This is a genomic window from Rhodopirellula bahusiensis (assembly GCF_002727185.1).
GTDB classification, from domain to species: domain Bacteria; phylum Planctomycetota; class Planctomycetia; order Pirellulales; family Pirellulaceae; genus Rhodopirellula; species Rhodopirellula bahusiensis.
This window is the reverse complement of sequence record NZ_NIZW01000004.1, coordinates 1-115343: the sequence shown is the minus strand read 5'-3', so window position 1 is coordinate 115343 and position 115343 is coordinate 1. Positions and strand designations below refer to the sequence as shown.

The following is a 115343-nucleotide window of genomic DNA, read 5'->3' as shown; positions in this document are numbered from 1 at the left end:
GAAGAGGCGTCCGAGTCTGAGGAAGAAATCTCGGGTTCGGATTTTGAGTCGGTCGCTGAATCACGTTCGAATGATCGATCGTCGTCGAGTCGGGATTCATACGATGATTCGCAGCCCGACTACAGCGAGATGAACGAAGAGGACATTGATTGGTCCGGGATGAGCAAAGCGGAACGCCGACGCGTTCGCAAGCAACTCAAACGGGGCGGTCGAGCCGCCTAGGCAGTGCTTGAGCCGTTGGTGTTCAGATGTTTTCTTCCTGGATTCGTGGTGAGCCGCCGCCGGCGGACGGGATGTTTTCGCCCTCCCTTAGAAATTCTGTCGTTGCCGGCAAAGTTTGACTTCGCGGAGCAGTTTGACTGATCCGCAGCATTCGCCCGGTCGATAAAGACGATGTTCGCGCGACCGTTGCGCCAGAATTGTCTGGTGCAACGTACCGACGCGAGGTGTCCCACGTCTTTCAGCCACGGGTTTGTCTTCGCCGCTATGTCGGAGCAAGAGTCCACCGCCGAATCCGTTCTTCGCATTCAAACCGCGAAGCCGGAGAATCCGATCGATACGCCAATGAGGCGATGGATCATGCAGTGGGGAACCGCTGTGGTCGGTGGTGTCACCGCGGTGGGTGACTTGGCCATGTTCACCTGGCAGATGTTCGTTTGGATGTTCACCCGGATGCCTCGCCGTGACACGGTGTTGGTCAACTTCTATCAAGTCGGCGTGCTGAGTCTTCCGGTTGTGGCACTGACCGGTTCGTTCATCGGCATGGTGTTGGCGGTTCAGAGCTACTACCAATTTCACACGATCGGTTTGGAAACGCACCTCGGTGTCGTGATCAACACGTCGCTGGTTCGCGAACTCGGACCGGTCTTGGCCGCGACGATGTTGGCCGGCCGAGTCGGCGGCGCCATGGCCGCTGTCTTGGGCACGATGCGGGTGACGGAACAAATTGATGCGCTGACCACGATGGGTGCCGACCCCATTCACTACTTGGTCGTGCCACGCTTCATGGCGTGTCTATTGCTGATCCCAGCACTGACCATTGTTGCTGACTTCATGGGCATCGTTGGGGGCTATTTCTACAGCGTGATCATTCTCGGAATTGACCGGGCCGCTTACTTGCACCATTCGCGGGAAGGTGTCGTCGCGTTCGATTTGTTCAATGGAATCTTCAAGAGCATTTTCTTCGGCGGGGTGATCGCAATCATCAGTTGTTACCGCGGTTTCAATTGCCAGCCCGGCGCCGAAGGTGTTGGCAAAGCCGCCACGGAAGCGTTTGTGTATTCGTTCGTGATGATCCTCTCGATCGACCTGTTCCTGAACATCGTTTTGGATTGGGTGTACTTCAGTTTCTACCCGGAAGGCACGAGTCTGTTTTAGTGAGCGATTCAAACCCACCCATTGATCCAATCGAGCAAGATGCATCGGAAACGCGAGCTGACGAATCAGCCGTTACGGTGAACGATCGGCCGTTGGTGGAAGTCGAAAACCTGGAAGTGTCCTTTGATGGCCAAACGGTCTTGAAGGACATCGATTGCCAAATCGAACGTGGCCAAACCGTTGCCGTGATTGGTGAGAGTGGCTGCGGCAAAACCGTGTTCATGAAGACGATCGTGGCATTGGTTCAACCCACCGTCGGTCGCGTGTTATTCGACGGACAAGATTTGTCGACGCTCACTCCCGCGGAGTTGGCGATCGTTCGTCGGCGATTTGGGTTTGTGTTTCAGCACGCCGCGTTGTTTGACAGCATGAACATTTTCGACAACGTCGCCTTCCCGATTCGACAGAACGAAGAGGGCACTGACGATGCCGAAATCAACGACCGCGTTCGTCAGCACATCGCCGAAGTCGGGTTGCCAGAAGAAGTGATCTACAAGCGTCCCGCTGAACTTTCGGGAGGGATGCAGAAACGTGTCGGGTTGGCTCGCGCGTTGGTCTTGCGTCCTGAGTTGGTCGTCTACGACGAACCAACGACTGGCCTCGATCCGATCATGAGCGACGTGATCAACGAACTGATCTTGCACACTCGGCGGATGTATCCGGTCACCAGCATCGTGGTCACGCACGACATGCACACCGCACGGAAAGTGGCCGACCGAGTGATGATGTTTTATCCGCGACGTCGGCTCGATCCCGACCAATCGCAAGTACTTTTTGACGCTCCACCGAGCCAACTGGAGCACGCCGAAGATCGGCGAGTTCGACAGTTTGTGCGAGGGGAAGCGGGGGATCGCATCCGCGAAATGACTCAGGGGATGGCTTGACCATGGATGACAGCAGACTTCGTTTTGGTGTGGGCGTTCTGGTGATTGCAGCGATTGGAATCGCGGTGATCCTCACGTTTTTGTTCGGTGCGTTTCCCGCGATTTTGAATCGTGAGTACACGCTGAATGTCTATTTCCCATCCGCCGATGGAATCAACGTCAACGCGCCGGTGTATCGCGATGGGGTCAAGATTGGTCGCGTCGATGACATCCAATTGCAGGAAAAAGGCGGGGTGATTTTGACGTTGTCGATGGACGAGAGCGTTCGCATGACGCACGAGTACATCCCTCAGATCGGAATCGGTTCGTTGATCACGGGGGATTCCAAGTTGGAATTTCGCAAGGCTGATCGTCGCGAGCTGAGCGACTATTTCGAAAACGACAGCGACTTGATTGACCAGCTCTACACCGACGATGAGTTGTTCAACTACGGCCGCAAATTGGAAGATCCCTTCACGTTGATCTTTGGGATGGAGGATGAACTCGTCTCCACTTTCCGAAGCGTGCGTGGTGCTGGCGATGCGATCCAAGACATCGGCAGCGACATCAAGGGATTGGTTCGTGATGTTCGCGGCGTGATTGGACTGAGTCCAAACGCACCGGCTTCGGCACCCTCGGTTCCAATGGGTGGCTTCCCGCAATCGATGGCGCCCGCACCCGCTTGGGCTCGGCCAATCGTTTTGGCGAGTCATTCGAGCCCGCAGGGTGGTGTGTCGAAGGGTGTGATTCAACAAGTTGCGATGCAGCAACCATTGCCAAATCAAGCAGGACCTCCACAAGGGTTCACGCCGCCGCAGGCTTTCGGAACTCAGTTGGGAACACCTCTGCCCGGTCAGCCCGGAGTGCAGACCCCACCGACGATCACGCAGTTGGCCGGAGATGCTTCGCAGGCGGTCAAGGAGTTCAGCTTCTTGGTGCGTGACATTCGGTCGATCATCGGTGACCCTCAGATTCAGCGAAACGTGAGCGACACGGTCGATCGATTGCCAGGTGTGCTGGACGAGGTGAAAGTCACGCTCGAAGACGCTCGCGAAACGTTTGAGACCTTCCGTGAAGTTGGCGGGCAATTCGAACAAGTTGGAATCGTCGCCGAGGATGCTGTTTCGCAAACCGCGAATGAGTTGCAATCCACGCTTCGCAGCGTTCGCTCGACCGCCAAGAGTTTTGAGGGCACGGCGGAGAACATCGAGGCCTTCACTGAACCGCTGGGTGAACGTGGCGGTGAGTTGATCGAAGCGGTGCTGGTCAGCTTGGCCAATGTCGACAACGCATTGGTGCAGTTGGACACATTTGGTCGGACTCTCAACAGCAGCGACGGAACCGTTCGCCGCTTGCTCGAAGACGACGAACTGTTCTATCAAGTCCAGCGAACCGTCCAGAACATCGAAGCCGCGTCGGCACGATTGCGTCCGATCCTCGATGACGTTCGCGTCTTCTCGGACAAGATCGCTCGCGACCCGAGGCAGTTGGGCGTTCGGGGTGCGATCACCAACCGTCCCAATGGAATGGGTTTGAAGTAAACCGATCCCAGAAAGGAACTATCCGATGGTTCAGGCAAACCGTGAGATCGCTTGGTAAGCGATCAGCGCCGCAACGTAGGCCAACACGGTCATGTAACCGAATTGGAAGATTGCCCATCCCCACGAACCGGTTTCTTTCTTGGTGACGGCTTGCGTCGGAAGACACTGCATCGCCAAGACAAAGAACACGAGCAAGCTGACACAGGTGGCGGGCGTGAAAACTCGATTACCTTCCGCGTCAGTGGCCGACATCAGCCGATCGTGTAGCGAGGATTCGTCTTCGGGTTCCGGGCCCAATCCGTACAGGATGCTCAGCGTCGAAACGACCACTTCGCGAGCAGCAAAGCTGGTCATCACACCGACGCTGGTCTTCCAGTCGAAACCGAGCGGGGCAAAAACAGGCTGGACAAATTTGCCCATTCGTCCGATCACGGCGTATTCTTGTTCCGCCAGGGCTCGGCGGTTTTCGAGATCGGATTCCTCGAGCGTTTCTGCGTTCAAACCGGCTGTTTGAATCTGCTCGGCAAAGCGTTCTTCGGGCAACTTTGGATAAGTCGACAACACCCAGATACCAATGCTGATCACGAGGATCACCACTCCGGCATCGCGGAGGAAACCCCAGCCACGTTCGTAGGCATGACGAATCGCGTTGCTGAGTGACGGCGTCCGGTAAGGTGGCAAGTCCAGGATCAGCGGGGCGGCTTCACCGGGAAGGATCGATCGTTTCAAGATCCAAGCGACGAAGAATGCGGCAACCATCCCGAGTGCGTAGGCTGACGCGAAAAGCAGGGCCGCCGACCAAGGGCTCGATGGAAACAGCAGTGCGGCGACCATCGTGTAAACGGGCAATCGAGCCGAGCATGTCATCAGCGGAATGACCATGATGGCGGCCAGGCGGTCGCGTCGATTCTCGATGACTTTGGTGGACATGATGGCCGGGATGGCGCAAGCATGCGCGGCGAGCAACGGCACAAACGCTTGGCCGGGCAATCCAACACGTCGCATCCATCGATCGATCACGACGACAGCGCGAGAGAGATAGCCAGAATCCTCTAGGATGGCCAGCATGAAAAACAGAATGCAAATCTGCGGCAGGAAGATCACAACACCGCCAATGCCCGCCAAGATGCCATCGGTGATCAGGCTGTTGAAATCGCCTTCGGGCAGCCAGCCGCCAACCGTTTCGGTCACAATGCCGAAGCTGGCGTCGAGCCATTCCATTGGGTACTGGGCGACATAAAACACGGACGCAAAAGCGGCGACCATGACGGCGACAAAGATCACCGGGCCGAGGAATCGGTGAGTTGTGAATTGGTCGACTCGGTCCGTCCATTCGTCCGAAGCGACGTACCCGGTTCGAGTGCTTTCGCGGGCGAGAGTGGATGCCCAGCGATGACCATCTGCGAAAGGGCAGGCTCCGCAGGCACCGCAATCCAGTTCGGCAGGTTCGGCGTCGGCGCTCAGCACAATCATCTTGCGCGGTAGCAGTAACTGCCGCAGGTTTGTTTTGAGTTCGTCGAGACCTTCGCCCGAGCGGGCGGACACACCGACGACCGGGCAGCCGAGTTTCTGAGACAGCACTTCCAGGTCAACGTCGACACCGCTCTTGCGAGCCAGTTCGATCATGTTGACCGCGACCAATGTTGGACGTCCGCACTGGATCGCCTCGCGGGCAACGGCAAGGCTGCGTTGAAGGTTGGTCGCGTCGACCACGACCAGCACGCCCTCGGGCGGGCATTCGGATTCACCGGTGATGAATGCTCGAGCAATTTGCTCTTCAGGAGACGACGCAGTCAGCGAATACAGGCCGGGCAAATCGACCAGCGTGCAAGATTGGCCTTCATTCAAATCCGCCGTGCCGGTTCGTCGGTCCACGGTTGTGCCAGCGAAGTTCGATGTCTTCGCGAGCAGGTTGGTCAGGCGGTTGAAGAGAGATGTTTTGCCGACGTTGGGGTTGCCGACCATGGCAACCACGCGAGCTTGGCAAAGCTGTTGGGCGGAGGCATCTTCGGAAGAGTCGCACGGAGCGACCGGTGTTACGCTCATCCGTCGGTGGCTCGAACGAAGATCTGTTGGGCGATCTCTCCAGCGACGGCGATTCGGCTTCCAGCAGCTTTCAAAATCAGTGGGTTGCCTCGACGAGACAACTGCACCAATTGACCTTCAAACAAACCCAACGCTTTCAAACGCGAGGCGCAGTTTTCGGGCAGGTCCAATCGAACGATTTCGGCACTGTTGGATCCACAGCGATCCAGGGCGAGTTCAGCTATCAAGTCATCACCTGTAAATGAGAACGATTCTCGATTGCGTTCACTTTAGATCTTCGGACGTTCTCTGGGTAGTGGGACGTTTCTTCGATTGTGCACAAATTTTGCGGTTGGTCCGCTTTTCGTCTCGTTCTGCAGAGGGGTTGTTGCTGCAAGGACGCAAGTCACGGCGTCGGCGGATCGCGTTGACTCCGCGATTTGCTGTAACTGTGAGGTTTGAGCGTTACGATTGAATAGGACGATTCGATATGCTGCGACGCTGCTCGCAGCTCACTTTCGTCCGCCGTCTTTCGGACTCTTTTATTCATCTCAGTCTTGCGAGCACTTCTCTTTCGTTTGGTCAATCGACATGTCGCACAAAACGGTTTCGAGTTTAGACGAGGTCCACATCTTACTTGTGGAAGACAACGAGATCGATGTGATGGCGTTTCAACGTGGACTCAAAAAGAATGAAGTCCCCAATCCGCTGACGGTGGCAGAGAACGGCCAGGAGGCCCTGGATATCTTGCGTGGCGAGCATGCCGAGAAATCGGTCGGCCCTCACCGAATGATCTTTCTCGACCTCAACATGCCGATCATGACCGGAGTGGAGTTTCTCGAGGAAATCCGCCGCGACCCAGAACTCAGTTCAACGGTCGTGTTTGTTCTGACGACTTCCGACCACGAGGTGGACTTGGTCGCGGCGTACAAAAAGAATGTTGCCGGCTATATTTTGAAGTCACGCGTCGGCGATGCGTGCCGCAACCTTCACGATCTGATGCAATCCTATTTTCGGATCGTTTTGATTCCTTGAGGAGGTTGCTGTGTTGATGGGATTGTTCGCTCAGGCTGAGCGTTCAGTTCAGTCGAGCCAGTTGAGTTTGGCGTCATCGATGACGACGGAGTTGGAAACGTTGTTGCCAAAGTCTTTGAATCGATCCAGTTGCCAGACAACTTTTTTGGTTGAGGGTTCAATTTCGATGAGGATGGGTTGTCCGGGACCGGCGTGGCAGTTCCCGATCACGTAGTTGCCGTTCTCCAAGATTTGCAAGGTCGTGACCCAGGCCAAGCGGATTCCGGGCAAATCGTTTTGGTGGACTTCCCAAACGATTTCCTTTTCAGGCGTGACCTCGAGGATGCTGTGTCCGTTGCCGGATGCAATCAGTGTGTTGCCGCTTTCCATTCGCAATGCGGCGAACAAGCGGTTGCCGAATGCTTCCGGGCCGTGGCCGCCGGCGGTTTGCTTTCCGAACATTGGCACTTCGTATTCCCAGACCACATCGCCGTCGTGGTTGTATTCGCGAGCTTTGCCGTCGGCTTCGTGAGCGACCAAGTAGTTGCCTGAATCGAGCCGTCGTACCAAGCGAGTGTCGGTGTGGGCGTTGGGATGTTCCACCTGCAGGGCGATCTTGTGGACAATCTCACCTTCGCGATTGACTTCGATCAGTCTTTGGGCACCTGATTCGGCGATCATCAAATTGCCACTGGGCAGTGGTTCGAACGCGTGGATCTCGATTCGTTTGCCCTCGTTGCCACCCTGTTTGCCGCAATCGTAGCTCCAAACCACTTCTTTCTTGCTCGGGTCGATCTCGACCACGGTCGCAGGGCCTTGGCGAGTCAGAATGTGGCCATTGGGCAAAAGATGCAGATCGTGGATGCCTCCCCAGTCCATCTGCCATCCGATCGATCCATCCGGTTCGACGACGACCAAGCCTTTTTTGCCGTGCAGAAGCACGCGGTGCTGGTTGTCCGATTCGTCAGCGGCTGAGACCGTGCTGATCTGCAGCATCAATCCGATGAACGCCAAGACGATGCAGGCGATGGTCGCTCGGCGATGGATGGGTTGCGGCGCCGAGACGGTCGCTGAGGCGGATGAGCCATATCGATTGAAGAATGTCAGATTCATGGGGAATGTGCTTCTGTGGGGAGGGGGATTGGGAAGGGATCTTAGCGATCGCGTCCGATGATAGACGAATGAGAGGTCGGCGAGTCGCTGGATCGACAAATTCGTGCGTTCTGAGCGATGTGTGGCCGGAACGGCCGGTCTGGCAAGAAAGCTGAGGGATCGGGCTGTTTGTCTGCTTCGAGGACGCAATCTTCGTCGATACGAGCAGGTAATCCTGCCGCCGCTGAGCGGTTTTGTGCAGCGATTCGGTCCGTCCTGCCGATCTCTGCCCGAACAGCCGCGTTGCGTGCGCTGCTTTGCTCGGTGATTACGGGGCAGAATCCGGACGCTCGCCCTAGCAGGTCGGAGCACTTTTCGATATGCTCCCACGCTTCGTTTTTCGAAACTCACCATCCAACCAGTGTTGATGCCCTCATGGGAACCAAAATCAAAACTCACAAAGGGACCAAGAAACGGTTCCGTCTGTCTGCCAAAGGCAAGGCAATGCACCGTCAAAGCGGTACTAGCCACTTGGCAAAGGGTTTGAGCAAGAAACGTCGCCGTAATCTGCGTGGAACCACCGCAGTTGCTGAGTGCATGGAACCAACCATTCACGCAGCCCTCAACGGCAACAGCTACTGATCCAACCCGACTATTACTTCTTTTCCACCACGGAATCCAACGGCCACCTGGTTGGGCAGAACATCGGAGATCGAGCGGTCGCGTTGACCTTTCTTTCTGCCGGGGCCTGAATCAGGACGACCCGAAAGATCACCACAGCATTTAGGAATTCAATTCGATGCGTACGACCAAAGGTGCCGCTCGCCGGCAATCCAAGAAGCGTCTTTTCAAACGAGCCAAAGGTTTCCGCGGTGGCCGCGGGAATCTGACGCGTACCGTCAAAGAAACCCTGCTCCGTTCGGGCGCATTCGCATTCCGCGACCGTCGCGTCCGCAAACGCGAATTCCGCAAGCTGTGGATCATTCGGATCAACGCCGCCGTCAAGCAACACGGGTTGCGCTACAGTGAGTTCATCCATGGCTTGAACAAAGCCGGGATTCAACTCGATCGCAAATCGTTGTCGGAAATGGCGATTCATGACGCCGCCGGCTTCAAGCAGGTTTGCGACAAGGTCAAAGAGACTCTGGCAGCTTAAGTCGCCATCATGTCACTCGATCAATTCCTCTCCCGACTGGATCAACTCCAGTCGGACGCTGAATCCGCGTTCACTTCTGCTTCCGATGCGGCAGCGCTCGAGGAAGCTCGTGTGACGTTTTTGGGTGCCAAGAAAGGGCAGCTCAAAGACATTCAGAAAATGCTCGGCGGAATCGAAAAGGCTGACAAGCCTGCCGCCGGTGCGAAGCTGAACGCCGTCAAGTCGGCGATCAACTCTGCTTTCGAAGACGCCCAGCAAAACCTGGCTGGTGGCGACGATTCAGGTGCCGATCCGACTTTCGATCCCACTTTGCCCGGGACTCGCCCATCGCTCGGGCACATTCACCCGATCACCCAAACGATCAGTCACCTGACTGAGATCATGGGGCGGATGGGATTTGAGGTCGCCGAAGGTCCCGAGGTCGAAGACCCCTGGCACAACTTCGTTGCGCTGAACATTCCCGAAGATCATCCCGCTCGTGATCCGCTGGATAACTTTTACTTGGCGACAGCGAAGGATCCCTCGGGCAAGAGTTCGGTCAGTGCTGGTGACGAAGGTTCGCAGTTGCTGCGAAGCCAAACCAGCACCGTTCAAATTCGCGTGATGAAGGAAGTTCAGCCGCCGATCCGAACCATTTCGCTCGGACGTGTTTATCGACCCGATGCACCGGATGCGACGCACTTCCCGATGTTCCATCAGATGGAAGGGTTGCTCGTCGACACCAACGTGACGATGGCCAACTTGAAGACCGTCCTGCGTGTTTTCGCGAACAACTACCTCGGCGAAGACGTTGAAATTCGCTTCCGGCCATCGTTCTTCCCGTTCACCGAACCCAGTGTCGAAGTCGACTTCCTGTGGAACGGAACGTGGATTGAATTTGGTGGCGCCGGGATGATCGATCCCAACGTGTTCGCTGCTGTTGGCTACGACCCTGAAAAGGTCAGCGGATTCGCATTTGGTCTCGGCGTCGAACGCCTGTGCATGCGTCGTCATGGCATCACCGACATTCGCGATTTATACAGCGGCGACTTGCGGTTCTTGAAACAGTTTTGAGCAATCAGAACGTCGTTGACGCGAGCTGGATTTAGCTGCTGTCGACTGACTTTGAAGAAGCAACTCGCGGTCCGAATTCTGGCGAATCCGGCTACCAGTTGTCGCACGTGTGAAAACACGATCGACACGATGCTCTGCGGTTTCTATCAAGATTTTCCCTCCCGACTTCATCTTCTGCCCACTTCGCTCTCATGCTTGTTTCTTGGAAATGGTTGTCGCGATACGTTGACCTGACGCTGCCACACGATGAGTTGGTCGATCGACTCAGTCTGTCTGGGCTGAATCACGAAGGCAGTGAAACCGTCGACGGCGACGTCGTGATCGACTTGGAAGTCACCAGCAATCGCGGTGATTGCCTGGGACACATCGGTGTCGCTCGAGAAATCGCGGCGCTGACCGAGCAGAAGCTGAAGATTCCAGCGATCGAGTATCAAGAGTCCGGGGCGGCGATCGACGAATCGCTTGCGGTCGAGAACAAGATGCCCGAAGCCTGCCCCCGCTACACCGCTCGCGTGATTCGCGGCGTGAAGGTTGGCGACAGCCCTGAGTGGTTGCAGGAGTCGCTGAAGTCCGTTGGCATCGGCGTGGTCAACAACGTCGTCGACGTGACCAATTACGTGATGATGGAATGTGGCCAACCGCTGCACGCGTTTGATCTCGCGAAGGTCGGCGATGGCAAGATCGTCGTTCGCTCAGGAAAAGACAAAGAGCAACTCGAAGCGATTGACCACCGCAATTATGACCTCAACGATTCGACATGCGTGATCGCGGATTCGTCCGATGCATTGGCCGTTGGTGGCGTGATGGGCGGAGCGTCCTCGGAAGTCACCGAAGCGACGACCGATATCGTCTTGGAAGCCGCCGAGTTTGTGCCGTTGTCGGTTCGGCGAACGGCTCGTCGATTGAAGCTGCACAGCCCATCGTCGTTCCGGTTTGAACGTCGCGTGGATCCAGTCGGGATTGATTGGGCCAGTCGCCGAGCGTGCCAGTTGATCACCGAGATCGCTGGCGGATCAGTTGCACCGGGTGTCATCGACACTGCTCCTGAAATTCCAGCCCGCGAGACCGTGTTGCTGCGTCCCAAGCGTGTTGCGGCGCTGTTAGGTTTGGAAATCGAAACCGCGGAACTGGACAAGATCCTGCGTTCACTCGGTTGCGAGGTTTCCGCGTTCGCCGATGGGTTGCAGTGTGTCCCGCCAAGCTGGCGTCACGATTTGACTCGCGAAGTCGACTTGATCGAGGAAGTCGCGCGGATTCACGGTTACGACAAGATTCCTGAAGACTCGCCGATCCCCGTCGCTCCCAGTAGCAAGCGTCGTTTCGACACCGCGATGGAACGCATTCGCGGCGTGTTGACCGCAGCCGGAATCAGCGAAGCGATGACACCCAGCGTGGTCACCGAAAAGCTGGATCAAATGATCTCGCCGTGGACGGAGTTGCCCGCTCTGCAGACTCGCACGTCGATGTTGGAAGGTGCCCGGACGCTGCGACGATCGCTGATTCCAAGTCTGCTGCAAAGCCGCGCCGCGAACTGGGCTTCGGCCAGTTTGATTGCGGACCTGTTTGAGATCGCTCACGTTTACTTGCCCGCGCCCGTGGGAAGCGACAGCGCGTTGTTGCCCGACGAGACCTATCACATTGGTTTGATCGCTGGCGAAGACTTCTTCGCTCTCAAGGGCACCATCGAAACGCTTTGTGATCGCTTGGGTGTTCCAGGTGAGTTGACTGTCGCTCCGGTGCAGCGAGATGGTTTTGCCAAGGGCGGTGCGGTGGAGTTGTCGCTTGTCGGTGGCAAGGAGCCATTGCGTTTGGGCTTCTTGGGATTTGTTGATGACAAGTTGGTCAAGCAATGGAAGTTGACCGGTCGCGTCGTTGCAGCCGAGTTGTCCGCGGACGTGTTGGTCAACCAATCGCGATTGGTGCCGCAGCAGCAAGCGGTCAGTCCGTTCCCGTCGATTCAGCGTGACCTCAATTTGGTGTTGCCTGAGTCAGTGCGTTGGAACGAGTTGGCTGGGTTGGTTCGCAAGGCGGCCAAGGAACGTTTGGCGGATCTGACTTATCGCGAAACGTATCGCAACGAAAAGGTCGACGGCCCCGACAAGAAACGCGTGCTGTTTTCGATGGAATTGCAAAGCCAAACGGAGACACTCAGCGGCGGCGATGCCGATTCGATCATCAACGAGTTGGTCGCGTCTTGCGAAAAACAACTCGAAGCCGTCTTGCTTCGCTAGACAGATCTCCAGTCGTAGGCCAAGCCCCGCCTGGCATGGTGAATGGCCGGTGGGTTCGGAGCTTGAAGGCGTGTTGTTGGTCGCCTCGCTTTGTTCCAAAGCATCGGCTGGATGCCAGGTAATGACCTGGCCTACATCGGTGCTGAATCTCCGCTTGCAATTTTACAATTTAAAATTGTCAATTGAACTTTTTCAATTCCCAGGTCTGAGTCGTGTAAACGTAGGCCAGGCCTCGCCTGGCTCGGTGACTGGCCGGCAGGTTTGGAGCTTGATAGCGGTGCTGCTGGCCGCCTCGCTTTGTTCCAAAGCATCGGCTGGGTGCCAGGTAATGACCTGGCCTACATCGGTGCAAACGCATCAACATCAACTAACCTGCGCCCTCTCTCGCTCGCAAACCAGCCTCTTCATCCAGCGTCACCCTCTTTCAGTCGTTACATTCGATTCAATCCATTTTGGAAGCGAATGAATTGTTGGAAAACCGCTCCGTGGCTTTCTTCGCGGGCTAGGGTTTCAAGCAGCGTTTCGCTGTCGAATTCGGGTGACTTTCAGTTCGGATGCAACGGAAACTTTCCAAAGAGGTAGCAGCGTGTTTTTCTTGGTTGGGTTGATGATGGGAGTTGGCTTCTATGCCGCTCTCAAGGTTCTGGTCGGGTGTTTGTACACCGTGCGACCGGATCAGCGAGCGGTGGTCACGACCTTTGGGGCGGTGAAACGTCTCGGGGCGGGATCCGATGGTCAAGTTCTCTCGGATGACGAACGGGAACGCTATGAGTACCCGCAAGTCGAAGTGATCGGTCCCGGTGGACCCTATTTCAAGCTGCCTTGGCAACGAGTTCACAAGGTCAGCGTCGCGACTCAAACGGTCGATCTGACGTGGGACCCATCGAAGGCTCAAAGCACGATCGAAGCGGTCACCAAAGACAATCTGACCACGGGGGTCAACGGGCAAATTCGCTATCGGATCAGCGAGAACAACCTCTACCCGTATCTGTTTGGCGTGGAGAGCCCGCTGGAGCACGTGATGGGGTATTTCGTCTCCGTGCTACGTGAGCGGATCGCGAACTTTGTCGATCCCAAGGGACAAAGCTTGTTGGCCGATGCCGTCGCGGAAACCGAAGCGATCGCTGGCACAGGCGAAGGCGACATCGAATCCAAGTCGAGTGCTGTTGAGCTTTCCGAAGGTGTTTCGATCAACGATTTGCGTAAAAACTTGCCGCTGTTGAATCAGTACATGGAAGAGCAATGTCGTTCGACGACCGGCCGATATGGCATCGAGCTGGATGCCGCGTTGATCACCGAAATTGATCCACCCGCCGAAGTCGACCGAGCCTTGTCGGCGATCAATAGCACACGCAACCAGGTCGCCGCCGACATCAGCACCGCGCGTGCGGATTCGGAGCAACAGATCACGATGAGTGCTCGTGCGGTCGAGATCGCGACGAACAACGCTCAAGCCGAAGTGGCTCCTTTGCATGAACTGGCTGGGACGTTGATCAGCATCAAGTCCGAAGGCGGATCGGATTGCTTGAAGGCTTACTTGCGAAACTTGCGAGTGCCGTTGTTCAAACGCACCGAACGTATTTATCAAACCGAATCAAAGATTGAAGGGAAAGCATAAGATGGATGTTCTTGGTTTTGTTCCCGGCTTCGTTTTCGGGTTGATGTTGGTTCCGATCTTGCTCGGATTCGCTCGTTTCTTCGGTTTGTATTGCTGCGTCGCTGAGTGCGAGTCGCAGGTGTTCACTTTGTTTGGCAAAGTGTTGGGTGAGATCAAAACGCCCGGTTTGCAATTCCCGCTGGTTCACTTTGGTGCCAAGGCGATGTTGATTCCTTTCTTTGGAAAGAAGTACGTCGTCGACACGGCACTGCGTCAGCACTACTTGCGCAGCCAAATGGTTAACTCGGAAGAAGGCACGCCGATGGGGGTCGGCATCTGGTACGAAATGCAGGTGCAGGATCCGATTGCGTTCCTGTTCACCAATGCAAACCCAGACGGCTCGTTGCAAGCCAACGTGACCAGTTCGACGATCTCGACGCTGAGCAATTTGGAAATGGAAAAGATGCTCGAGGATCGGCACAGCCTTTCCCGAACTGTCCGGCAGGCGGTGTCGCCGCTGTCAGAAAAGTGGGGATATCGGTTGGGTTCGGTCTACATTCGAAAGGTCGCCTTTACCGACCGTCATATGGTCGAGAACATCACCGAAAAGGTCGTCAAGCGATTGGTTCAGGTGACCAGCGCGATGAAGCAAGATGGTGAAAACCGTGTGGGTTTGATCAAGAGTGAGACCGCGCTGAAGGTGTCGAGTAAGATGGCCGAAGCCGCGGCGGCGCGTCCGAGCGTCGTGGGTGAAAAACTGAACGAGATCGCCAAGCGAGACCCTGAAATCCTGGAAGCGGTGCTTCAAGTGATGGAGGCTGAAAACTTGCTTGAGTCGGGTGCTTCGGTCAGTGTTTTGCCGAACTCGGCGAATGTTCTGGTTCAAGCGAGCTGAGCTCGTTCCTTGGCACTGCCCAACAAGTGATTTGAGAAGCGATGCCGTTCACTCCGACTCATGTTGCTGCGGCAATTCCGATCGCGTGGATGGCCAAATGGCGTCTGCCCTTTTCCGCTCTCGCGATCGGGTGCATGGTGCCCGACGCGGGCGTGTTCTTCCCGATGCTGTTCGACTACGAATCGTTTCACAGCATCCGTGGGTTGTTCATCGACTGCGTTCCAGTCGGCGTCACTGCGTACTTTGTCTATCACTTGTTGGTCAAGCAACCGGCGGTGGAGTTGCTGCCGGGGCCGTTGCGGACGCGGGTTCGACCGATCGCGGATCGCCCGGTGTCGGTCGAGTGGCAATCCATTCTGTTGGTTGCCATTTGTGTTTTGGTCGGCGCGTCGACGCACGTGTTCTGGGATTCGTTCACGCATCAACATCGCTGGGGATCGATGATCGCGTTGCCGTTTTTGTCATCCGAAGCGTTCTCGTTGTCCCATCGCAGCGTGCGATGGTATGCGGTGGCCCAACACTTGTCGTCGCTGTTCTTGTTGCCGCCGATGGGCGTGTTCGCTCTGAGGTGGTTGTGGAAACAACCCGAAGGCGGTCCGGAACCCAAGCGAACTCGCATCCCGGATTCGGTCACGTTGTCGGTGATGGCGGCGGCGAGCTTAATGATGTTGGTTCACGCGTCGTGGGTGTACGCCGTTCATTCGGACTACGGCGTCACGTTTGCACTTCGCCAGAGCGTGATGATCTTCGGTGCGTTGATGATTGTGACGCTGGTTGTTTACAGCGTCGTCATGCACACGATCTGGTCGCGAGCGGAAACATCGACACCCGACGGTCAGTCGCCATCATGAGAAAGCCGGTCGCACGATGGTTTGCATCATGCGAGTTGCGTTGGTTATATCAGCATGGAATGAGGTTGGCGGCTTTTCAGCACTGATCCAGCAGCGTCTTGAGAACCCCGCCCGTTGGCAACGGGCCAGTCGAGTTTGCTGTAGGTTGGCCACTCTTGGCCGACATCCTCAACTTGGACGGGCAAGAGTGCCTTTTTGTACCCCACATCTCGAAACACCAAAGATTAGTGTCCGATCAGAGTGGATTAGTGTTCCACCAGAGCGGTCAAGGGAACACTAATCGCCGCTAATCAAACACTAATGATTCCTCGGCAAGGGATGTTTAGCCTTAAACCGCTTGTATTCCCAACGCAAGCGGCTCCCAAAAGATGTGGGGTACAAAAAGGCAAGAGTGCCCATCCTACATGCGTTAGAACCTCGTTGCCGACTCAATCGACAAGCCGCAGCAGGAGGGGCGGAAAGCGAGATTTCCGGGGGAGAGTAAAATACGCCGCTTCCCATTCCCGGCCCCCTCCCTCGCGTACGCCGATTGAAGTTTCGATTTTGCAGTCGGTTTTGTTGGCCAACGGCCATCATCATCGAAGCCAGGGGCATCGCCCCTGGGATCGAGAACGAAGGGGAATTGGTTGGCCAACGGCCAACATCAACCCACGCGTTTTGGGTTGAACTTGGCCGTTGGCCATTCAACGAACAAAAGCAACTTCAAAACGTAGGCCTGAACGGCGTCGCGAGACCTCTCCCGATACTGCGTTTCGGGAGAGGTATGCCGTTCGGAAGCCCGCTGAACAGCGGCACTAAAAAACTCAGGACGTCTCTCGGTGGGGGACCACCGAGAGACAGGTTCTGGGCGAGGGATCAGTCGTTGACGATCAATCGTTTCGCCGTTCGCGCCAGTTCCAGGAACTCGGCTCGGAGTCCGTGTTCGTCATCGCCCTTGGCATCCGTTGCGGTGGCGATCACGTCGTCCATCGTCCAGGTTCCAGCGTGGGTGCTGTTACGAAGTTGCATCCCAAAACCGGCGACCGCGGCAGCGAATTGGAAGTCCGCGTCGGCCTTTTCAAAGGGCTCGCTCTCGTTGACCAGCGGGAAAGTGAGCTTCTCGCTGACGTCGCCTTGCGGGGGTTTGTGACGAATCTTCAGCGTCAGAATTTCATTGGTTGGCCCTTTGGAGCTCAAATCAGCATCGTCCCTGGGTTGATACTTGAGCGGATCGACATCGGGTGAGATGGAATCAGGGAGCTTGCCCACCGGAGCGATCTCGTACAGAGCCGTCACGCGGTGGCCGGCTCCGATTTCACCGGCGTCGACCTTGTCGTCGTTGAAGTCTTCCTTGGCCAAGATCCGGTTCTCGTACCCAATCAATCGGTAAGCCGAGACGACCGCGGGATTGAATTCGACTTGGATCTTCACGTCTTTAGCGACCGTGAACAGCGTGCCGGCGACTTGGTCTGCGAGGACTTTGTTGGCTTCCGCCGTCGTGTCAACGAAGGCGTAGTTGCCCGCACCGGAGTTGGAGATGCGTTCCATCATCGCGTCGTTGTGATTGCCCATGCCGAATCCCAGCACGGTCAGTTCGGTGCCCGATTTGGATTGGCGAGTCGCTTCGGCCACCAATTGATCGGTGCCAGTCATGCCGACGTTGAAGTCGCCATCGCTGCACAGGATCACTCGGTTCACGCCATCCTCGATGAAGTTCTCACGGGCGGTTTGGTAAGCGAGTTGCAAACCGGCACCACCGTTGGTGCTGCCACCGGCCGACAGAGCCGACAGGGCTCGGACGATCTTCTTCTTTTGCTTGACCGGGGTCGAGTCGAGGACCAATCCCGATGATCCTGCGTAGACCACAATTGCCACACGATCTTTCTTGTTCAGTTGGTCGAGCAGCACCTTCATGCCTTCGATGACCAACGGCAGTTTGTTGGGACGCTTCATCGATCCGCTGGTGTCGATCAAGAACACCAAGTTGCAGCGCGGGCGTTCTTTTCGGTCGATGTCTTTGGCTTGGATACCAACTCGGACCAAGCGATTGTTTTCGTTCCAAGGGCAGGAGGCGACAGCCATCGCGGAGGAGAACGGAACGGGATCTTCAGCCGATGGAGGCGTGTACTGGTAATCGAAGTAGTTGATCAGTTCTTCGATGCGGACCGAGTCGGGACGTGGCAGTTGGCCTCGTTGCAGGTAGCTGCGGACTTTCGCGTAGCTGGCGGTATCAACATCGATGGAAAACGTGCTGAGCGAATTATTGGCCACGCGTTGGAATTCGTTCTCTTGGATCGGTTCGAACTTGTCACCGGACATGCCGGGGCCCTGGCCTTCGCCATCTGGCGTGGCTGGCAGGATGGGGATGACACGTATTTCGGGAGCCGAAGCAAGGCGATTCGTCTCAAGGAGCTCGCTCTTAGCCATTCTTTCACGCGAAGCGCCGAAATCGAATTGCTGACGTCCAAGCTGTTCCGGAACGGGAGCCACTGCAAAGTTACCCACCACTGGTTTGCCAGCCGAGGGTTCGCTGAGGGTCGTTGGTGCCTCGTCTTTCGGTGTGGCAAGCGAGGCGGGAGTATTGGCAGCCAATGAGCCGTCTTCGCGAACAAAGCGAGGAGCCGTGTTGCTGTCGGCAGACGCACCGCCCATTCCTCCGCCCATCATGCCCATGCCCATGTCCATCCCTTCCATTGCTGGCCCGGCCATGTCCATGTCCATGCCGCCCATTCCCATCATAGAGTCCATGCCCATTCCTCCCCTGGATGAACTGGTGTTCAAGCCATTCATTGAAGGAGGGGCGGTAAGTTCCGGTGCAATTGGCGCCTCTTCCAATTCGCGAGTTCGCTTGTCGTAGAATGCTTCGGTTTGCGAGTAAAGTTGGCCGGTTACTGACGGTGAGTCGGCTTTGGCGGTAGGGGATACTCCTGAGAGTCGTCCGGCTGACTGCAAGCCGAACGACTCGCCGTCGGCTTCCTTTTCAGCGGGTAGTGATTGCATGGGCAATGATTTGGGAGCGGTGCCGTCGAGCGGCTGGTAAACCATTTCGGCACTTTCAAATGGCGACGCTTCTCTCACCATCGACTCGGTGAGTTCGGGACCGGATTGGTCGGCGGCGTCTATCGAAAATGCGGGGTGTTGGTGAGAAGCCGTCTCGCGAGCGGTATGCACCGCTGGAACTGAAAGTCCCAGGATGATTCCGATCACACTGGCTGCAACGGCCCATTGGACCCATCGAGTCTGGAACCAAGCCGCACCCGCGGCCGATCCGGCGGAAGCCACGTCGTCCTCGGAAGGAACCGTTTCGCTTTCGCGAACGATGCTTTCGACGCGGTTGGATTCCAGTGGTGGGACCGCGGCGGAGTGGAAGAACGACTCGACTTGCTCGGTGACCGCTCGAGCTTCCTCGACGGCGGTGGCGAGTTCTGGGTTGGCGTTCATCTCTTCGGTGAACTGAGCGGCTTCGTTTTCAGGCAGTTCGCCCAGGACGAATGCCGTGACGCGAGGGTCGTCCCACGGAGGAGAAGTGGATGAATTGGACATGATCGATGATCCGATGACGGAAGAATGAATTGGAAGAACTGGTCAGGCTTCAGGTGACGGCCAGACCATCGCGAAGCGACTTGACGGCTTGATGAAGATGAAAGCCAACGTTGCTGACCGTCATGCCGGTGACGTCAGCGATTTCTCGGTAACTCAGTCCAGCCTGCATTCGAAGCTGTATGACTTCGCGTTGTCGGGGCGACAGCGTTTCAATCGAAGCCGCGATTTGCTCGTGGGCCTCGTGGTCTTGGGCCACCGCGTCGGGGCGCGGGGCGGGATCGATGACGGCGACAGCGTCAGGATCCAGTCGGTCAGGGGATCGTTTGCGTTGCATGTCAATCACTCGTGAGCGGCAGACGGTGAACAGCCATGGGGCCAAGCGGTCGAACAAATCGTCCGGCCGTTTGCGACACAATTGCAAAAACGTTTCTTGCACGGCGTCTTGGGCGGCGATGCGATCCGCCAGCATCCCGGTGGCGTAGGCCAACAAAGGACGCTGGAACTGGTCGACGACCTCGGCGATCCACTCGGTATTCCGAGTCCCAGGAGAATCCGGTCCGGACGAATCCGGTTCAGACGCACCTGGATCGACGAGGTCCTCGGCCGCGGAAGTGGAGGCCGGTTGACTCATGGCGGTTCATTGCGAGAGGAGAAAAAGGGAGACGAGTCATGTCGCCTCCGACTACTCAACGAGTGGGGGGCGGATTTCTTAGGAAGTTTGCCCAGAAAAGATTGAGGGTGTTCAGGGGATCGCCATCACTTGGTTGTCTGCCGGTGGAGATTGAAAAAGTTCAATTGACAATTTGAAATTGTAAAATCTTGGTTGGGAGGCCAAAGATTCGGCGTTTTGGCGGCCAGTTGTTGCTGCCGTGCTGATCTACCCGATGTTCGCCCAGAGGGAGTTCTCCGAATTTCAGATTTGCAATCGTCAATTTAATTTTTTCAATCTTCGCCACTGTCGTGTTCCCCAGGCCCCTCAACCCTGAAAAACAGCTCCTCTCGACGATTTGGCGGGGCGACTGCTATGGTGTGCGGTCTCTTTTAGCAGTCTGCATCCCCACCCACCGGCCATTTCGCGGATTTAGTCGTGATATTGATTCTGAAAAACGGCGCGACCGACGATCAGATCGACCATGTGATCCAAAAGGTCGAGTCGATGGGGTTCCAGACGCACCTCAGCCGCGGGACGTTTCGCACGATCATCGGCATGATTGGCGACGAGAGTCTGACCACCGAACAACAGCTCCAATCGATCCCCGGCGTGCAACAAGTCGTTCCCGTTTTGCCACCCTACAAATTGGCCTCCCGAGAAGCTCATCCTGAATCCAGCGTCATCGACGTCTCGGGAGTGAAGATCGGTGGAGGCAACCTGGCCATGATCGCGGGGCCCTGCAGCGTCGAAGATCGCGACCGGATGATGCGAATCGGCGAGAGCGTCGTGAAATCAGGAGCCAACCTGTTTCGCGGGGGAGCCTACAAGCCGCGGACCAGCCCGTACGCATTTCAAGGGCTGGGCGAAGCTGGCCTGAAGATTTTGCGTGAAGTCGGCGATGCGTTTGGCGTGCCGGTTGTGACCGAGATCACCGACCCGCGAAATGTGGAGTTGGTGGCGGAGTACTCGGACATGCTGCAGGTCGGTGCTCGCAACATGCAGAATTTCGTGTTGCTAACCGAGGTCGGCAAAACCGAACGCCCTGTCCTTCTCAAACGTGGGATGGCGGCCACGATCCAAGACCTGCTCATGAGCGCCGAGTACGTGCTCTCTCAAGGCAACCCGAACGTGGTGCTTTGCGAACGTGGCATCAAGAGTTTTGATCCGTCGACTCGCAACCTGTACGACGTTGCCGCGGTGCCGGCTGTCCAAGGTCTGACGCACTTGCCGATCATTGTCGATCCGTCGCACGCGACCGGCCGACCTGATTTGATTCCGCCGTGTGCTATGGCGGGATTGGCGGCGGGTGCGGATGGCGTGCACATCGAAGTCCATGATTGTCCCGAAGAAGCCAAGAGCGACGGGGCACAAGCCTTGTTGCCTGAACAATACAACGAGATCGTCGGGAAGATGGCCGCGATGGCTGACCTGCTCGGCAAAACGATCTCACCCCTTCCGAATTCGAAAACTAACAACACCCCACCAACCGAGGCCCTCGCGTGAGTCGTCGCATCCTGATCGCCGGTAACTGGAAAATGAACATGCGTGCCGACTCCGGCGCGTCGCTTGCCAAGGGTATTGTCGACGCGGTCGGCAAATCGCCCGCTGTCGAAGTCGTTTTGTGCCCACCCTCGGTTTACCTGAGCAGCGTGGCGGATGCCGTCGCCGGAACTCCCGTCGAGTTGGGATCGCAAAACCTATACGCCGCCGAAGACGGTGCCTTCACCGGCGAAGTCAACGCGTCGATGTTGACCGATGTCGGATGCCGATTCGTGATCTTGGGCCACAGCGAACGTCGCCAATTGATGGGCGAAACCGACGCTTGCGTTGCGAAAAAGCTGCACGCTGCCTTCGCCGGTAACTTGGTCCCGATCGTCTGCGTTGGCGAAACGCTTGAGCAACGCGAATCGGGCGACACTGAATCGGTCGTCGAAACGCAAATTCGCGGATCGCTGGAAGGTTTGGACGAAGCTCGTGCGGCCAACATCGTCATCGCTTACGAGCCCGTTTGGGCGATCGGAACCGGCAAAACGGCCAGTAAAGAACAAGCCGAGGCGGTTCACGCTTTCATTCGTGAGCTTTTGGGAAAAATGTTCTCGACCGAAGTCGCCGAACAAATCCGAATTCAGTACGGTGGCAGTGTGAAACCGGGCAACGCAGAAGAGTTGTTGTCCCAACCCAATATCGACGGGGCTCTCGTCGGCGGTGCCAGCTTGAAAGTCGATGATTTCGCTGGAATCATCAAAGCGGCTCCTTCTGCCTGATTCGACCCTGTTTTCGTTCCCACAACCTATCCATTTCAACGGACTGTTCGCCGTGAGTGTCGCTTTCGATTCTTTGCTCCAACCCGCGTCGTTGGTCAATCAACTGATTCCCGCCCTGCCCTTGGCCTCGTTCATGAGCGTGGTTCTGGGTTGGTTGATGGCGTTTTTGTCGGTGTTCTTGATCCTGTTGATCTTGATTCAACGCGGCAAAGGCGGCGGATTGACGGGTGCCTTGGGTGGACCCGGCGGTCAGTCGGCGTTCGGCAGCAAGGCGGGTGACACGTTCACCGCCATCACCGTCGGCACAGCCGCCGTATGGGCTCTGGTTTGTGCATTCGCGATGTACCAGTTGGGTGCTCACGCTCCAGCCGTTGCGGATACGAATGACTCGCAGATTCAGTCCGGGCCTGGTGACGACGTCGAAGACATCACCAGCGGATTGGTTGTGCCAACCGGCACCGACGAAGCTGACACGACCGATTTGGAAGATGCCATTGGTTCGATCGGCGGACTGTCGTCAGGCGATTCGGACGTTGCGGAAACTGAAGCGGCTGTTGAAACAGAGGCCGTCGAGGAAGCTGAAGCCGCAGTGGAAGAAGCTGAGTCGACCGAAGCGGAAACCACCTCGGACGAGGAAGCTCCGTGACGCAGGCGTCCATCAGCACGCAAGCAAACCTCTCTTCACCGCACGGCGGGTCGCCCTACCCTTCGCTGCGCAGCATGACCGGCCAGGGCCGAGGCGAAACGTCCGGTTCGGCTGGCTCGGTCGTCACTGAGATTCGCTCGGTCAACAACCGAGGCCTGAAGATCATCCTTCGCACCAGCGATTCGGTGTCAGAGTTTGAACCGAAGATGGAATCGCTGGTTCGTCAGCATTTGCACCGTGGCAGCGTCACGGTGCAAGTTCGATTCACGCCGCCACCCGGAGCCGACCTGCCCCGGATCAACGCCGATGCGGTGCGATCCTACGCGGAACAATTGGCTCAGGTTGCTGATTCCTTGGCGATGGGCGACGCCGTCACGTCCACTAACATCGATTTGGCTCACCTGATGCAGATGCCGGGTGTGCTGGAATCTCCTTCCGCCGGCGGCCAAAATCGATCGTCCAGCGAACAGGAAACGGCCGCGAAATGGTCGTTGATTCAAGACAGTGTTGAATTGGCGCTGGACCGTTTCAAACAGATGCGATCGGACGAGGCCATCGCGATGGCGGAATCGATTGAGCAAGACATGACGCTCATCCAGACTCGTTGCGAGGAAATCGCCAAGCGAACTCCTCAGGTGGTGGCCCGTTATCAAGAACGGCTTCGCGAACGCATTGAAAAAGCGTTGGCGGAGAATGGTTTGTCGGCGGGCGACCCGGTCGATCTGATTCGCGAAGTCCAGCTTTTTGCAGATCGATCCGACATCAGCGAAGAATTGACCCGCCTGGGAAGTCATTTGAGTCTGATGCGAGGCGTGTTGGTTGGTGAATCTGCAGAAACGGCCTCGAGTGAATCGGGCAGCCGCGGGGAAGCCGTCGGCCGCAAGCTCGATTTCATCATCCAGGAGCTCAATCGCGAAACCAACACGATTGGCAGCAAGGCCGGGGACGCTGAAGTTGCCGAGCATGTGGTCGAGATCAAATGCGCGATCGAACGCATGCGTGAACTCGTTCAGAATTTGGAGTGACCATCGAATGAACGATCCATCCAGCTCATCCGCCTGCGAAACCGCTCATCCGGGCCGTTTGGTCATCATTTCGGGGCCCAGTGGCGCGGGAAAGTCGACGGTCGTCAAGCAATTGATGAAACGTTGCGACGTGCCGCTCCAGCTCAGCGTTTCCGCGACCACTCGCGAGCCACGTCCGGGCGAAAAACACGGCCAGGACTACTTTTTTCTCTCGCATGAAGAGTTTGAAAGACGTCGAAAGTCCGACGACTTTGTCGAATGCAAGCAAGTTTTCAGCCTCGGGCAGTGGTATGGCACCCTGAAGGACCAAGTTGCCACTGGCCTGAACGCCGGGAAATGGGTAATTTTAGAGATTGATGTGCAAGGCGCGATGGCGGTGTTGGATGACCCTCACTACCGCCCCCTGACGATCTTTGTGCATCCAGGCAGCATGGAAGAATTGGAACGACGGTTGCGAAACCGTGGCACCGAATCAGAATCTTCCCTGACTGCTCGACTCGAAACCGCCGCGGCCGAGATGCAATGCTTGAGCCGCTATCAATACGAAATCATCAATGAATCGGTCGACAACGCTGTCACCGAAATTTGCCAGATCTTACTGGATCAAAGGAAAACGACGCCGTGCTCGAAGAACTGAAAGAAGAAGAAATCGTCAACAAGATCGGTGGCCGTTTCAAACTCAGCACCTTGATCCAAAAACGCCTCGTCCAGCTCAACCAGGGCAGCCGAGCGTTGGTCAGCGTGGACACGCACGACAAAATGTCGATCGTGTTGCAAGAGATTGTCCAGGACAAGATCTTCCTGAACATGGAAAACGAAATCGAAACCATCGACGATCTCGATGCCATCGTCGCCGCCAGCGAAGCTCCTGAACTGGATCCGTCGGACCTGTAATGGAACCCAAGACGCGGCGGATTCTGTTGGCGATTGGTGGTGGAATCGCCGCGTATAAAGCGGCCGACCTGTGCAGCAAACTGGCACAGGCCGGTCATCAAGTTCAGGTGGTCACCTCACGGGCGGCCACCGAATTCATTGGCGACGCGACTTTGGCGGCGCTCTCGGGGCGTCCGGTTGTTCACGATGTCTTCGATCCACGATTTCCGCTGGGCAGCCACATTGAGCTGATGCGAGAAATTGATGCCATGGTCGTTGCGCCCGCGACAGCGAATTTGATGGCTCAGTTCGCTCACGGGATGGCTTCGGACTTGATCAGCACGCTGTATCTGCAAAACACCCGCCCCGTGCTTCTAGCACCCGCGATGAGTGACCCGATGTGGAATCACGCCGCGGTGAAACGGAACGTTCAATCGCTCCAGGAAGACGGTTGCCACTTCGTCGGACCCGACGACGGCTGGCTGAGTTGCCGAGTCAAAGGCACCGGTCGAATGAGTGAACCAGTGACGATTTTACAAACACTGGAAACGCTGTTCCGCGGCGATTCATCGGACGCCAAGTAGCGACGCCGCGGATCGTGCGACAATCCGTCGCCGATGAAATCGATTTCAGCGATGTTTTGGTTATGACACGGGGAGTCCGATCTTTGGCACAATTCTTGTTGGGGATTCCGACTACGATTGAACGGTCGTTTCCTTTGGAGCCGATCTTATCTCGACAGTCTTCGATCTCACTGAGGCGGTAACCGTTTCGCCCGATCCGTGCCATGGATCAAAAGTTGCCCTGGAGATTAAGAAATGGGGTCGGTTCAATGATTGTGTCTGGCTTGGGATTGTCCGGGCGATTCGCACCGCGTCTCGCGTTTCACCATCGAGTTATTGAATAGCTTTCATGACGGTCCATGTTTTTGGTCACCGCAATCCTGACACGGATGCGATCTGCAGTGCTTTGGCCTACGCTGATTTCCTTCGCCAAACGACCCGTCCCGATGCGGTAGCGGCGTGTTGTGGTCCACCTAACGAACGGACCGAATTTGCCCTTCGGCAAGCCAAGTTGACGGCGCCCAAGATCATCATGGATGTTCGGCCGGAGCTGGAGGACATCTGCAATCGAGATGTTGTCGTCGCTCGGACGTCAGACGTTTTCTACGAAGTCTACGAACGCATGGACGAGCATGAGCTTCGCTCGATCCCGGTGCTCGATGACAACGACCAGTTGATCGGATTGGTCACTCTGCTTGATCTTCTGGAGTTGGTCTTTCAAGGCGGCGTGGATCCCTATCGATCTCGTGAAGTCCGTACGAACCTGGACAAGGTTGTTTCCGTGTTGGGCGGGTCGTACCAGCACGCGGTGGATTCGGGACTGAATGAGGACATGATTCTGACCGTTGGTGCGATGAGCGCCGGCGGGTTCTGCGAACGCATGAAGCAGTTTCCGGCGGATCGATTGTTGGTCGTCAGTGGCGATCGACCGACGATTCAACTGCCCGCACTCGAGATGGGAGTGCGTGGATTGGTCGTGACGGGCGGCTATGAGCTCTCCAGCGGATTGATGGAACTCGCACGCGGACGCGGTGTGACGGTCATCAACAGTCCGTTTGACACCGCAACGACGACGATGCGGATCAAAGCCGCTCAGTTAATCGAAGAAGTCGTCAATCGAGATTTCTTGGCACTGTCCGCCAAGTTGCCTGTCGCGGCGGCCAAGCAACAAATTTATCGCTCGGCTCAAACTGTGTTCCCTGTCGTCGACAATCAAAAACTGATTGGCGTGCTGAGCAAATCCGACATGGTTCACCCACCTCGTCCTCAATTGGTGTTGGTCGATCACAACGAGATTGGACAAGCGGTGGAAGGTGCGGAAGAGTCCGACATCGTCGAAGTTCTCGATCACCACCGGCTTGGTGGTTCGCTGAAGTCCACCGGTCCGATTCGCTTCATTATGGACCCCGTCGGATCCACGTGCACTTTGGTGGCACGCATGTATCGCCAAGAAGGCTTGGAACCTGAGTCTGGCATCGCGCTTTGCATGGCGTCAGGCATCATCAGTGACACGCTGTATTTGCGATCGCCGACGACGACGGATGTGGACCGCGAACTGCTGACTTGGTTGCAAGGATTCTGCTCCGTGGATCTGGCTGAATACGCCAACGAGTTCTTCGAGATCGGCTCGGCACTTCGTTCCTGCACGCCGGATAAAGTCGTTCGTGAAGACTGCAAGCAATTCGAAGAAAACGGGCGACGGTTCTCGATCTCTCAGATTGAAGAGATCGGGTTGGATCTGTTTTGGGAACGCCAAACCGAGCTCAGCCAAGCGTTGGTCCGATTGTCGGAGCAAGAAAACCTTGAGTTTTCAGCGTTGCTGGTGACTGATATCTCGAGCAACGGAAGTTTGTTGCTGATGAGCAGCGAGCCGGAAGGTTGGGAGGAGATCAATTACCCCCAGCTCGAGGATCGGCTGTATAAATTAGAGAACGTCGTTAGTCGCAAGAAGCAGTTGTTGCCTCTGATTAGCAGCCTGCTAGAGCAATCTCCCGCACCCACGTGAGCCCGTCATGCAGTTCCGCATCGTCCATTTGATCTTGGCGTTGACGTGGGCTGCGATAGTTTTCTCTTTGGTGCGATTAAACCCGGTGTTCTGGGTGGCTCTTGGCCCGGCGACCATTGGACCGCTGGCCGGACGAGCCGCTTCGGGAACCTTGGAAGGCATGGTTCTCGGGTTTCTGTCCACCATGTTCTGGTGCTTTCTCGCATCCATTTTCTCGGGCATGGTATTGATGTCCTTCGCGGTGGCGGTTCACTTGCAAGGTTTGGGCTTGGACACCATGGTCGGGCTCGTTGTTGGCTTGACCTTGTTTTATTCTCTAATCGCTTTGTTTGCCGGGTACATTGGCGGCCGCATCGCAATTTCTTAAGGCCGCCAGTTGCGATCGAGCGGATGACTGGTCCGGCTCTCTACCCAACTTCTCTCTTTGGTAACCAACATGACTCGATGGCCCGGTGTGAAGCTCTTTGATTTGACCGGACGAACCGCGCTCATCACGGGAGGTTCCAAGGGCTTGGGCGAAGCGATGGCGGCGGGGCTCGCATCCGCGGGAGCCAACGTTTGTCTGGTCAGTCGCAATGAACAAGAAGCGTCCGAGGCGGCAAAGAAGATTGCTGACGAATACCCGGTTCAAGCAATCGGCATCGGGGCGGACGTGACCGTCGAAAGCGATGTTGCTGAGATGGTGCAGCAATGCGTCGACCAGTTTTCTCGGTTGGACGTATTGATCAACAGCGCAGGAATCAATGTGCGTGGCTCGATCGACGAGTTGACGTTGGAGCAATTCCGGCAAGTTCAAACCACGAATGTGGAAGGCATGTGGTTGTGCTGTAAACACGCCAGCAAAGTGATGAAGTCCAACGGAGCCGGCCGAATCATCAACCTCGCCAGCACGCTTGGATTGGTTGGCTTGGCAAATCGAACGCCTTATGCATCCAGCAAAGGTGCCGTCGTGCAGATGACTCGCGCGTTGGGCTTGGAACTGGCACCGCACAGCGTCACCGTGAACGCGATTTGTCCGGGACCGTTTCTGACTCCCATGAACGTTCCCATCGCGGACACGGAGGAAGCGAAACGGTTCATCGTCGGAGCGACCGCGCTGGAACGTTGGGCGCAGCTGCAAGAGATCCAAGGGGCGGCGATTTTCCTGGCCAGCGATGCGTCGAGCTACATGACCGGCAGTATGCTGACCGTGGATGGCGGTTGGACGGCACGCTGACCTGGAAAACCGCCGCGTGAGTTTTGAGGTTGGGTTTTTCTTCTAATGGCCAACGGCCAAATTCAATTCAAAACGTTTGGGTTGATGTTGGCCGTTGGCCAACAAAACCGAATGTAAAAGCGCAACTTCAAAACTTGCGTGGCGGGAATCTGGGGAATGCCTCGCTGACGTGTCGGGCTATATTTCGACGGCCTTGGAAGGCCATCGTACGGAACCCCTAGACCGATCTTAGCGGCGGTAGGAGTGGACGCCGACGTCGGTCAGCAAGGTGCCCATTGCTCGGCTGATTCGGACCAACGAGAGGCTGTAGTTGGTTTGGTCAACATGCAATTGACGCTCGGATTGCAACAGCTCCTCGGAAGCGTCGATCAAGAATTCCAATTGGATCTTGCCCGCGTCATAAAGGGCTCGCGAGGAAGCCAGGCGATCTTCTCCTGCCGCGACGCGAGCGAGTGAGTTCTGCAAAGCGGCGTAGCTCGACTGACTGTTGGAGATTGCGTCGTGAATCTCGTAGGTCACGGCGCGCTGTTGCTCTTCCAAGATCGATCGTTCTCGGTGCAGTTGCAGTTTGGCATTCCGCACGGCAGCTTTGGCTTGTCGACGCAGTGGGGCGACTCCCATTTCGACACCAAATTCCCATTCGGTGTGATCGAATGAGAACAAGTCGTCGGCGGCGCTGGCGAACCGTGGTCCTTCGCCAGTCAAGTCGTCTCCGAATCCTCGGACGCGGGTTCGGCCGATCATGTCCAATCGCGGGAGCAGAAAGTTCTTCGCCGCGACGAGTCGCAGATTGTGCTGTTGAACTTGCAGACGTTGGCGACGGAGTTCCGTTCGGTGCTGGAACCCGCTAGCAACACTGTCGTCGATTGCAAATTCAAACGGGGCAGCGGTGAATTGGTCAGCCGGCCGAAGCAATTTGCCATCGGAGATGGGGAGGCCGATCATTCGCCGGAGGGTTCTTTCGGCGTTGCGAATTCCGGTGTCACCTGAACTGCCGCCCAGAGCAAGGTCGGCTTCGCGTTGATAGCGATAGTACTGAGCCCGCGTCTGAGCTTCCTTGTAGGCTTCGCCGCCCATCAATCCCGACTCTTTCTTTGAACGCACCGTTTGCCAAATCTCATACGAGACATCACGTGCTTGACGAATGCTTGCGTAGGAGTGATAGAGTCGCTGAAGCTGCCAATAAGCGGTGTACAGTTCGAGGAAGTAGTCGCGAAGCTGGATTTCGAAGTCGGCCTGACTGATTTGCGAGTTGATCCGAGCGATCCAGATTCCGTTTGAAAAATTCAGTCCCGGTCGTGCGTTGGGGCCCGCGATGAGATTGAATGAACGTCCGGCACCTTGCAGCAATGGTTGCCGAACTCCCAGTTCCAATTGGGTTTCCCAGTAGCTCGGGAACGAGTTGCCTGCTCGGTTGTTGCTGTCGTACAAATGAAGCGATTGCAGGTCCCACTGCGTGCCCCATGTGGTTCGTTTCGTCCAACCGGATTGAAATTGGGCGTAGTCCTGGACCAGCTCTTGGACTTGTCCTCCCAGCGTGGCGTTGTTGAAGACGCGGTCGTTGTTTTGAGAGGTCAGCGAAGCGCTGAGCTGACTGTCGAATTCCGCCAAGGCAGCTTGCGGGCCAAACATCGGATCAGACGCTTGGATGGCGGGATCGTAAGCGGTCGTGACCGAACCCGGTGACTCAAGGACTCGCACGCCGAGCGATCGAATGACGTCGCTGTTCTGCAACGCCAACGTGATCATCTCGGCTTCGGTCAGATCCCAAAACTCCGTTGCTGATTCGTTTCCGCGGGATACTGCATCGGGGAACATCGTGACCGACGAAGACGCCGGCGTGGCAGAACCGTTCGCATTGTTGTTTGGTTTGGTTGAGACCAATTCGATCAGTCGTCGCGTGTCCTGTTTCCCACCAAACGGATCACCAAAGTTGGTGGGGTTTTGGACGACGCAGTCATTGAAAGAGTGTTCACCCCAACCCGAGTGCTCGGTGGATGCAGACGGAATTCCAAGTTGGACCGCGGACGCGAGGTTCGTTCTTTGGTCAGAATCAGCGGGCTGTGCAGACTTTGCTAGAACGTGAGCGGGAGACGGATGACGCGATCGGCAACCCACCAAAGTGCATGCGAGTAAGAGTGCCAGTCCCAATCGTGGCAACACGCGACGCCAGCCATCGCTTTTGCGATGGCCGGCGCGGAGCGGCGAACGACAGCTTTGTAATCGCATACGTGGACAGACGGTTGGGAAACCTACAAACTTGGTGGAGGCACTCGGAATCGAACTCCACCGTGTTATCGTCACAAAGCGAATCCGCCTGGCACTTTGGACCGCGACGCGTGTTCATCCGTCACGACCGTTGACACCCCCCGACCCCCGGAAACCAATGGCATCCCCTGCTCGATCCGTCACTTTGGTCTCGTTGATCCTTTCGACGCTTCGCCATCGTCAAGCTGTGACGATCGCGGTGGCGCTCGGGGTGGCGACGGCGACCGCGGTGATCACGGGAGCCTTGTTGGTGGGCGATTCCATGCGTGGCAGCTTGAAAGCGCTGACGGTCGAACGACTCGGGAAGATTGAATCAATCGTTTCGCCTGGAGCCTTTTTCCCGTTGGCGGAGTTGTCCATTGAAGGCGAGTCCATCGGTCAGGAGCAAACGCAGGGCACTGCCGCGAGTGATTCGTTCGCTACGCCGGTCATTCTGTTTCCGGGAGGCAGCATCGAGGCGGATGTGGATGGTTCGGATCGGCAGCGACGCATTGGTGGTGTGCAGGTCTTGGGGATCGACGATCAGTTCTGGGACTTGGACGTGACCGGAATTCGGCCGGAAGCGATGCCAGGCGAAGAAAGCGTGGTCTTGAATCAAGCCGCAGCGGACGAGTTGAAAGTGGCCGTCGGCGACCAAGTCACATTGCGATTGCCGGTTGAAGGTGCGGTGCCGGCCGACAGCCCACTTGGACGTCGAGAAATTCAGAGCGAAGGTTTGCCTCGCATGAAGGTCGCTGCCATTGTGCCCGACTCGGGGTTGGGACGATTTTCGTTGACGCCGAATCAAGCCGCTCCCAAGACCGTGTTCGCATCGCGAGCGGTCATTGCCGACGTGTTGGATCGCGAAGGACAAGCGAATGCGATTTTCTCGACTCGCGAAATTTCTGCGGATGACGTGAGTTGGTCGTTGGAGACATTGGGATGGAACCTGCAACACATTCAGCGAGGTGGCGAAGATGGCGGCGAGCCCATCGTCGATTATGTCTCGCTCACCAGCGAAAACCTGCTGCTCAAAAACGATGCCGTGAAAGCGGTGATGGATGCCTTGCCCGAAGGCACGGTGACGCCCGTGATGACGTACCTCGCCAATGCGATTGAGAAAGTCGATCCGGGAACGGGTGAGGTTGTGGTCAGCGACCAATCGCACTCGGTCCCCTACAGCACTTTGACGGCGTTGGATGACGGTCCCACGTTGTCTTTGGATTACTCGTTACAAGAACCGCCGGCGACCAATTCAGGCGAGACGCCGATCGTTTTGAATGATTGGACCGCGAATCGTTTGGATGCCAAAGTCGGCGACCAAGTCCGGGTGTTTTTCTACGAACCCGAAGTTGAAAACGGGCGCGAAATTGAACGGTCATTCGATGCGGTGGTGACGCAGATTGTGCCGGTGACCGTCCCCAGCAAGCCTTACCGACGGAATCGGGAGGCGGTCTTTGACGAGCCGATCACGCCGTACAACGATCCTGCGTTGACGCCTGATGTTCCCGGCGTGACCGATCAAGACTCCATCGGCGATTGGGACTTGCCGTTCCAATTGGATCGCAAGATCGAGCGAGAGGACGATGCCTATTGGAATGAGCAACGGTTGACTCCGAAGGCGTTCGTTCCGCTGGATGTCGGTCAAACGATTTTTGGAAGTCGATTTGGACAGACGACTGGATTGCGAATCGACCCGAGTTTGGCGAAAGACATGCCTGGCTTGCGAGCGAAGATTTTGGCGGCCACACGGGGTGTGCAAGGCGAGCTCGGATGGACGCCGCGATCGATCCGTGCGGAACAGTTGGCGGCATCCAAAGGAACGACTCCGTTTGATGGTTTGTTCCTGGCGTTGTCGTTCTTTGTGATTCTGGCCGCGATGATGTTGATCGCTTTGTTGTTGCGATTGGGTGTCCTTCAACGACTCAGTGAGTTTGGAACCTTGTTGGCAGTTGGGTTCACGCCGCGACGAGTGATGAAATTGGCATTGGGTGAAACCGCGGTGACCGCTGCGTTTGGAACACTGCTCGGAATCGCGGGCGGAGTGGCTTACGCGTGGGCGGTTCTGTGGGCGCTGAAGTCGTGGTGGGTCGGAGCGGTCACGGTTCCGTTTCTGCAATTTCATGCGACGCCGATGTCGATCGCCTTGGGTGGGATTTTGGGATGGTTGGTGTGCATGTTCACCGCCGCCTGGACGTTGCGTTTCTTGTTGCGGTTGAATCCCGCGGCTTTGGTTGGCGGACGGACGATGGACTCGTCCCATGCGTTGAGCGGCGGCGACAAGACGAAGAAACCAAGCAGCGGCAAGGCGTCCCTGTGGGTTGCAATCGGCTTGTTGCTTTTGGCTGTTATCGCGGCGATTGCGGGAGCTTTGGGCGGAGGTCAGCAAGCCGCCGGCGGCTTTGTCGGAGCAGGCATGTTGTCTCTGGTTGCGATCCTGATTTGGGTGCATCGTTCGCTCCGACGGCGAAGAGATTCAAATGGTTCACGCGGCAAGCAAGCGGCAACCGGGCACGCGATGCGAACTCCGGGGTTGGGTGGTGGCTCGCTGAGTTCGTTGGCGATGGCCAACGCTCGTCGTAGTCCACTTCGCAGCACGCTTGCGATCGGATTGGTAGCGACGGCGGCGTTTTTAATTCTGTCGATCAGCGTGTTTCGTCTGTCGCCGACGGAGGAAGGAACCGGTGGCTTTGACTTGATCGGGCAAACGGCTCAACCGCTGCATCAAGACCTCCGTGCCGAGGATGTGCGAGCAGAGTTGCTTGGCCGAGAGGCGGAAACGTTGTCGAAAGACAAAGTGCGAGTTGTTCCGTTTCGAATGAAGGGTGGCGATGACGCGAGTTGCAACAATCTTTACCAAGCCATGCGACCGACGGTCATCGGATTATCAGTTCAAGATTCGCTCGGCGGATTTGGTTGGGCCAGCATGGAAGGCGAGACATCCGAAGCGACTTGGGAATTGTTGAACGTTCCGGCAGCGGGCACGTTGGAAGATCCGGTGCCCGTTGTGATCGACCAAAACACGGCGATGTGGAGCCTGCAAATGCGTGGCGGTCTCGATGAGGTCAAAGCGTTTGACTACGGCAGCGGCGATGTTCACTTCCGAGTCGTCGGTCTGTTGGCGGGCTCGGTGTTGCAAGGCAAGTTGATTGTGGGTGAACGGGCATTCGAAAATGTGTTCCCAAGTTCAACCGGCTACCAGTACTTCCTCTTCGCGATGGAGAGTGGCGTCACATCGGATGATGCAAAGAACGACGAGACGGCCCGCGACAACGAAGTCGATGAGATAGCGGAGGTGTTGGAATCGCGGCTGGTCGATGCGGGCATGGACGTGCAGCGAGCCGACCGCGTGTTGGCAGGCTTGCTGGCGGTTCAGAACACGTACTTGCGAACGTTCCAAAGTTTGGGAGCGTTGGGCTTGTTGTTGGGGACGATCGGTTTGGCGGTTGCTCAGTTGCGAAGCGTCTTGGAACGTCGCGGAGAACTCGCCGTCATGCGCGCGGTCGGGTTCACTCGCCAGCGTTTGGCAACCTTGGTGTTGGGTGAGAACACGTTCTTATTGGCGATTGGAATTGGCTGCGGAGCGGTAACGGCGATGTTGGCTGTCTTGCCGTACGCATGGTTGTCGGGGACCAGCATGCCGATCGCGGAGCCACTGGGGATCTTGCTTGCGATTTTGTTGTTTGGGACCTTGGCCGGTTTGGTGGCCGTTTGGAAAGTGTTGACGCTGCCGTTGATCGAGTCGTTGCGAGCCGAAAATGCAGTTGTTGAACTTTAAGAATGAGCCGAGCGAAAGTGCGTCGACGCTTGCCCGACGCCAGCTCGCTCGTGACGAAGCGATGTTGCAGTGGGCCGACCAAGTCGTTGGCGAAGACGAGTCCACAGCAATCGACACGGAATCGTTGCGGATGTGGCAGTTCGATCAGCCGACCGTTGTGCTCGGACGCAGCTCGAAGATCAACGACGAAGTGAACCGGCCGTGGTGCCAAGAACGTCGGATCGAAGTGCTGCGCCGTTGCACGGGAGGAGCCTCGGTGGTCGGCGGGCCGGGGTGTTGGATGTATAGCGTGGTCCTGCGTTTGCTTGATGAGACATCGATCCGCAAGATCGACGTCGCTCATGACTATGTGATGCAGCGAGTTCTCGCTGCGGTCCAGACGCAGTTGCCGACCGCGGAACGAAAAGGCATTTGTGATCTAACGTTTGAGAACCGAAAGTTCTCCGGAAACAGCTTGCGTGTGGCTCGCCATCATCTGCTCTATCATGGGACGATCTTGATCGGATCCGATCTGGATTTGATCGAGTCATGTTTGGACTTCGCGCCCAGGCAACCGGAATACCGCCAGCGCCGAAGTCATCGCGAATTTGTTGGTAATATTGACGTCGATGCGAGCCAGCTGGAATCGGATTTGGCGGAGCAATTTGGCGTGTCGTCCGCGCCTGATTCGTTGGTGGTTCGGTCCATCGAAGAAGTCGCGGACGGATTGTTAAGAACGCGTTATGGCACAACGGAATGGCACGTTCGGCGGTGATCCGGGCGACTGCCCACCGTGGAAAGAGTGTCCAAGATTGCCGGACGTTGGCATTGTCAGGGCGTACGAATTGGTTATCTTTACAAGACGATCTGCACAATTTTGTCGCCATTGCACCCTTTCGTGAAAGGATTCTCATGAAGACCCGCATTCCATTGAGTAAGGCTGAGGAAGAAGCCCGACTGCGCCGTGAACGTCTCGATCTGAGCATCGCGGAAATGGGTTTGACCGTTCGGACAACGAACTGCTTGGAAGAGACCGGCATTTTGACCGTCCGTGACCTGCTCAACGCGACGCCTCGACGTTTGCTGAAAATCAGCAACTTCGGCGAAAAGACTCTTGAAGAAGTCTATGACGCTCTCGAGCAACTTGGGTTCTATCGCCCAGGCCGACAGGCCGTTTCGACCGCCAACTGATTGCTACGGTAGTCCTTTGTGAGACGATCCTGGTCGAGAACGCTTCTGCGTCCCTGGAGTAAAAAACGGGGACGCCGTTCACGGACCGGGGCCATGCGTGGCGTTCTCGGTGAACTCGCGTTCTACCTTGGCCTGATCCTGCTCGGCGTGTTCGTACTGGCGTTGGTGATCGTGTCGTCCGTGATGATGCCTCGCATTGGCATCGATCTTCCCGAAGAAGCTCGTCGGGTCCTCGAGTCCAATCTGACACAAGGTGGTGGAAGATGGGGGCGTTGGGTGGTTGCGGTTGTTTCCGTGGCCTCCGTCGCATCAGGAGTCATCGGGCTCGGCTACCGTTTGCTGCATCTTGGGTTTAGCCAGGAACGGATTTCTGCCAACCGGAAACGGGCGATCGATGAGACTCGATCTCTGGCCGGCCGTAACTCGGGAGCGGAAGAGTCTTCGCAATCGTTGGAACCGGAATTCGACCCGCGAGAATTTCCGGAATTGCCGACCGTCCCACGCCGCCAGGTGATGAACGAGAGTCCGGGCGAGCGTCTTCGCTTTCGATTGGCCTCAATATCGACCGGGCGATTGAGCGTTTTTGGTTCGGCGGCGCTGGCTTTGGGGTGGAATTGCCTGTGTTTGGTGCTGTTGGCAGTGGTGATCTCGGGTTGGTGGTATGGCGTGCCGCGTCCAATTTTGGCCATGCTGATGGTGCCCTTCTCGTGCGTCGCCGTGTGGTCGCTGCGAGTGTTTCTGAAGCAGGTTCGCCAGGTCGCCGGGGTCGGTGCGACGGTGGTGGAGATCAGTGATCATCCGCTTCAGCCCGGTGGGCAGTACGAGCTGTTTGTCTCGCAAATGGGCAAGATGCGGCTAAAATGGCTGAAAATTGAGCTGGTTTGCGAAGAAGAGTCGTTTTTTCGCCAGGGCACGGACGTTCGCAGTGATCATCATGTGGCACTGCGGCAAGAATTGCTGAAGGAAAAGACGGTTCGTGTTGACCCCCGCGGGCCCTGGGAGCAACAATTGTCATTCGAGCTACCTGAAAACGTGATGCACTCTTTTGCTGCAACCAACAACGTTGTCAGGTGGCGACTGCTTGTTTCCGGAGAGTCCCGTCCGTGGCCATCGTTCTGCCGAAGTTTCCCACTGCTCGTCCAGCCGCCGCTCATGTCGCCTCCCGACAGCCCGCGGTGAATGTGTCGGTCTGTCGTGATGACGGATCGTACGCAGCCGGCTGTCAGCTGAAGGCGGGCTGGAGAATCAGCCGGGTCAACTTGGAAGAATTGCAGAGCGTCGAGATCTCGGTGCTTTGGCATACCGAGGGCAAAGGCGATGAGGATTTGGGCGTCCACTATTTCCAACGCTACGACCACTCGGATCTGCAAAGCATCCAGCTGAAGGAGCGAAACGGGATCCAGTGCGTCTTGCCCGCTTCGCCGCTGAGCTATCAGGGTCACCTGATGCAAATTCATTGGAAGATTCGCGTGCGAGTCTTCTTGGCCGATGGGCGTGAGGTTGTCGCCGAACAGCCTTTCTATTTGGTCGCTCACCAACCGGAATCCAACCAAGAGCTGGTCGTCGACTCGGAGGTCCTGGAGGAACGCCTGGATGCTCCTCAGCTTCGCTCGATCGCATCCAAGCTGCCTTCGGTTATTTCGCGACTTCGCGGTCGCCGATCGCGGTCGTAGCCGAAGCGTCTCGGTGATGAGCCGACGACCGTTAGGTCCGGTTGCGTCGTGAAAACCGGTGCTAACGCACATCGGCTAATCTGCCTTGGATCAAAGCGGAGTTGCCCCTGGGAGGCATCCCCAGATGACTGAGCCTATGGCGGTCAACAAATTTCCGGACGGACGTTCTCACTGCGTTTTCACCAGGTTTACCGAACCGAGATCGAGCTTTGTCACGCCTTGCGCGGTGAAACCGTAGACTGGGATCCGTGTGATTTGGCGACAATCAGCGACTTTGATTGGTAGCCGAACATTTTCCACCAGTGAGAACAGTCGATGCAAAACCCATTCTTGTTGCTCAGTTCGCTGATAATTGTCGCTTGGCAGATTCAGGTCAGCGAAGCAGATGGTCCTGTACCCGGACCACCAACGTGGATCGTAGATGCTCAAGTCAAGGCGGACGGGCCGGATGGAGCGTCACGACTGATTGGCACCGTATTCGATTGGCATGACTCTCGACAAAACTGGGCAACTCAGGGAACGATTCGACATAGTGGAAGAACCGTGCACGCTTCTCGGTCGCGTTCTCGCTCGGTCCTCATTCTTCAGTCCGAGCGATTTATAGCGTCGATGAGCACGCTTAGGTTTACGCGGCTTGATGGCTCCAAGATTGAATCAAAAGATATCCCGGCAATGCTGAAAAACGGACGTGGCGTCGCATTCTTGCCGAAGGGAACTGGAATACATCCCGCAATCGTTTCCGCACTGCATCCAGAAACGGTCGTAGCCACGCGTGTCAGCTACCCGTCTGATCCCGTCGTGATTCCCATTCTTGAAGAGTGATCATCATCGAATGCACCTGTCCAAGTGAATTCCACGAAAGGACTTGGTAGCTTGCGTTGTTGTCACTTTGCTTCGTTAGTCGTCAGTTCACTCCTTGCAATGGCGAAGAATGTCTCACACGCGAATTGGACTCATCGTTCGAGTAGCAATGATCAGTGTTGCATTGATCTCTGGATGCGTCTCGACGAACACCGTCTCCGAACCCGCGATTGATGCCGTTTCGCAACCGAAGTTTTTGACGCAATTGGATGGCGTCGACGCTATTCAAATCGAAGAACTGATGATTGCGAATCGATCGGACATTGGACGCTTCATTCAACTTTGTCGGAATGCACGCTGGGCTCCGTTCGCCGCAACCATGCCCGGCAACATCGAGACAATACGGTTCATGTCCGATGGGATTGAGATACACCAACTGTTCTACGCGGGTGGTTGGCTAATCGACGCTAGCGGCGATGGCGTTGTGCGATTCGGTACAATCCATTCTGACGACGGGGACTGGATCGACGAGAATGTCGATACTCAACTGATGCTGCTGCGAAACGCACTTTGACGCTGGCGAGCAATAACCATGTAGCCATGAGACGAACCAAATTCGCGGAGTCGTCGTCTCTGACGATGGAAAATCTCTTATCGAAACCGGGTGATTTTTGACGTTCGTAGGGGCTGACGTATGAAAATGCAATTTCGATTCACTAGTCGATTGTTGTTGTTGACCGTGTTGATTGCTGCAATCGCAATCGCAGCGATCCGTGTAGTGCATGATTCGCTCTATAACCAACTTTGGGACGTCGCTTCCATCACCAAGGTTCACCAAGGCGAGTTCTGGTCGGCGGTTAACGAGAAGACTGGTGCTCGCATCGGTGGTCCTTGCGTTACATACTACGCAACGTGCAGGAACCACGATCGAACGATCACAATCGAAATTGGCGATTCGCAAACGCTCTACGGCAAGAGCATGCCACTTTCGACGGGGGATCGATTCTGGTTCGCCGCAAATCGAAACGACCCCAACACTCGCCGAAATCCGAGGTTCGTTGACCTAGATAAGTTTGGTGTTCTGTTGCATAGCCGTGAGAATGGCACTCTGCCGTTTCCAAAAGCGGCCGTTATCCGGGCAACGACTTCCGCCTATCAATAGTCCGCGGCGAAACAAATCGAACGGGCGAAATTAGAAGGTTGGGGTGGCATTGTTGTTTTCATTTGCTCATTGATTACCCCGTCCCGTTGATTGCCCCAAATTGTTTTTGGGTTTTGAATCAAGCTGCAAGACTTCGTGAGTTCATTGTAGCGACCAAATGAATTCGGTCGCGGAACCATTCCAGCCGCAGAGCTCACACGAACTATTCACGAACACGTGTGAGCAATTCGAGTATCCACAGATATGTTGAGCGCATTCTGGGCACAGTCCATCCATGTGTGACGACGGAGCGAAGAACGGCGATTCGCACTTCATTCAGTGTGTCTCAGGTTGATCGCGTCAACAGAAAGCATGGCATATGTGAGTCACGGTAACAGTCACCGAGGCCGGAAGGCTGAGCATCCTCTCGTGAAATCTCGCAAGCCGTCCTTCGGTGCACGGGATGATCATCCACCCTATGGAGGACCATTGCCAATGTTTGGTTCGTTGAGTTGCATTGGCTTTCAGGCGGTGTTCAGGGCAATCACAGGCTGGAAGCATATGCCACTTGTTTCGTCAGTGGGTGGTAGCGGTTGTAGTGGATGCTTGGGTTGCTTCGACTCTGCCGATAGCGGGGTGAGCAATTCGCCTGTGGATTGTGCACGCTCGCGAGGTGTGGCTTGGTAAAATGGTGGGATGCAAAGTGTGTTTATTCATCCTGTTGATCACCGTGTCTCGCGACTTCTTTTTGTTCGGTTGCCTCGAGCCCTGAAGTTCGTGCAGCGTGGTTTGCTCGCCTGCGTTGCTGCGCTGATCGTTTGTTTCGTCGGAGGTAGCGTCCTGGTTGCGGATGAGCTTGCCAGCGAACTCAAGTTCCGTGAGCAGCTAGTGCCGTTGTTGCGAACTTACTGCTACGACTGCCACGGTGCCGAAGACGGTGAAGGTGGGGTGTCTCTGGAGGCTGACGACACGGCGCTGAAAATCGTCAAAGGTCGCGAGCATTGGATGCGGGCTCTCGCGCAAGTTCGCTTAGGAACAATGCCGCCGGCGGATTCAGATGTGATGGATCCGTCCAGTCGGACTCGGATGGTGGAGCTGATCGATGAGCTTGCCAACGCGATCGATTGCGTTCGAAATCCCAACGCCGGCAAGATCACGTTGAGGCGGTTGAATCGGGCTGAGTATCGCAACACGATCCGCGATTTGGTTGGCGTGGATTACTCGCCCGCGGATGATTTTCCGGGGGATGACGTCGGTTATGGATTCGACAACATCGGGGATGTGTTGTCGTTGCCGCCGCTGCTAATGGAGAAGTACTTGGATGCGGCAGAATCGATCATGGGCGAAGCGATTTACACGCCGCCACCGCCGGAATTGTTCGAACTGGAGCGTTCGCCCATCACGCTGATCGGGGCGGACAAGTACAACGGCAAGAATCATCTGGCGATGTCATCCAACGGCACGGTGACGCTGCAGTTCGACGCTCCGTTCAGCGGGACCTACACGGTGGTGTTCAGCCTCAGTGGCGACCAAGGTGGGGACGAACCGGTGCGTGCGGAAGTCACCGCGGGCCGCCGGACGATTCCCGTCGAAGTGAAAGAGAGTGAGCCGACCGAGAAGAAGGTTGCGTTCCGGTTGGGCAAGGGCACCCGCCAGATCGACCTTTCGTTCTTGAATGATTACTACGTCAAGGATCAAATCGATCGAAACTTGCATGTTCACCATGTGAAGGTCAGTGGCGTTGAACAACGAAGCCAGTTTGTTTCGTCGCCGGATTTGCCGACGACGCACCGGGTGCTGCTGTTCGAGACCGCTGGCAACGACGGTGAGTTCGACCGCGCGGCGAAGGCTGTGCTGGGGCGATTTGCGAGCCGAGCGTATCGCCGGCCGATTGGCAAGTCAGAACTGGGCCGGCTGGTTGAGCTTGCGACTCAGGTTCGTGACAACGGCGGATCGTTTGAAGAGAGCATGCAGGTCGCGATGCAAGCTGTGTTGGTCTCGCCGTACTTCTTGTTTCGGGTGGAGCGACCGCGGGAGGCTGGGGATGACGGTGTGATGCCGCAAGTGAACCAGTACGAATTGGCGACGCGAATTTCTTACTTTCTGTGGAGCAGCATGCCGGACGATGAGCTGCTGCGGATGGCGCATCGTGGCCAACTTCGTGATCGCCGGATGTTGCTGGAGAAGGTTGGCCGGATGATCAAGAGTCCGAAGGCCAGTCGTTTCGTGGACAACTTTGCTTCGCAGTGGTTGCAACTTCGCAACCTCGAAATCGTTCAGCCGGACACCCGAATCTATCGTGGTTTTGACGATGAGGTTCGCGACGCGATGCGGGTGGAGACGTTGATGTTTTTCTCGGAAGTGATGCGAAACAATTTGCCGGTGACCGAATTGTTGAATGCGGATTTCACTTATATGAACGAAGCGTTGGCTCGATTCTATGGCGTCAACGACGTTCGCGGGAATGAATTTCGGAAGGTGTCGTTGTCAGGCACTCCGCGTGGCGGATTGCTGACCCACGCCAGTGTTTTGACCGTGACCAGCAACCCGACGCGAACCAGTCCGGTGAAACGCGGCAAATGGATTCTCGACAATCTACTGAACACTCCGCCGCCACCGGCGCCGCCGAATATTCCCGAGCTGGAAAAGGGGAAGTTGGTTGGTTCGCTTCGTGAACGCATGGAACAGCATCGGTCCAACCCGGCGTGTGCGGCGTGTCACAACATGATGGATCCGCTGGGGTTTGCGCTGGAGAACTTTGATGCGGTCGGACGATGGCGAACACGTGATGGACGGGATGTGATCGACGCCAGCGGTTTGATGCCCGATGGCACTTCGTTTGATGGTATCAATGGGTTGCGAGAGTTGTTGACGACGCAGCGGAGCGAACAATTCGTTCGGTGTTTGGCTGAGAAGATGCTGATCTACGCGTTGGGGCGTGGGACGGAATACTACGATAAATGTGCGCTCGACAAGATCACCGCCGATGTTCGCTCGCACGACTACAAATTCGCTTACTTGATCGCGGCGATCATCGAGAGCGATCCATTTCAAAAGCAAGGGTATCGAGAACCATGAGTCATTCACCTCGTACTTTGTCACGACGTTTGGTGCTTCGAGGGATGGGAACCGCGGTGGCATTGCCATTGTTGGATGCGATGAGTCCAACGCGATTGTTGGCCGCGGAATCAGGCGGCCCACCACCGCTGAGAATGGGGTTCTTCTATGTTCCCAATGGCATGCACATGCCCGCGTGGACGCCACAGAAAGAGGGACGCCAGTTTGAGCTGACCCCGACGCTTGAGAAGTTGGCCGATAACAAGGATTCCATCAGTGTTCTGTCGGGGCTGACCCTGGATGGGGCTCGTGCTCATGGTGACGGAGGCGGTGACCACGCACGCAGTGTGGCTGCGTTTTTGACGGGCGCTCACCCTCGCAAGACAAATGGGGCTGACATCCAAAACGGAGTCTCGGTGGATCAGGTCGCGGCGCAGTATGTCGGCGACCGAACCCGGTTCGCTTCATTGGAATTGGGTTTGGAAGCGAGCAGCCAGGCAGGCAATTGCGACAGCGGATACAGCTGTGCCTACGCGTCCAATATGTCGTGGCGTGGTCCGACAAATCCAATGGCGAAGGAGACGGATCCGCGTGCCTTGTTCGATCGTTTGTTCGCGGGGCAAACGGTGAAAGAAACGCGTCGTGCTAAGAGCGAACGAGAGAAGTATCGGAAGAGCATCTTGGACTTTGTTGCCGAGGACGCGAAGCGTTTGCACGCTCACCTTCCGATCGTGGATCGACGCAAATTGGACGAATACTTGTACGCCATTCGGGACGTTGAGAAACGTTTGAACGGCGCCGAGAAGCTGGGACTGTCAGAAGAAGGTGTGCCGGATTACCCACGCCCCAGCGGTGTGCCCCAGGAGCTTTCGCGGCACAGCGATTTGATGATGGACATGGTGACGCTCGCCTATCAAACCGACAGCACGCGAATTTTGTCGTTCATGTTCACCAATGCGGGAAGCAATCGGGCATACAAGGAGATTGGCGTGAACGAAGGGCATCATGAGCTTTCGCATCATGGCAAAAGCGAACACAAACAGGCCGAGATCGCGAAAATTAATTCGTTCCATGCGGAGCGGTTCAACTACCTTCTGTCTCGTTTGAAACTGATTCGCGAGGGCAACGGTTCGCTGCTGGATCATTGCATGATCGTGTATGGCAGTGGGATCAGCGACGGTGATCGGCACAACCACGATGACCTGCCGATTTTGCTAGCGGGCGGCGGTGGCGGACGAATTCGAACCGGTCAACATGTGCGTTATAAAAACGGAACGCCGCTTTGCAATTTGTACCTGTGGATGATGAAGCAGATGGGGGCGAACGCCGACGGGTTTGGCGACAGCAACGGAGTCTTGCAAGGATTGGGTTAGCCGCAGTGTTGATCCACTGGCATGTGAATGCTCAAGGGGTGACGGTTGGTTCGGGAAGCTCCGAGAGCATGACGGCTGTGTCGGGAGCCTCTCCCGAGTAAAAGGAGACGTAGTGAGTGTCCCCGATGAACGTGGCGTTGGCGTTGCCCGAGTCCCATGCAAGTTGACTGCCGGTGGCGACTGCTTCTGAGGCGGGCCAGTGCAGCGGATTGTCGAAGACGATGTTTGGGTCAACCACTCGGCGCCGCAAGATGCCTCGGCCTCGTTCGTAGTAGTAGTTGCTCAACAAGCCGGTTTCAGCGTCAAGGATAAGGCTGGGTGTGGAGGCGTAGATATCACTGATGTTGGTTTGATGGCGTTTCCACGTGGCACCGTTGTCTGTCGAGACCATCTGGAATTGAGCGGGGCCGCTTTCTGTCCGAGCGACAGCGAGGATTCTGCCATCGCCGAGGGAAACAGCAGCGGGTTCGGTGGGCCAGTCCGCTTTCAACAGCCCGGACTCGACGGGAGTCTGTGTCCAGTTGACGCCATCGTCGCGGCTGGTCATCACGCCCCATGAGTGAACCGCTTTGTCGCTGTAATTTCCTGCGAACCACAATGCCATCAGCCCCACATCAGGGACCGCGAAAACATCGGTGATCTGCATGGGTTGGGTGGCGAGTTCCGGAGTGGCTATCAGCGTGAAGGAAACGCCATCGGTGGTGCGATAGAGATCGTGGTGCCGTTGTTTCCCAACTCGGCGTACCCAGAGCAGCATCGCTCCTGTGGAATCCAGGCCTTTCCCGACGGTGACCTCGCCGAAGCCAGGGGTGTTCGCGACGACGGTTTCCGCCATCCACGATTTTCCGCCATCGACCGAAGTGCGTGCATACACCGCGCGAGCGTCTTCGCCGATTGAATGACCTGAGCCCCGGCTATAAGTGCAGACCAGTTTCTCTCCGATGGCTTGAGTCATCGGCCACGAGTTGTAGCCGCTCACGTCCTGGACAACATGAGCCTCGGCAGGGGCGTTCAGCGGCGTCACCTTCACTGCCGCCAGTCCCGTGGGACGAGTGAAGGTGTCGCCGGGCAAGCCAGGTTCGCGTTGGATTCGCACGGTCAGCGGCGCGTCGGGAACCACTTCATAGTAGGATTCCAGAACGATTTTGCGGGAGTGGAACGGGCCGGCGGGAAGCGGTGTTCGCATGGGCTTGCCCAATGAGTATCCCGTCGTGAACGGCCCGTCTTCGACCATTTGCGACAAGTGAACCCGATACAAGTCCTCCAGGCCCGGGCGCGTTCCCGCATCGGTGGACGTCACGACGATTTCGACCTTCACCGCACGGCACTCGCCGGGAAGTCCGTTGACAATGCCGGCGACAGATTGCCCTTCGGTGCCTCCGGACAACGACCACACGGGAATGTGAGTGGATCCCTTCGACATGAGTACGAGCGAAGGATTCCCTGTCGCGATCGACAAATCATTCGCGGTCAGATAGACCGCTGATGAGAGTTGCCGGTTGAGGCCCCGTTCTTTGGTTTCTTCCGCAGTATCCTCTGTCGCGGATGCAATGTTTTGACTGAGCAGCATTGGCAGCGTCAGTGCCAAGAAAACGAGCGGCAAACGAAGGCAAGTGAACGATGATTTCATGACACTCAACACAGGTGGGCTTTGATGGCGGGCCCCCATTGTAGCTGTCGCTGGACAGCATTGTTTGGAAGCCGGGCCTCGGATTGGCTGAGGGATTCCATGAAACGCAGGCGGTTTGTTCGCAGGAATGAGACGAGAGTTATCGTTGCTGGTAACATCAGACATGGTGCACTGTCGGACTTGCTGTCGGGGAGGTGCGAGTCGATTCGTGCTGGCTCGTTCACGCGTGGCAAAATGCTCGCGGTAGATGATGGATGATGAAGCAGATGGGAGCGAACGCGGATCGCTTTGACGATCGCAACTGGGGTTTGCAAGGATTGGGATAGGCAAAGGTTTGAAACGTTCAGCACAGATCGCGAGAAGTCTGCTGCCGATGGTGTTGGTCATCGTCGGCGTGTGCGGGCTGGTCAGTGGTGTCGGGGTTGAGCTGGCCAGTGATTGGTTGGCCATGGGCCGCGACGCGGGGCCGGCGGCGTTTGTGATTTTGGGAACCTTGGCGATGTGTCTGTTCGTCCCCAAAACGTTTGTGTCCATCGCGGCGGGATCGGTGTTTGGTTTGATGGTTGGCGGACCAACGCTCGCTGTCACCGCGGTCGTGTCGGCTTGGGTGAACTATCACTTGGGCCGGTGGTCGCTGGGGCATTCATCGGTTGACATCGAAGCGGAAGCGTCCGACGCGTCCTGGCGAGAAACCCTTCGGATCATCCGGTCGGGGGCTCGCGATGCGAATTTGGGAATGCATCTGTTGGTCCGTTTGTCACCGATTCCAACGACGATCATCAGCTACACGATGGGAGCTTCCGGGGCTCGTCAGGTCCCGTACTTGGCCGCGGCATTGTTAGCGGCCGGGCCGCAGTTGCTGTGGGTTCATTGCGGGGCGGTGGCGACCGAGACGATGGGCTCCGTCGCTGGGGCGGGGATCTCCGGGGCGACCGACTCGAGTCTGACTCGCTGGTTGGGGTTGGTCACGTCGGTGGTTGCAGCCGTGTTGCTGTCGGTTTTGGTGCCCAGGCACATTTGGCGGCATCGAGCGAGAGAATTGGCCGCGGCGGAAATAGCGGCCGGCCAGAACGCTTGAGCTGGGTGGCGGATCTGGTAGCTGGTGTGCGAACGGGAATCAGCGACAGCTCGCCGGATTTTCGCCTCGATTTGTTTGAGGCATTGTTTCGGGCCAGGTTCCGACCGCGCATCGAAAAAGGTCCTGAGGAAATCAGGACCTTTCGGATGTCTTTTAATGGCGTGCTGGGCGGCGACTCAGCGAGTGTCGCGAGGTCGCCCGGCTTGGCTCGAATCAGGCAGTTTGAGCTGCGTTCTTGATCAGCGTGTTCAAACGGCTCTTGGTGCGAGCAGCGGCGTTCTTGTGGATCAAGTTGTTGGCTGCGGCACGGTCCAATTTCTTTTGGACGGCTTGGAATTCGCTCTTTGCGGTGTCCAGATCGTTGTTTTCGACGGCTTCGCGGACACGACGAATGGTGGATCGCATGTTGCTACGGGTAGCACGATTGAGCAAACGACGTTTTTCGTTTTGACGCAGACGTTTCGAGGCGCTTGAAGTGTTTGGCATTTCGCTCGGAGTGTCCGGCGGACACGCAATGGTAAGGAATGGATCAAATTGGTCAAAATTTGGAATCGAGGAGTATGACGTCCGATCAGCCGACTGTCCAGGTCAACGGAGAAGTTCCATAATCTTGTTTTCCAACCCTCTTTATCGCGAAAAAGCCGCATCTCCTTGAATTCTGAACTCGCTCTTTCTGAAACAACACCGGGATTCGTCGCATTGGTGGGGGCAGGACCCGGGCACCCGGGCCTGTTGACCCTCCGCGGTCAGGAATGTCTGCAGGATTGCGAGGTTGTGCTGTATGACGGGCTGAGCAACGTCGAAATGCTGGTCCATGCTCCGCAAGCGGTTCATCAATGCGTCGGTAAACACGGGCAATCGCGAATTTGGAAGCAGGACGAGATCATCGCCGAGATGATCCGGCACGCCAAAGCAGGCAAACGAGTCGTGCGGCTGAAGGGTGGCGACCCGGCCGTGTTCGCTCGGACCAGCGAAGAAGTCAACGCGTTGAAAGCGGAGCGAGTTCCGTTCGAAATTGTGCCGGGAATCACGGCGGCGTTGGCGGCGGGATCCTACGCTGGGATTCCGATAACCCACCGCGGAATTGCGTCGGCCGTGGCTTTGGTGACCGGGCACGAGGAACCGGGCAAGGCAAAGTCGGATTTGGATTGGCCGGCTCTGGCTCGATTCCCCGGCACGCTGGTGATCTACATGGGCGTCACGACGGCCAAGCAATGGACGGACGCATTGATCACCAGCGGCAAAGATCCCGAAACGCCCTGTGCCATTCTGCGGCGATGCAGCTTGCAGGATCAGCAAAAAATTCAGTGCCGGTTGGACGAGGTAGCTGGGCATCTGACTCCCGCCAGCAAGTTCCGACCGCCAGTGATCACGATCGTTGGCGAGGTCACAGGGTTGGCGGAGTCGATGGATTGGTTCAGCCGCCGACCGCTCTCCGGAAAGAGCATTTTGGTCACTCGGCCGAAGGATCAGGCTGACCAATTGGCGCGGCCGCTGGAAGAGTTGGGGGCAAGCGTGGTCGTTCAACCGGCGATCGAGATTGCGGCACCGGATGACTGGTCCGATGTGGACGCCGCGATCGAACAGTTGGAATCGTTTGACTCGTTGGTTTTCACCAGCCGCAACGGCGTGAGGTTCTTCTTCGATCGGTTGCTCGAGGTCGGTCGCGACATGCGTTGTTTGGGCGGGCTGAAGATCGCGGTGGTTGGCGACGCAACGGCGAGTGTTTTGAAGAGCTATCACCTGCGAGCGGATTGGATTCCGGAAACCTTTGACGCCGACGCGTTGTTGGAAATGTTGCAACAGGCTCAGCGGCCACTCAAGTCCACTTTGATTGTGCGAACCCAGCGAGGCCGCGACGTCATAGCCGATGGCTTGCGAGCGACCGGGGCCAGCGTTCGCGAAGTGATCACGTATGAAAATCGTGACGTGGCGGAAATGGATCCAGCGACGCGAGCCCGATTGAACGAGCATCCGTTGGACTGGATCACGTTGACCAGTCCCGCGACGGCGAGGAACGTTCACCGTTGGTTGGGCGATTCGATCGGCGAGACCAAAGTCGCGGTCATCAGCCCGTTGACCGCGGAAACGGTTCGCGAATTGGGATGGCGTGTCGACGCGATCGCTAAGTCCGCGACAATGCATTCTTTGACCCAAGCGATTCTTGACGCGGAGACAACATGATTCCCAAACGTTACCGCCAGATGCACGCCGATCATCCCGAGTACATGCGTGCCTACGAAGATCTGGGCAAGGCGGCTCGCGAATGCGGTCCGTTGACCGACCGCGAGGTGGCGTTGGTCAAACTCGCGATCTCATTGGGCGCTGGTTTGGAAGGCGCGGCGCATTCTCATTGTCGCAAGGCGTTGGAGGCCGGGTGCACACCGGATGATCTGCGACACGTTGCGATGCTGTCCGCACCGACAATCGGTTTTCCCACGATGATGCGAGCCAAGTCGTGGGTGGAAGACGTGATTGAACCCAAGCCGGAGTGATCGCTCGTGGCGGCATGTTTGTCACGCGCGGGACAAATCACGTTGCAAACTGCACCACTTAGCCGATGGCCGTTCGGCCCGGTTGCGTCGTGGGAACCGGTGCCAACGCACGGCGGCTAATGCTTCTGGGGTCCCTAGAGTGTGACCCAGCCCGGGCGATTGGGGCGGCTGCCTCGTTGGCGGTGCGTCGCTTGCAGCGATGGCATCCACAGCAAATGCTGAGCGATCGTGATCAGCGATTTGGGGTCGATCGGGTTGAAGAGGCAGTGCGTGGGAGCGGCCTCGGCTTCGGTTTTCTTTTCCAGCCCCGCCCATTTGGAATCAGCTAGCAATACGACTGGCAAATTCTGGAACGGTGCGATCTGACGGATTTGCTGGATGATTGTCAGCACGCTCATGGGGTCGTCGGCGACATCCCAGATGAGCAGGTCGATCGCGAATTTTGTCGGCGTTTGATTTGACGAGGGTTCCAATTCGGTTGGTTTGGGATGGCCATCGTCAATCCGAGCCTGGAGCTTGGGCAGCACGGAAGTCTCGTCGGCCAGTTCCAGTTCGAACGCTTTCAGGACGGCGTCGGTGCTGCGAGCACAAATGCATCGCATCCCCTCGTGGTGCAAAATGCCAGCGGTTGCCAACAAAGAGAGAGGTTTCGGGTCCGCCACAACAACCGTCGACGTGGTCGTGTTTGGTTTGAGCGTGGACGAAGCAGAATCGTCGGGAGAATTGGATGGCATCGAACGACCAGAAAGCAGCGACGGAATCAGTTGGAAGTGAATTGAGTCACAAAACAATGTGATTCATGGTCCAGCGAGGTCTTTTTTCCCTGAGAATGGGGCTGCATTCGCGGCGGAACACAGGTCGCTGGATGTTTTCCGAATACGCCATCGGAGGCCGGTTCTGCAAGCTCAGAAGCTGTCTTTCGGCGGGCAAGTTTGCTTTGCTAGGGTCAAATCATGATTGGCGAATACAAGATCAACCGAACCACCCGGCGCTGCAGCGTTGGCGACCGTCCGTTGGAACCGGGCGAGGTCTATTATTCCGTGGTCTTGGAAGCCGACGAGGACTTCAAGCGAGTCGACATTGCCGCGGACGCTTGGAAGGGGCCGCCTGAAGAAGCGATCGGATGGTGGAAGAACCGGGTGCCTCGAGCGGAAGAGAAGAAGCGTGAAATCGCGCCTCCCGAGGTTTTGATCGAGCTGTTGCGATCGATGGCGGAGCAGCCCGCCGCGGCGAAGAGTCGGTTTTTGCTGGCGTTGCTGCTGTTGAGAAAACGTCATTTGAAAACCATTGAGCCCACGGCCACAGGTTCACCAATCGGTGCGCCCGAGCGAGACCCAAGCGACGAAGGCGAGACGAACACGCCTGAGCCAAAGCCTCGCGAAACGATGCTGCTGATGTCCAATTTGGACCAGTCGACGATGGAAGTGGAAGTGGTGGCGATCGGGGCTTCCGAAGCCGGCACGCTCCAAGACGAATTGATCGATCTGATTTACCGTGACGTCGACGAACTTCCTGAATGAGAAAAGACGCCGATGCTTTCCACGTTCTCTTTGCCCGCATCGATTCGCATGAGTGATCGACAAATTGCGTTGGTCGGTTTGATCGCGACGATTGGTCTGCTGACGTTGACCACGGGATGCGTTCGAGCGGTTTCGAACACGCCCTTTCCGGCACCGCCGGTGGTTTTGAATGCATCGCCCGACATTTATCAGCTCGCCGCAGCGGTCAATCGGACGGACGCCGTTCAGCAATTGTCGACGAACTCCGCCAAGTTGGATGTGTTGTCGATGCCGGCGGTTCCCAAACTCAACGCGACAGTGAATCTGCAGCGAGAGAAGCAGTTTCGACTGAAGGCCAGCGTCCCAGTCATCATGGGAGCGGGCATTGATCTCGGTAGTAACGAAAACGAGTTCTGGTTCGAAGTCCCAGAAACCATGACCAAGAAAACGTTGTTCCACGCCAATCATAGTGAGTACGCGGCACAATTGAATCGGTCGATCTTGCCCGTCGATCCGAGTTGGTTGATCGAAGCGATCGGTTTGGCTCGTTTGGACCCGAGTTCCGTGCTTGGCGTGCCGGTGCTTCGCAGCGATGGATTGATCGAGGTTAGGACTTCGGTGCCATCTTCGTCCGGGACCTATCAGCGAGTGATCTTCATCGAGCCGTCGGAGGGTTACGTCACCAACTTATTCTTGTATTCGCCGGATGTTCGGCTCGTCGCGAAAAGTGTTTCTTCGGATCACCGGTACAACGAAGCGGCCAATGTCGTTTTGCCACACCGAGTCAAAATGGAATTGTTCCCCGCCGCCGGTCCACCTCTTGCGATGCAGTTGGAGGTTGCCTCTTACACAGTCAATCAGCTGTTGTCAGGTGATCCCGAATTGTTCACGATGCCGACAACCAACCCGAACAAGGTCGACTTGGTCCGGATGGCCGGCATGGGCTCGCCGGGAGGATTTGGAAGCACCGCGACGGGAGCGATGGGATACAGCCCCGCATCGACGGGGCCGATCGTGCCCGCTTCGGAAGCTCCCTGGACGCAGTCGGTGGGGATGCCAGGTTCAGCCGCAGCGTATTCCGCCAACGCACCCACGGGCCCACCGCTACGCGGCATTCGCTACGAGTGATTCTCTGAAAGTGGTCCGGCATTCGCTCTAGCCGTGGTCGTCCGGACGTGATTGTTGCCAAACAGGCAGGCTCGCGGTCCAATGCGAGTGTCTATCCGCAACCATGGTTTTGCCCACAACAGGGACGAATGAGCGACCGCGAAACCGAAAACAACGATGACCCCATCGACCATGAACCCGTCGACGATGGGGCAACTACGGATGTCGAGGCGTCGCCTGATTCCGTGATTCCCGCGAAGGTGTTGCAGGATTTCAGCCAAGGTTTCAAGCAAGCCAACCGGAAAGTCAAAACATTCCCGCAGTCGCCGGGCGTGTATCTAATGAAGGATTCCGCCGGCGTGGTGATCTACGTTGGCAAGGCCAAGAACCTTCGGTCTCGCGCCAGCAGCTATTTCTTGAAGGCGGCCAGCGAGGACGCTCGCACGGCCGATTGGATCGGTGACATCGCCGACATCGACTTTGTGGAAACCGAAAGCGAAGTCGACGCGTTGCTGATGGAGTCCCGGCTGATCAAGGACATTCAGCCGCGAAACAACAAAGAGCTGAAGGACGACAAGTCGTTTCCGTATTTGATGATCACCACTCGGGAAGAATTTCCGCGGGTGGAGGTGACTCGGGAACCACCGTCCAAAGGCGTGAAGCTTTACGGACCGTTCACCAGTGCGGGTGCTCTTCGAGGAGCGATCCAGGTGATGCAGCGGATCTTCAAGTTTCGAACTTGTTCGCTCGACATCAGTGAGTCCGACGAAAAGTGGCAATGGTTCCGACCGTGCTTGTTGGCCAGCATCAATCAATGCACCGCGCCGTGCAACTTCCGGATCAGCAAAGAGGACTACCGCCGCGACATCAAACGTTTGCAAACGTTCTTGGATGGTGGAAAGACAAAGTTGCTGCGCGAGATGCGAGGCGAGATGAAGGACGCCAGCAAAGCGTTGGACTTTGAGCGAGCCGCCATTCTTCGCGATGAGATCAACATGATCGAGCGATTGGAAGAACGGGGTGAGTTGGACACGCACGCCCAGCCCGAAGTTTTCTACATCGATCCTCAAAAGGGATTGGCGGGACTGAAGAAGGTGTTGGGACTCTCCGAGATGCCACGCGTGATCGAAGGCGTCGACATCGCTCACTTGGGAGGGAACGAAACCGTCGCCAGTCTCGTCCAATTCATTGACGGACTGCCGTTCAAGCCCGGTTACCGGCGATTTCGCATTCAGGAAGTCAAAGGCATTGATGACTTCCGCAGCATTTACGAAGTTGTGTCGCGACGTTTCCGTGGGTTATCGGATCGCCAAGAGGCGTTTCCGGACGTGTTGTTGATCGATGGTGGCAAAGGTCAACTCAACGCGGCGATGGCTGCTTTTCGAGATCAAGACATTCAGCCGCCGACGGTGATTAGCCTCGCGAAACGCGACGAAGAAATTTTTCGTCCGGGAATTTCCGAACCGCTCAGGCTGAGCAAAAACGCGTTTGCACTGCGTTTGCTACAGTACGTTCGCGATGAATCTCACCGATTTGCCCAACATTACCACCACATTTTGCGTAGTAAATCCAGTCTCGAGCGGTGAACCTTTCCGAGTGCGAAGGGTCCGTATTAAGACTAAAATGAAGTCACGACTTCACTTCCAACCTTTTCGACCAAGGCGCCCTATCACTCGTGTCAGATAAACACATCACCCTGCACGACGACTCTCCCGAACGTAGCATCTTGGCTCGTTTGATCCTGCCCGACACCGTGGTCGAAGAAGATCCGTTGGAAGAACTGCATGGGCTGGCGACCACCTCGGGGACCGAAGTGGTGGATGAGTTGATTCAGCGTCGCTCCACACCCGACCATTCGACCTACTTGGGCAAAGGCAAAGTTGAAGAACTGCGGCTGATGGTGGAACGCCATGAAGCCGACGTGGTCATCTTCGACAACGATCTGAGCCCCGCTCAAATCCGCAACTTGGAAAAGAAAACCAATGCGAAGGTGATCGACCGAACCGAGTTGATTCTGGATATCTTTGCCGCCGGAGCACGAACGCACGAATCGCGTTTGGCCGTTGAGTTGGCACAGCTGGAATACTCGTTGCCACGACTCAAACGCATGTGGACTCACCTTTCGCGTCAGTCCATGGGCGTCGGGATGCGTGGTCCCGGTGAAAAGCAGTTGGAGGTTGACCGCCGGTTGGCCCAAAAACGCATCCACGATTTGAAGACCGAGTTGAAGAGCGTTGAATTGCGACGCGAACGCCAGGTCGCGGCTCGCTCGGATTCACCGACTGTTTCGCTGGTGGGTTACACCAACGCGGGTAAGAGCACTTTGATGAACGCTCTGACCGACGCCGGCGTGATGGCGCAAGACAAACTTTTCGCAACGCTGGACACTCGAACGCGACGATGGCATCTGCCTGAATGGGGCCACGTGTTGCTGAGTGACACGGTCGGTTTCATTCGTGACCTGCCTCACTCTTTGGTTGCCAGTTTTAAGTCGACGTTGGAAGAGACTCGTCAGGCGGAGTTGTTGTTGCATGTCGCAGATGCGAGCAGCCCGCAAGTCTTTGAGCAGATCAGCGCGGTCTATCAGGTGCTTGAAGAGTTGGGCATCGAAGCCAAGGACACATTGTTGGTGCTCAACAAAATTGATGCGATCACCAGCCCACGTGTGCTGAACCGCGTGTTGGATCGATATCCCAATGCGATTCCTGTCAGTGCACGCTCGCGGTCCGGTTTGAAGCCGTTGGCTCAGGCGGTCGGCGAAGCACTGTCACGTGAATTCTTGGACGTTGAGATCGGCGTGGCTCATCACGATGGCAAACTGCTTTCGTTCCTATCTGCGACCGGCAAGATCGAATCACGCGAGTTTGGAAACGATCATGTTATTGTGCGAGTTCGCATGCCAGCGTCCGCGATGGGAACGGTCAAACGCAGCGCGTTGAGCGTGACACCAACGACGCTTGAAATGTGGAAGCAAACTGCATCGGATGATGAGTCCAAACAATCCGACGAGAATTCGGCGGAAGAATCGGTCGAACGTTCGAGCGACGTGGCTTGAACATGCCGCTGCCGTTTCAGCAGGTTTGGAAATCTCAGGATGCCGTGGCGATTGTCACTGGCGCCAGCAGCGGAATCGGGTTCGAGTTGACTCGAATGTTGGTCAACGAAGGTGCTCACGTCGTTGCGGTTGCGCGACGACGAGAGCGACTGATCGAGCTTGCCAATGCAACGTCACATCCCGAACGTGTTCACTGCATCGCCGGCGATGTGACGGATGCCGCGACCCGAGAGGAAGCGATGCGAGCAGCGGATTCGCTTCGTGATGGCGAATTGGATTTGCTGGTCAACAACGCGGGCGTGGGAGCGATCGGGCCTTTTGCGGACGCGTCGCCAGAACGCATGCGCCGGGTGATGGAGGTGAACTTCTTTGCCCCCGTTGATTGGACTCGCGATGCAATTCCGCGGCTGCGTTTGGCGGCTCAAAAAGACGTGCGTCCGGTGGTCTGCAACATCGGTAGTGTCTTGGGGCACCGAGCGGTTCCGGACAAGAGCGAGTACTGCGCCAGCAAATTTGCACTGCATGGCTGGAACGATTCTTTGCGAGCGGAACTGGTTCGCGAAGGGATCGGCGTGACGATGGTCAGTCCCAGCACGACTCGCAGTGAGTTCTTCGACTCGCTGGTTGAGACGGAACCCGATCAAAAGTCCAACAGCATCGGCAGCTGGCCTCCCGCTCGTGTCGCTCAGGCAACGTTGACTGCAATCAAGCGTGGTCGCAGCGAGGTGATCTTGAGCCTAGGCGGCAAAGCTTTGGTGTACGCCGATCGCGTTTCACCACCCGTGATGAACGGCATCCTGGCCAAACGAGGTCGCTGAGCCAGGCATGCCTTTTGCGAGACCGCTGGAGATCAGTCGCGATAGTTGGGCGAGTAGCCGTCGTAGTACGGAGCGACCGGATAGGGCGTTCCGCGACCAGATGGATAAGGTGCGAACTGGTTGGTGCCGGCGGCGGGGTTTGGATAGCGATCATGGCCGCGGCCACGATGATGTCCATGCCCTGGATTGTTGCCCGGGCCATTTACATCCCCAGGGCCGTTCACATCACCGGGACCATTGATGTTGCCGGGGCCGCCACCGAGATGCTGTCCGCCCGGATACCCAGGTCCAACGGGTCCTTGTGGAGGGCCGTACTGCGTGGGGGCTGCCCATCCATAACCGCCGCCCAATCCGATGTTCAGGCCGCCATAGGGCTGACCCCAATTCGGGTAGGGAGTGCTGTAAGGACGATAGGGAAAACGCCATTCGCCGTAGGGTCGAACTGGATCGCCCCACTCTTCAACTCGGTGATAGTTGTCGGCTGATTGTCCATACGCGATCGTACTGCGGAAGTGTGTGTAGCCGCTGGTTCGGAGCGGTTGGGTGATCGCCGTGGTGGGGGCGTCGATCGGGGCGAACTGGGTGACGCGTTGGCCGGATGCAACGTCGTGGGTGTAGGTGCTCGGCATCGTCAACCAATCTGCGGATGCAGTGGTTGAATCGACGGCGAGGGTGACCGTGGCGAAACACAGAACGGCTGGAACGAGCAATTTCATAAACGCCAACGTAGTTCGCGTTTGCAATTGGAGCGGGCAAATCAAACCAAATTCGATAGCCGATTGTCTTGCCAGGCTCGCCTGATCGTTTCAATCGATACAACCGGAAGTGATCGCTCGTTGTCGACTAGGGTTGGAGATTGAATCGGGGATGCCTGCTTCGGATTAGCTCGCTTTCATAGGCTCGTCGAACGGTCAGCTTCTTCGCCGGTGAGTTAGCCGGAAAAGCATGCAACTCCAATGTCACTGGGTTGGACGCGTCGTCACCTAGGATACTCGCCAGGCCAGCATTGTGACTGCCACGCAGATGGTCGCCGATTCGGTCGCGCAATCGGATTGCTTCCCCGATGTAGAGGTAGCCCGTCGAATCACGAAACAGGTACACGCCCGGCGTGTTGGGGAGCGTGTCCAGGGCCAGGTTTTTCATCGGGTGCGTGGTCACGGTTCGGTCCCAATCCGCGACGCGAAGGACGAGCTCGGGACGGAGTCGCCTGGACTTTCGAAGACGCAGGACGGCTCGCCGAACGGTTTCGGCCGAGACCCCTTTCGACAAACGCTCGGCTTCTTGTTGCAGTTCGGACCTCATGCTGGGATCGCACAAAACGTCGTCGATCATGGCTTCGTGCCGGTCCAGCACCGTGCGAATTGCGATCTCGGCGGTGGGGATGGCTGCGTTGATGGTTTGCGAAGCTTCGCCCGAACGCTTCGTCGTGGGGACGTCCAGATCGCCTCGTTTGCGAAGTTGCAGTAGCGCTCTCAGTGCAGTCCGTTGACGATCGAATTGCGATTCTTCGTTGGGGTCGATGCCCAGTTCACGAAGGAATGTTTCACGCAACTTGTCCTGCAGGATCAATTCATCGCTGCTGTAGCCCTGGTGTGATTTTCGATAGGCGTCGCGAATTTCGTCTGCGGTGAAGCCGGTCGAATTGACGACATGCGAAGATGACGCGGTGCTCTCAACCGACTCTTGGGCGAACGCAAACGGGCTGAGTATCAAGCTCGATATGACCAGGCAAACTGTGATTGCGCACGTATTTGTTGTGCACGGGACGGTCATGCTGTTGACCGAACGGCTGTCGGGTGAGTCTTGAGTGAAGGCCGGCATGTCAAAGGATTCCAGTCGGGCAAAGTGTTCGCGTTGGGATGATTCTACCAATGATTCCTCGTGCAACAGGCTTTGACCGCAACACACCGTGATTCAGGCGGTTTGATTGCCATCATCGGGGCGAGCCGGACGATAGGAACGAAGAAATCAAACACCGGTTTGCGGCATGAGGCCGCTGCCCCACTTTTTGCTTCTGAGTCACGACCGCGGATCTGCGGCCTTTCCTGGCTTGGATAGAAGTCAATCGGAAACGGAGTTCGCCACCCATGACAAGAATCAATACCAACGTTTCGTCGCTCGTTGCACAAAACCGACTGCAGGCTAGCAACGAAGATTTGCAAACGGCATTGACTCGATTGAGCACGGGTTTGCGAATCAACAGCGGGGCGGATGACCCAGCTGGTTTGATCGCAAGTGAAGCGTTGCGAAGCGAAGTGACCAGCCTTGGTCGAGCGATCAGCAACACGCGGCGTGCCAGCCAAATCATCAGCACCGCCGACAGTGCTCTGGGCCAGGTCAGCAACCTGCTCAACGACGTCCGCGGTCTGGTCGTCGAAGCGGCCAATAATGGGGCGTTGTCCACTGAAGAGATCGCTGCAAACCAATTGCAGATCGATTCATCATTGGAAGCCATCAACCGGATTGCACAAACGACGACTTTCCAAGGTCGTAAGTTGCTCGATGGGTCGTTGGACTTTGTTTCAACCGCCGGCGGCGTGGATTCGATTCGCGACGTCAATATCGACCAAGCCAACTTGGGCATCACCGGTCAGATTGATGTGGAGGTCGTGGTTCAGTCCGAGGCGACTCAAGCGACCGTGACCACGGGCGGATTCAGCCCAGCTGCAGCGGCATCCGTCAGCTTTGGTAGCTCGACGACGGCGGACATCAATGGTGAATCAATCGATATCGTTGGGCCGGAAGGGTTCACTAGCGTTACTTTCGTCGACGATATCAACAACTCCAACCTAGGCGACGTGTCTTACGATGACACCACCGGAGTGTTGACCATCACTGGCAACTTCACCGGTGATTCCGCGACCCCTCCCCAAGTGGACGCTGATGCAAGTGCGGTTGAAATCCAAAACCTAATCAACGCGGAAGATGGATTTTCGGCTTCCGGAACAACGGTCGCTGGTACTCAGGCATTGCCCGCCGACGTCACTGCTGATGTCGCGTTCCAAATCGATGCGATCGCAGAAGGCTCGGAATTCAACAACGTTCAGATCGAGTTTGTCGACTTGAACGATGCGGCGGCCGATGATGCCGCGACAGCTTCGTTCGACGACGAGCAGAAAATTCTGACCGTGACTTTCAACTCGCAGGCCGCGACCCCAACCAATCGAGACTACGCCGCCATCGCGACGGCCATCGATGCGGTCCAGGACGATGAGGGCAACAACCTGTTCACCAGCACGAATAACTCAGGAGCGAACGCATTCGTCGCTCCTGAGCCACCGCTCACGACTGGAAACAGCGGCGGCGAGGTGCTCTTGGATGATTTGGTCTTCCAGTTGAATGGTGCCTCGGGTGCTGAGACATTCAACTTCGCTGGAGGCACGGGGCAAGATCAAATTGCCGCTGCGATCAACCTGGTCAGTGACAGCACGGGAATCTCGGCCAGCACGACAACCGGCCAGTTGCAATTCACTTCCACCGCATACGGTTCGGAAGCCTTGATCAACATCGATGTGATCAACGAAGGCACATCCGGGACCTTTGAATCTTCTCTCGCCGAAACCCGCGCAACCGGAGTCGACATCGTCGCGACGGTCAACGGTGTGGAAGCGAACGGACGTGCCAACACGTTGTCGATCAACACATCGTCGCTGGATTTGGAAGTCACCGTTGACGATGGGAGTTCCGCGAACTTCTCGTTCTCGATCACTGGTGGCGGGGCGTTGTTCCAGTTGGGGCCAGACGTCACCAGCAACCAGCAAGCTCGTTTGGGCATCGGTAGCTTGAGCACCGGTCAGCTCGGTGGAGCGAATGGTCGTCTCTATGAATTGGGCAGCGGTCAAGCCAAGAGTTTGACCAACGACGTCAACGGTGCCGCCTCGGTCATCGATGAAGTGATCGACAAAGTCACCAGCCTTCGCGGTCGACTCGGTGCATTCCAAGCCACGAGTTTGGAAAGCAACTTGGTCAGCTTGAACGAAACGCTCGCCAACTTGGAAGAAGCAGAAAGCTCGATTCGTGACGCCGACTTCGCACAGGAATCCGCGAACCTGACCCGGGCTCAGATCTTGGTTCAATCGGGAACGAACGTGTTGTCGTTGGCCAACCAAAACCCACAGAACGTGTTGTCGTTGCTCGGGTAAGCTCCCCTTTCGGCCCAGGCAAACTTTTAAGAACCAACGCCACCGATTCCAAATGATGGGATCGGTGGCGTTGTTCGTTTGAGCGGTCGCATGCCGCTTTTCTTCCACAACGTTGGCCCTTCACCGAACGGTCTCCTCTCTGTCGTGAAGCAGGTCGTGCAGTTCCACGAGGCCGCGTTTCAACGCATGTAGAATGGGCACTCTTGCCCGTCAGAGTGGTCGATGTCGGCCAAGAGTGGCCAACCTACAACAAGATCAACAAGCCGGTTTGCAACGGGCAGGGTTCTGAAGACACTCCGAACACGGCACTTCAAAACTGCACGACCTCGAAGCTCGGGTGAGAGCGGAGACTCGTTGTTTTGCAGGTGCCATCGGGAAAGAAAAACTGCATCCGCTATCAGAACGCCGGTAGCGACGGTCTGGCAGATTAGGCCCAAGCCCGTGCCAATCGGATTTTTGTGTGGGATGCGGGAGAACACTGATCTTCACTGATCGCACACGAATCAAATCGACTACCTCAAGATTAGTGTTTGATAAGCGTCGATCAGTGTTCCCAAAAACAGGAGTCCACAGCTAGCGATCGTGTTTGTGTGAGACAGGGGGAACACTGATCTTCACTGATCGCACACTAATCAGATCAACTACCTCAAGATTCGTGTTTGATAAGCGTCGATGAGTGTTCCCCAGAAAAGGGAATCCACAGGTATCGACCGCGGCATCCCGACCATTCCGGGCAAGAACCGAAAACAAAACTGCGCCCCGGATCCGTTGATATCGAGCCTAGTCGGGAACGGTACCCGTCGCCCTGGTTCAAGACAGAGTCTCTGCACATGACGTTTTCACCCCGCCCATACACGGTGTCATCGGCTCCACTCGTTGTGTTGCTCATCGCGATCCCAATGCTTGGTTGCCATCGAGACACAGGCGATCGTTTGCCCACCGCTTCGCAGATACTTGACCGAATGGCGACCACGTATTCTGAATGCCAAACCTACACCGATTCGGGAACACTCACGACAACCTACCTGTCCGATGAAGGCGAGACCCGAGAGGTAAAACCGTTTGCGACCGCCATGATTCGTCCGCATCAATTCCGCTTCGAATTCAGCGTCGAGGGTGATTCGCAGTCCCGGTACATCGTTTGGCGAGACCAGGGGCAAGTACGTACTTGGTGGGACGTTGGTCGACAATCCAAGCAGCCTGGCTCATTGGGACTTGGGTTGGCTGGCGCGACCGGGGTGTCGGGAGGTTCTGCCCACACGATTCCGGCTTTGCTAATGCCACGAGAAGTCGGAGGGCGAGCGTTGACCGACGTAACCAAAGCGAAACGTGGCGATGATCAACAACATGGCGATCACGCCTGCTTCACAATCGAAGCCCTGTTTTCCGGTGATCCGATCACGATCTGGATTGATCAAAAAAACTACCTTGTCCGTCGTATCGACAGCCGATCAGAATTTGAGGACTTCACGACGCAAGATTCGACAACCTATGATCCCGTGATCAATGAAACCATCGATCCATCCTTGCTGAATTTCCGTGCACCCTGGCAAGACAGTCTGCAAGAGTCTTTTGGCATGAAATGGTTTTGGTAAGCCTTGATGCTCCCACGCACAACCGGCGCCGATGCCCAAGCGGCCAATCCCGATGAACAGAAAGGAGACGATGGTCAGATCACGATGCATGGAATCAATCATGATTCCGCTCACACCGATTTCGCCGCATCCAAGTTCAACCTCCTGGCAGGAGGTTCGAGCGAAGCGAGGGGAGGGTTCAGCATTAGAGTCAGCGCGTAACCCTCCCCGGCCCGAAGCGGGCCGACCCTCCCGAAGGGAGGGTGAAGCGAGACTGCGTGGCCTCTTTCAGCGGGCGGGGACTGAAAGCATCGTTGGATTTGCTTCGCAAAGCATTTCCAAGCCGGGCAGCGTAAGATTGCGCGCTCAACACAGAGCGAGGCTTTTGGGCTGCTCGCTTAGATGTAGAACATCGGGGCGGCGATGTCCTGGCATTCTCGGACGACGTCGCCCAAGCGGACGCGAGCCAGGCGTGCTCGAGATTCTTCCGAAGCTTCGTTCCATCTTTGTTGCAGAGCACGCTGGGCGTCTGACATCGGTTGGTCGCCTCGATCAGTCGATTCGGTGCAGCCGATCGCTTCGGCGATGTCCAGCAACGAAATGGAATCCGGATCGACGGCCAAGACGTATCCGCCTTGAGCACCTCGAACCGCACGAACCCAACCCGTCGATTTCAATGTGCGAAGGATCTGCGTCAGATAGGGACCGGGAATGTCATGGCGTGAAGTGATCTCCGACGTACGGACTGGTTGCCCGTCGTTGCTGTGCATGGCCAAGTCCATCATCGCCAAACAGGCGTAATGGACGGCAGCGTTGATCACCATCGCAAAATTCTCCGAACTGGGTTCAACCGACCAAGGTCAATCCGAGGTGTGCAATCCGCATTCGGTCTTTTGGAATCCGCTCCACCGACCCGCTCGCTCGTCTTCGCCAATTTGGACGGGACGTGTGCAGGCTTGGCATCCGATGCTCGGGTAGCCTTGGTCGTGCAGCGGGTTGTACGGGATACTCTCTTTCGAGATCAGCGACCAAACATCTTTCTTGGTCCAGTTCGCCAGCGGGCTGATCTTCACCAGTTGAAACTTCTTGTCCCAGCCAACGATCGGAGCCTTGGCGCGATCTTCGCTTTGATCGCGACGGATCGCACTGGCCCAAGCGTGCCAACCGCTGGCCGCGCGGTGCAGAACTCGTAGTTTGCGTTCGAAGCAGCAGCGATTGGGATCGGTTTTGTAGAGCGGCCCGCCGTGAAGCGTTTCGAATTCTTCGACCGTTGTGTCAGGGTATTTGTATTGGACTTCCATCCCGTACCGCTCTTTGACCTTCTCGCGAAGATCGAGCGTTTCCTGAAACTGATAGCCGGTTTCCAGATTGAAGATCGGTGTTTCAGGAGCGATGGTGGCGAGCATGTGAATGATCGTCATGCCTTCTGGGCCGAAAGCGGTCGCCATGGTGAACTTGGGGGCGAAGCGATCCACCGCCCACTTCAAGACTTCCTGTGGCGTTGCCGATTCCAAAGAATCGCTGTCTCGCTTCAGTTCCGCCAGGAATTCTTCTGTGGGAGCCAAAGGCGGATCAGCCGCCAGTGCGCCCCGTTTGGTAGGAATCCCCTGGGCGTCGACGTCTGGGCCGGCCGCAGCAGCGTTGTGAGCGATTTCGGCAGGCGTCAGCACGCGCAGCGACGGTTTGGACGCTGACTCGGACGAGACAGGGTTGGATTCGGATTCAGCGGGGACATAGGTGGGGTTCACCACGGCTGTCTCGTTCAGGCGAATGGGCATTGCGACTCATCTCCAGACCGCGAAAACGCTGTCTGAATGACTTTTGGAAGTGTGAAACCTTACATACATGATCAGAATGGTCAAGTATCCAGATCGGCCGCCGAAGCGGTCTGCTTGAGCCGATCAAAGTGGATCCCCACGACTTTGACGTATAATGGGAAAAAGACGCTCAATTTCGCCTGATGAGCCAAGGAACCGGACCATGAACGCTTTTCCTCCTTCGAAGTCGACACATCGGTCGTGGGCTCGTTCCAAGACGAGAATGATCGCGAAAGCGGCCTTTGCGACGGGGCTGATTTGCCTGCCGTTCCAGGCGGCGACGGCGGACACATTGCTGCTCAGCACCGGTGGCCAACTCACCGGCAAAGTTCGCGAAGTGGATTCGAAGAAGACGCCTTATGTCTTGGTCCAGGTCGATCAAGAACTCTCTGTCGCCATCGCGAAAGCGAATTCGCGGATGATCGTCGGCGATGAGAAGCTGAACGAGTACCGACGCCAAGTGGTGGAGGCCGGCCAGGACGGTCAGGCTCACTACGAGCTGGCGACCTGGTGCCGAAAGAACAATCTGCTGCAGCAACGAAAGTATCACCTGATCCGAACGATTGATTTGCTGCCCGATCATCCTAACGCGAGAGCCGCTTTGGGGTACACGAAACGAGATGGCAAGTGGATTCTCACCGAGGTTTGGAGGCGCAACCAAGGTTTGGTGAAAGACCGCAAAGGACAATGGGTCCTGCCGGAGGTCGTTGCTTGGCGCGAGAACGCGGACGTCAACGACAAGATTGCCAAGCGATGGATCAAGACGGTCAAACAGTTGCTATCTAAAATCCTTCGCGGTGATGCGGAAGCGATGGTGGAGTTGAAAGCCATCAATGATCCATTGGCATCACGAGCGATTGCGAAGGAGTTGATCGACTCGCAGAAACGCGGGTCGAGTTGGCGTCCCGTTCGAATGGTGTGGCTTCAGAAATTGATGGAGTTTCGAACCGGGGCTGCTGTGGAGGCAATTGTCAAAACGGGGTTGTTGGAGTCTGACGATGTGATTCGCGAAGAAGCTCTGCGTTGGTTGCAATCCAATGAGACCAGTTCGGCTATCGCGACCTACATGCCGTGGTTGAAGAGCAACAACCCGCAGCAAGTCAAAGCGGCGGCCCGTGCGTTGTCGTTCTTTCCTAACTCTGAATCCGCGTTTGCGTACATCGATGCGTTGATCACGATCGAAGAACGGACGCAACAAGTTGGTGGCGGTTCGCGAGCCGGTTTTGATAACACCGGTGGTGGCGGGTTTTCACAAGGAAGCAAACAAGTGGTCGTGAAGAAGCCGCACCGACACCCCGAGGTGTTGCAGTTGCTCCGGTCGATCGCGCCGGACGTCGATTTTGGATATGACAAATCGGCATGGAAGAATTACTTCGCTCAACTTCGATCGCCACCACGGTCCGATCTGCGGCGTGACAGCTGAAACGCAACGCTTCTTCGCAAATAAAAACGCCTTGGTGAGCGGGCTCACCAAGGCGTTCGTTCTTTGGATTTCGTCGTCGATGACGTTTTATCGCGTGTGGGATGGGAATTTTTGCCCGGTCCGATCAGGCGACGGGTTTGACTTCGTAGCCAGGTCGGTATTCGCGACGCAGGAACGGGTTGGCCATGTCGGCGTTTTCGCCAACGAATTGTTCCGTCTTTGGATCGTGTGTCAGCATCGGACCTGACTTCAATTCCGACATGTCGGCACCGTATCGCTTCAACGAATCTTGCATGTCGTCGAGCACAGCCGACCAAGCAGGCAATTCCGAAGCGGATCGGACTTGTTCGTCGTTGTACGAGCCCGCACAACGCATGGCGACGTTGGCCAAGTTGCACCAACCGGTGCTGTGGTGGCCATTCTCGATCGGTGCGGCCAGCGTATCGGCTTTGCGGCTCTTCACTGCTTCGACGAAGTTGCTGACGTGGGCGGGCACGGTGCTCACGTCGGCTTTGAAGCTGCGAATGGTTTTGCCATCCAAGTCGACTGCTTTTCCGCTGCCGCGTTGGCCGAGGTAGTAGCCGCCTTCGCAAACGATGACATAGCCGCTGCCGGGGCCGGTCATTGGTTTGCCGCCGGGAATTTTCCAGCTGCCTTTCTTGCCCGGTTCGATCGACATGTTGCTCAACGCAATCACGGTCGGGAAGAGTTCGGTTTCGAACAATGCGAAGTGAGCATTGGGAGTTTGCCCCGCATCGTTCCAGCCCATGCGACCACCAGCGGCGATCATCTTGGACGGTGTAGAAACCTGGTCTTGGTAGGCGACGTTGCGAATGTCGTCCAGGATGTGGACACCCCAGTTGCCCATTTCACCACTGCCGGTGTTCCAATCCCAGTGCCAATCGTAATGCAGATTGTTCCGCATGATGGGCTGGTCCTGGGCTGGGCCGAGCCACAAGTCGTAGTTGACTTCTTTGGGGATTTCGAGCGGCGTGTCACGTTTGCCGATTGGACCACGAACGCCGAGCCGGTTGGCTTGCACGTATTTGATTTCGCCGAGACCTTGGTCGTCGTGCAAGAACCCGCGAGCTTCCATTTGAATGGGGTCGCTGCGCTGCTGGGTTCCCAATTGAACGATCGCACCAGACTTCTTGGCCGCTTCGACAACTTGGCGACCTTCCCACTGCGAGTGCGACAATGGTTTCTCAACGTAGACGTCTTTGCCGGCGTCGATTGCCCACAGAGCAGCCAAGCAGTGCCAGTGATTGCAAGTCGTGATGACGACCGCGTCCACATCATCTGAATCGAGAGCTTCTCGAAGATCGGTGTACGGTTTTGCACCGAACTTGCCAGCCAACGACGCGGCTCGTTTTTCATCGGGATCGGCAACAGCGACCAGTTTGGCTCCGGTCACACCGTTGACGGTGCGAGCCAATTCGCCACCACGTCCGCCAGCGCCCAAAACCGCAATGCGGACTTCTTCATTGGCAGCGGCACGAAGCGGGCTGCTCAGGGCGACGGTGCCAACGCCAGCCGCGACACCGGCCAGAAATTGACGCCTTCCGAAATTTGAAGTCGAGACTTCACGCATGTTGTTGATCCTATGAAGTTAAGAGAACGGAGGAACCGTTGAGTTTCTGTCGGTCCAGGATACGGGGGCGGTTTACGAAAAGCAAAGCACCCGTGAGCTTTGTTAGCGGGGATTCGTCCCGCACACGCCAAAGGATCTTATTCGTGACGCAGGGCTTCGATCGGATTCATTCGAGCCGCACGAATCGCGGGATACAAACCGCTGACCAGTCCAACCATGACCGCGATGATCACAGCCAATGGAATGGTTTCGTAGACGATGGCGGGTTGCGAATCACGAATGGCGCTGGGCAGAGCTTCGAATTGGTCCGGGAACCCTCTGGCAACCAATCCTATGAACAATCGATACATCGGAGGTCCGGCGAAGCCCAGCAAAATGCCGAGGAACGCACCGGCGAAGCTGAGCACGATCGTTTCGACCAAGAACTGCCTGACAATGTCGGCTCGTTTTGCACCGAGGGCGCGACGAATGCCGATCTCACGCGTCCGTTCGGTCACGCTGGCCAACATGATGTTCATGATCCCGATGCCGCCCACCAATAGCGAGATGCAAGCGATCAAAATCCCGATGCCCAGGAACATCAATCGCAAGTTGCGAGCTTGTTCCAACAGTTCGAGCGGGACCACGACGGCGATGTCACCGACTTCGGCGTGTTTGGGGGCCAGGATGTTCTCGATCACAGCGGCGGTTGTTCGAACCTGCGAAACCCTCTCCACCTGCAATGTGATTTGATTCAATTCCATCATTTCAATTTGGAATTGCCCACTCCGACGCGTCACGATCGTGTCACCGATTCGTTTTTGCATCGTTTGCATCGGGATGTAAACATCTTTGGAAAAGTCCTGCGAATCCAAAGAACCACCGATGGCGGCCGACGGATTTCGAGCTTCCAAGACGCCCACGATTCGGTAGAAGTCGGTGTGCTCGGGAATGTAGATACGTTTGCCGAGCGGTTCCTCGTAGGGGAACAGTTTTTCGACCACGCCCGTCGCGACCACGCAAACATTTTCGTTGTTCAGTCCGTCCGCGTCCGTCAAAAACCGTCCGCCGCGTTCTCGGATCTTCAACTGATTGACGGTGGCATACCCGGGAGTGCTGCCAACCAAACGTCCATCACACAATTTGTCTCGGTAGGTGAACTGTCGACGAATCTCGCGAATTGGGACTGCCTTTTGAATCGTTGGCAGTGTCGCAAGAATCTGATCGAGTTCGGCACGCAACAACCCGTACTTGGAGGCGGAACGTTCCGCGAGTTTCTCTTCCGGCGGTTTGATCGTTCGGACGATGATGGTCGTTGCACCGAGCGATTCGATTTGTTTTTGAACCTGGTCGCTGGCACCTTGGCTGATCGCGGTCAACACGATCACGGCCCACACACCGATCAGGATCCCCAGCATCGTCAGGCCGGTTCGAAGCGGGTGCAGGGTCAGGCTTTTGACGCCGAGCGAGAAAGTGCGAAGCCACATCATGATTCGAGCCCTTGTTTTGCAAGGATAGCTTTGGCGGCGTCACGCTGAGCGTTGCGAGCACTTTCACGTTGTGAATCGGGCACCAACTCGTCGCTATGCAGCATGCCGTCCTTCAGACGCACAACCCGTTTGGCGCGGTCGGCAACATCGTCTTCGTGCGTCACCAAAATGATTGTTCGGCCTTCGCTGTTGAGCACATCAAACAGAGTCAGAATCTCTTCCGTTGTGACCGAGTCCAGGTTACCCGTCGGTTCATCCGCGAGGATAAAGAACGGGTCGTTGACCAGTGATCGGGCGATTGCAACGCGTTGTTGCTGACCACCGGACAATTGGTTGGGACGGTGATCGAGTCGGTCGCCCAGGCCAACACGATCGGCCAATTCGACAACTCGTTGGTGTTGCTCAGGACCCAGTTTGCCTTGGTAGTAAAGCGGCACCTGAATGTTTTCAACGACGCTGAGTTGTTGAATCAAGTTGTACGACTGGAACACGAACCCGATCCGGCGGCTACGAATATCAGCCAACTCGTCATCGGACATTGTGCCGATGTCGTCGTCACCCAGCATCAAATGACCTGCCGTGGGTTGATCCAAACATCCCAGCAAGTTGAGAAGCGTGCTCTTGCCGCTACCCGATGGTCCCATGATGGCGACAAAGTCACCTTCGGGCACGTCAAAGGAGACGCCACGAAGCGCACGGACAGTTTCGCTTTTGAGAACGTATTCCTTCGTTAAGTTCTTGATGCTCGTCGCGAGACGCCCTCCGCTGGCGTCTGATTTCGATTCTTGATTTGCCAAAGCTGTTCCGCTCGAAGATGCATCCGAATTCTGAGTGTCATAGGCGTTGGGGACGCTCATGACGCGACCGAGGTGGTTTCAGCAACCGCGGTAACGGCCTCGGTCGAATCGCCGTTCGAAGATTCGACGTCCGATTCGGACTGGCCAACCGCATCGCTGGAAGTCTCGGTTCCCGATTGCTGATTCGGGCGTGGGGAGTTGGGTTTTCCACCGCCGCCACCTTGTGGTGGGCGACCGCCTCCTGGTTTGCCCATGCCGGGTTTTCGGCCTCCAGGAGGTCCGGCACCGGGAGGACCCGCACCAGGTTTGCGATCCGATTCGGCGTCGGCTTCATCTTCCCCCCCAGCCGGCGAGGTTTCTCGAAGGTCACGCATTTCACTGTTGTCGACAGCGACGATCTCAGGCAGGTCCAGCAGATTCAAGTGTTCACGCAGGTTGAGAATCACTCGTTCGCCGGGTTCCAAACCGGTGACGATGTTGGCCATCGTGTCATTGATCGCGCCGACTTCGACTTCGCGGGTTTCAAATTCGAGTGGGCCGTTTTGAACGAGCGAATACATCATGCCGCCATGCTCGTACAAACCTTGGATCGGCACTTGAGTCGCGTCGGGAAGTTGTTGGATGAACACTTCGACGGCCGCGGTCATACCCGTTCGAATGATCTCAGGTGGATCGATGATTTCGATCGTGGTGGCGTATTCTTTGACGGAAGAACTGAACCAGCTGCCAGGTTCCGCATAGCGATTGACCTTGGTGATGCGACCTTTCAAAACGACTTCGGGCAACGCGTCCAAGCGAATTTTGGCTGGCATGCCTCTTCGCAGCAGCGTCACGCGGGATTCATTGACCTTGCAACGAACCTGCATGCGTGTGGGGTCGGGAAGTTCGATGATGGCTTGGCGTTCACGAACTTGGGCACCGGCTTCCACGACGAATTCTGCGTTGCCGCCGCGTGAGCTGTATTTGTTCGCGTGAACCACGACGCCGTCGGTCGGTGCGTACATCACACACAACTCAATTTGACGTTCAACGTCGGCGAAGTCTTGTTGCTCTTCCAGCAATTCTGAACGGGCCGCAGACAGAGTGGCTTCCGCCGCGTCGATGTCGCTGTCGAACTGAACCAACATCTTTCGGCGGGTCAGGTTCTGCAGCACCTTCAAGCGGGCTTGAGCAGATTCCAATTGGTTGCGAGCGTTGGCGAGTGCGAACTTGTCGGCTTCCAGTTGCAACGATTTAACCAAGCCCTTTGCGACCAAGCGTTCGGTACTGCCAATTGCCAATTGTGCTTTTCGCAGTTCTTGTTCGGCCACCGCGATTTCACTTTGGATCGTTTTCTCGTCCGTCTTGAAGACGCCCTCGAGGTATTCTTCGCGAGCAATCTTGGCTTGCTCGACCAAAGCCGATGCGGTGGCAACGTTGGCCTCGGCGGTGATCACTTGGATCCGGTCTTCTTTGAGTTCGATTTCCAAGTTAGAGGAATCGAGCTCGACCAGTTTGTCGCCTTTGCGAACTCGCGAACCTTCGTCGATGACCCACAGGATCGAGGTTCCCGAACCGCCACGGGATTCAATTTCACAGAGAATCTCGGTGTTGCTGCTGCTTTCAATTTCGCCCTGCTCGACGACCGTGTGATCGAAGGCTGATTTGGTGACTTCGGTCACAATCAAATCATCGACATTGATTGTTGACTGTTGAGCGACATACCGCTGGTAACCGAAGTAGCCGCCGACACCGAGCAGAACCAAGCAAATCAGCAGGCCGACCATGATCCCGCCCGTTCGCGGTTGATCGGCCGAGGTGGCCGGATACCGCCAAGCGGATGCCGGATTTCGGGAATCGGGAAAGACTGGGCGAGCCGAACGAACGCGACGTCGCTCCGCGCCGGCGTGTTGCCGAAGCGGGCTGAATTGGATTGATCGCATGATTTTCAGGCGGGGGCCGTGGGGAGAGAACGGAGGGCTAACTTTTGAAACCCCAAAAACTCGCGAAGGTTTCGCGATGTTTTACGGGGAGGGCGAACACGGCGAGTTCACCAGTCGGGCCAATATGTTACTCCACCCTAGCGATCACCCAACCGTTTTTAGCAAAAATATTGATCCGTCGAGATCGTTTGCTCTGCTGCGGTTTGGCCCGATTCACCCAGTTTTTCGCTGAGTTCGGCGGGATCCATGGCGAATCGCGGGTTGATTTCGACCTTCACTGAATCGTCGACGGTCACGCCACAGGACCGCAACCAACGCCGGTGCAAGTCACAAATGGCCTGACGGGCCAATTCAGGGGTGTCCGTCGCCGCGCCGTTGGCATTCTTGACGGGTGCAAAGGCGTCAGCCGGATTCGCTTCGCAAACGATCGTGTTTTTCGCATGTGGCAGCAGGTCAAAAATGAACTGCTCGAATTTGGTTGCGTTGGGGCTGTCGGGTTTCACCTGCTGGCCTTCGGCGTCGACATGCGGCACCTTTTTGCTGGCTCGGTGGATTGGCAGCGACGCATCCAGTTGCAGCATTCGCTCGAGGAAGTCGAGGTCGAACAGGTGCACGGCGATGTTGCCAGCCCACAGCTTCAAGCTGCCGTCCGAGTTGGTCATTTCCGCAGCTGAGTCAGGCAGATCGCTGTACTCGATGATTTGAGTCTGGCCGTCGATCTCGACGACGTTGCCAACTTTTTCGGTTGGGTAACGTTTGCGGATGACTTGCGTGGTCATCTCGCTGCATGCCAACAAGTGATGCCCGATGAAGACCGGATCGCACAAGCCGACCAAAGGATTGTCGACTTGGAAGTAGAACAGGTGCTTCCGTCCGTTCTTCCGCATCTCATCCATGCAGCCGTTTCGCGAAAGTGCTCGCAGGGTCCCGCCGTGTCCGTCGGGGCTGAGCGCGAGCGATCCTTTGTCTGCCATCAACACATCGCCGGTGGCGGCATCGACGGCTGGCATGGTGCCTTGTTGGAAAATCGTGACTTGTTCGGGCTTCAGGCCCAGGTAGTCGTTTTTTTCGAAATAGCGACGTGTGTCCTCGTGCGTCGCTTCGCTGGTCATCAAATACAACGGGACGTCGACGCCATACTTCTCACCGGCCGCGATCAGGCGATCGGCAAAGAATTGAAAGAGCGTTCGCTCGCTAACGGGGCCAACCGGGAACATGCCTTTGGGTTGATCGAATCCCAAGCGAGTTCCTTGGCCGCCGGCGACCAACACCGTCGCGATCTCGCCGGAACGCAAGGCTTCTTCACCGCGCTGCTGGGCTTGCTCGAGCGTCCAATCGCATCCACTGCCGTCACTGGCGACGGCTTGTGGCATCGCGGCGCGGGCGGCCAGTTCGCCGAAGTCGACTGATTTGTCGTTGCCTTCGACCAGAGTTTTCAGCTGAGCAAAGTCGACTTGTGCGATTTGTTGGCTCAGGTGCGTTTGCTGGTTCGAATCGAGCGAGTCCCAAAACCGCAGCAACTGTGTTTGCTGAAACGGTTCCAACCGAGACTTCAGTTCATCGAACGAGAGGACGGATTGGTTTTGAGCGGACGGCTGGGCGGCAGACATTGGCAACTGGTGGATTCGTTGGAGGAAACGCGAATGCGTGAAATTGCAAGCAAAGACGGCAGCTGAGAACAGCATATTCTGTTCCGCAGCGATGCCAGCCACCCGCTGGAGAGATTCGCGAAAACTTCGTCAACTGTTTTCCGGACGTGGGAATGCTGCGGGTTGGCCGAACCAATCGGGGTGGAAGGAATGGCGAACGGCGAGCAGGACCGCCTTGCCGTGCTGGTGCGGTGCGCCGTGGGTCATGTCCCACTCCAATCGCTCCTCATACCGCAACACTCGCAGACGGGATTCCACGTCGCAGGCCCAGCCGACCAATTGGTTCGGACGGAAATAATTGATCACGGCGCCCGCCGTTTCGCTGACGGGTTGGTCGCTTTCCTTGCCCGGCGATTGATCACTGCCGGGATCTTCGGTCGTGTGGACTTGAGCGTAGAGCATGCCGCTGTCTGTCAGGGCAACACACATTTTCTTCCAAACGGCGGGGGCATCTTCACCGGGAATGTGGTCCAAAACCGTGGTCGCGATGACGGCGGAGTACTGATCCGCTTCCATCGACAATTCGCGAACATCGCACACGAGGGTTTTCACTCGATCGGATAAATTCGCGCGTTCAGCTCGCTCTCGAATGCGATCGAGGCCTCGTTCGCTGACGTCCACCGACGTGACGTCGTAACCCGCTGCGGCGAGAGCCAGCGTGTCTCGCCCTGCCCCAGCACCCAGATCGATGGCTTTTGGGCGAATGGTGGAAAGCGAATCGCCGGCCCCAGTCTGTTTCAGATACGCAGCCAACTCCGGCGAGGGTTGCATGCCGTATGCGATGTTTTCGCGGTCGTATGCTTCGAAGAAGAAGTCGTTGGATGGGTCGTCGGTGACTCGATTCACGCTGATACAGACTGTCTGAAGAAATCGGATAAAATTGAGTTGTCCTTGGCAAGATAGCCCGCCGGAAAGCGAAACACACACATGCCACCCATTGAACCCACGATCGACCCTAGCGACGAGTCCCCTGACTCGTTCGCGGAAAGTTCGCTCGTAACGGCCGAGTTGGTTTCCCCACCGGTTGTCGACGCTGAACTCGTTCCGGGCTGGAAACGCGCACTCGCGTCCGTGGGCCGCTGGGGATTGTTGCTGGTCTTGGCGCTGATGACGTTTGGGTTTCTGTGCTCAGGTTTGAGTCCTGATCCTTCAGCAATCTTTGACGAGAGCCGCGTCGGTCCGAACGAAGTGGCTAAACGAGATGATTCAATCGGCAACGGGGCCGGTCCGGACGGGATCGTTTTGGACAACGTCGCGGGGGCATCGATCGAACCAGTCAGCCTGCGGTCGTCGCAGCAAGAATCATCAAGCCAACCAAATTCGCGAAAGGGCGATGCCGGACTCGCGTTGGTCGCGAAGAAGTTGGAGGAGCAGTGGCGTGCCGAGTTGGATTCTCGCGACTTGGACTCGGCTCCGATGGCTGACTGGATGACCGTTTGTCGTCGTTTGTCGCTGGCATTGGTGGGTACCGGATTGTCGCTCGAAGAGATGCGCTCGCTGCAGCGATTGCCCGAAGCCGATCGAGTCGAGACGCATCGTGAACGACTGCTCAATAGCGATCGGTTTCATCACTACTGGGCCGAACGCACGGCCCGCTACTTGGTCGGTGCCGATGAGGGGCCGTTCATCTTCTATCGTGGACGACGTTTCCGCACTTGGTTAGCGGAGCAATACGCCAAGAACACTCGCTACGACGAGTTGGTCCGAATGCTGATCACGGCCGAAGGTGTTTGGACCGACCGACCCGAAGTCAACTTCCACACCGTCACGTTTGATAGTGGGGAGAACGCTCCCGATCCAATTCGACTGGCGGCCCGGACCACGCGTGCTTTCTTGGGCGTGCGAATTGATTGCCTGCAGTGCCATGATGACTTCCTCGGAAATGTTTCGCTGGGTGACGCATCTTGGATCATGGCGTGCGGAACTGATGACGAAACAGTGAACTCCGCGGCGGACACGGCAGATGGGAGTTGGCTTCTTCGCGAAGGTAGCCAAGAGGACTTTCATTCGCTCGCGGCTTTCTTCACCGCAGCGACCAGCGAAGGTGTTCAGGGATTGAAAGACAAACGTGCCGACTACGAGTATCAATACTTGTATGAGGACGAAACGGTGCCGGTTGAGCCCAACGTTCCGTTCCTTCGCGATTTGTTGCCGCCGCGACCGGAGAAGCAACGCGAGCAAACCGATGAGAAGGACGATGCGGCGGAGCAGGGAGATGCGTCCGAAGCGTCTGCAGAACATGTGGTCGAGCAACCAAAGGATGCGCCGGAGTCCAGTGAGTTGCCCAAGTATTTGAGCGATCGGGAACGATTGGCGTATTGGTTGACGCATCGCGAAAACAAGCCGGCCGCTCGGGCGGCGGTGACTCGTGTGTGGACGTTGCTGTTTGGACAGCCACCCGCAATCGAAACGGACCACGGATTCCAGGTCGGTGAAGTCGACAACCTGCCGTTGGATTCGCCTCCTTCGCCAATGATCGAGACACTGACCGAGGCGTTCATCGAAAGTGATTTCAACGTTCGGAAACTGATTCGATGCATCACTGATTCACCCGCTTTTCGCGTGAGCAGCCGTGCAGACTTCGACGTGACGGAACAGCACGAATTGGCGATGGCGGTGTTCCCGGTGACTCACTTGCGAAGCGAGCAGGTTGCCGGTGCGGCGATTCAGTCGGGCAGGATCAAAACGATCAATCGTGATTCATCGTTCTTGGTTCAATTGCAACAATTTGGAAGCCTGACTGATTTCCTGAAACGATACGGAGATTTAGGCGAAGACGAGTTCACTCAGCAACCAGTCACGATCACTCAACGATTGGTGATGCTGAACGGGAAACTGATCAGCGAAACGGCAGGTCCCAATCCCATTTTGAATGCTTCGTCGCACATCGAAATGTTCGCGAGAGACGATGAAGATGTGGTTCGGACTTCGTATTTGACGGTCTTGAACCGGGAACCGAGCGAGCGTGAGTTGGCGCACTTCGCGGAACGTCTCACGCGTGAGAGTCGCGAAAAAAATGACCCGCCGACATCACGCAAACAAGAGATCACGGACCTGACGTGGGCTTTGCTTAACAGCAGTGAGTTTGCCTGGAACCATTGAGGCCTGAGCCTTGTTTGAAATCAACTGGAGTCTTTCATGAGCATCTCATTTCACGATCGCGCTGGGTTGAATGATGCTGGCCGGCCCAGCAACGCTGGCTGGCAAAGCAATCTGTGCAGTGCTCAGGTTCACCTTTCCCGACGACGTTTGTTGGGCGCTGGGTCAGCATTGATGATGTCGTCGCTGGCTCGCCGACTGACTTTGGCGGCGGAGCAACAGGCCGATTCGGGGATACCGCCAAAGAGTGTGATCTTGTTGTGGATGGAGGGTGGCCCGAGTCAATTGGAAACATTCGATCCGCATCCGGGAACCAAGTTCGGAGGCGATGTCGGTGATGTTGCCACGACGCTGAAGAACCTCCGCATCGCTGACACGATGCCGCGACTGGCGGAGCAAATGCATTTGTGTTCGTTGGTTCGAAGTGTGATCGGGAAAGAAGGCGATCACGAGCGAGCGATCTATGCGATGAAGTCGGGCTATCGACCGGATCCAACGCTGGAGCATCCATCCATCGGCAGCATTCTTTGCCACGCCGACGACGCTGGAGCTGATATTCCCCGCCACATCTCAATCTTGGCGGGTCGCAACGCCGCGACGGGTGGCTATCTCGGGCCTCAGTTCGATGCGTTCAAAACAGGTGACCCATCCGAGCCGGTTCCGGACGTCCGCCCGCGTGTTGACGAGTCACGCTACCAGCGTCGTTTGGATGCCTTGAACAATGTGTTGGAGCCGCAATTCACTCGAGGTCGTATCCGGAACCTGCAAGAGAACCGAACGTTGCATTTGGCGGGCACTCAGGCGGCACGCAAGATGATGTCGAGCGATCAACTGAGCGCGTTCGATGTCAAGGAAGAGTCACAGGCTGAGTTGGATGCTTTTGGCGATCACGCTTTTGGGCGAAGTTGCTTGGCAGCGTCGCGTTTGGTGGAGGTGGGCGTGCGGTGCGTGGAGGTGACACTCAGCGGATGGGACAGCCACATCAACAATCACAGTCTGCAATCGAGTGCCGCGGGGACTTTGGATGATGGGATTGCTGCCCTTTTAAAGCGACTGGAAGAACGAGGTCTGTTGGAGTCAACGCTGGTCGTTTGCGGCGGTGAATTTGGACGGACGCCGCAGATCAATCCGGCCGGCGGACGTGACCACTGGATCCACGGCTTCAGCACCCTGTTGGCGGGCGGTGGAATTCGACGCGGCCATGTTCACGGTGCGACGGGCTCGGAACCCAATTCAGAGAAACCGGACGCCCACGTAGTAGATCCTGTCACGATCCCGGACCTTCACGCCACGATCTTGTCAACATTGGGGTTGGACCCGACCGAAGAACTGGACACTCCGATCGGACGTCCGATGAAACGAAGCGAAGGCGAAGTCATCGAGTCGGTTCTCGGTTTGGTCTGAGCTAATCTTGTTCGCTCGTCGAGCCTTGTTTCGCTATCAGTTGCCCTGCGGGATCACTGTGCCGGTTGGATCCAGTTGATTTCAAACGCGGCAGATTCTTCGGAAGCGTCAAGACTGCCAAGAGCAACCGCGGTGACTGTCTTTGCTTCGACTCCGTCCGCGAAAGTGACTGGGTATTCGTTACCGTCCAGTAGACGAACCGCGTAGCCATCCGTTGCTTCCGCAGCGATGAACTTGCCGAGCACAAATGCACCGTCAGTTTGCCGTTCCTCTTGCGGAGTGCTGACCCAAGCGGGGACTTGCTTTGCAAACGAGACAAACAGATTCTTGTTGGACTTGATGCGGTCGACCAACGGTTGAAGTTGGTCGTAATTGTCCGGCGACGTTTCAGCTGACAAACGCGAAAGCATTCCATACGCGAATGCGACAGCTTGACCGTACTTTGGATCGGCGACGTCGAGATCTTCGAGTCGATTGAGAACCGTATCGATCTCGTCAACCGAAGCGTTCAAGTTCGCATCAGCGGTTTCCGAGGTGGGTTCGTCGATCGCCAATGGATCGGTCGGCAAGCTCATGCTGTCCGAAGGTGCGGTATCGACGGCAGGCGGCAACCCGGGTAGGCCCATCAACGGTTCTTCCTCGGTTGGAACTGCATCGGTGACAGGCGGAATCACGGGTGCGTCGTCGGCGGCCACGGTGGGTTCGACCGGTGGCTTGGCAACTTCTGTGATGGCAGGTTCTTCCGACGGCGATTGCTGAGGTGGTTCAGTTGGCATCTCAGCATCGCCACCGGCTGGCGCTTCGTTTCCGGTGGGTGGCGTGCCACTTAGTTCGGCCAAGGCTTCTGAGGCGGGATCGTTGGCAGGCACCATATCGGTTTCCGACGTATCCAGTTCGACGGGCTCTGGGGTCGCGGTGTCATCGCCCGACCCGTTGTCGAGGTCTTCACCCAACGAACGTCCTTCGGGTGAGTCTTCCAGGATTGGCGGAACGTAGCCACCCGCCGTTCCGGGTGCGGCGGCCGAGCGTCGCACTGGATTGGATGAGGAACTGTAAGTCCCATCCAGCGGATAGAAGCCCAGGTTTGGAAGGGCATCGAGGTACCACAACAATCCACCACCAACGGGAAGTGCCAGCAACGCTCCGAGGATCGGTGATCCGACCGTTTTGATCAGCGACTTCTTCTTGCGACGTTTCTTGTCGCTGGTGTAAATCGCCATCGGGGCCACTTCTGGTTCGCCGCCGACTTCCGCAGTCGTCTTGTTCTCCGGAATGATGAACTCGTCCAGGTCGTCTTCTTCGGTGGAGGTTTCCGCAGGTGCCTCGAAGGATTCTGAGTCCATCGTTTCCGCTTCGGAGACGTCGGCGGATTCTTCCATCACGCCCACGCTGCCAAGTTCCGATGATTGCGATTCGAGTTCCGGGGCGGAGCTATCCAGTGCGAATCCACCTAACGCCGCAGGTTCTTCGTCGTCGGAGTCAAGCGTTTCCAATTCCACCAGAGGATCTGCACCGGCGTTCAGGTCGTCGCCGATCACGATCAAGGCAGGCGGCATGGCCGATTCGATTTCCTGTTGATCCAGCGTCGCCAAACACCAAGGGCACTGCACTTGAGCGGTCGTCGCAACCTGCCCGGAAAGCAAACGATCAGGAATCCGGACTGATTCGTGGCAACGGGGACAGGAGGTGACCAACATGAGCGAGACCAATCCGGCGGGAATTGTTTGAGACAAGTTTTGCCGTATTGTAACTACGCTTCGCAGTCATTTCAGCCCACCGACTGCGGCTCGATTTCCTCGTCAGCGTGACTGGTTTTCAATTCATGATTGAGAATTTCGAGCAAGGTTTGCAGGAAGACCACCACCATGGGGCCCACCAGGATCCCGATCGGACCAAATACGGACACGCCACCGATCACGCTCAGCAAGGCGAACAACGGATGCAGTTGGCTGCGACCGTGCAACACATAAACCTTGATCACGTTGTCGATCGAAGAAACGATCGTCGCTCCGTAGAGTGCCAATAACGAGGCGGCAATCCAACGTTGATCGACCAACCCCAGCCACAAGGCGCAGGGCACCCAAACCGATGCGGCACCCAGGAAGGGAACCAAAGCCATCACGCTGGTTAGGAACAGCAGCAACACAATTTGATCGAAATCACACAACCAAAATCCGATCGTCGCCAAAATGCCTTGGACCAAAGCACTCGCGACGCTGGCCAGCACCACCGCTCGACTGGTGCGATCAAACTCCATCAGTAATTGGTGCTCGTAGGCGTCATCCATCGGCGAAAGACGCATGAGCGTGCGAATCATCACCGGGCCATCGATCAAGAAGAAATAGACCGAGACGACCAAGATCACCAAACCAAAGATGACCTGCACGACGATGCTTCCCGTCGCGCTGGTCAGTCGAACGAATCGTGGTTGCAAAGATTCACGTGCCATGCGAATGAGCGATGAGAAGTCCTTTTCATCGGGATTGGCGATCAGGCTGAGTTGACTCCGCAGCGAGCCGCCCAACAACAGATTCATCCAACTGCGAACCGAAGCGGCGGTGATGACCGCGGGCTGTTCAAAGCGTTCGTTCTTGTTCAGTTGAACGAGTAACTGAGGCTGCGGGTTTTCTGCCGCTTCACTCGGCGTGTCCGCGTCCGATGGTTGATCGTTGTCGGGGAGTTCGCCGTCGTCGCTTGATTCGACGTTGAATGCGGGAGCAAGTGGATCCAATGAATCGTCGGAAGAAGGTTCCTCTTCGCCTCCAGCTAGGTCGATGTCAGTATCCGCCGTCTCGGAATCGATTTGTCCAAGCGACGATGTCGCGGGTGCGGAGGGTTTGGGAATGAGTGTGTCACCAGCTGAAACCTTGGCGCCGAGATCGCCGGTTTCGGAATTGATCGAAAGCCCCAGTAGCTGAGCGTACTCATTCAGATTATTGACCGCGATTTCAGAGGCGCCTTCGGCGATGTTCGTTTCCGGAGCCTCGGATTGCAGGTACTTGATGATCGCTGCCGCTTGTTGCAGTTCGTTGATCTTGGCCCGGACCGCCTGCGGATCATCGGCCTGTGGCACGTTGATGTCGCCGATGATCCGGTCGAGTTCGCGAAAATGTTCGGGGTGGGGCAGCGACAATCCGACTTGCGATCGAACCCGCTCCATCGCGACGGACATGTTGCTCAGATTCATTTTGCTGAGCAGGATGGTGAACTGGGTCGTCGCGACAGACACCAAGACTCCCAGTGGCAACAACACGATGAACAGAATCAACGCGGTGGTGGTTCCAGCGGCCAGCCGTCTGCGTCGTCCGACCTTCTCAAAGATCCACAAATGGACGGGACGAAAGATGACAACCAACAAGGCGGCCAAGAAGAGCGGGACAAAGAACCCGATCATCAATCGGTAGAACAGAACCCCGACCGCCAAAATACCAATCACCAACATCACCACGGACATGATCCGCGAGAGGGATGGGAGTTGGGGAAAGAGCACCTGTTTGCGGTTGCCGGGTGGCACCGATGAATCCGAAGCCTCGGCGCCGGTTTCCCCAATCACCGCACTGAGCTTCTCTGGTGAGGGTTTCTCTGGCGATGATTTATCCGGCGAAGATTTCTCGTTCGAAGCGGAGTCGGACTTCGTGCCACCGGAGGTCGATGACTCCGCTTCGCTCGGTTCAGCGGGCTTCGAGTCCACCGGCTCATTGGAGCCCTTGGTGCTTTGGCGATTGGCCTGGTTCTTTCTACGTCGTCCCACAAACTCCCTTTCAATTTTTCGACGCTGCGTTCGCGTCGCCCTCGAGAGTGATTCCGAAGGCAGTCATCACTTCGTCGCGATTGATCGACAACGTGATCCGGTGGCGACCTCGCGACAAGGGGAGATTCTTCAATTGCCATGTCGGGGTCGGTTTGCCGTCCACCCAAGCCTCGAATCCGTCCCATGAGTTTGCATCGCCCGCGGACGGGGTAGCTCCAAGCAACTTCAACGCGATGGTCGCAATCTCGGAGTTGGAGTCCGAAGGCGTGACTTCGATGTCAAAACGTAGGAAACTGATGTGTGGGGATTGGCGATGCTGTTTGAATTTGTCGGCTTCTTCTAAACGAACCGTGCCGTCGACCATCGAGGTGAGATCTCGCCAAGTCATCGCGGGATCGTCCTGGGCGGCCGTGTCGACACTGGTCCGGTTCAGTCGGCGGTTCGCCTCCGCGGTGTAAGTCAACGTTTCGAAGCTTCGGACAATGTTCTGCGTCGAAACGGTGAACTCTGGATCCCGCCCCAAAGCGACCAGGAACGTCGTCAAGTCGACCAGTTCAGCTTCGGTCAGGTTGTCGAGCAAACCTTCGGGCATCAATGATTTGCCCGGAGCGTCATCGAGGATCGCATCGGTTTCGATCTCACGTTCGGTTCCATCGGCCAATCGCAAGCGGGTTGCGTCTTCGGTTTGGCCAATCGCGATCCCGCTGATGACCTCTCCGTCTTCGGTCAAAATCTTGCGAGTGGAATAGCCCTCTTTCAGGCGAGCACTTGGATCGAGCAGCGACTCCAACACGTAATCCGGCTGTGAACTGCCACCGAGCGAAACCAAGTTCGGGCCGACCAAACCGCCGGCTGTTCCGATGGCATGGCAAGCGATGCACTGCAATTCTTTTCGCCGATAAACCAACTCGCCGCGAGTTGCGGACCCGGATTCTTGGACTCGTTTGAGAAGTCGAGTTTTGAGTTCCGGTGACAATTCCCAAGTCGCATCGGCCAGTTTCCCTGATTTCCGGATCGCTTGTTCCAAGCCAGCGTTTCCGCCGGCCGAGCGGATCGCACGAAGCAACGTGCGAGCGGTGTCAGACGGCAGTTCGGTCTCGTTCATTTTCTCGGTGTAGCGTTTCACCAAATCAGGTCGTGAGAGCGCGCTGACCAACCAACCGTGGGCTGCTTCGGACATGTCTGGTTTGGAAAGGGAACGCAGCACCAAAGGAACCGCGGCACCAGGACGTGAGGCGACCAAGCCATCGATGGCTGCTAAACGGTCGGCGACCGGTCCTTCTTTCGCGATGCTCATCAATGTCTGGTTCGCTTTGGGCGATGGAAGCGATGCCAAAGCGTTGATCCAAATTTGGCGGTCAGCGGCGGAGGCGTCTGATCGAGTTTCGATGGCCGACAACAAAACCCCTTCGGTGGACTTCAATTTCCATTGCTGGGTCGATTGCGAAATCCAACGCAGAGTCGATGCGGTCAGGTCTTCGTTCTTCTGCTTGCCCAGCCACTGCTTCACGCTCGAATCGGCGTCAGCCGGGGCCGCGTTATTGCGTTTTGAGGTGGACGCCAGCAACGTGCTGATTCGGCGTTCAACCTGCTCTGAATCGCCGGTGAGCAAACGGCTCAGGACGCTTCCGAGTTGCTCTGCGGTCGCGACTTCGCCGATCGCACTCAGCCATTGGTCGTCGGCGGCTTTAGAAGTTGGTGCGTCCCATTCAACTCGACTGATCAACAGCTTCGCCGCATCGGCGCTACCGACGGCTCCGACAGACCAAGCGAGCGTTTTGGGGGACTCTTCCCAGATTTCCTGCAACGTTTCGTTCCCACGCTGCCAATGTTCCGCCGTTTCGCGAATGGATTGCCAGAGGGCGAAATCAAGCGACGCTTGCGACGACAACGGCTGATCCGAAGCCAGCAATCTTGAAAGGATGCGATGCAACCAAACGGCGGATTCTTCGCTGTCGAGTTGGCCGCATTGCACGACAACTTCCAGCGTCAAAGCGGGGTCGGCGATATCGATCGCCGCTTCGACCAAGCTGGCTGCATCGGCCATTACTTTCGATGCGTTCGCCGGATCCGTCACTTTGGTTTGTTCGGCTGATCGGAACTGGCTTCGCAGCCAAGCGCGAGCGTTGTCCGGGACCGAAGTGGGGTCGGCTTTCCATGCATTGAGTTGTGCGATGGCGGTTTCGGTCTCGATCGGTTGGAACGCGGCTTCGCGAAGCCACTGAGCTTCGAGTTGTCGGTGGGCCAAGCCGTCTTGGCCGCTGTGAACCCAGTTGTTGACTTCGTCAAAGAAGCTTGGTTCGTCCAGATGATCCCACAGTGTTCGACGAGCGAATTGTCGCACGGTCAGAGATTCGTCTTCGAGGTAGCTCAGCAGTTCCGGCGTTTTCGCGGCCAGGAAATCGGGCCACGGATCGAGCGGTCGGTCAGGAAACGACAGTCGCCAAATGCGTCCGTGTTCGGTGTCGCGACGCGGGTCGCGGAAGTCGACTTCGCCGTGTTGGATGATGGGGTTGTACCAATCGGCGATCATAAGGGTTCCATCGGGAGCCATGCGAGCATCGATCGGACGAAAAGCAACGTGTTCCGTCGTCAGCGGTTCCGGTTGTTGGCGGCTGATGTAGTCCGCTCCGTTGGGACGGATGCTGAACCGGCACACGCGGTGGCTTCGGAAGTCGTTGGTGATCAGATCGCCTTTCCATTCGGGCGGAATGTGTGATCCGGAGAGAACTTCCAACCCGCAGTACTTGGGGCTGCCTGGGTTCAATCCCAGCAACCATCGGGTCGCACCGGGCGATGTCTTGAAGACCGCGTCGGGGAAGGCATAGGTGATGCCATCAAAGGCCGCTCCATCGGAAACGAAGGACTCGCCGTTCGTGTCGACGATGTGTCCCCAAGGATTGATGAAGCCTTTGCAAAAGACGTCCAGTTGTCCGGTGCTGGGGCGGTAACGCCAAATCCCGCCGCCGTCCAAACGTTTGGTTCCATCGGGCGTATCGATGTGCGAGTGAATGTAGATGGATTGATTGAAATACAAACATCCATCCGGGCCCCAGCGAAGCGTGTGAACCAAGTGGTGAGTGTCCTCGGTTCCAAAGCCGCTGAGCACGATCCGGCGTTCGTCGGCGACTCCATCGTGGTCGGTGTCTTCGAAGTACAGCAGTTCGGTGCTGGCGGCGACATAGGCGGCATGCGGCCCATCCGGAATCACGCCAGTGGGAATCAGCAATCCGTCGGCGAAAACGGTGCTGGATTCGGCGACGCCGTCATTGTCTAAATCTCGCAGCACGACAATTTGGTCGTTGGGGATTTCACCCGGTTTGACTTGGGGGTACGACTTGCTGCTGGCGACCCACAGGGCGCCGGTGCAGTCGAAATTCATTTGGATCGGTTTTCGAATCGCTGGATCCGCGGCAAATAGATTGACTGCGGCGCCGGAATCCAGCTTCATCGCCGCGGCTTCGGCGACCGGGTCCGGTTCGGGGATGTCAGTCAGATCCCGTTGAGCTTGGGCCACCGTTGCCAAACAGCCGAGGCAAATCGCGAAACAAAATGAAAGAGGGTGTCGCCGGAGATTCATTCTTTGGATTTCAATTGTTGACAGAAAATCAGGATGGGCTTTTCTATGTTTCCTTACGAACGCTCACAATCTAACAGGTTTCCATCGCGAAACCGCCACGGCACGCCCCTCCGTTTGGCGTTCCTCCACCTAGTAAACACGCAAGCCCGGAATGACCACCGCACCCGCCTCCACTGGACTGTTTCGAGCCGATGAGATGGAATCGCTGCGGCGGGCTCTTCGGTTGGATCCTCAGGTGTTGCGGAAACTTCGCAATGATTTGCTGAAGAAGTTCGAGCCGGATGAGCTGGTCTTGAATCGGTTTCCAGCAGCGGACGCGATCGAGCTTCACTCGCTGAAGCTGTACCAGCGGATGGATTCCGAGATCGATGGTGCGACCAAATTGCTGTTCGAAACCGAATCGGGATTGCTGATCGAATCCGTGATCCTACGGATCGCGACCGGGCGAACGACGTTGTGCGTTTCCAGCCAAATTGGATGTGCGGCGGCGTGTGATTTTTGCGCGACCGGAAAGATGGGCATCGCAAAAAATTTGGCGACCGAAGAAATCTTGGACCAAGTCGTTCAGGCGGGACAGATTCTTCGAGCCGAAGATCGACGGCTCAGCAACATTGTCTTCATGGGCATGGGCGAGCCTCTACACAACGAAGGTAACGTGACTGAAGCGATCCGGTTGCTAACTGCGGCGGACCATTTCGCTCGCTCGCCTTCGACGGTGTTGGTGTCCACGGTCGGCGTGCCCGCTGCGATGCTGCGGCTGGCGAAAACTTTTCCTCGTTTGAACCTTGCACTCAGTTTGCATTCCGCCGATCAAGCGACTCGGCAGCAGATCATTCCGCTCGGCAAGAAGGCTTCACTGACGCAATTGCACGACACGATCCAGGAAATTCAAGCGATCCAAGATCGCGAATTCATGATCGAGTACTTGATGCTTCGCGACGTGAACGATTCAGCGGAAGACGCCAAGCGGCTGATCGATTGGATCGCCAATCTTCGCGTGCACGTAAACTTGATCCCGTACAACTCGATCGAAGCCTCGCCGCACTTGAAAGCCTCGCCGCGACCAACGATTGAATCGTTTGCGGATGTCTTGAAGGCGTCCGGTTTGAAGACAACGATTCGATACAGTTTGGGCAATGACATCGAAGCGGCTTGTGGTCAGTTGATCCGCCAGGAAAACCGTCAGCGAGCGATCGCTGCTCGGCGAACCGAGGCGGACTGCGACTCACATGTTGGCTTCCTCGACGTGCGGCAAGTCGTCGATGGTTTCGAGTCCTAAGAGAACGAGTAATCGCTCGGCGGGATAAAACCGCGAGACGAGTTTGTCGGTGCCTTCGCCGGGTTCCCGTTTGACTTCGACGAGACGCCGCCGCACCATTTGGTTCAGCAGTGAACCGCTGTCACGTCCTCTCAAGTCGGTGACCCGAGCGGAAGTGATGCCGGGCTGATAAGCGACCAAGGAAAGCACTTCGACGGCGGCTTGGTTCAGTCGCGTTTCGCGAATTTTTCCTGAGAACGCAGCGCGAACGTTTTCGACTTCGGGTGCCAAGACCATGCGGTATCCGCCGTCTTGTTCGACGATTCGCATGCCTTGCCGTTCGGCTCGGTAAGACGTGTTCAGGTTGTCGATGATTTCGACGACTTCTTCGGGCGAGAATCCTCGCATGATGGATGCCAGGCGTGGCGGTGTCAGCGGCAAGTTTTCGGGGTGCCCGACGAACAAAGCCGCTTCCACGATCGCTTCGGGAGAGGCCGCGTGATCAGCGGCAGAGTCGGACTCGGCGGAACTTTGAGCCGCGACGGCGAGAGCTTCATCGCTATCCGGGTCTTCCTCAACGAAGTCTTCACCGGATTCATCGTTGCCGCCCTTCGCTTCTGGTTCGGAACGCAACAGTTCGGCTGGATCCAAATCTGCCGGCGCATCGTCACCACTTTCTGACATCGCGGCGACGCGGGCGTAGGCGGCCCCAAGTTGTTCGAGCGAGAAGCCTTCTTCATCGTCATCAAACTCATTGTCGAGTTCGATTTCGTTTTCTGGGGCATCGGTCTCAGGTAAATCGTTTACCGGTTGCTCTTCTTCCGGCGAATTGGATGGCTCATTCATGGAAGTTCTGTCGCAATTGTTTCATGCCTCGGTGCAGCAATCCGGCGACCGATCCGGTGGTCTTGTCCATCCGTTCGGCGACGTCGGACAGTTTCAATCCTTCGAGGTAGTGCATTGCGATCGCGTCACGCTGAGCATCCGGCAACGATTCGATGGCGTCGGCCAACGAGAGCAACGATTCGCCCACCATGGCGTGTTGGCTGGGCGTGCCGACGTCGCCGGCCAGCAAGCCTTCCAGACGCATGGACGATTGAGCGACCCGCTGTTCCATCGATTGTTCGCGGCGGATGTCTCGTTTGTCGCGGTGCAGGTCTCGATCCAGATGGCACATTTGACGCACCAAAATCTTTCGCAACCAAGCCCGCCATTCGGCTTCCGTCGTGCCGCGATACTGATCGATGGCCGCGACAGCTTGCATCATCGTCTGCTGAACGATGTCGGAGGCACCCAATTTAGCTTTGTAGCTGGCTCGCATCTGCATCCGGGCCAACATTCGCAAATAGGGCTCGTACCGAGCGATTTCTTCGGCTCGGACGGGCGAATCGTGGGGCTCGGACGGGTCGAGATCGGATGGATCGGTGGACGTCATCGTTGGTTCGATTGGGTTTGTCGCTTCGCGGGTTGCCAGCGGACCGTTACAGTAGCAGAACTTTCCGGACGGATTGGAGTCGTTCCGGACACATTTCATTGCCTGAAACCATTTGATTGATCGCCTGATGGCTCGCGAAGCAATTTACCAACAATCGAATCCGGACCCCGGCGGGGATCCACCTGAGGACGGCCTGCCACCTGGAATCGGTGCTGCCGGGGGCGGGGAGGAATCCAACGACGGTCCCGAACCCGATGCCAATCTGCGTCCTCAGCGAATGACGGAAATGGTCGGACAGCAGGACGTGATTGAACGGCTGCGAATCGCGATCGATGCGGCTCAGGTGCGAGGCGAACCGCTGGGCCACATTTTGTTCGATGGTCCGCCGGGATTGGGCAAGACAACTTTCGCGACCGTCATCCCGACAGAAATGAACACCACGGTTCAAATGGCCAACGGCGCCGGACTGAAGGCACCGCGGGACCTCCTGCCTTACCTGACAAATGTTTCGCGAGGATCGGTGCTTTTTATCGATGAGATCCACCGTGTTCCGCGAGCAATCGAAGAGTACCTGTACACCGCGATGGAAGATTTTCGAATCGACATTGTGCTGGGGGAAGGTGTCAACGCGCGAACGTTGAACCTGAGTTTGGAACCTTTCACGTTGATCGGTGCGACGACGCGAGCCGGGATGTTGACGGCACCTCTGCGAGATCGTTTTCAAATCCGTGAGCACCTGGGTTGGTACACGCGAAACGAGTTGGCGGAGATCGTGCTGCGCAATTCGAAGAAGCTGAACATTGAAGTCGATCCAATATCAGCCGGCGTGATCGCGGACCGAAGCCGCAGCACACCTCGTTTGGCCAACAATCGATTGCTGTGGGTTCGAGACTACGCCCAAAGCAAAGCGAACGGGAACGTCGAGGCAAGGATCTGCGAAGCGGCGTTGGACATGATCGGCATCGATAACTTGGGGCTCGACAAACAGGATCGCAATTACTTGGACACGCTGATGCGAGTCTTCTTGGGCGGTCCGGCTGGTTTGGACGCGATTGCTCATACGATGAACGTCAGCTCGGACACGCTCGAAGACGAAGTCGAACCTTTCTTGTTGCGAAGCGAGTTGTTGGTGCGGACTCGCCGCGGACGATTGGCGACTCCGAAAGCATTCGAGCACATGAAACGAGAGATGCCGGATCGTCCTCTCTCCTGAGAGATTGAGCCGTTTCAGGCTGTGAGCGGGAGTCACTGGCCTTGGTCACGTAGCGGCGTCTCTCCGAGACGCTGTTATTTGCGAGTCTCAGAGAGACTCGCCTACGTGAGGTTCTACCCAATCATTCCTGCCGACCTGCTTAGCGGTTATCAGCATTTGAGAACCTCTCCCGAAACGAAGTTTTGGGGAGGTCGAGCGACGCCGTTCAGGCGTACGCGAGGGAGGGGGCCGAGCATGGGAAGCGGCGTGCATTGCCCTCCCCCGGAAATTTCGCTGAACGCTCGCTTTCCGACCCCTCCCGTTTGCGAGGGCGTGCAGTTTTCTGATACCGCTTTTCGGCAGATTTTTACACGGCGCACCTCTCCCGAAACGAAGTTTGGGGAGAGGTCGAGTGACGCCGTTCAGGCGTACGCGAGGGTGAGGGCCGAGCATAGGAAAAGGCGCGCACTACCCTCCCCGGAATTCTCGCTGAACGCTCGCATTCCGACCCTCCCCAACTGCGTTCAGGAGGGTGATTTCAACCTTGCGAGCACGGCACTTCAAAACTGCACGACCTCTTGCAACGGGCGGGGTTCTCAAGGCGTTACTGGCACAGCACTTCAAAACGGCACGACTTCGGTGCGGGAGAGGTGGCCGCCAGCAGAACCACCGGGTTTCTTTCGCGGAATCGACGATGCGTTGCCAAGATCGGGTGATCAGGAACGAAGAGCGTTTGTTCTGTCACTCGCTCCTTGAAACTGGCTCGCCCCAACGATGAACGACTCCGATGAAACTGTCCTTTGGGAAGCGGAATTCAATCCGAAAGTCAAAACGTATTGGTTGATCAGTGCGGTTCTGACCACGTTTTTGACGATCGTTCTGATCCCCTTGGCACCGTTGATCATTCCGATCGCTTGGTACGTGTCGGGGCTGTATTTGAAAAGCCACCGCTGCACGCTGACGGAGCGAACGCTCAAAGTCAGTCGCGGGGTCTTGGTTCGACAAGAGAAAACGGTGCCGCTGGATCGGATCACGGACTTGGGGTTGGTTCAAGGTCCGATCATGCGTGCGTTGGACTTGGAGGCCGTCAGTGTCGAGACGGCTGGCCAATCCGGACCGGGGTCGCTGGTCCGGCTGACTGGCATCAGAAACGGTCGAGCCTTTCGCGATGCGGTATTGAAGCAACGTGACGCGGTGACCGGTGGCGAACCCGCTCGATTGACCTCGGCCACGGAACCCGATGTGGCCGTGGACGCGAATGTTCAAACGACGCTGATCGAGATCCGCGACATTCTGAAACGGATCGAAGACCGACCAACGTCGCTGTAAACGACGGAAGCCTGTAGCTCGGTGGTCTCCACCGAGACGATCATGATTTCGGCGACGAATTCTCGGTGGGGGACACCGAGCTACGGATTTTTATTCCATGCCGAGGTGCCAGTCCATTGCGTCCTTCATGATGCTGGCGTTGATCTGAAGCATTTGTTGCCTCATCGCTTCGACTCGCTCGGGTTGCTCTTCGGCCAGATTCTTGGTTTGCCCTGGATCGTCTTTCAAGTTGTAGAGCTCGAAGTTGTGATACGTCCCGGTTTTGATCGTTGGGATCCATTTCTCGTCGAACATGTTGTTGTTCGACATCTCATAGTCACGAAATCCGACCAGCGAGTAGTCGCCGTCTCGCATCGCAACAATCGGCTTGGAACGTTGTAGATGCCAGAACAGTGGTTGATGACGTGCGAATGAATCGGCGTGACCGGTCAGCAAAGGCGTGAGGTCGCTGCCGTCGAGATGAACTTTCGGTGTTTCCAAATTCAGCAGCCCGTAAATCGTCGGCAGCACATCGACCAAACCAGCGGGCTGGTCCAAGACAACACCGGCGGGAATGTGCCCGGGCCAGTGGAAGATGCCTGGCACGCGAATTCCACCGTCCCAGTTGGCACCCTTTCGTCCGCGAAGATTGCCGACTCGGTCGGTTCGGTAGCTGCCGTTGTCGGACGCGTAAATGATCAGCGTGTTTTCGCGAACGCCCATTGCGTCCAGTTTTGCGAGCAGACGCTGGATGGCTTGGTCTGTGTTGTCGATGGTTCCGGAGTAGACCGCGGCTTTGTCATTGACCTTCCCATATTTCTGCGTGATCTCATCGGGCGACGCGATGGGGGCGTGGGGTTCGTGAAACCAAACGTTCAGGAAAAACGGTTGTTCGGGTTCCGATTCGCGGTGACGATCCATCCAGCCGATCGCTTCGTCGGCGACCAGTTGGCAGGAGTAGCCTTCTAATCTGCCGACTGGCTCCCCGTTGCGAATGAAGTTCACGGGGTTGTGATGGCTGGGTTCGGCGTTGTTCCACGTTGCGAACCAATGATCGAAACCATGTTGGTCCGGAGTCGGTTTATTGCGTTCTTCAGTTGGCAGTCCCAGGTGCCATTTGCCAACGTGAGCGGTCGCGTAGCCGGCGTCTCGCATCACTTCGGCGAGCGTGGTTTCTCTCAGGCGTAGGTGTGAGTTCTGCGATTCATCGTGGATCCAACTGTAGACACCGGCGCGAATGTGATGGCGACCGGTGATCAACGTGGCTCGCGAAGGTGAGCAAACAGCGCAACCTGAATAGAACTGTTCGAACCGAGTGCCTCCCGCGGCCAATTGGTCAATCGTGGGTGTCTGAACGGGACCGCCATAGCAACCCACATCGCGGTAGCCCAAGTCATCCGCCAGCAGCATCACGACGTTTGGTCGGGATGTTTGGGCACTCGCGGAGTCAGCGAAATTTGCAAACGCGACGATCGAAGCGAAGAGCAACAGGAAGGCTTGGGGCAATCGCAGGTGCGGCCACGACGGCGATGCTTGAGAGACGGCGGAATTGCTTGGCATGGTGTGTGGGCGAGGTGGGAGGATGCGGGGACACGGCGACTTGCGTCGTGCTGGTGTGGGGGAGGCAGCTGGCATTCTAGGTGAATTGGAAACCGATTGTTCGGCTGGGGCCACGAACGCATCGCCTGATTCACTTCAACCGGGTGCCGGGTGTTCCGGCGTTTCCAAGGGGATTAGCCGGCCTGCCTGAGCTGAGCGCACCTTGCGGTTTGCGTGATCATGCGGACAGTCGGTAGGTTCGGAAGCCGTTTGCGGCGGCAATGGCTCGTTTCCAGTGTGCGACCATCGGATCGCTGGTGCTGAGGTAGTCGCCGCGTAATTGCAGCACCGCTTCGCCGCCCTCACTGGACCAGAATTTCTCGGTGCCTTTGACTCGTCGGCTGACTTGTTTGACGGTCGACTCCATGATCGAACTCGTCAGCGGATATCCCTTCTCTCGGTACAGAGGATAGTTCATCCGACTGCGGTGATTACTGTAGTAGACGCGTGAGCGTCGAACGATCTCCCTTGGGTCGCTCTCGCTTGCATCCGCCGGTGGCTCGCCGAGTTGCTGTTGATGCTCGGCAAGCGAAGCGATCACTTGGTCGACTTCGCCTCGCCAAATCCAAGTGGCGAACTGTTGATAACACTGCCAGGCCGTGTCTCGATCGCTGTGAATCGCGCGGGCCGCCGCGAGTGAATACGACAGTGCGTGCATGATGTCCAGCACGCTGGTGTAGTCTGAGAACCAAGCCGCTTGGAGTTCTTCAATCGCTGATGAGCCGTCCGAGACAAACACCTTGTGCGTTGCTTTGCCGAAGCCGCGGTACCAAGCCTGACTTGCCACTTGAGAACCGAACTCTTTCCAGTTTCGACTGCTGGCGACAACTTCTTTGGAGAGCATCTCACCACGCTCCCAAGGTGAGTCTTGATCTTGATCGGTTTGCTTTTGAGCCACCGGGTTTTCTCCCTGAACTTGCCCGATTTCCGCGAGTTTCTTTGCGATGCTGACGTCTTTCAAAAAGTCTGGCAGGTCCGACCCAGGATCATTGCCATAGCTCGCCGCGGTCATTGAAAGCAAGCATGCGACGCGGCTTTCACGCCAGAAGCTCCCCGACTCCGGCTTGGCCTCGCCGCGATCGAATCGTTGGTAGCGCCCGCCGTCGCACATGACCGCAGCAATCGGTGGAGCCTCTTGATCGGCCGGTCCACCACGCAACTGTTCGGGGATCGTTTTTTCCAGAAACGCTTGTTCAAGAAGACGCGTCAGTGCGAGCCGAGCTTTGCCGTTACGCGTAGTGGCGCGACGGACACGCTCGGTTTTGATCTCGAGGTTGGCCAGATGAAGAAGGTCCTTACGTGCTTGCTCAAAGCTGGTCGAACCGGCTCCGGCGTAGACCATTTTTTGTTCCACGCGTGGGCTGACGGTGGCTTCGACACGGAGTCCCAGTTCAGCGAGTTGAGGGAAAAAAAGACCGGCGACATCGCCGGCAAAAGTAACCTTTGGTGAGGAAGTCGACCTCGCCGCGATCCGTCAGCAGGACGATCGGTTCATCGTCCTCGCCGCGGTCACCGGGGACCGCTTTGCATTCAGGACAACGGCACTGTGTGGGGGCATCGGGAGCGTCTTTGGCGGTTTGCTTGATCAGTGCCGAGGCGACGATGTCAGTCACTTCGATGGCTTCTTCTTCAATTTCCGCGAAGGTCTTGGAGACCCCATCGGGCTTGATTCGCCCACCCGTGATTTTCATTAACTCACGAGCCAATTCCTCCGCCCGCTTGCGATCTTTATCCGAAAGTGCCATCCCAGCTCTCCCTGCTAGCCTGATTTGAACCTGCCAGTCGGGATTCTGACCACTTCCAAAATCTAACGCCATGCCAATCGCAAACCGCGAGGTGCGCTCTAACCTTGCCGGCCAAATGATCGGCCTTGATCTGATGCCGGAGTTTTTGCTAGCGGTGCAGTCCGAGAATTCTCGCACGTGTTTCCGCGAAATTTGGTCGCATCATGTTGGCTCGACTCCACCGCTATTTCATCGCTTCCTTGTTCGTTTGTCTGGGTTTGGGATTTGCGGACGCTCCGTCTGCGATGGCTCAAATCACGACTCGCACTCGGCTCGGTACGCAGGGCGATTCCACCGCCAAGTTGTACGAGCGGTTGGTCAACCGATTGCATGCGACGACTCAGCCCCAGCAAGATTACTTGTTGGAGATCACCAAACGAGTCAACGAGCGGAAGTTGGATCTGCGTTTGGTCGTCGCGATTGAGCGCTATGCGATCCGCCGGGACTCGCACTATCCGTTCCCGTTTTTCGAGCGGGCGCTGAAGTACGAGGCTGCCAAACGCGGAATCACTCTGCCATCGATCAAGCTGTATCAGGACCAACCGATCGTGACGGTTCCGACCTACTGAGGGACGGTGAGGCGTCGCTAGTCCGCAGCATTTGACGGCGTGACGTTCGTTCAGGGTGGACTTTCCGTCCCCAATCCATGATCGATTTGCGTCGGTGCTGTCCGGCGCCCGCGTGGGCAGATATCCTGTGAGCGGTTTCTATTCTCCGCTTTCTTACGTCGACGCATCCGCCACATGGATTTCTTGATTTACCTCGCCCTTGTGCCCGCCCTTGGTGTGACGGCACAGTGGTTGGCGTGGCGAACGAAGTTGCCCAGCATTTTGTTGCTGCTTCTGTTTGGGGTTTGCTTGGGGCACTTTGTTGTCCAGCCCGATGCTTTGCTGGCCGATTTGACGGGCGGCGATGAGACGGCCGGACCGAACATTTTGTTCCCGCTGGTTTCGTTGTCCGTTGCGATCATCATGTTCGAGGGTGGCCTGACGCTGAAGCTCGGCGAGCTTCGCGAGTCGGGGTCTTCATCGCTGAGACTTTGTACCGTCGGGGCGGCGCTGGCATTCTTTGGCAACACACTGGCGATCCACTGGATCCTCGCGTTTGGTTGGCACCTCAGCTTTTTGTTGGGAGCCATCTTGGTTGTGACCGGTCCAACGGTGATTGGACCGTTGCTTCGGCAAGTGAAACCGAGTCGCCGAGTCGCATCGACACTGAAGTGGGAAGGGATCGTGATTGATCCAATCGGTGCGGTGTTGGCTGTGCTGGTGTTCGAGGAGGTCGTGGTGGCCCAATCGGCACCTCACTTATCCAGCGCGTTGATGTCGCTCGCCATCACCGGGACAATCGGAGTTGGCCTAGGCGTCGCTGGCGGTGCGCTGTTGACCCAGGCTCTTCGTCGCTATTGGGTGCCCGATCATTTGCACGGCGTGACCGCGCTGTCGCTCGCGTTGTTGCTGTTCGCACTGAGCAACATGATCGCTCACGAGTCAGGCCTGATCGTCGTGACCGTGTTGGGGATTTGGCTGACCAACCAAAAGCACTTTGATGTCGAGCACATCATTGAACTGAAGGAGAACCTTCGCACGTTGCTGATCGGATGCTTGTTCATCGTGCTTGGCTCTCGAGTCAACCTGACCGACTTGGCGACCATCGGTTTGCCAGGCATTGGATTGATCTTCGCTTTGATATTCATTGTGCGTCCTCTGTCGGTTTACTTGTCGTTGCTGCGAAGCCCGCTGAATTATCGAGAGCAAACTTTCATCGCCGGATTGGCCCCGCGTGGGATCGTCGCGGCGGCGGTGAGCAGCGTGTTTGCATTGTCGATGGAAAGCCGAACGGACCTGAACATTCCTGGGTCCGAACAATTGGCGACGGTGACGTTCTTGGTGATCATCGGGACGGTTGCGGTTTACGGAATTGCAGCGTCCCCGCTGGCTCGATTGCTGAAACTCGCAGAGGAATCCAGTCGTGGAGTCTTGATTGCGGGCGCGGATGCTTGGGTACGAGACTTCGCGGCGGAACTCAAGTCCGCTGGCATTCCGGTTTTGCTGGTCGACACGAACTACAACAAAATCAGCCAAGCCCGAATGGCGGGGCTTCGCGGGGAGTGTGCCAACATCCTGAACGAACACGCTCGCGAAGATTTGGAGATGTCGGGGATCGGGCGGTTGCTCGCGATGACACCCAACGACGAGGTCAACTCGTTGGCTCTCCGTGAATGCCGCGCGATGTTCGATTCCTCGCGTTTGTATCAGCTGACTTTCAAAAGCAAGAACACCGCCGGACGTCGAGGACTGACGAAAAACCTGATGGGCCGCGAATTGTTTGGCGAAGGTTTGACGTTCACTCGGTTGTCGGAGATGCATGCGGCGGGTGCCACTTTGAAAACGACGAAATTGACCGAGTCCTTTTCGTTCGCCGACTTTCAAGAGAAGTACGGTGAAGTGACCACGGTGCTGTGTGCGATCACGTCGGAAGGAGCTCTCAACATCAACACTGTCGACGCTCCGTTGGTACCCGCGGCCGGCCAAACCATTTTGGCGTTGGTGAGTAGCACGCCGGTTCCCGACAAACATGCGGTGAAGGCATCGAAGAAACGCCCTGAGGCAAGCGAGGCCGTAGACTCCAATGACAAGAGCGATCCGTCGCCGAATGATGGGGAGGCGACAGCGTGATTGACCCGTTCGTCTTGACCGTCGTTTTTCTGCCAATCATTGGCTACCTGCTGTTGCTGTCTCTGATTCGCGTGAGCGGCCGGGTGCTGGTGACGACCGGCGGTCGCGATTTGGCTGCCGTCTTCTTTGCGATGGCGGGCATGGTCGCGATCGGACCGATGCAGCTGTTCTTTCCGAGCGCGTCGGCGGTCTTCTTGGGGCCGTACGTTTGGTTGCCACTGTTGCTGCTATACGTGCTCGTCTGCGGACTGGTAGTCCTAACTCGCGAACCACGTTTGGTCGTCTACGGACGCACGGCCGAGGAGCTTTATCCAGCGTTGCTGCGAAGTGCCCTGGCGATTGATTCTTCCGCGACGGGCAACGAAAAGAACGCGCAAGTTCACTTGCCTCAATTCGGGGCCCACCTGCGGATCGAGGGGCATCAAGGGTTTGACTGCGTCAGCGTCTTGGCGTTTGAACCGATGCTGCCACTCTCTTTTTGGAGTCACCTGCTCGGGCAATTGCGAGTTCAGGTTCGCGGAGTCTCGCCACCGTCGCCTCGACGTGGTTGGGCGGCCCTGTTCGTGGCGTTGGCGATGCTCTTCATGCTGGTTCGTTCGGTCATGGGGCAGGGCGAACAGTTCGTCGAAGGTTTTCGCGAATGGCTGATTCGCTGAGCTACCTGCGGATCGCGGGGAGAATTCTCACCCAGTCTCTTGCCAACCTGAATCAAATACGAGCGGTTTGAACCCGAGCCGAAATCGACCCGTAGAAACGGGACCGCAAGAGTTGAAAACGGCCAGGACAGTTTGGCGTGAAGCGCACAAATTGGAAGATTCGGATCAGATCCGGTAAGTAATTGGCCGATCAACCTTGCTGCATGGGCAACTGAGCCTAAAATGCAGACAGCAGATCTTTTGAGGTCTGTTAGGTGCAGTCACATAACACCGGCAGAGGGTTCATTTTTCGGGCACGTCTGAATCACTCAAAGACTTGTGCAGTAGCACGTCGAGATTCACGCGTTTCTCCCAGCGGCTTCACTCTTGCCGCCGAGTGGCTGTTACCGAATTGGACCGGCAGGTCGGATCGATGGATCCAGCCTGTCGGTTTTTTTTATGCGCACACCGCATTGCGATGGTCGAATTTGGCGTGGATACATCTTGTTCCGTCGACCTGGCAAAACAGAGTTTTCGCCGCATCCGGACCGATTTGAAGGCGTTCCGATGGTATTTCTTCGCAATTGACCAATGGCGAGAGGCGGCGAATGATCCTTCGTCGCCTATTGAGGCCCGAAATTTGGGTGTCGGGCGAGCTTGTCTCTCTCGTTTGCCCCATATCGGATTAGACTGGGCGGGTCGGATTCTCGGGGTGGAATCCAATTTTGATCATCGGTGACGATGCTGCTTCGTGCGATCGTCGGACCGATGTTTGCAACCGTTCCCGTATCTTGCTTCGTCTCGCGACATGAATGAACGCTCCTTTGCCGAAGCCGAGCACTTTCGTCCCATGCGATTGAGTGATCTCTGGCAAGCCGTCTATCGACATCGATTGTCGGTCGTGCTTTGGACGATTGTGCTGTTGCCCGTCCTCGTGTTTTGCGTCTTCCTGATTCCGGCCCAGTTCGATTCTTATTCACAACTGCTGATCCGGTTGGGGCGCGGTGCCGTTTCGATGGATCAAACCGCGACGCTCTCGCCGACCGTTTCGCTGCAAGACAGCCGGGCATCGCAGGTCAACAGCGTTCGCGAAATGTTGCAATCTCGCGCGATCGCTCAGAAGGTCGTCAGCGAAGTCGGCGTCGACCGAGTCTTGGAACCGCACAGCTTGCTGTCCAAGACGATGCAGAACCTCACATCGATGTTGCCCGGCGGCGACGCCAAACCAATGGGCGACTTGTCTGCCGAAGAAGTGGACGAACAGCTTGCCGAAGAAATGGCGATCAAGAAGTTTCAAGACTCAATGAATCTCTTCATGGCCAAGGACGCCTACACGATCGACTTGGAGGTTCGAACCGAGGATCCATTCCTCTCGCGAGATTTGCTGAAGGCTTTGGTTGAGGTTTACCGCGAACATCACGCGATGGCCCACAGTTCATCGGGTTCGTCGGAGTTCTTCGAAGAGCAATCGGAACTCGCCTACACACGTGCGGTTCAGGCGAAGGAAGAATTACGAGTTGCCAAAACAGAGCGAGGCATCATCGACATCGGTTCTGCACAGTCGGCCTTGCGTTCATTGATCAGCCAAGTCGAAAGCAACTTGGTCGATGTGGAACACGAATTGGCGTCGGCGGTCTCGCAGCGAGATCGTTTGATTGAGCAGATTGGTCAGCAACCCGAAACGTTGCAAACACAAACCATCCGTGGGATCCCCAAAGCAACCGGGGATTCGATGCGTCAGGCTTTGTATGACCTGGAAGTCCGTTACAAGGAACAATCGCTGAAGCTGAGTGACGACCATCCGAAATTGAAAGTGTTGCGGGAGCAGTTGGCCGCCGCGACTGAGATCGCTCAGGCAGAACAGGGCGAGCGACCTCAGACGACCGAGTCGACCAACCCGGTTCGGCAAGCGTTGGTGATGTCGCTGCAACAAACCGACACAAATCTTTCAGGGTTGGAATCCAAACGGAAGAACTTGAAGGGACAAGCTGAAAAGCTGAATGGAGAACTGACACAACTCAATCGCGATGAGGTTCAATTGGCGGAGCTGAGTTGGGAAACCAATTTGGCGGAAGCCGAGTACTTGCGGACGGCGGAGAATCGCGACAACGCTCGCTTGATTGATCGATTGTCGTCGGGTGCAGTCAGCGAAATCGCTGTGGTCCAGGAGCCTTCGCTCGGACTGAAGAAGGTCAAACCCAAACGGTCGATTTTGTTGGTCCTGGCCGCGATGTTGGCGTTGGGCTTTGGGCTGGTTCAGGCATTGATTCGCGGTTTGCTGGCGACGCCTCAATCGGCGGACATTGACTCCAATCGCAATCCACCGACCCGGCGACGAAGCGATGCGGGACATGGTCGCTACCGTGGTTCCGATGGTGTTCGCGGATTCAACAAGCCACCGGAAACAGAACCGGTGGTTGAAACCGAAGAAAACGGCGGGTTGACGGCGGTTCCTCGCTAAACGAATGTTTCCGATGCTCCGCAACACTCGACCTCATTTGCCCCATCTTCCTCGTTGACCCACGGCGCCCATCATCGCCATGCGAATCCTAGCCGTTCACAGCTATTACCGCCTTCGTGGTGGCGAGGATGTCGTGTTCGATGCCGAAACTCAATTGCTCGAATCGTTTGGCCACCGGGTCACGCGGTTCACGCGAATGAATGATTCGATGTCTGGCGCGGGAGCGATCGCGAATGCTCGGATGACCGTTTGGAATTCGGGCATCGCCGACGAAATCCACGACTTGGTGAAGCAGCAAGAAATTGAGGTGGTGCACTTCCACAATACTTTCCCGGCGATTTCTCCCGCCGCGATCAAGGCCGCTCATGATGCGGGAGCAGCGACCGTGTTAACGCTGCACAATTCGCGAATTCTTTGTGCCAAGGCAGTCTGCTTTCGCGACGGGCAACCTTGCACCGATTGTGTGTCCGCTACTTTTGCGACCCCAGCGATTCGGCATGCGTGCTTTCACGACAGCCGCTTGGCATCCGGAGTCGTCGCCGTGAAGAATTGGCTGCATCGATCCCGCAAGACTTATCAGCGTTCGCTCAACTTGGCGATCGCTCCGACGCAGTTCGTCAAAACTCGTTTTGAAGAATCGGGTCACCCGATGCCACCGATCGTCGTCAAACCTCACTTCGTCGAATCGGAATTGCCGCTCGGTGAGGGTGAAGGCGGCTACGCGTTGTTCGTCGGCCGCTTGAGCGAGGAAAAGGGACTGAAGGTTTTGTTGGATGCCTGGGAGCGACTGACTCAGCCCATTCCGTTGAAGATCATCGGAGACGGACCGCTCAAACACTTGCTGGACCAGCCGCGTGAAAACGTCGAGTATCTCGGACGGTTGGAACAGGACGCGGTCTACCAGACGATGGCCGATGCGGCGATGTTGATTCTGCCGTCTCATTGTGCGGAGTCGTTCGGCCGAGTCGTTGTCGAAGCTTTCGCATGTGGAACACCGGTTGTGTGCGCAAACCAAGGCGGTCAAGCTGAGTTGGTGCACCCGGCCGTGGGCGCTCTGTTCCAAAGCGGCGACGCCAGCGAACTTGCCTCCGTGGTGGATCGCTTTGTCGAGTACGCGGAAGAAACAATCGCGATGCGTGACGCGGCTCGTGAAGAATACGAATCCAAGTACACCGCGGCGATCAATCACGAACAGTTGCTTCAGATTTACGAACGAGCGTTGGTCGCTCGCGGGCGAAACGATGCGACTCGAGTTGCAGACTCGGATTTGCGGATCGATCTGCAGCACCCGGTTGGCTCCTCCGTAGAACCACATTTAGCCCCGACACCACTCGCAGAACCGGCGACATTTTCGCAAGCGAATTCCTCCCAATCCGAACAGGCACATGACAAACCGTTGCGTGGTCACGACGAGCTGGGACGACGGGCATCCTCTCGATCACCGCTTGGTTGATCTGCTTGTTCGCTATGAGTTGGCGGCCACGTTCTACATTCCGCGAAAGTCTCAATTGGAGACTTTGTCCGAGGAGAAAATTCGGGAGCTGAGCCAGCGGTTTGAGATTGGTGCTCACACGATGGATCATCTGGCTTTGACAACGCTTCCGGATGTCGAGGCCGAGCGTCAGATCCACGACAGCGGTGCTTGGGTGGCCGATGTGACGGGTCGACCTTGCGAAATGTTCTGCCCTCCGCTGGGAAAGTTCCAACGCGAACACGTCAACGCTATCGCACGTCATGGTTTCAACGGTTATCGCACCGTCGAGTTGTTGCAGTGCGATCCACCCAAACGCCGTGTGCGTGGTGACTACGTTCGCGGTGACAAAGGATGGCCGTTGTCATCCATGACGACTTCGGTGCAGGCACATCCGCACCCGAGGTCGGCCTACCTACGCAACGCTTTGAAGCGGGCTTCGTTTGGTCCGCTTCAACGAGCCTGGACCCTGACCGGCAACACAGACTGGGTCGGGATGGTTGCCGTGATGTTGGAGGAAGCTGCACGAACGGGCGGTGTTTTCCATCTGTGGGGCCATAGCTGGGAAATCGAAGCGAACGAACAGTGGCCAAACCTCGAGAAGGCGTTTGCAATGCTGGCGGAAGCGGTTCAATCGGGGCGTGCAGTCACCGCGACGAATGGAGAAGTCTGTTCGAGCGAAAGCCCCGCTTCCCTTTTTCGACAACTCGCATAGAGTTGAATGAGCAACGCGAGGATTCAGACGTACCACGCAATTGCTCCGTCGTCAGAAGCCGATGCGATTCACCGACCGCGAATAATCGACCTCCAATCCAACATGCCGAACGAGCAGGACATTCACGAACCGCACGTGCTGGATCACTACGAAGACCCGTATCATCGCGGGATTTTGGAATCCGCCAGTCACATGCACGAGGGGAACAACCCTCAGTGCGGCGACCGAATCGTGATCACGCTGAAGCTGGATGATTCCGCAAAAGTTTCCGAGGCTTGGTTTGAAGGTGAAGGTTGCGTGATCAGTCAAGCGTCCGCGTCGATGTTGATCGAACTGATGGAAGGCAAGACGATGGAGGAGGCAAAAGCTTTCACCGCCGACGAGATGCTGGAATTGGTCGGTCCCAACCTGGCTCCTGATTGCCACGATTGCTGCCTTCTTTCCTGGAGTATCCTGCAAGCAGCGTTGAGTTCTCCGATGGACGACGACGGTGATTCGTCCGCACCGACCGGACCATCGCTCGGGGAAGAACAGTGATAATGAGTGCGTCCCCGGCGAACCTCAGTGTCGAAAGAATTCGAGTCGACTTTCTTACCGACGACGAAGCGGTTGCTTCTGCGATCCCGATGAACGGTCCGCATCTGATCGCTATCGCGGCCGACAGCAAATCCGTGGAAGAGGTCGATGTGTTCCGGCAAGGCTTTCCAAACATGAAAGAGTGTTTTGGTGAGACAGGTCCATTCCGGCGCACACTGGCGAGTCAACCGAGCTCATGAGTGACAGCACCCAATTTTCGCTGTTCGATTCGGACGACGAAAAGCCAGCCAAAGCCGCGGCACCCAAACGCAAGGTTGCAAAGAAAGTCCGGCGGTCTTCCACCAGCGACGATGCGATTTCGATTAGCGAGCTGACGCGTCAGATCAAGTCGACGGTAGAGTCGGGCTTTCCAAGTGTTTGGGTGGCGGGAGAGATCACCGACATCGCCCGCCCTCGAAGTGGGCACCTGTACTTCACCCTGAAAGACGAACGATCGCAGATTCGTGGCGTCATGTGGCGAAGTGTTGCGGAGCGTTTGCCGTTCGACTTGGACGACGGACAAAGCGTGCTTTGCATGGGAGACGTGGAGGTCTATGCGGCGCGTGGTTCCTACCAGCTTGTCGTTCGGAAGTGCCAGCCTCAAGGAATGGGCGCACTCCAACTGGCCTTTGCACAACTGCAAGCGAAACTGCAAGCCGAGGGTTTGTTTGAACCAGAACGCAAGCGGTTGCTGCCACGGGTGCCTCGCCGAGTCGCGATTGTGACTAGCCCCACCGGCGCAGCGATTCAAGACTTTTTGCAAGCTGCTGCGCAGCGACACGCTGGGATTGAGATCGTGCTCATCCCGGCCAGTGTCCAGGGACCGGGAAGTGTCGAGGCATTGATTGATGGAATGCGGGCCGCTCACCGGATGCGTCCCCAGCCTGATGTGCTGATCGTCTCCCGAGGCGGAGGTTCACTGGAAGACCTGTGGTCGTTCAACGACGAACAATTGGTCCGAGCAATCGCGGCATCTAGAATTCCGACGGTCTCCGCGGTCGGGCACGAGATTGATGTGACGCTGGCGGACTTGGTTGCGGACGTTCGCGCATTGACACCGACCGACGCCGCGTCTCGAGTCCTGCCGGACCGCGATTCGATGGTCGCGGCCCTCGATGCACTCGGTCAGATGATGACGACCAACCTGTTCCGGCGGATTCAATCCGAACGGCAACGACTTGAAAACTGGGAATCTCGCCCGGTATTCCAAAACCCGTTTGAGCTGGTTCATGATCGCAGTCGGGACTTGGACGATTGGGACGAACGTGGACGCTCCGCGATTTGGCGGCGATTGGAACAGGCCCAAGCTAAACTAGCGACCGTTGCGGCTGCCCAGTCCGCACTTTCACCGCTCGCCGTGCTGGCTCGTGGTTACAGTGTGACGCAGACCGAGAATGGGCAAGTCGTCCGTTCCACGCAGGATGTTCTTCCTGGTGATACCTTGAGAACTCGATTGTCCGACGGCGATGTGTTTTCCGTCGTTTCGCGACAGGAATCGAACGACGACCGATCTGAACCGTCTTGAATATCAACCTCGTTTATCCCCATTAATCGAATCGACTATGACGCGTTTGCTACTGTGTGCTCTGCTTCTTGCTACGTCGTCGCTGCTGCAGGCTGAACCACCTGAATTGAAGCCGAACGCATGGCTGAACGTCAAAACTGAAGGCCAGCCAACCGCTCGACATGAGGCAGCTTTGGTCGGCTTTCAGGGCAAACTTTTCTTGTTGGGTGGTCGCCGCATCAATCCGGTCGATGTCTACGATCCCGAGACCAATGTTTGGACGACAAAGTCTGAGACGCCGTTGGAACTGCATCACTTTCAAGGCGTGGTGGTTGGTGACGCGATCTATTTGATGGGAGCGATGACGGGCCCCTATCCAAAGGAGACTCCGCTCGAGAAGGTGGTTGTCTATCATCCCAAAGAAGACCGATTCGACTTCGTTCATTCCATTCCCGAATCACGACGTCGCGGCGGGGCCGGTGCAATCTATCGCGACGGTTGGATCTATTTGGTTGGTGGCATCACGAATGGACACGTCGACGGATGCCGAAGCTGGTTCGATCGGTATAACCCGAAGACGGGTGTGTGGGAGATCCTGCCTGACGCACCTCATGAACGCGACCACTTTCAAGCCGCGGTGATCGGCAATCGGCTGTATGCGGCGGGCGGGCGAGTGACGTCGAAACGCGATAACGCGGTCTTCTCGCAAACGATCAGCAAGATTGATGTTTACGACTTTGACGCGGGGCGGTGGTTGCCGCCGGAGGAATGCCCCGATCTACCGACCGAGCGTGCTGGGAACAGTGTGATTGCGATTGCTGGCCAGCTGGTCGTTGGCTGCGGCGAGAGCGCGAACCAGAAAGAAGCTCACGATGAAGTCGAAGTCTTCAACCCTGCAACGAGCGAGTGGAAAACGTGGCCGTCGATGAATCGAGGGCGACACGGAACGGGCTTGGTCGTGATTGGCGATTCGCTGTTCACCGCCTCGGGTAGTGGCAATCGAGGCGGCGGCCCGGAACTGACTACGACTGAACGATTGGTGCTACCAAAGTAGCCCTGGATAGCCTATTTGCGGTCGGCGCCCTCGCTCCCGCCAGACTCATTGGCCGGCTGGATCGCGGCGGGCACTTTGCGTGAGATCGGCTGATGCGGCGCAAGCTTGCCATTCATCAGCACCGGATAGAGACTCTGCTTAGGCATGGGACCAACCCATCCGCCCCCAATACTGTTTCGCTTCGCGACTGGATCATAGTGAACTCGATACTGAACAACCCAGTACCAGCGGTCTTTCTCAGCACGAACCAGTGTTGCACCTGCTAAATCGAAAACGAATGTGTCGTTCCTGCCATGGGGTGCAATTCGCTTGTGGAATGCTGCCGCAATCTGAATGGCATCCGCGGCCGAAACTGGAAGTTGCCCCGATCCGGGCGTCCAAGCCGGCATTGTCTCCAATGTCTCTTCCGTGACCGAGAAGACCACCTTTGCGTCGACAGGACGAAATTCTTTGGCGTCTAGCGATGAACAAAGCATGGCAACGAAGAAGAAGACCGCGAACGTTCTCATGAAATGACTCCGAAGGAAGATCGATTGTTTACTGTCCAAACTCAGAAGCCGTGTCGCTAAGTTGGAGCTTCGAAATGACCACTTCTCCGAACGAATTTTCCTCGTCTCCCTTCTTTGGATTCGATTGGGTGTAGCAACCCGCTTTGAAGTAGCAGCCTTTTCGAGCCACCTTCCAATCCATCACTTCCTCCCCGTTGTAAGAGACCCGAACGTGCCCCTGACCGGCTCGGATTTCAAGCTCGAATGGCGTGCCGAGTTGGTAGTGACGGTCGATCATCACGTCTCCGATTTTGTTGCGCTCGACAAATAGCTTTTCACCCTCCAAACGCACCATCATCAAGTCATCTTCGGCATCATGAATCTGTGCGCACACGACGTGACGTTTCTTGGCTGGAGTCGCTGTGATGGCAACCTTCATCGACAGGGTGTGGATCGTATTCTCCTCCGTGCCCCAATCCGCCCGTGTCACGCCATCCGGCGACATCTCTCTGAGTTCAGAGCGTGGAAAGCTGGATCCCTTCGTAGTCACTCCACCGCAGTGAGCACGGAAGACGACACCGTGTGAATCGGTGACGTGAAAGTATTCTGGATTGGAAAAAGTATCGAGTTCCGGTTGCCGGATCTCGTCTGGCTTTCCTTCGCCTTCAGCTCCGATCGGCAGCGTCAACCGCCAGCGGGATAGATCGAGAACTTCCGCGGGTGACTGAGCCACAACGGTCGGTAGACAAACGAGCAACAGACAAGGCGATAGAATCAAACGCATTCGAGTATCCGGCGGGTCATTCCCTTGTTGCGAGCAATCTTCGCAAAATCGATTCGGCTCGCATTCAATCGCCTATCATAACGCAGATGTCACGTTCTTTGGTGTATCGCTTCAGGGCCCGAGTGACCTCATGACGACCGCAACCATCCAGGCTACAAAGACGGGAACGCAAGTCAGAACCGTCCACCAATCGAGATCCCGCTTTACCATCCCACGAAAGAACGCGATTGCAAGCAATACAACCGGTATCCCCAACGCGATTTCGAAGTACCAATTCAGCACGGTCCGTGGAAACGATGCAATACTATCCACGTTCAACACGGCAACGATCGCAAGGTCAAAAACCAAGAATCCCACCCATGCCAATCGCCAGGTCAGATGTTGCTGACGTGATTGAATGATTGCCAGAATTAGAACCGGCAGTCCAAACAAGTAGCCCAAGCGTGCCGAGAACTGTTCGTACCAAATTCCAAGAACGTAGCCCGCTGTATTTGAGTTCCCCGCCTGCGGATCAACCAAGAATCTGAGAGCAACAGTACTGGACGCGAAGAAATCAAGTGTCCAATCTAAAAGACACATCGTCGCAAAGAGTAAAGCCAGCGTTTTGCCGGGGCTGTTCCAAAAAGGCTTTGAACGAATCGCCAGAAGATAGACCGACAGACTCATCCCATAGACGCAGGCGACTAGAACATCCATCCCGTTGATCCGAGCAGCGGATTCCGCTCCTCTCCAAGCCCAATCCGGCACATGCCGCATGACCGAGAGCCCTCGGTTGATGGCAAACGCAACTGCGATCCCCGCAGTGATCAGCATCAGCTCGTAGATGCCGAGTCGCCGCGTGTCCTTTTTCGCATCTGTATCGATCTGCGACACGCTCATTTGAAAGTCGATCCAGACTGAAGCGACAGAGTTTGTTGGCACGAAGAACTTCTCACTATTCTTCGCGTCTCATACTCCACTCTAACGCAACTGGCTCGAATCAGATGCCGATTGCTTCTGGGTTCGGAAGGAAACAATGAGGTGCTTTCCATCGGGAGTGTGGATCGGATCTGAGGCCGAAACGTCGTCTGGAATGCCATCAAACGTTTGCAAGGACTCAAGCAAATCAATGGAAACAGAAATCGGAAGAATTCGGTCTCCAATCGTTCCCGACATCAAGAACGAATTTCCGTCCGGTTTCCAGTCGTACGAACTGCCATGAATCAGACTTGCTCCCATCGTATCACCAGTCCGAACGGTCAGCGATGAGATTCCTTGGTCCACCTGAATCACTCCCGTTGCCAACTCAGCGGTGTCTTTCAATGGGCCTCCAAACACAACTCGGCGTGAGTCATCCTTTGCCCATTCGAACTGGAAACTCAATTCGCCGAAAGGCGATTCGTCGGGTGAAAAGACGTTGGTTGTCGTTTCGCTTTCGATGTCAAAGAGTCGAAGGCAGTTTTTCGCAACTGGAACCCCCGTCGACTTCTCGCCGCCGTAAAACACAATCGACTTTCCGTCCGGTGACCATCGTCCTCCCCATGCACCTCGGTGGGCAACCATCTTTTTGTTGCCGCCATCGATGTCCATCATCCAAACAGATGTTCCTTCGGCACCATCGGTATTGGTGTACCGACGTTGGCGACTGAAAACCAACCGCTTTCCGTCTGGCGAGAACGACGGCAGTTCACCATCAATGACATTGATCGCGTCGTCGCCATCAAAGTCGACAATGACGATTCGCGATTGCTGCGACGTTCGCGTCGAATCGTAGGTCACAGCATCAAACGCGATGTGTTTGCCATCCGCCGAGATTTCCGGCGTTCCTTGGTGGTCAAATCGATCCCTCAGTTCTTCATCGGTGACCAGAGGCCGAATGGGAGTCCCGTCGGTCTCGCACAGGTGCAGAATTTGCCGTTCTGGCCGAGTTGGATCGACATCCAACGCGTCATTGCCGACCGACAAAGACGAGCATAAGAACAGACCGGACACCACACAGGTGATTGTGATAGATTCTCGCAAAGATCGCACGGTACAGCATTCCCTTGTGTTGACACCCAAGACCCGACCGCGAACTCAACGCAGCCCCTCAGAAGGGTTTTGCAATAGACCCTTCGGGCCGTATCGTATCAACTTTCCCTCGCCTAGTGGGAACCGAGAATCGCCGATTTCGCGTTCGCAACCGTGAAATTTGGATGGAGATTGGACTCCATCGCGGAAGCTATTGTTCGTTGCTTGCCAACGTCTTTTCGACGAAGTGAGTCCCGAGAATCTCCGATGGTGGAATCGGACGGCCGTACAGGTAGCCTTGGACTTCTGTGAATCCATGCTCGACCACGCAACGCATTTGTTGCTCGGTCTCGATCCCTTCCGCGGTCGTTGACATCCCCAAACACTTGCCCAAATTGGCGATCGTGCTGACGATTGCCATCGCATCGGCTTGGTGCAGGTTCTGAACGAAGGAACGGTCCATCTTCAGTTTGTCAAAACGGAATCGCTGCAGGTAGCTGAGCGAGGAATAGCCCGTCCCGAAGTCATCCAATGCGATCTGAACGCCGAGATCACGAAGAGCGTGAAGCTGATCCAGAGCATTCAAACTCTCACCGAGAAGTACTGACTCGGTGATTTCAATTTCGAGTCGATTGCCGGAGATGCCAGATTCTTTGATGGCGTAGGCAACGCTCGCGGGCAAAGTCCCACCTCGGAACTGGATGGCAGAGACGTTGACGGCAACACGCACATGTTCGGGCCAGTTGCAGGCTTCTTGGCATGCTTTGAGAAGGACCCAATCGCCGATTTGCCGGATCAGTCCCGTTTCTTCGGCTAAAGGAATGAAATCCAACGGCGGGACAAGTCCGCGCTCCGGGTGTTGCCATCGAAGCAATGCCTCAAACGAACAAACCTGACTCGTGTCGGGCGTTAGCAACGGTTGGAAATGGAGTAGAAACTCATCGTTCGCGATCGCCGCACGAAGGCTGGCTTCCATCATCTGACGGTGCCGCAGTTGTTGGTCCATTCCCTTCTCAAAGTAGCGAGCGCAGTCTCTCCCGTCTGCCTTGGCCCGATACATTGCAATGTCGGCGTTGCGAATCAGTTCGTCCGCGTCGCGACTTCCATCTGGTGAACCGCAAATACCGATGCTAGCCGTGACGCTGAATGGAATCCCGTCCAACAAAACGGGCTCTGCAACCGACGATTGAATTCCGTCCGCAATCGATTCAATCGTGCGTTGAGTTGGATTGTTGTCGAGCACAACAGCGAACTCGTCGCCGCCCAATCTTGCGACCAACCCCGAGGTCCCAACGACGGCTGACAAGCGGTGTCCGACGATTCGAATCAGCTCATCGCCGGCGGGATGGCCGAGCGTGTCATTGATCAGCTTGAATTGATCCAAGTCGATGAGCAACACCGCCGGAGGATGTGAGTCCGCGTCGGCATGAGCCAACGATTCGCGAAGGCGGTCATTGAACTTGCTGCGATTGGCCAGACCCGTCAATCCATCGTGCAGCGCAACACGCTCCAGTTCAGCGGTGCGGACTCGGACCAGTTCTTCCAATTCACGATGCTTGAGTCCAGCGGCGCGAGCCGAATCCCATTTGCAAGTCAATGCGACCGCGATTTGCAGCACTTCCACATCGTCAAACGGCTTCTTCAGAATCAGCAAGTTCTCCGTGTGTCCCAGCACGGAAACGGCGTCCTCCCAAGAGTGATCGCTGTAGGCGGTGCAAATGACGATTTGTAACTCTGGATCCAGTTTCCATAGCTCGCCAATGGTTTGCAAGCCATCCATTCCCGGCGGCATGCGCATGTCAACAAAAGCGAGCGAGTAACGATCGTTTTGTTCGACCGCCAACTGCGCCATTTTGACCGCGTCCAAACCTTGATGCGCCGAATCGAATCGCAACCCTTCGTCAGGGCTATCATCCACTTCGTCTTCTAAATCAAAGTCATCAATGTCTGGAAGGGCCGCCGGTGCGGGCGCGAAGATCTTGCGAAAATCCGCGTGTATCGACGGGTTGTCATCAACGATCAGGACTCGGTGCGATTTGCTCAACTTCAAAGTATTCATACAGCTACCTCAACATTCTTCGCGGCATTTTTGTCTTGGTCGATGATCGGCAAGTTCAGTTCAAAGCGCGCACCGCAGCCGAGGCCTTCGCTCAACGCGGTCAACTTTCCACCCATTTCACCGGCGGTGTTGGCACTGCTATGCAATCCGAACCCGTGTCCGTTCGTTTTGGTGGTGTACCCGTGCTGGAAGATCTGCTGAAGATTCTCAACCGGGATACCGGCCCCGTTGTCAATCACAGAAATCGTGTTGGAGACCTCATCGCATGTTGCACGGACGATGATTTGCGGATCCGAGACTTTGTGCTCGACCAAAGAGTCTTTCGCGTTTTTGATCAGGTTGATCACGATCTGCAAAAACCGGTGTTTATCCGTCGTAATCATCTTTTCACCTTCGTCCAAATCCAGCGTGATCTGGATGTTGTGGTTCATGAGTGACGCTTTGTTTGCAGCCAGGGCATCTTCGATCAAACCACGAAGGTCAAGCTCTTGAATCAGTTCGGATGAACGCGCCATGGATTGCTGGGCCGCAACGATCTCTTTGATGTGCTCAATATTTTTGACGAGATCCAACAACTCAACATCGATCGTTTGCCGTTCGCCACTTAAAGCACTCGTGACTCGCTGAACGTAAGCAGGGATCTTCTTTCCACGTTGATCCGTCGAAACAAATTCAGGGAACGTGTTTTCATGCTCGGCGATCAGCGCAGACACCTTTTCGAGATTGGCCAGGGCACTCTTCGAGTACTGGTTGCGAATCACGGAGACCGAAACGTTGACACTGTTCAGGATGTTCCCAACGTTGTGGAGAACCCCGGTGGCGATCTCCGCCATGCCTGCTTGTCGCGAAACATCGAGCAGTTCTTGATGAAGCCTGACCTTCTCTTGTTCCTGCTGGACTCGATCGGTCGCATCGGCTTCAATCGCAATGAACCGACGAACAACGCCGTCGGATTCGTGGATCGGTCGCACTTCGATGTCCACCCAGTACGGGATGCCATCTTTTCGATAGTTGATCGTTTGGACGTTGAAACCGGTTTGGCTGGCAATCGCTTCTCGCATCACCGAGCAAACCTGCGGGTCGGTCATCGATCCGTGAAGGAAGTCGGACGGACGTCTGCCGATGACTTCCTCAGCGGCGTACCCAGTGATTCGCGTGAACCCTTCGTTCACCCATTCAATCGTTGCGTCCGCGTCAGTGATGATGACAGCATTGTCGGTGTAGCGTGCGACGAGAGCGAGCTTCTCCGTTTCGGCGGTTTGCGCCGCGAGCAAATCGTATGCTTCGGACAGTTCCTTGGTTCGCTCGGCAACTTGTTGATCGACGGACCGCTTTGCGAATTCAATTTCAGTTTGACGAGCACAGAGTTCCCACACCTCTTTCCTCAACCGGTAGCAACCCGGTGCTAAGAATGCGACTTCGAACAGTACCCAGGCAGCATGTTCCATCCACCGGTACGGACTCTCGGTCATAATGCCAAAGACTGACAAAGGATAAAACACGCCCCGGACGAAGTGATCCATCGCGACGACCGCCGTGGCACTGATCAGAATCCGCCAATCCCGATAGATGCTAAGAATCGCGAGCGAAGCAAAAACGTGAAAGTGAGTTTCGATCCGGCCACCGGACAAGTGAATCAGCAACGCCGACCAAAGCATTTGCACGACCGCGACGACATGGCGTGTCGATGCTTCACGAGGAAACATCCGCATCCACAGAATCGCGAATCCGGACAAGGACATTCCGATCAGAAACGCTGCCCAAACGTGAACGTGGACCTCGTTGCGTTGTCCAATCCATGTCAGTGGTGAAAGGAACGCGGCGAATGCCAATCCCAACGCCCACTGTCCGATCATGATCCAGGTCATGAATCGGTGGACCCACAAGCATTCATGCTCGTAGCGTTTTTGAAACAATTCGTTTGTTGCTGCGATGCCCGCTGGACTTTGCATGATCAGGCACCTTCGCTGGGGCTAACGATTGCACATCCAAAGACCGGCCATTCAACACGCTGGTTTGATTCGCCGTTGATGCTGTTCAGGAACGCGGCGCCGGAGTCGCAGGTTCCCTCGTGCCCACGTGAAGGTGTGATACCACCGCTGAATCTCAGCTTTGCGTCGTTGTAGACGAGCACATGTCCCGATGTTGCTACATCAAACTGCCGAGATGCCTTCGCATCATGGTCAGCAACAATGGATACATTGCCAAACGACCGCAATTTGTCAGTCGTTTCCGATTCAATCCAACTATCAGTTTTGCCGGATGGAATGAATGCGTATGCGACGATGTTTGGTTGCGACGCGAATGATGCGATCATCCTTTCCATGCATCGAATCGTCGCTCGCGTGCATGGGCAATGCGGATGATAAAAGATCAAAACCGTTGTTTGATCAGCACCTCGGAATGATTCCTCTCCTAACAAGCTGCACGGCAACAACTCCGGCACGGACTGGCCGACGTGGCCAGGTTGACTGGAGTACGAAACCAGCTGTGTCATTCCTATCAACCCTGGCAAGAGCAGCATTGAGAGAGCAATTTTCCAACCCATGGATGCGATCGACCTAACGACAAGGCACTGTTCGACTCGGGCAGGCTGACGACCATGCTGGTCGCTAAAGATCGTTGCGTGCCCACTCTATTGAGTAAGAACTTTGCACGTGGTAAACGACGCGGTTGGTGCGGATTGCGTTGCGACTAGCAAATGGACCATTTCGGAGGCCGATCTGTCCGATCATACCGACGTTGCTACCCATGCCGCGAAGCAGAACCACCCGTGATACAGTGCGTGAATCCCGCCACATCCGGTGGTTCGATTGCAGAGTAGTTTGGACTACACACGCTCTGCGGCTTGACGCAAAACCAGTTTCGCCTAGTCTGACTGGCCGACCAGCGCAGCGACCCACCATGAGCGGACATGGCGTGGCGATGCATTCGGTCACTCCACGCAACAACGTGATTCCCAAATGCTAGGAAGCAGATGGCTAGGCGTCGAACTTGTTGAAGTCAGCCAGCACGAAAAACTCATTTCGGCAGTAGGTTCTGCCTGCGCAATCTACTGCGTCTTCTATGTCACCAGTCTTTGCCTGCCAACGATGGCGGCGGCTGGCGTGATCGCTTCCATGGGAGCCAGCGCGGTTTTGTTGTACGCGGTCCCACACGGACCGTTGTCTCAGCCGTGGCCTTTGATCGCCGGACACACGATCTCCGCTTGCGTCGGCGTGACGTGCTATCAGTGGATCAGCAACCCAGCCGTGGCAACCGCCCTCGCGGTCGGAATTTCGATCGGCCTGATGTACCAACTTCGCTGCATCCATCCTCCCGGAGGCGCGACCGCTTTCACTGCCGTCATGGGAGGCGAAGCGGTTCACGAATTGGGATACGCGTATGTGCTTTACCCAATTTTGGCGAACGTCGCATTGATGCTCGTCCTTGCAGTTCTCATCAACGCACCGTTCCGCTGGCGCCGGTACCCTGCTGGGTTGTTTCGATCACCGGTTGCGATAGAAGAGAATGAAAACGCCGTTGCCTACCCTACTCATGAGGAAGTGCTGTCAGCTATCCGTTCGTTGGATTCGTTCGTCGACGTCAGCGAAGAAGACCTGATCTGTCTCGTGCAACGGTTCGGCAAATTGGACGAGTCCCTGTTCCAACCCGGCGACGCTTCGAAACACAAAGTATCTTTGAGCGAACCGGAAAAACGTGCTCTCGAGCTGACCCAATGTGACGATGAAGTCTTGCGATAGGCAGGCGGTTCTCCTCGTAAGCAGGTAGGCAGAATTGATCGGGTAGAACCTCACGTAGTTGAGTCTCTCTGAGACTCGCAAATGACAGCGTCTCGGAGAGACGCCGCTACGTGATCAAGCCCAAAGACTCCCGCTCACGTGCTTAAGCACTTTCACCTGCGGAAGTCGTTGGCGTCGATGTTGTGACGCTTCAATAGCTTGTTCATTCCTTGGCGAGACAATCCGGCTTGGCGTGCCGCGCTGGCTATGACGCCTTGATGCTTTTCCAACAGTTGCAACAAGTAGGCACGATCAGCCGTGTCGAGAGCGATGTCTCGCGACACCTCAGCCAAATCCAATGTTTCGGGTTGTGGATTGTGGAGCGAATCTCGAAGTGGTTTGGGCAGATCGGTCGGCTGAATGACTCGGTCCGTCGCGAGAGCGACCGAACGCTCAACAACGTTGCGAAGCTCACGAATATTTCCCGGCCATCGATAGTTCCGAAAGCAATCCAGCGTTTCCGCGGCAAACGAACTCGGACTATCACCGGAACGCTGATACTTCTTCAGAAACGCATTTGCCAACAGAATCACATCGTCACCACGTTCACGCAGCGGCGGCAGTTCAATGTGCACAACCGCCAATCGGTAATACAAATCGTGACGAAACCGATCCGCGTCGACTTCCGCCTGAAGGTCGCGGTTGGTGGCGCAGACAAATCGAGTGTTCACACGAATGGGTTGACTGTCACCGACTGGGGTGAAGGTTTGTTCCTGAATGACTCGCAATAGTTTGGCCTGCGAAGACAATGGCAATTCACCCAGTTCGTCAATGAATGCGGTTCCTCTGTCGCACGCTCGCAACAATCCCGCCTGATCTTTCACCGCACCGGTGAAAGATCCTTTGATGTGACCAAACAAGGCGGACTCAAACAGAGACTCAGGAATGGATGTGCAATCGATGACCTGCATCGCGTTCGCTCGGCGATGGCTTCGGTGGTGAATTGCATTGGCGATGACTTCTTTTCCCGTCCCGCTCTCGCCGGTGACCAGAACGTTGGTGTCGCTCATCGCAACTCGCTCGACGATCTCTAAAACCTCTTGCATCTTCGAACTGTTGCCCAAAATTCCAAGTTCATTCGGCCACGAGGTTGGACCGTCAGACTCGGTGTCGCTATTCACCGGATCTGACGACGCACTTCGTTCATTCTTCAGATGCTGACCGGCCTGGGAAAGCGAACGTTGGACCGCGATCAGCAGATCCTCCAACTTCACCGGCTTCAGCAAGTAGTCCGTGACGCCCAAGCGAACGCTCTCGATAGCGGAAGGCAATGATGGTGCTCCAGTAATGACGATCATCGGGACATCGGAATGTTTCGTTCGTCCTTCTTTCAGGAGTTCGAACTTCAGGTTTCCCGGCATGTTCAGGTCGGAAAGGATCAAATCGAACGGATGCTCATTCAACACGGAAATGGCATCGTTCGCATCCTCAACGCACAGGCACTCGAAACCTTCCTCCCGTAGAAATTCGGCCGTCGTTTCACGAAAGAGCGGTTCATCGTCGGCGATCAAGATGCGCTGCATGGTGTTTGTAATCACTTCGCTTCCGGCTCCGTCTTCAAAAGTCTTGGAAGTTGAACGCAAAACGTCGTGCCCTCGTTTGGCTGACTGGTGACTTCGATCGTTCCCTGCATTGCTTCGACCAATCCGCGAGTGACGGAGAGCCCCAATCCCATTCCTTGCCCAACGGTTGTGGTCTTCGTGCTGAAAAAGGGATCAAAGATGGCACCAATCACGTCCGCTTCAATTCCGCATCCATGATCGTTGACTCGCACGACCAATCGATCTCCATCAGCACGCACGTCCAATCTCACCGTTTGCTCTGCCGCTGAGGCCTGAATCGCGTTGTGAATCAGATTCAAAAGGATCTGTTTCAACTCCCCTTCGCGAAGCAGAACCTGATTCATTTCCAATTCGTTTGTGGCCGGCAAAGGTTCGCAGCGCAGTTGCACCTCCACTTTGCATTTTCGTGACATGGGCATCGCCAAGGAAATCAATTCGTCCAAACACCGACGAATATCAAAAATGACCGCTAGCTGTTGGCTCGGACGATACAGTTGGAACATCTGGTGCGTGATGCCACGGATTCGTTCAATCTCACCATCGATCAAATCGAGTTTGTCGTAGTGCTTCACATTCGACGGCAGATGCCGTTTCAAAAGTGCAAATGCGTTGCGAATCCCGGCCAGCGGGTTGTTGATCTCGTGAGCGACGCCGGCGGCAAGTTCTCCCAGCGCGGCGAGCTTCTCCATCTTGAGTCGATGCTTTTCTAGCTGAGCAATCTTGGCTGTCCGCATCTGTACCAAGTGTTCCAATTCGGCGTTCTGTTCCCGCAGTTGTTCACGCATTTGACGACGCTCGGTCACATCGCGAAAACTTGCCCGGAATCCTAGTGAATTGCCTTCGCGGTCAGTCATGGGCTGCCAAGATACGGCGACCCATGAGGTGGATTGATCACGATGCAAGACTTTGAACTCGACGTTGTTTCCAGTGCTCCCCTTGGATGCTTCCTCCAAGTGACGCCCCATGCGTTCGCGATCTTCTGCGGCAATCATCGGCAATGGGTAGTCATCCATCGCGAGGCATTCTTTGGGTGTGTATCCGGTGAATCGCTCGACCGCTTGGTTCACCCACACAACCTGACCGTTGGCGGATTGCCAACTTTCCCAGTCCACCGTGCTTTCGGCGATTGCACGAAAGAACTCCGGCGGGATCGATTGCCCGCGACGAGGAAGGACTTGTGCCGGTAGGTCGTGTCTTTGCGTCATGAACTCATCGTAGTTGATATCGAGTCTCCGCCGGCAAAATGGCGGGTGAACAAACGCCGTCACTGGATTGTTCCACTTTGCGAGGGAACATGGTTCGCAACAACCTTTCCACCTAGTGCCTCCGGAACGATTTTGTGCCGCTTGATGACCTCATTTTCACCAGATCCTCAAGCAGCCAGAAGCGTGCCCTGATAGGTCCACTT

96 protein-coding genes (1 of these 96 running past the window's edge) are annotated in these 115343 nt (G+C 56.4%); 58 read left to right on the top strand and 38 right to left on the bottom strand.

Features of this window, described 5'->3' with window-relative positions:
- The 4 genes from CEE69_RS07135 to CEE69_RS07120 all read left to right on the top strand — a co-directional run.
- Window positions 1-222, top strand: the end of a protein-coding gene (locus tag CEE69_RS07135) for an MSCRAMM family adhesin (RefSeq protein WP_099260162.1). Its footprint begins 1512 nt before the window's first position; the window shows 222 of its 1734 coding nt (coding positions 1513-1734); its start codon lies beyond the left edge, outside the window; the stop codon is at window positions 220-222.
- A 264-nt stretch (window positions 223-486) separates the two neighbouring features.
- On the top strand, window positions 487-1377 hold the full coding sequence (locus CEE69_RS07130) for an MlaE family ABC transporter permease (protein WP_099260033.1): 891 nt from the start codon (window positions 487-489) through the stop codon (window positions 1375-1377).
- Complete coding sequence (locus CEE69_RS07125) at window positions 1377-2261, top strand: ABC transporter ATP-binding protein (RefSeq protein WP_099260032.1); 885 nt, start codon at window positions 1377-1379, stop codon at window positions 2259-2261. Before CEE69_RS07130 ends, CEE69_RS07125 begins: the two co-directional genes overlap by 1 nt.
- Window positions 2262-2263: 2 nt before the next feature.
- Window positions 2264-3781 (top strand): MlaD family protein, encoded by a 1518-nt coding sequence (locus tag CEE69_RS07120; protein WP_099260031.1) that lies wholly within the window; start codon window positions 2264-2266, stop codon window positions 3779-3781.
- A 30-nt stretch (window positions 3782-3811) separates the two neighbouring features.
- Here CEE69_RS07120 and feoB read toward each other — a convergent pair whose 3' ends face one another.
- Entirely contained in the window at window positions 3812-5827 is a 2016-nt protein-coding gene (gene feoB / locus CEE69_RS07115) for a ferrous iron transporter B (RefSeq protein WP_099260030.1), read from the bottom strand.
- Entirely contained in the window at window positions 5824-6054 is a 231-nt protein-coding gene (locus tag CEE69_RS07110) for a FeoA family protein (RefSeq protein ID WP_007326709.1), read from the bottom strand. The genes feoB and CEE69_RS07110 overlap by 4 nt, the downstream gene beginning before the upstream one ends.
- 343 nt (window positions 6055-6397) lie before the next feature.
- Between CEE69_RS07110 and CEE69_RS07105 the strand changes: the two genes are divergently transcribed.
- Window positions 6398-6841, top strand: coding sequence for a response regulator (locus tag CEE69_RS07105; protein WP_099260029.1), 444 nt, complete (start codon window positions 6398-6400; stop codon window positions 6839-6841).
- Between the two features lie 48 nt (window positions 6842-6889).
- On the opposite strand, the gene CEE69_RS07100 is transcribed toward CEE69_RS07105, so the two are convergent.
- A complete protein-coding gene (locus CEE69_RS07100; protein ID WP_099260028.1) occupies window positions 6890-7933 on the bottom strand; it encodes a PQQ-binding-like beta-propeller repeat protein in 1044 nt (347 codons plus the stop codon).
- Window positions 7934-8347: 414 nt separating this feature from the next.
- Here CEE69_RS07100 and rpmI point away from each other — a divergent pair, with 414 nt between their 5' ends.
- From rpmI to pheT, 4 genes are all read left to right on the top strand, one after another.
- Window positions 8348-8554, top strand: a complete 207-nt coding sequence (rpmI, locus tag CEE69_RS07095) for a 50S ribosomal protein L35 (protein WP_099260027.1) — start codon at window positions 8348-8350, stop codon at window positions 8552-8554.
- Window positions 8555-8711: 157 nt separating this feature from the next.
- Window positions 8712-9068, top strand: coding sequence for a 50S ribosomal protein L20 (gene rplT, locus CEE69_RS07090; protein WP_007332030.1), 357 nt, complete (start codon window positions 8712-8714; stop codon window positions 9066-9068).
- Between the two features lie 9 nt (window positions 9069-9077).
- Window positions 9078-10121, top strand: a complete 1044-nt coding sequence (pheS, locus tag CEE69_RS07085; RefSeq protein WP_099260026.1) for a phenylalanine--tRNA ligase subunit alpha — start codon at window positions 9078-9080, stop codon at window positions 10119-10121.
- Between the two features lie 191 nt (window positions 10122-10312).
- Complete coding sequence (gene pheT, locus CEE69_RS07080) at window positions 10313-12352, top strand: phenylalanine--tRNA ligase subunit beta (protein WP_099260025.1); 2040 nt, start codon at window positions 10313-10315, stop codon at window positions 12350-12352.
- Here pheT and CEE69_RS33090 read toward each other — a convergent pair.
- Window positions 12297-12512, bottom strand: a complete 216-nt coding sequence (locus CEE69_RS33090; RefSeq protein ID WP_233214931.1) for a DUF1589 domain-containing protein — start codon at window positions 12510-12512, stop codon at window positions 12297-12299. The two genes, pheT and CEE69_RS33090, sit on opposite strands and share 56 nt — an antisense overlap.
- Window positions 12513-12544: 32 nt before the next feature.
- Window positions 12545-12682, bottom strand: a complete 138-nt coding sequence (locus tag CEE69_RS33630; RefSeq protein ID WP_390179965.1) for a DUF1589 domain-containing protein — start codon at window positions 12680-12682, stop codon at window positions 12545-12547.
- A gap of 208 nt (window positions 12683-12890) precedes the next feature.
- On the opposite strand from CEE69_RS33630, the gene CEE69_RS07065 reads away from it, so the two are divergent.
- Genes CEE69_RS07065 through CEE69_RS07055 form a run of 3 tightly spaced genes read left to right on the top strand, consistent with a single transcriptional unit; the run spans window position 12891 to window position 15695 of the window.
- Window positions 12891-13970 (top strand): SPFH domain-containing protein, encoded by a 1080-nt coding sequence (locus CEE69_RS07065; protein ID WP_008660581.1) that lies wholly within the window; start codon window positions 12891-12893, stop codon window positions 13968-13970.
- Window position 13971: 1 nt separating this feature from the next.
- Window positions 13972-14844: an SPFH domain-containing protein gene (locus CEE69_RS07060; protein WP_008663002.1), complete on the top strand. Its 873-nt coding sequence runs from the start codon at window positions 13972-13974 to the stop codon at window positions 14842-14844.
- A gap of 41 nt (window positions 14845-14885) precedes the next feature.
- A complete protein-coding gene (locus tag CEE69_RS07055) occupies window positions 14886-15695 on the top strand; it encodes a DUF4184 family protein (protein WP_099260023.1) in 810 nt (269 codons plus the stop codon).
- An 855-nt stretch (window positions 15696-16550) separates the two neighbouring features.
- Here CEE69_RS07055 and CEE69_RS07040 read toward each other — a convergent pair.
- Together CEE69_RS07040 and CEE69_RS07035 are read right to left on the bottom strand one after the other, a co-directional pair.
- On the bottom strand, window positions 16551-19217 hold the full coding sequence (locus CEE69_RS07040; RefSeq protein WP_099260022.1) for a VWA domain-containing protein: 2667 nt from the start codon (window positions 19215-19217) through the stop codon (window positions 16551-16553).
- Window positions 19218-19266: 49 nt separating this feature from the next.
- Window positions 19267-19848 carry an RNA polymerase sigma factor gene (locus CEE69_RS07035; RefSeq protein ID WP_099260021.1) on the bottom strand — a complete coding sequence of 194 codons (582 nt, stop codon included), beginning with the start codon at window positions 19846-19848 and terminating at the stop codon, window positions 19267-19269.
- Between the two features lie 456 nt (window positions 19849-20304).
- Here CEE69_RS07035 and aroF point away from each other — a divergent pair, with 456 nt between their 5' ends.
- The 10 genes from aroF to CEE69_RS06985 all read left to right on the top strand — a co-directional run bounded on the left by aroF (window position 20305) and on the right by CEE69_RS06985 (window position 28461).
- Window positions 20305-21372 (top strand): 3-deoxy-7-phosphoheptulonate synthase, encoded by a 1068-nt coding sequence (aroF, locus tag CEE69_RS07030; protein ID WP_099260020.1) that lies wholly within the window; start codon window positions 20305-20307, stop codon window positions 21370-21372.
- Complete coding sequence (gene tpiA, locus CEE69_RS07025; protein WP_099260019.1) at window positions 21369-22133, top strand: triose-phosphate isomerase; 765 nt, start codon at window positions 21369-21371, stop codon at window positions 22131-22133. Before aroF ends, tpiA begins: the two co-directional genes overlap by 4 nt.
- A 52-nt stretch (window positions 22134-22185) precedes the next feature.
- Window positions 22186-22779: a preprotein translocase subunit SecG gene (secG, locus tag CEE69_RS07020; protein WP_099260160.1), complete on the top strand. Its 594-nt coding sequence runs from the start codon at window positions 22186-22188 to the stop codon at window positions 22777-22779.
- A gap of 74 nt (window positions 22780-22853) precedes the next feature.
- Window positions 22854-23804: a YicC/YloC family endoribonuclease gene (locus CEE69_RS07015; protein WP_099260159.1), complete on the top strand. Its 951-nt coding sequence runs from the start codon at window positions 22854-22856 to the stop codon at window positions 23802-23804.
- Window positions 23805-23811: 7 nt separating this feature from the next.
- On the top strand, window positions 23812-24441 hold the full coding sequence (gene gmk / locus CEE69_RS07010; RefSeq protein WP_099260018.1) for a guanylate kinase: 630 nt from the start codon (window positions 23812-23814) through the stop codon (window positions 24439-24441).
- A complete protein-coding gene (locus tag CEE69_RS07005; RefSeq protein WP_099260017.1) occupies window positions 24426-24698 on the top strand; it encodes a DNA-directed RNA polymerase subunit omega in 273 nt (90 codons plus the stop codon). The genes gmk and CEE69_RS07005 overlap by 16 nt, the downstream gene beginning before the upstream one ends.
- Window positions 24698-25261 carry a phosphopantothenoylcysteine decarboxylase gene (locus CEE69_RS07000; RefSeq protein ID WP_099260016.1) on the top strand — a complete coding sequence of 188 codons (564 nt, stop codon included), beginning with the start codon at window positions 24698-24700 and terminating at the stop codon, window positions 25259-25261. Before CEE69_RS07005 ends, CEE69_RS07000 begins: the two co-directional genes overlap by 1 nt.
- Before the next feature lie 328 nt (window positions 25262-25589).
- On the top strand, window positions 25590-27245 hold the full coding sequence (locus tag CEE69_RS06995; protein WP_099260015.1) for a putative manganese-dependent inorganic diphosphatase: 1656 nt from the start codon (window positions 25590-25592) through the stop codon (window positions 27243-27245).
- Between the two features lie 7 nt (window positions 27246-27252).
- The gene (locus CEE69_RS06990; RefSeq protein WP_099260014.1) at window positions 27253-27612 is read left to right on the top strand and encodes a hypothetical protein; all 360 of its coding nucleotides are present in this window, start codon (window positions 27253-27255) and stop codon (window positions 27610-27612) included.
- Between the two features lie 69 nt (window positions 27613-27681).
- Window positions 27682-28461 carry an SDR family NAD(P)-dependent oxidoreductase gene (locus tag CEE69_RS06985; protein ID WP_099260013.1) on the top strand — a complete coding sequence of 260 codons (780 nt, stop codon included), beginning with the start codon at window positions 27682-27684 and terminating at the stop codon, window positions 28459-28461.
- 228 nt (window positions 28462-28689) lie between these two features.
- Here the strand turns inward: CEE69_RS06985 and CEE69_RS06980 are convergent, their stop codons facing one another.
- The gene (locus tag CEE69_RS06980) at window positions 28690-30690 is read right to left on the bottom strand and encodes a TolC family protein (protein WP_099260012.1); all 2001 of its coding nucleotides are present in this window, start codon (window positions 30688-30690) and stop codon (window positions 28690-28692) included.
- A 157-nt stretch (window positions 30691-30847) separates the two neighbouring features.
- On the opposite strand from CEE69_RS06980, the gene CEE69_RS06975 reads away from it, so the two are divergent.
- The 9 genes from CEE69_RS06975 (at window position 30848) to CEE69_RS06930 (ending at window position 43701) form a co-directional block, all read left to right on the top strand.
- Complete coding sequence (locus CEE69_RS06975) at window positions 30848-34486, top strand: ABC transporter permease (protein WP_099260011.1); 3639 nt, start codon at window positions 30848-30850, stop codon at window positions 34484-34486.
- Complete coding sequence (locus CEE69_RS06970) at window positions 34467-35240, top strand: lipoate--protein ligase family protein (protein ID WP_099260010.1); 774 nt, start codon at window positions 34467-34469, stop codon at window positions 35238-35240. The genes CEE69_RS06975 and CEE69_RS06970 overlap by 20 nt, the downstream gene beginning before the upstream one ends.
- A gap of 137 nt (window positions 35241-35377) precedes the next feature.
- Complete coding sequence (locus tag CEE69_RS06965; protein ID WP_007326741.1) at window positions 35378-35656, top strand: DNA-directed RNA polymerase subunit alpha C-terminal domain-containing protein; 279 nt, start codon at window positions 35378-35380, stop codon at window positions 35654-35656.
- Window positions 35657-35749: 93 nt separating this feature from the next.
- Complete coding sequence (locus CEE69_RS06960; protein ID WP_099260009.1) at window positions 35750-36835, top strand: hypothetical protein; 1086 nt, start codon at window positions 35750-35752, stop codon at window positions 36833-36835.
- A gap of 2 nt (window positions 36836-36837) precedes the next feature.
- On the top strand, window positions 36838-37329 hold the full coding sequence (locus CEE69_RS06955) for a hypothetical protein (protein WP_099260158.1): 492 nt from the start codon (window positions 36838-36840) through the stop codon (window positions 37327-37329).
- A 970-nt stretch (window positions 37330-38299) separates the two neighbouring features.
- The gene (locus CEE69_RS06945; RefSeq protein WP_099260007.1) at window positions 38300-38704 is read left to right on the top strand and encodes a hypothetical protein; all 405 of its coding nucleotides are present in this window, start codon (window positions 38300-38302) and stop codon (window positions 38702-38704) included.
- A 120-nt stretch (window positions 38705-38824) separates the two neighbouring features.
- The gene (locus CEE69_RS06940; protein ID WP_233214929.1) at window positions 38825-39292 is read left to right on the top strand and encodes a hypothetical protein; all 468 of its coding nucleotides are present in this window, start codon (window positions 38825-38827) and stop codon (window positions 39290-39292) included.
- A gap of 675 nt (window positions 39293-39967) precedes the next feature.
- Complete coding sequence (locus CEE69_RS06935; protein WP_233214928.1) at window positions 39968-42349, top strand: DUF1592 domain-containing protein; 2382 nt, start codon at window positions 39968-39970, stop codon at window positions 42347-42349.
- Complete coding sequence (locus tag CEE69_RS06930; protein WP_099260006.1) at window positions 42346-43701, top strand: DUF1552 domain-containing protein; 1356 nt, start codon at window positions 42346-42348, stop codon at window positions 43699-43701. The genes CEE69_RS06935 and CEE69_RS06930 overlap by 4 nt, the downstream gene beginning before the upstream one ends.
- A 31-nt stretch (window positions 43702-43732) precedes the next feature.
- Here CEE69_RS06930 and CEE69_RS06925 read toward each other — a convergent pair whose 3' ends face one another.
- Window positions 43733-45331 (bottom strand): sialidase family protein, encoded by a 1599-nt coding sequence (locus CEE69_RS06925; RefSeq protein ID WP_099260005.1) that lies wholly within the window; start codon window positions 45329-45331, stop codon window positions 43733-43735.
- A 334-nt stretch (window positions 45332-45665) separates the two neighbouring features.
- Here CEE69_RS06925 and CEE69_RS06920 point away from each other — a divergent pair, with 334 nt between their 5' ends.
- Window positions 45666-46409, top strand: a complete 744-nt coding sequence (locus CEE69_RS06920) for a VTT domain-containing protein (RefSeq protein WP_099260004.1) — start codon at window positions 45666-45668, stop codon at window positions 46407-46409.
- 213 nt (window positions 46410-46622) lie between these two features.
- Here CEE69_RS06920 and rpsT read toward each other — a convergent pair whose 3' ends face one another.
- Entirely contained in the window at window positions 46623-46895 is a 273-nt protein-coding gene (gene rpsT / locus CEE69_RS06915; protein WP_099260003.1) for a 30S ribosomal protein S20, read from the bottom strand.
- Window positions 46896-47060: 165 nt separating this feature from the next.
- Here rpsT and cobA point away from each other — a divergent pair, with 165 nt between their 5' ends.
- Window positions 47061-48593: a uroporphyrinogen-III C-methyltransferase gene (gene cobA, locus CEE69_RS06910; RefSeq protein ID WP_099260002.1), complete on the top strand. Its 1533-nt coding sequence runs from the start codon at window positions 47061-47063 to the stop codon at window positions 48591-48593.
- Window positions 48590-48904, top strand: a complete 315-nt coding sequence (locus CEE69_RS06905) for a carboxymuconolactone decarboxylase family protein (protein ID WP_199169813.1) — start codon at window positions 48590-48592, stop codon at window positions 48902-48904. Before cobA ends, CEE69_RS06905 begins: the two co-directional genes overlap by 4 nt.
- Before the next feature lie 134 nt (window positions 48905-49038).
- Here CEE69_RS06905 and CEE69_RS06900 read toward each other — a convergent pair whose 3' ends face one another.
- Window positions 49039-49638: a hypothetical protein gene (locus CEE69_RS06900; protein WP_099260155.1), complete on the bottom strand. Its 600-nt coding sequence runs from the start codon at window positions 49636-49638 to the stop codon at window positions 49039-49041.
- 219 nt (window positions 49639-49857) lie between these two features.
- On the opposite strand from CEE69_RS06900, the gene CEE69_RS06895 reads away from it, so the two are divergent.
- The 5 genes from CEE69_RS06895 (at window position 49858) to CEE69_RS06875 (ending at window position 55383) form a co-directional block, all read left to right on the top strand.
- Complete coding sequence (locus CEE69_RS06895) at window positions 49858-50424, top strand: hypothetical protein (protein WP_099260001.1); 567 nt, start codon at window positions 49858-49860, stop codon at window positions 50422-50424.
- Between the two features lie 48 nt (window positions 50425-50472).
- The gene (locus CEE69_RS06890; protein ID WP_390179963.1) at window positions 50473-51531 is read left to right on the top strand and encodes a hypothetical protein; all 1059 of its coding nucleotides are present in this window, start codon (window positions 50473-50475) and stop codon (window positions 51529-51531) included.
- A 128-nt stretch (window positions 51532-51659) separates the two neighbouring features.
- Window positions 51660-53096 (top strand): excinuclease ABC subunit UvrC, encoded by a 1437-nt coding sequence (locus tag CEE69_RS06885; protein ID WP_099259999.1) that lies wholly within the window; start codon window positions 51660-51662, stop codon window positions 53094-53096.
- An 89-nt stretch (window positions 53097-53185) separates the two neighbouring features.
- Entirely contained in the window at window positions 53186-54565 is a 1380-nt protein-coding gene (hflX, locus tag CEE69_RS06880; protein WP_099259998.1) for a GTPase HflX, read from the top strand.
- 2 nt (window positions 54566-54567) lie between these two features.
- Window positions 54568-55383 (top strand): SDR family NAD(P)-dependent oxidoreductase, encoded by an 816-nt coding sequence (locus CEE69_RS06875; protein ID WP_099259997.1) that lies wholly within the window; start codon window positions 54568-54570, stop codon window positions 55381-55383.
- A gap of 32 nt (window positions 55384-55415) precedes the next feature.
- Here the strand turns inward: CEE69_RS06875 and CEE69_RS06870 are convergent, their stop codons facing one another.
- Window positions 55416-56099: a hypothetical protein gene (locus CEE69_RS06870; protein WP_099259996.1), complete on the bottom strand. Its 684-nt coding sequence runs from the start codon at window positions 56097-56099 to the stop codon at window positions 55416-55418.
- Window positions 56100-56226: 127 nt separating this feature from the next.
- Window positions 56227-57273, bottom strand: a complete 1047-nt coding sequence (locus CEE69_RS06865) for an excinuclease ABC subunit C (RefSeq protein WP_199169822.1) — start codon at window positions 57271-57273, stop codon at window positions 56227-56229.
- A gap of 197 nt (window positions 57274-57470) precedes the next feature.
- On the opposite strand from CEE69_RS06865, the gene CEE69_RS06860 reads away from it, so the two are divergent.
- Together CEE69_RS06860 and CEE69_RS06850 are read left to right on the top strand one after the other, a co-directional pair.
- The gene (locus tag CEE69_RS06860; RefSeq protein WP_099259994.1) at window positions 57471-59525 is read left to right on the top strand and encodes a flagellin; all 2055 of its coding nucleotides are present in this window, start codon (window positions 57471-57473) and stop codon (window positions 59523-59525) included.
- Window positions 59526-60355: 830 nt separating this feature from the next.
- Entirely contained in the window at window positions 60356-61120 is a 765-nt protein-coding gene (locus tag CEE69_RS06850) for a hypothetical protein (RefSeq protein ID WP_099259993.1), read from the top strand.
- A gap of 377 nt (window positions 61121-61497) precedes the next feature.
- Here the strand turns inward: CEE69_RS06850 and CEE69_RS06840 are convergent, their stop codons facing one another.
- On the bottom strand, window positions 61498-61923 hold the full coding sequence (locus CEE69_RS06840) for an Rrf2 family transcriptional regulator (RefSeq protein WP_099259991.1): 426 nt from the start codon (window positions 61921-61923) through the stop codon (window positions 61498-61500).
- Window positions 61924-61959: 36 nt separating this feature from the next.
- Window positions 61960-62877 (bottom strand): phosphoadenylyl-sulfate reductase, encoded by a 918-nt coding sequence (locus CEE69_RS06835; RefSeq protein ID WP_099259990.1) that lies wholly within the window; start codon window positions 62875-62877, stop codon window positions 61960-61962.
- Window positions 62878-63208: 331 nt separating this feature from the next.
- Between CEE69_RS06835 and CEE69_RS06830 the strand changes: the two genes are divergently transcribed.
- Window positions 63209-64339, top strand: a complete 1131-nt coding sequence (locus CEE69_RS06830; RefSeq protein ID WP_099260154.1) for a hypothetical protein — start codon at window positions 63209-63211, stop codon at window positions 64337-64339.
- A 124-nt stretch (window positions 64340-64463) separates the two neighbouring features.
- Here the strand turns inward: CEE69_RS06830 and CEE69_RS06825 are convergent, their stop codons facing one another.
- From CEE69_RS06825 to CEE69_RS06800, 6 genes are all read right to left on the bottom strand, one after another.
- Window positions 64464-65930, bottom strand: a complete 1467-nt coding sequence (locus tag CEE69_RS06825; protein WP_099259989.1) for a Gfo/Idh/MocA family protein — start codon at window positions 65928-65930, stop codon at window positions 64464-64466.
- Window positions 65931-66067: 137 nt separating this feature from the next.
- Complete coding sequence (locus CEE69_RS06820; protein ID WP_099259988.1) at window positions 66068-67399, bottom strand: ABC transporter permease; 1332 nt, start codon at window positions 67397-67399, stop codon at window positions 66068-66070.
- Window positions 67396-68256 carry an ABC transporter ATP-binding protein gene (locus CEE69_RS06815; RefSeq protein WP_099259987.1) on the bottom strand — a complete coding sequence of 287 codons (861 nt, stop codon included), beginning with the start codon at window positions 68254-68256 and terminating at the stop codon, window positions 67396-67398. The genes CEE69_RS06820 and CEE69_RS06815 overlap by 4 nt, the downstream gene beginning before the upstream one ends.
- On the bottom strand, window positions 68253-70118 hold the full coding sequence (locus CEE69_RS06810; protein ID WP_099259986.1) for an HlyD family secretion protein: 1866 nt from the start codon (window positions 70116-70118) through the stop codon (window positions 68253-68255). Before CEE69_RS06810 ends, CEE69_RS06815 begins: the two co-directional genes overlap by 4 nt.
- Before the next feature lie 158 nt (window positions 70119-70276).
- Window positions 70277-71728 carry a UTP--glucose-1-phosphate uridylyltransferase gene (locus tag CEE69_RS06805; RefSeq protein WP_099260153.1) on the bottom strand — a complete coding sequence of 484 codons (1452 nt, stop codon included), beginning with the start codon at window positions 71726-71728 and terminating at the stop codon, window positions 70277-70279.
- Between the two features lie 129 nt (window positions 71729-71857).
- Window positions 71858-72613, bottom strand: a complete 756-nt coding sequence (locus CEE69_RS06800) for a class I SAM-dependent methyltransferase (RefSeq protein ID WP_099259985.1) — start codon at window positions 72611-72613, stop codon at window positions 71858-71860.
- A gap of 81 nt (window positions 72614-72694) precedes the next feature.
- Between CEE69_RS06800 and CEE69_RS06795 the strand changes: the two genes are divergently transcribed.
- Together CEE69_RS06795 and CEE69_RS06790 are read left to right on the top strand one after the other, a co-directional pair.
- Complete coding sequence (locus CEE69_RS06795; RefSeq protein WP_099259984.1) at window positions 72695-74869, top strand: DUF1549 domain-containing protein; 2175 nt, start codon at window positions 72695-72697, stop codon at window positions 74867-74869.
- Between the two features lie 36 nt (window positions 74870-74905).
- Entirely contained in the window at window positions 74906-76270 is a 1365-nt protein-coding gene (locus tag CEE69_RS06790; protein ID WP_099259983.1) for a DUF1501 domain-containing protein, read from the top strand.
- 53 nt (window positions 76271-76323) lie between these two features.
- Here CEE69_RS06790 and CEE69_RS06785 read toward each other — a convergent pair whose 3' ends face one another.
- The 3 genes from CEE69_RS06785 to CEE69_RS06775 all read right to left on the bottom strand — a co-directional run bounded on the left by CEE69_RS06785 (window position 76324) and on the right by CEE69_RS06775 (window position 83601).
- Window positions 76324-77967, bottom strand: a complete 1644-nt coding sequence (locus CEE69_RS06785) for a hypothetical protein (protein ID WP_099260152.1) — start codon at window positions 77965-77967, stop codon at window positions 76324-76326.
- A 71-nt stretch (window positions 77968-78038) separates the two neighbouring features.
- Window positions 78039-80021, bottom strand: coding sequence for an AI-2E family transporter (locus tag CEE69_RS06780; protein ID WP_099259982.1), 1983 nt, complete (start codon window positions 80019-80021; stop codon window positions 78039-78041).
- Between the two features lie 10 nt (window positions 80022-80031).
- Window positions 80032-83601: a PVC-type heme-binding CxxCH protein gene (locus CEE69_RS06775; RefSeq protein WP_099259981.1), complete on the bottom strand. Its 3570-nt coding sequence runs from the start codon at window positions 83599-83601 to the stop codon at window positions 80032-80034.
- A 151-nt stretch (window positions 83602-83752) separates the two neighbouring features.
- On the opposite strand from CEE69_RS06775, the gene rlmN reads away from it, so the two are divergent.
- The gene (rlmN, locus tag CEE69_RS06770) at window positions 83753-84880 is read left to right on the top strand and encodes a 23S rRNA (adenine(2503)-C(2))-methyltransferase RlmN (RefSeq protein ID WP_099259980.1); all 1128 of its coding nucleotides are present in this window, start codon (window positions 83753-83755) and stop codon (window positions 84878-84880) included.
- Here rlmN and CEE69_RS06765 read toward each other — a convergent pair.
- Complete coding sequence (locus CEE69_RS06765; protein WP_099259979.1) at window positions 84827-85705, bottom strand: SMC-Scp complex subunit ScpB; 879 nt, start codon at window positions 85703-85705, stop codon at window positions 84827-84829. The genes rlmN and CEE69_RS06765 overlap by 54 nt on opposite strands.
- Window positions 85698-86294, bottom strand: a complete 597-nt coding sequence (locus tag CEE69_RS06760) for a sigma-70 family RNA polymerase sigma factor (RefSeq protein WP_099260151.1) — start codon at window positions 86292-86294, stop codon at window positions 85698-85700. The genes CEE69_RS06765 and CEE69_RS06760 overlap by 8 nt, the downstream gene beginning before the upstream one ends.
- 112 nt (window positions 86295-86406) lie before the next feature.
- Between CEE69_RS06760 and ruvB the strand changes: the two genes are divergently transcribed.
- Window positions 86407-87507 (top strand): Holliday junction branch migration DNA helicase RuvB, encoded by a 1101-nt coding sequence (gene ruvB / locus CEE69_RS06755; RefSeq protein WP_199169812.1) that lies wholly within the window; start codon window positions 86407-86409, stop codon window positions 87505-87507.
- 753 nt (window positions 87508-88260) lie between these two features.
- A complete protein-coding gene (locus tag CEE69_RS06740; protein WP_099259976.1) occupies window positions 88261-88815 on the top strand; it encodes a PH domain-containing protein in 555 nt (184 codons plus the stop codon).
- A gap of 90 nt (window positions 88816-88905) precedes the next feature.
- On the opposite strand, the gene CEE69_RS06735 is transcribed toward CEE69_RS06740, so the two are convergent.
- The 3 genes from CEE69_RS06735 to CEE69_RS06725 form a co-directional block, all read right to left on the bottom strand.
- The gene (locus CEE69_RS06735) at window positions 88906-90204 is read right to left on the bottom strand and encodes a sulfatase-like hydrolase/transferase (RefSeq protein WP_099260149.1); all 1299 of its coding nucleotides are present in this window, start codon (window positions 90202-90204) and stop codon (window positions 88906-88908) included.
- Window positions 90205-90571: 367 nt separating this feature from the next.
- The gene (locus tag CEE69_RS06730) at window positions 90572-91735 is read right to left on the bottom strand and encodes a hypothetical protein (protein ID WP_233214925.1); all 1164 of its coding nucleotides are present in this window, start codon (window positions 91733-91735) and stop codon (window positions 90572-90574) included.
- Between the two features lie 49 nt (window positions 91736-91784).
- Window positions 91785-92138, bottom strand: coding sequence for a hypothetical protein (locus CEE69_RS06725; protein WP_008668017.1), 354 nt, complete (start codon window positions 92136-92138; stop codon window positions 91785-91787).
- Window positions 92139-92341: 203 nt separating this feature from the next.
- On the opposite strand from CEE69_RS06725, the gene CEE69_RS06720 reads away from it, so the two are divergent.
- From CEE69_RS06720 to CEE69_RS06675, 10 genes are all read left to right on the top strand, one after another.
- The gene (locus CEE69_RS06720; protein WP_099259974.1) at window positions 92342-92746 is read left to right on the top strand and encodes a hypothetical protein; all 405 of its coding nucleotides are present in this window, start codon (window positions 92342-92344) and stop codon (window positions 92744-92746) included.
- Between the two features lie 174 nt (window positions 92747-92920).
- A complete protein-coding gene (locus tag CEE69_RS06715) occupies window positions 92921-94855 on the top strand; it encodes a cation:proton antiporter (protein ID WP_099259973.1) in 1935 nt (644 codons plus the stop codon).
- Entirely contained in the window at window positions 94852-95511 is a 660-nt protein-coding gene (locus CEE69_RS06710; protein WP_099259972.1) for a hypothetical protein, read from the top strand. Before CEE69_RS06715 ends, CEE69_RS06710 begins: the two co-directional genes overlap by 4 nt.
- Before the next feature lie 787 nt (window positions 95512-96298).
- Window positions 96299-97951: a GumC family protein gene (locus CEE69_RS06705; protein ID WP_099260148.1), complete on the top strand. Its 1653-nt coding sequence runs from the start codon at window positions 96299-96301 to the stop codon at window positions 97949-97951.
- A 196-nt stretch (window positions 97952-98147) separates the two neighbouring features.
- Complete coding sequence (locus CEE69_RS06700) at window positions 98148-99404, top strand: glycosyltransferase (RefSeq protein ID WP_199169821.1); 1257 nt, start codon at window positions 98148-98150, stop codon at window positions 99402-99404.
- Window positions 99397-100137 (top strand): polysaccharide deacetylase family protein, encoded by a 741-nt coding sequence (locus tag CEE69_RS06695; RefSeq protein WP_315852520.1) that lies wholly within the window; start codon window positions 99397-99399, stop codon window positions 100135-100137. The genes CEE69_RS06700 and CEE69_RS06695 overlap by 8 nt, the downstream gene beginning before the upstream one ends.
- Window positions 100138-100239: 102 nt before the next feature.
- Window positions 100240-100674 (top strand): iron-sulfur cluster assembly scaffold protein, encoded by a 435-nt coding sequence (locus CEE69_RS06690; RefSeq protein ID WP_099260146.1) that lies wholly within the window; start codon window positions 100240-100242, stop codon window positions 100672-100674.
- Between the two features lie 2 nt (window positions 100675-100676).
- Entirely contained in the window at window positions 100677-100913 is a 237-nt protein-coding gene (locus CEE69_RS06685; RefSeq protein WP_099259970.1) for a hypothetical protein, read from the top strand.
- Window positions 100910-102238 (top strand): exodeoxyribonuclease VII large subunit, encoded by a 1329-nt coding sequence (gene xseA, locus CEE69_RS06680; RefSeq protein WP_099259969.1) that lies wholly within the window; start codon window positions 100910-100912, stop codon window positions 102236-102238. Before CEE69_RS06685 ends, xseA begins: the two co-directional genes overlap by 4 nt.
- Before the next feature lie 37 nt (window positions 102239-102275).
- Window positions 102276-103271: a Kelch repeat-containing protein gene (locus CEE69_RS06675; protein ID WP_099259968.1), complete on the top strand. Its 996-nt coding sequence runs from the start codon at window positions 102276-102278 to the stop codon at window positions 103269-103271.
- 11 nt (window positions 103272-103282) lie between these two features.
- Here CEE69_RS06675 and CEE69_RS06670 read toward each other — a convergent pair whose 3' ends face one another.
- The 7 genes from CEE69_RS06670 to CEE69_RS33085 all read right to left on the bottom strand — a co-directional run bounded on the left by CEE69_RS06670 (window position 103283) and on the right by CEE69_RS33085 (window position 110908).
- Window positions 103283-103780, bottom strand: coding sequence for a hypothetical protein (locus tag CEE69_RS06670; RefSeq protein WP_099259967.1), 498 nt, complete (start codon window positions 103778-103780; stop codon window positions 103283-103285).
- 28 nt (window positions 103781-103808) lie between these two features.
- Window positions 103809-104543 (bottom strand): polysaccharide lyase family 7 protein, encoded by a 735-nt coding sequence (locus CEE69_RS06665; protein WP_099259966.1) that lies wholly within the window; start codon window positions 104541-104543, stop codon window positions 103809-103811.
- Window positions 104544-104654: 111 nt separating this feature from the next.
- Window positions 104655-105422: a hypothetical protein gene (locus CEE69_RS06660; protein WP_099259965.1), complete on the bottom strand. Its 768-nt coding sequence runs from the start codon at window positions 105420-105422 to the stop codon at window positions 104655-104657.
- A gap of 81 nt (window positions 105423-105503) precedes the next feature.
- A complete protein-coding gene (locus CEE69_RS06655; RefSeq protein WP_233214923.1) occupies window positions 105504-106553 on the bottom strand; it encodes a pentalenene synthase in 1050 nt (349 codons plus the stop codon).
- Window positions 106554-106743: 190 nt separating this feature from the next.
- Complete coding sequence (locus CEE69_RS06650; RefSeq protein WP_099259964.1) at window positions 106744-108591, bottom strand: putative bifunctional diguanylate cyclase/phosphodiesterase; 1848 nt, start codon at window positions 108589-108591, stop codon at window positions 106744-106746.
- Window positions 108588-110543 carry a PAS domain-containing protein gene (locus CEE69_RS06645; protein ID WP_099259963.1) on the bottom strand — a complete coding sequence of 652 codons (1956 nt, stop codon included), beginning with the start codon at window positions 110541-110543 and terminating at the stop codon, window positions 108588-108590. Before CEE69_RS06645 ends, CEE69_RS06650 begins: the two co-directional genes overlap by 4 nt.
- A gap of 2 nt (window positions 110544-110545) precedes the next feature.
- The gene (locus CEE69_RS33085; protein ID WP_233214922.1) at window positions 110546-110908 is read right to left on the bottom strand and encodes a RedB; all 363 of its coding nucleotides are present in this window, start codon (window positions 110906-110908) and stop codon (window positions 110546-110548) included.
- A 646-nt stretch (window positions 110909-111554) separates the two neighbouring features.
- On the opposite strand from CEE69_RS33085, the gene CEE69_RS06630 reads away from it, so the two are divergent.
- Window positions 111555-112334: an HPP family protein gene (locus tag CEE69_RS06630; protein WP_099259960.1), complete on the top strand. Its 780-nt coding sequence runs from the start codon at window positions 111555-111557 to the stop codon at window positions 112332-112334.
- Between the two features lie 152 nt (window positions 112335-112486).
- On the opposite strand, the gene CEE69_RS06625 is transcribed toward CEE69_RS06630, so the two are convergent.
- The gene (locus CEE69_RS06625; protein ID WP_099259959.1) at window positions 112487-113911 is read right to left on the bottom strand and encodes a sigma-54-dependent transcriptional regulator; all 1425 of its coding nucleotides are present in this window, start codon (window positions 113909-113911) and stop codon (window positions 112487-112489) included.
- Complete coding sequence (locus CEE69_RS06620) at window positions 113908-115140, bottom strand: two-component system sensor histidine kinase NtrB (RefSeq protein WP_099260144.1); 1233 nt, start codon at window positions 115138-115140, stop codon at window positions 113908-113910. The genes CEE69_RS06625 and CEE69_RS06620 overlap by 4 nt, the downstream gene beginning before the upstream one ends.
- Window positions 115141-115343: the final 203 nt, after the last annotated feature.

What these genes read in the sequence shown, in the direction of transcription:
- CEE69_RS07130 (WP_099260033.1), top strand. Translation starts at nt 487, where the DNA reads ATGTCGGAGCAAGAGTCCACCGCCGAATCCGTTCTTCGCATTCAAACC.
- CEE69_RS07120 (WP_099260031.1), top strand. Translation starts at nt 2,264, where the DNA reads ATGGATGACAGCAGACTTCGTTTTGGTGTGGGCGTTCTGGTGATTGCA.
- feoB (WP_099260030.1), bottom strand. Translation starts at nt 5,827, where the DNA reads ATGAGCGTAACACCGGTCGCTCCGTGCGACTCTTCCGAAGATGCCTCC.
- CEE69_RS07105 (WP_099260029.1), top strand. Translation starts at nt 6,398, where the DNA reads ATGTCGCACAAAACGGTTTCGAGTTTAGACGAGGTCCACATCTTACTT.
- CEE69_RS07100 (WP_099260028.1), bottom strand. Translation starts at nt 7,933, where the DNA reads ATGAATCTGACATTCTTCAATCGATATGGCTCATCCGCCTCAGCGACC.
- rpmI (WP_099260027.1), top strand. Translation starts at nt 8,348, where the DNA reads ATGGGAACCAAAATCAAAACTCACAAAGGGACCAAGAAACGGTTCCGT.
- rplT (WP_007332030.1), top strand. Translation starts at nt 8,712, where the DNA reads ATGCGTACGACCAAAGGTGCCGCTCGCCGGCAATCCAAGAAGCGTCTT.
- pheS (WP_099260026.1), top strand. Translation starts at nt 9,078, where the DNA reads ATGTCACTCGATCAATTCCTCTCCCGACTGGATCAACTCCAGTCGGAC.
- pheT (WP_099260025.1), top strand. Translation starts at nt 10,313, where the DNA reads ATGCTTGTTTCTTGGAAATGGTTGTCGCGATACGTTGACCTGACGCTG.
- CEE69_RS07060 (WP_008663002.1), top strand. Translation starts at nt 13,972, where the DNA reads ATGGATGTTCTTGGTTTTGTTCCCGGCTTCGTTTTCGGGTTGATGTTG.
- CEE69_RS07055 (WP_099260023.1), top strand. Translation starts at nt 14,886, where the DNA reads ATGCCGTTCACTCCGACTCATGTTGCTGCGGCAATTCCGATCGCGTGG.
- CEE69_RS07040 (WP_099260022.1), bottom strand. Translation starts at nt 19,217, where the DNA reads ATGTCCAATTCATCCACTTCTCCTCCGTGGGACGACCCTCGCGTCACG.
- CEE69_RS07035 (WP_099260021.1), bottom strand. Translation starts at nt 19,848, where the DNA reads ATGAGTCAACCGGCCTCCACTTCCGCGGCCGAGGACCTCGTCGATCCA.
- CEE69_RS07015 (WP_099260159.1), top strand. Translation starts at nt 22,854, where the DNA reads ATGACCGGCCAGGGCCGAGGCGAAACGTCCGGTTCGGCTGGCTCGGTC.
- gmk (WP_099260018.1), top strand. Translation starts at nt 23,812, where the DNA reads ATGAACGATCCATCCAGCTCATCCGCCTGCGAAACCGCTCATCCGGGC.
- CEE69_RS07000 (WP_099260016.1), top strand. Translation starts at nt 24,698, where the DNA reads ATGGAACCCAAGACGCGGCGGATTCTGTTGGCGATTGGTGGTGGAATC.
- CEE69_RS06995 (WP_099260015.1), top strand. Translation starts at nt 25,590, where the DNA reads ATGACGGTCCATGTTTTTGGTCACCGCAATCCTGACACGGATGCGATC.
- CEE69_RS06990 (WP_099260014.1), top strand. Translation starts at nt 27,253, where the DNA reads ATGCAGTTCCGCATCGTCCATTTGATCTTGGCGTTGACGTGGGCTGCG.
- CEE69_RS06985 (WP_099260013.1), top strand. Translation starts at nt 27,682, where the DNA reads ATGACTCGATGGCCCGGTGTGAAGCTCTTTGATTTGACCGGACGAACC.
- CEE69_RS06980 (WP_099260012.1), bottom strand. Translation starts at nt 30,690, where the DNA reads ATGCGATTACAAAGCTGTCGTTCGCCGCTCCGCGCCGGCCATCGCAAA.
- CEE69_RS06975 (WP_099260011.1), top strand. Translation starts at nt 30,848, where the DNA reads ATGGCATCCCCTGCTCGATCCGTCACTTTGGTCTCGTTGATCCTTTCG.
- CEE69_RS06970 (WP_099260010.1), top strand. Translation starts at nt 34,467, where the DNA reads ATGCAGTTGTTGAACTTTAAGAATGAGCCGAGCGAAAGTGCGTCGACG.
- CEE69_RS06965 (WP_007326741.1), top strand. Translation starts at nt 35,378, where the DNA reads ATGAAGACCCGCATTCCATTGAGTAAGGCTGAGGAAGAAGCCCGACTG.
- CEE69_RS06960 (WP_099260009.1), top strand. Translation starts at nt 35,750, where the DNA reads ATGCGTGGCGTTCTCGGTGAACTCGCGTTCTACCTTGGCCTGATCCTG.
- CEE69_RS06945 (WP_099260007.1), top strand. Translation starts at nt 38,300, where the DNA reads ATGATCAGTGTTGCATTGATCTCTGGATGCGTCTCGACGAACACCGTC.
- CEE69_RS06940 (WP_233214929.1), top strand. Translation starts at nt 38,825, where the DNA reads ATGAAAATGCAATTTCGATTCACTAGTCGATTGTTGTTGTTGACCGTG.
- CEE69_RS06935 (WP_233214928.1), top strand. Translation starts at nt 39,968, where the DNA reads ATGCAAAGTGTGTTTATTCATCCTGTTGATCACCGTGTCTCGCGACTT.
- CEE69_RS06930 (WP_099260006.1), top strand. Translation starts at nt 42,346, where the DNA reads ATGAGTCATTCACCTCGTACTTTGTCACGACGTTTGGTGCTTCGAGGG.
- CEE69_RS06925 (WP_099260005.1), bottom strand. Translation starts at nt 45,331, where the DNA reads ATGAAATCATCGTTCACTTGCCTTCGTTTGCCGCTCGTTTTCTTGGCA.
- rpsT (WP_099260003.1), bottom strand. Translation starts at nt 46,895, where the DNA reads ATGCCAAACACTTCAAGCGCCTCGAAACGTCTGCGTCAAAACGAAAAA.
- CEE69_RS06905 (WP_199169813.1), top strand. Translation starts at nt 48,590, where the DNA reads ATGATTCCCAAACGTTACCGCCAGATGCACGCCGATCATCCCGAGTAC.
- CEE69_RS06900 (WP_099260155.1), bottom strand. Translation starts at nt 49,638, where the DNA reads ATGCCATCCAATTCTCCCGACGATTCTGCTTCGTCCACGCTCAAACCA.
- CEE69_RS06895 (WP_099260001.1), top strand. Translation starts at nt 49,858, where the DNA reads ATGATTGGCGAATACAAGATCAACCGAACCACCCGGCGCTGCAGCGTT.
- CEE69_RS06890 (WP_390179963.1), top strand. Translation starts at nt 50,473, where the DNA reads ATGAGTGATCGACAAATTGCGTTGGTCGGTTTGATCGCGACGATTGGT.
- CEE69_RS06885 (WP_099259999.1), top strand. Translation starts at nt 51,660, where the DNA reads ATGAGCGACCGCGAAACCGAAAACAACGATGACCCCATCGACCATGAA.
- CEE69_RS06875 (WP_099259997.1), top strand. Translation starts at nt 54,568, where the DNA reads ATGCCGCTGCCGTTTCAGCAGGTTTGGAAATCTCAGGATGCCGTGGCG.
- CEE69_RS06870 (WP_099259996.1), bottom strand. Translation starts at nt 56,099, where the DNA reads ATGAAATTGCTCGTTCCAGCCGTTCTGTGTTTCGCCACGGTCACCCTC.
- CEE69_RS06860 (WP_099259994.1), top strand. Translation starts at nt 57,471, where the DNA reads ATGACAAGAATCAATACCAACGTTTCGTCGCTCGTTGCACAAAACCGA.
- CEE69_RS06850 (WP_099259993.1), top strand. Translation starts at nt 60,356, where the DNA reads ATGACGTTTTCACCCCGCCCATACACGGTGTCATCGGCTCCACTCGTT.
- CEE69_RS06840 (WP_099259991.1), bottom strand. Translation starts at nt 61,923, where the DNA reads ATGGTGATCAACGCTGCCGTCCATTACGCCTGTTTGGCGATGATGGAC.
- CEE69_RS06835 (WP_099259990.1), bottom strand. Translation starts at nt 62,877, where the DNA reads ATGCCCATTCGCCTGAACGAGACAGCCGTGGTGAACCCCACCTATGTC.
- CEE69_RS06825 (WP_099259989.1), bottom strand. Translation starts at nt 65,930, where the DNA reads ATGCGTGAAGTCTCGACTTCAAATTTCGGAAGGCGTCAATTTCTGGCC.
- CEE69_RS06820 (WP_099259988.1), bottom strand. Translation starts at nt 67,399, where the DNA reads ATGATGTGGCTTCGCACTTTCTCGCTCGGCGTCAAAAGCCTGACCCTG.
- CEE69_RS06815 (WP_099259987.1), bottom strand. Translation starts at nt 68,256, where the DNA reads ATGAGCGTCCCCAACGCCTATGACACTCAGAATTCGGATGCATCTTCG.
- CEE69_RS06810 (WP_099259986.1), bottom strand. Translation starts at nt 70,118, where the DNA reads ATGCGATCAATCCAATTCAGCCCGCTTCGGCAACACGCCGGCGCGGAG.
- CEE69_RS06805 (WP_099260153.1), bottom strand. Translation starts at nt 71,728, where the DNA reads ATGTCTGCCGCCCAGCCGTCCGCTCAAAACCAATCCGTCCTCTCGTTC.
- CEE69_RS06795 (WP_099259984.1), top strand. Translation starts at nt 72,695, where the DNA reads ATGCCACCCATTGAACCCACGATCGACCCTAGCGACGAGTCCCCTGAC.
- CEE69_RS06790 (WP_099259983.1), top strand. Translation starts at nt 74,906, where the DNA reads ATGAGCATCTCATTTCACGATCGCGCTGGGTTGAATGATGCTGGCCGG.
- CEE69_RS06785 (WP_099260152.1), bottom strand. Translation starts at nt 77,967, where the DNA reads ATGTTGGTCACCTCCTGTCCCCGTTGCCACGAATCAGTCCGGATTCCT.
- CEE69_RS06775 (WP_099259981.1), bottom strand. Translation starts at nt 83,601, where the DNA reads ATGAATCTCCGGCGACACCCTCTTTCATTTTGTTTCGCGATTTGCCTC.
- rlmN (WP_099259980.1), top strand. Translation starts at nt 83,753, where the DNA reads ATGACCACCGCACCCGCCTCCACTGGACTGTTTCGAGCCGATGAGATG.
- CEE69_RS06765 (WP_099259979.1), bottom strand. Translation starts at nt 85,705, where the DNA reads ATGAATGAGCCATCCAATTCGCCGGAAGAAGAGCAACCGGTAAACGAT.
- CEE69_RS06760 (WP_099260151.1), bottom strand. Translation starts at nt 86,294, where the DNA reads ATGACGTCCACCGATCCATCCGATCTCGACCCGTCCGAGCCCCACGAT.
- CEE69_RS06740 (WP_099259976.1), top strand. Translation starts at nt 88,261, where the DNA reads ATGAACGACTCCGATGAAACTGTCCTTTGGGAAGCGGAATTCAATCCG.
- CEE69_RS06735 (WP_099260149.1), bottom strand. Translation starts at nt 90,204, where the DNA reads ATGCTGCTGGCGGATGACTTGGGCTACCGCGATGTGGGTTGCTATGGC.
- CEE69_RS06730 (WP_233214925.1), bottom strand. Translation starts at nt 91,735, where the DNA reads ATGGTCTACGCCGGAGCCGGTTCGACCAGCTTTGAGCAAGCACGTAAG.
- CEE69_RS06725 (WP_008668017.1), bottom strand. Translation starts at nt 92,138, where the DNA reads ATGGCACTTTCGGATAAAGATCGCAAGCGGGCGGAGGAATTGGCTCGT.
- CEE69_RS06720 (WP_099259974.1), top strand. Translation starts at nt 92,342, where the DNA reads ATGTTGGCTCGACTCCACCGCTATTTCATCGCTTCCTTGTTCGTTTGT.
- CEE69_RS06715 (WP_099259973.1), top strand. Translation starts at nt 92,921, where the DNA reads ATGGATTTCTTGATTTACCTCGCCCTTGTGCCCGCCCTTGGTGTGACG.
- CEE69_RS06705 (WP_099260148.1), top strand. Translation starts at nt 96,299, where the DNA reads ATGAATGAACGCTCCTTTGCCGAAGCCGAGCACTTTCGTCCCATGCGA.
- CEE69_RS06700 (WP_199169821.1), top strand. Translation starts at nt 98,148, where the DNA reads ATGAATGATTCGATGTCTGGCGCGGGAGCGATCGCGAATGCTCGGATG.
- CEE69_RS06690 (WP_099260146.1), top strand. Translation starts at nt 100,240, where the DNA reads ATGCCGAACGAGCAGGACATTCACGAACCGCACGTGCTGGATCACTAC.
- CEE69_RS06685 (WP_099259970.1), top strand. Translation starts at nt 100,677, where the DNA reads ATGAGTGCGTCCCCGGCGAACCTCAGTGTCGAAAGAATTCGAGTCGAC.
- xseA (WP_099259969.1), top strand. Translation starts at nt 100,910, where the DNA reads ATGAGTGACAGCACCCAATTTTCGCTGTTCGATTCGGACGACGAAAAG.
- CEE69_RS06675 (WP_099259968.1), top strand. Translation starts at nt 102,276, where the DNA reads ATGACGCGTTTGCTACTGTGTGCTCTGCTTCTTGCTACGTCGTCGCTG.
- CEE69_RS06670 (WP_099259967.1), bottom strand. Translation starts at nt 103,780, where the DNA reads ATGAGAACGTTCGCGGTCTTCTTCTTCGTTGCCATGCTTTGTTCATCG.
- CEE69_RS06665 (WP_099259966.1), bottom strand. Translation starts at nt 104,543, where the DNA reads ATGCGTTTGATTCTATCGCCTTGTCTGTTGCTCGTTTGTCTACCGACC.
- CEE69_RS06660 (WP_099259965.1), bottom strand. Translation starts at nt 105,422, where the DNA reads ATGAGCGTGTCGCAGATCGATACAGATGCGAAAAAGGACACGCGGCGA.
- CEE69_RS06650 (WP_099259964.1), bottom strand. Translation starts at nt 108,591, where the DNA reads ATGAATACTTTGAAGTTGAGCAAATCGCACCGAGTCCTGATCGTTGAT.
- CEE69_RS06645 (WP_099259963.1), bottom strand. Translation starts at nt 110,543, where the DNA reads ATGCAAAGTCCAGCGGGCATCGCAGCAACAAACGAATTGTTTCAAAAA.
- CEE69_RS33085 (WP_233214922.1), bottom strand. Translation starts at nt 110,908, where the DNA reads ATGATCGCATCATTCGCGTCGCAACCAAACATCGTCGCATACGCATTC.
- CEE69_RS06630 (WP_099259960.1), top strand. Translation starts at nt 111,555, where the DNA reads ATGCTAGGAAGCAGATGGCTAGGCGTCGAACTTGTTGAAGTCAGCCAG.
- CEE69_RS06620 (WP_099260144.1), bottom strand. Translation starts at nt 115,140, where the DNA reads ATGACGCAAAGACACGACCTACCGGCACAAGTCCTTCCTCGTCGCGGG.